We start from the raw sequence: 115,343 nt of genomic DNA on the forward strand, positions 1-115,343 counted from the left end.
TTACCTTGAGTATGCCTTTTCCGTTCAGCAGGTTATAGAGTTGGTACGCCACGCCCAGGCTGCGGCCTATAATTGTAGCCATGGCCGCGCCGGTAAGCCCGAATGCAGGCACGGGGCCCAGCCCGTTAATAAATAATGGGCACAGGAATATGTTGGCAATATTAGCTATCCAGAGGCTTTTCATGGCAATGGCGGCGTTACCCGCACCCCTGAATATTCCATTAAACAGAAATAACAACATAATAATAAAACTGCTGCCCATCATCAGCCGGGTAAACGGTGCACCAAAATGAGCCGACTCCACTGACGAACCCATGAGCACCAGTATGTCTTCGGCAAAAATGACCCCTGCAACGCCCAGTACCGCGTTTACCGCCATGGCTATCACTATGGCCTGCATACCGGCTTTTGCAGCCGCCACCGGGTCTTTTTCGCCCACACGGCGTGCCACCACAGCGGTTGCTGCCATGCTCATGCCTATGGCAAGGGAGTAGATTATGGTAAGTACCGATTCCGTCAACCCCACCGTTTGCACCGCAAAGCTGCTGTTTTCAAGGTGTCCCACAAAGTAGAGGTCAACCAGCGCGAACACTGATTCCATCATCATTTCGAGCATCATGGGTATGGCCAGCAGTAGTACCGCACGGCGGATGCTGCCTTTTGTAAAGTCGGTATTTTCGCCGTTAAGCGATTGTTTTAAAAGGGTTATAAAACGGTTAGAGGCACGGGCGGGTTGTGTCATGGTGTTTTATACTTTAATGGTAGAACTGGTAATGTGGGGGTTACCCCTCTAATAACTGTGCATTTACACGTCCGGCGGCAATGCGGCTTGCTCCTATTCCCAGTATAAATATGGTAGCCAGTACTATGGCAACATTGGTAAGCGTTACTGCCGTGGGGTATGGCATGGTAGGCGTTATCATGATCAGGCTAAACTGCTGCTGTGCCAGCACAAAGCCCAGGCCAAGCAGCAACCCTATAAAAGCGCCTATGGCGGTAATAAAAATGCCCTGCAAAAAAAAGATGTTGCGCAGGCTTTTTACTTCGGCGCCCAGGCAGTGCAGGGTCTTAATGTTTTCGCGCTTGTCGAGTATCAGCATAATGAGCGCCCCGGCGAGGCAAAACAGCGTAAGCACCACCACCAGCGAGCAGAACAGGTAGGTAACCAGGTTTTCGGCATTCAGCATCTTATAGAGCGAATCATTAAGCTGGGCGCGGTTTTTTGTACTAACCGTGCCTTTAAAAATAGCTTCTATGCTTTCGCGCAGCGCGGCCTCATCGGTACCGGGTTTCATTTTAAGTTCTATAGCGGTATACTGGTTGCGTTTAAACTCCAGCAGCTTTTGTGCCAGGTCGAGGCTGCAGTATACATAGCGGTTGTCAATATCCTCGTTAATAGAGTACACGCCCACCACCATGAGCTGCTCCTTATTAAAATCATTCTCGGTTATCATGCCTTTACCTGCTTTGGGTACAAATACCTCAAGGGGCTTGGTTACATTATACAACCCAAGTGAGAGCTTGTTATAAATTCCCGCGCCCACTACGGCCTGACCGCTGTAGGGCAGTATCCACTCACCACCCAGCAGGCGCTTGGGGTCGTTCATGGGGGTAACGCGGTTATACAGGCTGTCTACCCCTTTCATAAAGGCAACTTCCTCTTTTTCGTTATAGTAAAAAAGTACGCGTTCTTCGGCTACAAAGGTTTTTGCGGCAATGCCTTTAAGGGCATCCAGCTGTTTCATTTTTTCCGGCGAAACCGTAAACGACTTACCCGCCGAGGCAAACACCTTAAGGTCGGGGTCGGTATCATTGGCAAAAGAAAGGCTAAAGTCTTTAAGACCCGCAAAAACCGACATTATAATAAACAGGGCGGCGGTACTCACCACAATGGCCACGGCAGCAATACGGGTAATGATGTTTACCGCATTGTTTTTGCTCTTGCTTATGGTATACCTCCCGGCTATATATAATGGAAATGGCATTGGGGTTATATTTTTTTGCGGCGTTCCAGTAGTTCGGGATTGGTAATGGGGTTGTTCTCGCCGGTAAGTTCGCGGTCTATTTTTTCCATGCGGTCTATCGTGTCGTCAATGTAAAAAATAAGGTTGGGCACTTTGCGCAACTGTAGCTTTACCCGTTGCGAAAGGTCGTGCTTTATAAGCGGTGCGTTGCTTTTTATGGCGGCAAGCAGTTCTGCCCCTTTTTCTGAAGGGAAAATACTAAGGTATACTTTTGCCAGCGAAAGGTCGGTAGTTACCAATACTTTAGATATTGATATCACCAGGTTGCTCACACCGTTTTTGCGTATTTCGCCCTGTAGTATGTCTACCAGGTCTTTTTGCAGCAGCGCGCCTATTTTTTTTTGTCTGTTCGTTTCTTCCATCCTGCAAAAGTACTTAATTTATTAATAGGTGTGGCAAAGTTGCATAGCGGCAATGTTTTAGTTTTATAATCTTGAATTATTTACCCGGATTTATCGAATTAATTTATATTTGCCAGACATAACCAACTGATTATTATGAAAAAAATTTTATACCTATTTTTAATTATTTCATGTATAACCGCTTCGTCTGCGCAAAATATAGATGCTACACTCTTAGAAACTAACTTTGTTGGTGATAGCTACCCTATGGATATGACTGCACTGGGTGATAAAATAGGTTTTACATCGCTTAACATTAATTACCAAAGGAGTTTACGGTTTTATAACCCTGCGACAAACTCAATGTATACAGAAGGCTACCAGACCGACGCTGCAAACCTGAATGTAGTGGCAGATAATCTTTTTTTTACAAGTTCATCGAATAGTAAGGAACTATGGAAAACCGACGGGACACCCGAGAATACTGTGCTAGTTAAAGATTTAGGTGAAAGCGGCTATTTCGGAGAGTTTATAGTTTATGATAGCAAGCTGTACTTTACCTTTACTAACCATAATTACAACAATATCAGGCAAATATGGGTTTCAGACGGAACTGAAGCAGGGACGCATGTACTAAAAAACCTCAATACAGTACCATTTAATGATGATACATCAAACCTCTTTGTATTTAACGGCTCTTTATATTTTAGCGGTAAAACCCCTGAAGCAGGTTATGAATTATGGAAAAGCGACGGCACAGAGTCCGGCACCGTATTGTTTGCAGATATTGCGCCGGGTACAGCCAATGCGGGTCCGCAAAAACCCATTATTTTTGGCAATAACTTTTACTTTGTAGCCGCGACACCCACTGCGGGGGCCGAACTCTGGAAAAGTGACGGTACAGCCGAAGGCACAACCCTGTTTAAAGAGTTTGTTACCGGAGCAAATGGTATTTCCGTTTACACTGACCTTTCAGGAATTGTAGTTTCAGATGAATACTTTATTTTCATGGTTAATTATGGCGCTAGTAACAGATTATGGAAGAGTAACGGAACACCGGAGGGAACCACACAACTAAAAATAATTAACTACCCGGCAGAGAACTTTACCACTTTTAGCAACTTTACATTACTTAACAATACGCCCTATTTTATTGCTTCTGATTATTTTGGCTCAGGTACCCAAATATGGACTACCGATGGCACGGTAGATGGCACCGTAGTAGCGGTAGACACAGTGTTAGCTAATGCCGGCAGTATTACCTTGCTTACCGCGGCAGATGATTATCTTATTTTTAAAGCATCCGGAATGCAGAGCTATAACCCGAAGCCCTGGATAACCGATGGCACCCAGCAAGGAACACATTTGCTTAAAGACATTAACATTGAGGGTACATCTGCCGGAAATTTTGCCTTTGTTCACATTGGCGACAAAGTGTACTTCCCAGGAGGGTACGAATCCGCTAACGGTGTAGAATTATGGTATACTGACGGAACAGAGCAAGGCACTGCAATGACACCGGATATACGACATTCTTACTCAGGAACGTTGTCGGGCCCCGGACGGTTTTCATCTTCAATATTTAACGGCAGCCTTATTTTTGCAGGTAACAATGGGCTTTCAGGCACTGAACCTTTTATTTCCAACGGTACAGCAGCAGGAACCCATGTTATAAAAGACGTTAATCCGGGAGAAAACATATCCTTTGGCTTTACAAATCAACATGAAAACTACCTTTTTATAAAAGCGGGCAACAAGCTTTTTTTTAACGGCTATGGCGACGGAACAGGTGCAGAAATATTTGTTACCGATGGAACCGGCCAGGGGACAAAACTGGTGAAGGATATTATGCCTGGCATAGGATCCAGTGTAACAGGCAATACATATTTTATGGCATTTGATGATGTTTTTTATTTTAAAGCAAATGATAATATACATGGCAATGAGTTGTGGCGGACAGATGGCAGCGAAGAAGGGACCTGGCTTGTTAAAGATATTAACCCCGGTTCAGAATCGGGGGTCAATGCATCAAACAGTTTAAGAATGCAGAACAAAAATTATACTGTATACAACGGCTCTTTGTTTTTTGTTGCAAATGATGGCACAGGCGAAGCTGTATGGAAAACAAATGGTACAGCAGAAAGCACACTAAAAGTTATAACACTACCCGCAACAAATGCTTATCCCGTTATAATAGCTGCCAACAACAACAAAATCTTTATAACTACAACCGGTTTAAATGTTTTGTATGGTAGCGATGGTACCCAGGAAGGAACAGTACTGATACAGTCTGACATTAATTCAAATTACATACACTTTTTGCATAATACATTGGTTAACGATGAATTATATTACAATGTTAATACTAACACCACCGGACGCAGCATTTTTCGTTCGGATGGAACCCTCGCGGGAACCGTGCTTGTAAAAGGAGACTTAGCAACCGACCGTGGTATAAAATTTATGCAATCATGCGGAAATACAATCTTTTTCGGTTTAGGAGCAAATGACTGGCTTTCCTGGAGCAGTGATCAGATATGGAAAACAGACGGGACTGCTAACGGCACCATAATGCTGACCCAATCTGATACTAATTCGTTCCAGGACTACACCTGCATTCAAAGCAATTTAATGTTTGTAAACCCAACATCGACTCCCAATCTATGGATATCAGATGGTACGGTTTTAAATACATATTCTGTAGACGTAACAGTTTCTAACGGAACGCAATTTGAAGAGTATTATGGCATAAACAGTATCTTCGGAGTTATAGATAATAAAATCTACATGGGAGCAAATACTTTAAATAGTGGACATGAGCTTTATGTGGCCAATGCCGAAAGTATTTTAAGCGCACCTTCCACAGTTGATTTACACAATGATAAACGCAAAAACGATATAACTCTATATCCTAATCCTTCAAATGGGTGGGTTACTATTTATTCTAAATCAAATAGTGTGATATATGGTGTAGAAATATATGACCTGGCCGGGAAAAAGCTTTTTGGAACTGATGTAAACGACACAAAATATGAACTGCAAGCCAATGATATGGCTAATGGCATATACTTAGTAAAAGTTAAATCATCTAACGGAACCGAGACGCAAAAACTTATAAGGTCGTAGCCAAATGAACAAAATAGAACACCTGGGCATCGCCGTAAAAAGCCTCGACATATCAATACCTCTGTTTGAAAAGCTGCTCAACACCCCCTGCTATAAAACCGAGGAAGTACTTAGCGAAGGCGTAAAAACCGCCTTCCTGCAAAGCGGCCCCAACAAAATAGAGCTGCTGGAAGCCACGAATGCCGACAGCCCCATCGCCAAATTTTTAGAAAAGAAAGGCGAAGGCATTCACCATATTGCCTTTGATGTGACAGATATTGTGAACGAAATAGCCCGCCTGAAAGCCGAAGGCTTTACGGTACTAAATGAAACCCCGAAAAAAGGCGCCGACAATAAACTGGTTGCTTTCCTCCACCCGAAAGGCACGAATGGGGTGTTGGTGGAACTGTGCCAGGAGATTGGGATTTCAGGTTTATGATTTTAGATTTCAGATTGAAATACACTCGGATGAGCCACTGCTGTTTAGTAGATATGAGTGAAGTTCAATCTAAAATCTTAATTCTCAAATTATTCTTCAGAAAGCGCGTTCCATCCCCTTGATTTTAGCGGGATTTTTGTATTGGCGCGGGTAATCAGGTGTATGCCTTCGCTTTCCTGGGTCATATGCCCTATGATGGTAAAGTTAGGGTTGCCTTTTATTTTCTCAAAATCTTCCATTTTAATGGTAAAGAGCAACTCATAATCTTCGCCACCGTTAATGGCTACGGTGGTAATATCAATATTAAATTCCTCGCAGGTATTTATCAGCTGTGGGTCTACAGGGATTTTCTCTTCATACAGGTTGCACCCCACCCCACTGTTTTTACACAGGTGTATAATTTCCGACGATAACCCATCAGACACGTCTATCATACTAGTTGGCTTAACGTTAAGATTGCTAAGTATATCACGGATATCAGCACGGGCCTCCGGCTTAAGCTGGCGCTCTATCAGGTAGCTGTAGGCATCAAGGTCGGGCTGGTTTTGCGGGTTTACCTCAAATACCAGCTTTTCGCGCTCCAGCACTTTAAGGCCCATATAAGCCGCGCCCACATCACCGGTAACAACTAATAAATCGGTACTGCCGGCACCGTTGCGATAGGTTATCGCTTCGGCATTGGCTTCGCCCAGGGCCGTAATGCTCAGTATCATCCCTTTTTGAGATGACGTGGTATCACCGCCTACAATGTCTACACCGTATATTTTAGCAGCAAGCTTAATGCCGTCATACAACTCATCCAGTGCCTCTACCGGAAAACGATTGCTCACCGCGATAGAAACGGTTATTTGCGTAGGCTTAGCGTTCATGGCACAGATGTCGCTTACGTTAACCACCACGGCTTTGTAGCCCAGGTGCTTCAGCGGCATATAAGCCAGGTCAAAGTGTACGCCCTCAACCAGTAAATCGGTAGAAACCACTACTTTTTTATCTTTAAAATCGAGCACGGCGGCATCATCGCCTATACCGGTAAGGGTACCGGGCTGTGTGGTTTCAATATCTTTTGTAAGGTGGGCTATAAGGCCGAATTCGCCCAGATTGCCCAGGCTGGTACGCTGCTGGTTTTTATCTTCTATCATTGCTTTGAGTGTCTGAGGTGCTTAAGGACTTAGATCCTAAGTGTGTGCAAAGGTACGAACTTTTACCAGTAGAGACGCATTCAATGTGCCTCTACAAACAAAAACGCACCCTTCTCAGGGCGCGTTCTTAGTATATTTGCTTTGTTTTATTACTTGATACTCGCAAAGAGGTATTCCCTGTTCATGCGGGCAATGTTCTCTAAAGAAATACCTTTAGGGCATTCTACCTCACACGCACCGGTATTGGTACAGTTACCAAAGCCTTCTTCGTCCATCTGGCGCACCATGTTTAGTACACGCTGTGTAGCCTCAACCTTACCTTGAGGGAGCAATGCATACTGAGACACCTTAGCGCCTACAAACAGCATTGCAGAGCCGTTTTTACAACTGGCCACACACGCGCCACAGCCTATACAGGCAGCCGCTTCAAAAGCGCGGTCGGCATCATGCTTGGGTACCGGGGTAGCATTGGCATCAATAGTGTTGCCGGATGTATTAACCGAAACGAAACCACCTGCCTGCTGTATCCTGTCAAACGACGAACGGTCTACAACAAGGTCTTTTATCACCGGGAAGGCTTTACTCCTCCACGGCTCTACATATATGGTATCGCCGTCTTTAAACGAGCGCATGTGCAGCTGGCAGGTAGTTACCTTGCTGGCCGGGCCGTGCGCACGGCCGTTAATGTATAGCGAACACATACCGCAAATACCCTCGCGGCAATCGTGGTCAAAGGCTACAGGCTCTTTCTGGCTGTTAACCAGCTGCTCGTTCAACTGGTCGAGCATCTCAAGGAATGAGCTGTCGGTAGATACCTCGTTAAGTGTATAGGTTTCGATATTTCCTTTAGCCTTGGCGTTTTTCTGGCGCCATATCTTAAGGGTAATGTTTATATTTTTATTAGAAGCCATATCCGATTTATTTTATTTGTAGTTCCTGGCCGCGATTTTAATGTACTCGTATTTAAGCTCTTCTTTATGAAGCACCTCGTTGTTGATGTCGTCGCCCTGGTATTCCCACGCGCCCACAAAGTTGAAGTTCTCGTCATCGCGAAGCGTTTCGCCATCAGCATCCTGGTATTCTTCCCTGAAGTGTCCGCCGGCCGATTCATTGCGTTGCAGCGCATCGCGGGCCATAAGCTGGCCAAGGTCGATAAAGTCGGCTACGCGAATGGCTTTTTCAAGCTCGGGGTTAAGCTCGTCGGCACTGCCGGGAACGTATACATCCCTGTAAAACTCAGCCTTAAGCGCCGCGATTTCGGCAATAGCCTCGGTAAGGCCCTGTGCATTACGGCCCATACCTACTTTGTTCCACATAATGTGGCCCAGCCTTTTATGGAAATGGTCTACCGTTTTCGTTCCCTTGTTGTTAAGGAAACCGTCTATCTGCGACTTCACGCCTGCCTCTGCTTCTGCAAATTCGGGGCTGTCGGTAGAAATTTTTCCAGTACGTATCTCTCCTGCAAGATAGTCTGATACGGTATACGGCAGTACAAAGTAACCGTCTGAAAGGCCCTGCATCAGTGCCGAAGCGCCAAGGCGGTTAGCCCCGTGGTCAGAAAAGTTCGCCTCACCCGCCACAAAACAGCCCGGTATGGTACTTTGCAGGTTATAGTCTACCCACACGCCACCCATGGTATAGTGTACAGCAGGGTATATCTTCATTGGGTTTTCATACGGGTTTTCATCGGTAATTTGCTGGTACATCTGGAAAAGGTTACCATATTTTTCCTCTATCCAGGCTTTACCCAGTTTTATTACCTCTTCATCCGTAGGGTTGTGGTTACCTTTTGCATAAGCGGTTTGCCTGCCCTTATTAATTATCTCTGAAGAGAAGTCGAGGTAAACACCTTCCTGCGTATCGTTGTTCTCAATACCAAAACCGGCATCGCAACGCTCTTTAGCGGCGCGTGATGCTACGTCGCGCGGCACCAGGTTACCAAAGGCAGGGTACCTGCGCTCAAGGAAATAATCCCTGTCTTCTTCTTTTATATCTACAGCCTTAAGCCTTCCTTCACGGATGGCCGCGGCATCTTCTTTCTTTTTAGGTACCCATATACGGCCGGAGTTACGCAGTGATTCGCTCATCAGCGTAAGCTTACTCTGGTTAGAGCCGTGTACCGGTATACAGGTAGGGTGAATTTGCACAAAGCACGGGTTAGCAAAGTAAGCGCCTTTTTTGTGTATTTTCCATCCGGCGGTTACGTTACTGCCCATAGCGTTTGTAGAAAGGAAGTACACGTTACTGTAACCGCCCGAAGCGATAACAACCGCGTGTGCAGAGTGCCTTTCAAGTGCGCCGGTAACCAGGTTACGGGCTATAATGCCACGCGCCTTGCCGTCAATTTTTACAACATCAAGCATTTCGTGGCGGTTGTACATCTGCACACGGCCAAGTCCTATCTGCCTTGAAAGCGCCGAGTAAGCGCCTAACAGCAACTGCTGGCCGGTTTGCCCTGCGGCATAAAACGTACGCTGTACCTGTACGCCGCCAAAAGAGCGGTTATCAAGCATTCCGCCGTAATCGCGGGCAAAGGGAACGCCCTGGGCCACACACTGGTCGATAATGTTGCCCGAAACCTCTGCAAGGCGGTGCACGTTTGCCTCACGGGCACGGTAGTCACCACCTTTTATAGTATCATAAAACAGCCTGTAAATACTGTCGCCATCATTCTGGTAATTTTTGGCGGCATTTATACCACCCTGCGCGGCAATAGAGTGCGCGCGGCGTGGCGAATCCTGAAAGCAGAATGCCTTAACATTATAGCCCATTTCGCCAAATGACGCAGCAGCCGCCGCGCCCGCAAGGCCGGTACCTACAACAATTATGTCAATTTTTGGCCTGTTGTTTGGGGCAACAAGCCTCAGGTGGTCTTTATAGTCGGTCCATTTTTTAGAAATATGACCGGCCGGTATCTTAGAATCTAACGCCATATAAGTAGATGTTGATTATTTGTATAAAAAGTGAAGGTAAAGTGGTATAATGGCAAACGCAGCCGGAACAATGATTGAAAAGGCATAGCCAAATTTCCTGATAAATCCGTTGTATTTAGGGTTGTTAGCGCCCAGCGACTGGAACGCGCTGCCAAAACCGTGGTACAGGTGGAAGCCAAGCGCCACCATAGCCAGCACATATAATATAGTAGCAATAAGGCCCATGTGGTTTACCGGGTTCTTAAAAAACTCCACAGTTATTTTGTGCAGGTCTTTATACCCTTCGGCAAAATATACTTTTTGCATTTCCGGCGTTTCAGTAGGGTTCATCATGTCAGGCATTTTCTTAGGTATCATGGCATAAAATTTATTGCCTTCTTTTACAAGGTTTTTGCCATCAACCCTTTTAGTATTCAAAAAGCGTGCATCGCCCGTTGCTGTGGTAATATAAAGGCTTTGCTCTTCCTCTTGCGGGGTTGCGCCTTTAATGGTAACTGTTTGCAGCGGCATGTCTTCCTTAAAGTGCATTACTGCCCAGAAGTTAACCATGTGGGTAACAATAAACACCAATATAATGGTACCTAAAACCGCCATATTGCGCGATGCCCAGATGGTGTTTTTCTGCGGCTGGTTCATTACATAGCCTATAGGCCTTGCCTTCCTGTTCTGGATGGTAAGCAGTATACCGTCAAAGGCATGGAACAGTATAGAAATGTAGGTAAGGTATGACAGTATCTTAACCGCGGGGTTAGTAGTCATAAACAGCGCGTAGAGGTTAAAGGCCAGCGCATCCGAAAAAATAAGTTGTAAGTTGCCCAGTAAATGCCCCACAAGGAACAGGCAGAGAAATAAACCTGTTAAAGACATCCAGTATTTCTTGGCGATAGATGACTTCAATAGTGCAGATTTTGCCATAATGTTTGTTTAAAAGTAAATGTTTTAAAAAAATCAAACAAATTTACATCTAAATGAAATTCTTCACAACCTTTCAACGCTAATTTATAATCAGTTTAAAGTGGATTAATTTTAAACTATTATCAACTTAAAAATAAATTATGTGTTTTTTTATCCTAAAAAAAGTTTAAATAATGCAAAAAAACCAAATCAACACAAAACCCATACTGAAAACTACAGCGATTTAGTAAACCGTAAAACATCAAAAGCCGGTTTTATTTACGCTAAAATCCTACTTTCACGCCGATTGAAAAATCTTAGCGCGCAGTTAAGCCTAATACTCCCCTAAATTTATACAACTGTGCGGGTAAGTGTGTGCTTTTTCGCTAAATACAAGCCAGTAACAAAATGATGATTTTAATGCAATGCAAGCCTAAAACCGCTAAATTTGCAATTCTTTAAAAAACTGTAACCAATGAACACCGGTATAGACGCTATTGCCTACGATATTGCCAAGATACATTTACCCATACGCACCCTTGCCGAAGCCCGTAATATAGAGGCCGATAAGCTTGAAAAAGGCCTGGGCCTGCTGAAAATGACCCTGCCCGATACCCACCAGGATACCGTGGTTTTTGCCGCCAATGCGCTTACCCGCCTTATTGCCGACAATAACATTGACCCAAACGACATAGCACGCATATATGTGGGCACCGAAAGCGGCATAGACAACTCTAAGCCCATAGGCTCTTTTGTTATCAGCCTGATGGAGCAACTGCACGGCCACAACTCGTTCCTGCATTGCGATACCGTAGATTTTACCTTTGCCTGCATAGGCGCCGTAGATGCCCTGCACAACTGCATCGACTTTGTGCGCCTTAACCCCGGCAAAAAAGCCGTGGTTATTGCCAGCGACATAGCAAAGTACGATCTGGAGTCTACCGGCGAATATACCCAGGGTGCCGGTGCCGTAGCACTGCTTGTTACCGAGAACCCACGCATTATAGCCTTTGATAATAACTGGGCCGTAAGCGCTAAAGGCGTGTTCGACTTCTTTAAGCCCTACCGTACTCTTGCCAAAAAGGAGATTACTAATATTGAGGCTAACGAGCCGTGGTTTGGCAACCTTGAGGCGCACATAGAAATACACAAAGACCAGCCGGTTTTTGACGGCCAGTACAGTAATACCGTGTATACCGAGCGTACACGCGAAGCCTATTATTCGTTTAAGGCACTTACAAAAACCGCAGGTTCATTATACAGCACCTGGGAGAGCATCATCATGCACCTGCCCTACGCGTTCCAGGGGCGCCGTATGTTTTCTGAAATTTTTGCGCTCGACGCGGAAATACCGCTACTTACCGGAGATGAAGCCCCGGCCGACTTTGCCACACGTATTAAAGAAATTAGCAAAAGCGACGATTACAGGGCTTTTGTAAACCAAAAACTGCAACCGGCCGAACCCGCCTCATCGCTCATTGGCAACCTCTATACCGGTTCTATATTTATGGGATTGCTGAGCGCCCTTGTGGTAAAAGCGGAACAGGGCATAGACATAACCGGCACTGCCTTTGGCTTTTTGGCTTACGGAAGCGGCTCTAAGAGCAAGGCATTCCAGGGGGTGATACAGCCCGGGTGGAAGGCCGCCGCCGAAAAAGCACGCCTGTTCCAAACGCTGGAAACCAGCACTGCCATAGACTTTGAAACCTATAATAAGCTCCACAAAAAAGAACTGGATTACAGCGTAAAAGCCCCCGTGAACGAGTGGATTTTAGACAAGATAGAAACCGAACTGCCCAACCTTACCGGCGCGCGCTATTACCGTTTTGTAGAATAGTTTTTGGTAATGCGGTGAATACGGTAATCTGGCTGTTCGATGTAACGCGGATGACGCGGATTGAGCGGGTAAGCGCGGGATTTCACTGATGGTTACTACTGAGAGAAGCTGTTCCCATCTTCGGGAGGGGTTAGGGGTGTGTTTTTCTAAAACAGCTACCACCTTTATTTTATTGTAACCCAAAGATTCCCAAAGCGGCCCAAAGTTGCCGAAAGAAACAATCAATATCTTATCTCAAAGTCATCCCTGTCGTCCAGGAATGAAAACCGTTTACGTGTGGCGGCAAGGGCTTCCTTATCCAGCACCACGGTAAATACACCGTTGGCTTCGGTGGGCTCCAGCAGGTAATTGCCCAAGGCATCCAGCGCCTGTGAGTGGCCTGTATACCCGTGGCCGTTGCCGTCTTCCCCCGTCCTGTTAACCCCTATGGTGTAGCTAAGGTTTTCTATGGCACGGGCGCGCAGCAGCGTGTCCCACGCCGTGGTGCGCACCTGGGGCCAGTTGGCCACATACAGCAGCACATCATAACCCTCGGTATTGCGTGAAAATACCGGGAAGCGGAGGTCGTAGCACACAAGCGGGCATATCTTCCAGCCTTTATAGTCTACAATCAGCTTTTCTGTACCGGGGGTATAAAATTTATCTTCACCGGCGTATGTAAACAGGTGGCGTTTATTATACGTTTTTATGGTACCGTCCGGGTACACAAAAAACAGACGGTTATAGTACCTGCCCTCTTCCTCAATAACCAGGCTGCCGGTTATGGCTACGTTTTTCGCCATGGCGGTTTCCACCATCCACTGTACCGTGGGCCCATCCATGGTTTCGGCAACCGCCTCCGGGTTCATGCTAAACCCTGTGGCAAACATTTCGGGCAGTACAATAAGGTCGGTATCGGTAATGCTGCCCAGTAATGCGGTAAACTGTTTGCGGTTTTCGGCAGCGTTTTCCCACGCCAGGGCCGTTTGTATAAGGGAGATTTTCATCTTGATTTGTTTGCCCCTAATTTCACTAATTTTTATCGATAATCAAAGCGTATTATTAATGCTTTAGCAGCTTAAATGCATTGAGCACGGCCTGGTGCATAATGGTGGCATGGTCTTCCCCCGGCAGGTAGTCAAAAATAATTTTTACCGATGTGCTTTTACCTGATTTTATTTTGTCTGCCAGGACATTCGCGTCCACTTCCATCACACGCGGAATGGTGGTAGGTGTTAACCCTTCTTTACCCACACCAATATAAACTTCTACAGGCTGGTTAAACCCGGCAGACAGTATGGCCGGCTGCATGCCCAGGAGCGAACCGTTGTCCCACCACAGGCTGGGGCTTATAATAATGTACCGGTTAAAAAGTTCAGGCTTCCGGAATAATATTTCGGTTTCTAAAAGCCCGCCCAGCGACTGCCCGACAATGGTTTTCGAACCGGAGGTTTTATAGCTTGTAGCTATATATGGCTGCAATTCCTGTACTATAAAGGCAATAAACCTATCCGAATGCCCTGCCTCCGGGTACGCTTTTTTCTGCTCGGCAACCGTTGTGGTAAAGGTATAGTCGCGCCTACGGTTTACGGTAGCTATCCCCACCACGATTGACTTAGGCAAATAATTTACCCATTCAAACCCTGCATATTGCACAATGCCGCAGATGTGTATAAAATCTTCATCCATCGAGCCGTCCAGCAAATAAATTACAGGGTACCTCAGGCTGTCTTTAGCGTTGTATCCTTCCGGCAGATAAATATTGAGCAGCCGCGCTTCGCCCAGTATTTTTGACTGTAAAACGGCCTGGTGTCCAATGGTAATGGGTGTGGTTAAACTGCCCGGCTTTTGCGCCCTGCAGGGCAGCTGCAGTACAAACAAAAGGAAAAAGATGTGCGTAATGTTTTTCATATTCTAACTGTGAGGGGTAAAGTTAGTAAATGTAGCGAAAAGTATGTAGTGGCCTCCCGCCTTGCATTTCTGATGGGCGCAAATAAAAAAAACCGGTAACCCTCACTGTTACCGGCCTTTTCCGAGTACCAACCTAAACTCTACTTATGAATAACTACATTAGTCCAAAATACGTTAACCTTAATTACAAAGTGTACGGCTTTGGGCCTGTATATTTTAAAATCATTTCTACTTACAGCTGAAGGGTAGCTACCCCACCTGCTTTCAGGGTCAGCGTTGTCTTCTTGCTCCCGGCAACAACGTCTATGGTTTTTGCTTCACCTGTTGTATTCTGAATGATGGCGACTATCTTACCCGCCGGGGTTTTGTATGCCACATTGGGCAAGCCCTCTGTTACGTTGCTTTCTACACGCACAGAGCCCGACGGCACAAACTTACTGGCCTGCGCGATGATGTAGTAGGCCGGCTCCCGCGTTACGGTATCTCCGGTTATGGTTACCGCGCCCAGGCAGCGGTCGCATCCGCCACGGTCAGTATGCGGATCCTGGTGCTCATCGGCGGCAAGGTTCCATTCCAGCACGGTTTTGCACCAGTTGCGCGGTGCGCCTATTATCAGGTTCTCTATGTGCCAGTTAAATTCTTTGTCAAATTTGCCCGGGGCACCCACCCACTGCTCTGTAAAATACAGGTTTTTATCAGGGTGGGCATCGTGCACCTTACTTATGGCATTTACCGTACCCCCGTAGAGGTGAAACGCCGACCCGTCAATATACTGTGCTGCCCGGGCATCATCAAGTATCGAGATGGGGTAATCGGGCCTGTCGGCATTGTGGTCATAAATAATGATTTTGGTTTGGATATTGTTTTTGGAAAAGGCTGCCCCCAGGTGGTCGCGCACAAATACCTTCTGGGCATCGGCGGGCATTAACAAACTGGGATTATTACCGGGGTGTAACGGTTCGTTCTGTACGGTCAGGGCATCTATCGTAATGCCGTTTTTCTTCATTTCCTGTATGTACCTCACCAGATATTTGGCGTAGGCCGGGTAAAATTCAGGCTTCAGGCTGCCGCCGCGGGTATCGCCGTTGTCTTTCATCCATACGGGTGGCGACCAGGGCGAGCCCAGTATTTTTATCTGCGGGTTGAGTGCCAGTATCTCCTGTAGCACAGGTATCAGGTATTTTTTGTCATAACCCAGGTCAAATTTCGCAAGGTTTTCGTCGGTTTCCCCTTTAGGAAGGTCGTCATACGAAAACACCTGTTCGTCAAGGTCAGATGCGCCCACACTGATGCGCAGGTAGCTTACCCCAATATCATTTGTGCCGTTGCCAAAAAGTTCCTGCAACAAGGCAGCCCTTGCCGGTGCACTCATTTTAGATATGTGCAGCGCGCTGCCGCCCGTTAGCGTGTAGCCAAACCCATCCATGGTTTGATAGGTAACCGAAGGATTAATCATTACCTGAACGTGCGAAGGGTCGGGCGCGGCAGTGGTTTCCTGCTTTGCCAGCAGCATCGATTTATCGGGCATGGTTACCCAGGCGGTTGCGGTTTTACTTGCACATGATGAAAAAAGGGCGGCTATGGTGAGGGCAAAAATTTTATATATGCCCCTGCCGCTAATAAATGTATACATAGTTAATAGTACTGCTATATCAGTATCCTGCAAATCTAAAACAGGTAATGGCTACATTTATTTTTTCATCTTCACTTTGATTACGCCATACTCATTTATGGCACTCAAATAATTCACTTATTTTTATAATCATATTTATATCAATATATTAAATAGAAATAAAATATACACTTTTATAAATTAAAATAAAGTAATGTATCGTGGTTTATAGTACATTTACATCATTTGTTATATCCTCGTATTGTAGATTGACATGCATAAACTTATTTTAACATTTATATCCACCTGCCTTTCTGTTTTGGCATTCGCGCAAAATGCCGTAAAGCTGAAAATTTATGAAAAATCCGATTTTATGGCCGACAGCCAGTTCTGGTCGGTTTGCGAAGGGAATGACGGGGTAATGTACTTTGGCAATAATGACGGTGTATTGGTTTTTGATGGCGAACACTGGCAAAAGATTATACTGCCCAACAATTCGTCGGTACGCAGCCTTTCACAGGGCATGGATGGCACTATATATGCAGGAGGTTATAACGAGGCAGGGATTATATCACGGGCAAAAGACGGCAGATATGAATATCGGTCAATACTCAAAGAATTGCAACCGGAAGGCCGCAACCTCGAAAATATATGGGGCATTGAACACCTGGGCAACCGGGTGCTGTTTTGTGCCTACAGTGAGATTATTGTGCTTACCGGCAGGGCCGCCACCCGCCTGCCCTCCTCTACCGCTTTTACCTATTCGGCAGTGGTTAACAATAACTACTATGTAGCCGAAAGTGGCCACGGCATACTTACACTTCAGCCCAGCAGCAATACATTGCTCATGGCGTTCCCGGCGACGGGGTTTAACAATGAAGATGTAGCCGAAATTTTACCCGGGGGAAAACAGGGCGCGCTACTGGTGGTTACCGTGCAGGGCGGTATTTATTACGGCGAACTGGCAACCGGCAAAATAACCCTGCTAAACCGCTGTTTCCCGGCAGGTGACGGCAGTGTGGGCGCCGCCCTTAAAAACCCTGACGGCAGCATATATATAGGCACGGTTAACGAAGGGCTGATTTCGGTTAACCGCATGGGGCAAACGAATTATAACCCCGATGGCTTTGCGCCGCTTAAGGATGGCGTAGTGCAAAAGCTCTACCGCACCACAGATGGCAATATGTGGATACTGCAAAACAACGGCCTTGCCTATGCCGATTACCATTCGCCCTACCGGCAGCTGTTTAACCGGGCATCGGTATATGACGCGCTGCCCGTTAAAGACAGCCTCTACATAGCCACCACGCAGGGCATATACTATGCTGCCGATGCGGGAAATAACTTTACCAAAGTAAGCAACCTGCAGGGGCAGGCCTGGACGGTACAAAAAGCGTCGGGCGACATAATAGCCTGCCATGATACCGGGCTGTATAAAATTGTACACGGCAGCGCGGTACAGATAGGCGCGGTAAGCGGCTTCTGGAAGATAAACCCCGTAGCCGGTAAGCCCGGTTTTTACCTGGCTTCGCAATACAATGGCTTGTACCTGCTTGAAAAAAAAGGAAAGGAATGGCTGTTGCACCCCAAGATAGCGGGCTTTAATGAGTCGGCACGCGATATCCTCCCCGCCGATGAGCCACACACCTACTGGGTGTGCCACGGCTACCAGGGCGTTTTCCGGCTGCGTATTAATGCTGCGTACAACCGGGTAAGCTCGGTAGATCATTTTACCAATAAAAACGGGCTGAAAAATTCCTTCAATGTAAATGTGTTCCGCTGGCAGGGAAAGGTGGTATTTACTACTAATAATGGCATCTATACCTTTGATAATACCACTAACCGTTTTGTGCCCTACCAGAAGCTAAACAGCCTGCTGGACCCTACACTCAATACCCGGAAAATACTGCAATATGGAAGCCGTACCTGGTTTGTACAGGACGATGAAGCCGGCTACTTTGATATCAGCCAGCCTGTACCCGAGCCGCGCAAGGACATCTTCCTGAACCTTAAAGGCACCTTTAACCGCGGTATGGAGTGCCTGGTGCCGCTGCCCGGTGATAAAATGCTTTTTGGCACCACAGACGGCCTGTTTTTATACAGTATAAAGAATCCTGGCAACCCGGCTGGTATTAGCACAGCCATAACACAGGTAAGCTACACCCGCAGGCAAAAACAGGAGCTGCTGCACACGGCATCGGGTAAAGGTGCCATAGAGTTGCCCAACAAAACGGACATACTCCGGTTTGATTTTGCCGTGCCAAAAATGGCTAAGGGTACCCGTATACAATACAGTTATATACTGGAGGGCAGCGAGCAGGAATGGAGCCCCTGGCAAAACCAGCCGTTTAAGGAATATACCCACCTGGGGCCCGGCACCTATACCTTTAAGGTAAAGAGCCGCAATACCGCCGGCATAGTGGGCGGCGAGGCGGCGTATAGGTTTACCGTGCTACCCGAATGGTACCAAACCACACTGGCCTATATACTGTATGGTGTACTGTCGCTGCTGGTAATGTATGGCATCAGGCTGCTGATAAAACGCCGCATACGGTATGAAAAGGCCAAGAGCGCCCGCGAGGCCGAAAGCAGCCGCCGCCTGCTGGAGCTGGAAGTGGCGCAGCTAAAATTGCAACGCGACAAGGATGCCGCAATCAGGGATAAGGCAGCGCTGGAAGAAGATGTGATAAATAAGAGTAAGGAACTGGCCAACTATACCATGCTGCTGGTGCAGAAAAAAGATGTTTTTGCCGAAATTACCGACGACCTCAAGGAACTGAAAAACTATGTGCGCAACGAGGAAAGCCGGAAGAAGCTGCTGGATATTTTCCAGAAGCTGAACCGACACCGCGTGGGCGAGGAGTATATGGAGGTGTTTGATGTGCATTTTGAAAAAGTGCACCACAACTTTTTTGAAGGGCTTAAGGCCCTTAGCCCGTCCCTCACCCAGCGGGAGCTGCGCCTGTGCGCCTTTGTAAAAATGGGCCTTACCAATAAGGAGATTGCGCCCTTGCTGGGCATATCGCTGCGCGGGGTAGAAAATGCGCGTTACCGCATCCGTAAAAAGCTGGATGTGGCTAACGAAGATAACTTTGCGGCGTTCCTGGAAGGGGTGGGAAGCGAAACCTGACTGTAGCAACCATGCGTAATGCTGTATTGCCGGATGGCAGCAAAGCACTACCCCCCGGCGGGGAACGGCTGCTCTACATCCCAGTTGGCACGCACATCTATCTGCTTGGGAAAATAAATAACCTCTTCGGGCTGTAGTTTTTTAAAGTAGTTGCCGGTATCCCACACGCGGTTCTTGTTATCATCATAAATAATACGCAGCGTATAGGTATTGGGCTCTATGGCCTCAAAGTTTATTTTGGGGTCGCCGTCTGATGTGGCTGTGGCGTATAACTTGCCCTTAGCATCGGTAATTTCTACAATAACGGGCCATCGCTTTACCTTTTCGAGGGTAACCACCAGGTTGCCAAAATCGGCATACGGCCGTGTGGACAGCTTATAGCTGAGCGTATCGTTTTGCGTATCATAAAAATCGGTAAACGCACCGGGCAGCATTACAAAGCTGTACTTCTGGTTTTCGTCTTTCTTAAAATCAAAGTCCAGCCGCTGCTCAAAGGCATCATATTTATACGTAAACGGCACGGCGGCAGAATCTTTATCTATAAGCGAAATCTTTGCCGCATCAATCTGCGTCAGCGGCGTTTTCGCCTTCAGCATAAAGCGTTCGCGAAAGGTAAGCCCGCCTTTTTGCACGGCCTCTATTTGTAGTGAGTCGGCCTCTTTTAATTCCTTAATTTTGGTAATAAACGATTTCAGCGTGTCTTTCTGCTTTATTTGCACCTGTAGCGAATCTGCCGTAATTCCGCGGGGCAGCCACAGTTGCAGCGAGTCTTTATCCGGTAATTTGGTCAGCAGGCTTTTTATGGCTTCTCCGTTCGTGCCGTGCTTGACCGTAGCGGTTACGGTGCTGTCGGCAGCGCCCTCATACGGCACAAACAGTCTGTTAGCCGTTTCCTGAACCGGCTTTTTGCCATCAAAATCAAGCGTTTCCTTAAACAGTTCCAGCGAAAAAATGGTATCGTTAGGCACCTCAACCGGGTCTTTTAAAAACGCCAGCTTGTCTGATTTCGGGTTGTAGATATAGTTATTGGCTACATCCTTCATGGCAAAAATATAGTACTTGCCCGCCTTAAGGTTTTGCAGGCTGAAAAGCGTGAGGCTGTCCAGCGTATTGGTTACATACCGCGGTTTTTTCTTATATATGGTGCTGTCGGTAAAGGTTTCGTTTGCCTCATACAGCATTATGGTAACAAAGTTGTCGGTCTTGGTATCGTGTGCATCCTTAATGGTGCCGCCCAACGCCAGCGAATCGATATACGCGCCCGTAGAAAACACAAAGCGGAACTGCGAATAGGGGTTGCCCTCGTTGTTATCGGTAATGCTCTGCCCAAAGTTAAAGCTGTAGGTAGTGTTTTCCTTAAGGGTATCTTTTATCCTGATGTTGATGAATTTGCTCGCGCTCCCCGCCGGCATAATTACCGGGGGCGTATCCATAGGTGGCGAAATGATGAGTTGCTTGTTTACATCTTTTATCTTGATGTACTCGTCAAAATCGATGTGTATTTCGCTGCCGGTAAAGTTGGTCGTCATGTTACGGGGCGAACTGCTAACCAGCGTGGGCGGAATGGTATCTTTAGGCCCGCCGGTAATAGAGCCGCGTTTTGCGCAGGCGGTAAGGCACAGCGCCGCCAGCACAAAATATATATAGAGTTTGTTTTTAAGCATAATCTGGAATTGTAACGGCAAAATAACGATTATATTTAGTGACGTGGAACTATTTTGCCCAAAATTTAAACTGTTGGGGTGTTCTTAATATAACTGTTCAGAAGATTTTACTGGATATTTTTACCACAAAGGCACAAGGATTTTCACAAGGGACACAAAGCTGCCTGGACAATTACCGGGCTGAATGGACACACCCGGGGGCAATGCCCGAACTGAAGTAAAGCTTTGTGTTCTTCCGCCGAAGGCGGTTTTCGTTGTGCACTTAGTGAAATCCTTGTGCCTTTGTGGTAAAATTAAAACAGACTTTAACTCTGCGCGAAAGCTATCGTTACTATACTAAGCCGTGCGCCGGGAATTTGCAGCAGCAGTTTGCCGCAGGCTTCTAATGTAGCGCCTGTGGTAATTACATCGTCTATAAGCAAAAAGTGCTTACCGTAATCGGCGTCATCGTAATCTACTTCAAAAGCGCTGCCGATAATCTGGGCGCGCATTTCGCGGTTCTTTTTCGTCTGGGTTTTAGTATAAGAAGCACGGAGTAGTATGCTATCAGTATAGGGCACATCCATCCCGGCGGATAGCGCTTTACCAAACTCCGCCACCTGGTTGTAGCCGCGTTCCCGAAGCTTGCGCGGGTGCAGCGGCACGGGTATGATATCCGTCACGGTTTGCAGCTCCGGCACCTGTTTGAGCAGCGGGGCATACCACTCGCCCATAAGCCTGCCCACGGCCTGTTGCTTACGGTACTTAAGGTTATGTATCATTTGCTGTACCATACCCTCTTTATGAAAATACACTAAAGACGATGCGTGCTCCAGCTCCAGCCTGCCGTAGAACTTTTGGGCGGTTTCGTTAGCCGGGTGGCGGTAGTGCTGGGTATAGGGCATGTCGTGCCGGCATGCGGTGCAAATCGTGTCTTCGCTTTCCAGCAACAGGGCATCGCAACCGCAACAGGTTACGGGGTATAGGAGATTGATGAGGGATTTTAGCATTGGGACACGTTCATTACTATAAATCCTCAAAATCGCCAAAATCAAAATCACCAAAATCGTCCTTGAAAACTCTTTGTGCTAGAATTAATTCTTCTTTTAAAACATTCTTAAAATCTTGTTTAAATTCTATTGCTTTTGGATTTTCAATCTTTAAAGAACATTGTACGTAAGCTTTGATAAAAGGATTAGAAAAATAATATGTATTATGATTAGCATTGAATCTTAATATTTCTGACCTCTCCGGTTGAGTAAATTCTTCAATATACTTTCTTAAATTATTACCTTTGTAATTAACATTCCCATTTTGGATACTTTCTTTGAGTTCTAAAATTGAAAAGTTATCTTTTCCCAAGGTAACTATATAACCAAGAAGATCTAATGGATTCTCATTTTTACGAGGATGTACAACTTTCGTCGCTTGCTCAAAAATAGCTTTAAGCGAATCCGAATTTTCTTCTAAATATTCATCCATGGCCTCATTAAATTTTTGAGCCTGAATTCTTTTTTGACTACTTTGGGTTTTAAAAATTTCATCCAATTCACAAAGTAGTAAACATAGTTGATGTGTAACTGCGGGCAATCCGCTTGAATATGTAACTATACGATTTGTAACGTTTTCTGAGAATTTAATGTTTAATAGTCTTTCGCCTGTTTCAATTATTCTTTTGAGAGTATCATGTGACATTAAAGGAACTTCTATTTCTGAAATCCTGCTCCTCATTTCTGAGTCATATTGAACGACTTCTCTGGCAGAGTTAACGGCTCCTATTGCTATAATTTTTAAATTGGAAAACTCTGTTGAAGCATCCATAAAAACTTTCATTATCTGAGCCATTTGCTTTTTATGAGACTCTTCAATTTTATGGAAGTCCTCAATAACCCAAACTAATTCCTTCGATCCAATAAATTTAGCAAGTGTCTGCGGCGTAGTGGGCAACTCAACTACTCTTTTTTGAGAAACTTTGGCATCGCCTTTTGTTTCTGCTTTTAATCCCGCTTTCAAAATCCAAAAAGATGCCTCTAAGTTACCTCCAACAGTATTTGATTCAACATTTTCTTTTTGATGAGGGTAATATACATCAAGCTGATTGAAAGCGTCGATTATGATATCTTGAATCGTCATTCCGCTTATGCAACTTGTCTTAATATAATTAATTTCAAACTCTTTAAGCTTTTTAAAAAGTAATGTAGTCTTACCAACACCTGAAAAGCCATAAATTATTATTTGTTTACCACTTGTTCGAAGCGCTCTATCTATCCTTTTATTGATTTCATTCCGAGCTACAAATGTTACATCAGCTGGCTTACTTGGGGTGAAAATTTCTTCAAGTTTATAAATTTTTCTTTTTTGATCCATTATGTTCGGTTAGTTAATCTAGATTGATGGTTTTACAAGGCTAAAGATATAAAATCACATCTTTTATTTATGAAAAACTTTGGCCTGAGATTTGTAAATTTGCTGTGCAATTAAATAAAAATGAAACACCTCCGCATAGTAACGTTCTTTGGCCTGCTGGCCCTGCTTTTTTCGTGTAACGACGATGCCGGCGCACGCATAGCCGAAAGCAAGCGCACCCAAAAAGTAAATGACTCAATACTTAAAGTGATAGAAAGCAACTGGAAGTTTGATGTAGTGCCGCTGTCGCCCAAGGTGGCCGAACGCATAGGCGGGTGGAACGAGTGGGAACAGTTTAACAGTGAGTTGCAGCAAAAGCCCAAGGGTTCGCTGGATGCCTACAGGCGCAAGGTTACCGTGCTTTCTAAAAAAGTAGACGGGCTGGGGAACAACATCCCCCCGTTTTTTAACAAGCCGCAGGTGCGCAGCCGCATTGGCGTGCTCATTACCCAGGTAAAACAGCTGGAAACTTTTATAGGGCTGGAAACCATCCCCGATAAAAAGGTGGTAGGGCTTATAAACGCCGTTGCCGCCAATGTAAACTCTACCCAGCAACAGTTTGACGAACTCATTCGCTTTAGCGAAATACCTAAGGAAGAGGGCGAAGAGCAGATGATACGCGCGCTGGATACCGCCCGCCTTGCTAACCCCGATGCCATGATGCAGCCCACACAAACCCCGGGGCAGCCTAACCGGCCAATGCCCGGCGGACACGGTGCAGGATACCTTAAACAATAGCCCTTGAAAAACGATATTTTAGATTTATACAGCCAGCACGCCAAAGTAAAGCAGATAGCCGCTGCCGTGCAGCAGCGCGAAGCCAAGATCCAGGTTAAGGGTCTTATAGGCTCATCGCTTAGTTTTGTTACCGCGCCGCTGTTCCGCGAAAGCGAACTGCCGTTCCTCCTCATCTTAAAAGATAAGGAAGAGGCTGCCTATTACCTTAACGACCTTGAGGCGCTGGTGGGCAAAGACGATGTGCTTTTTTACCCCGGCTCCTACCGCCGCCCCTACCAGATAGAAGATACCGATAACGCCAGCGTGCTGCTGCGTGCCGAGGTGCTTAACCGCATTAACAGCCGTAAAAAGCCCGCCATAATAGTATCGTACCCCGAAGCGCTTTTTGAAAAAGTGGTTACCCGTCAGGAACTCGACAAGAATACCCTGAAGATAAGCGTGGGCGAACAGGTATCAATCGACTTTATTAACGAGGTGCTGTTTGAATATGAATTCAGGCGTGTAGACTTTGTTACCGAACCGGGCGAATTCAGCGTGCGCGGGGGTATTGTAGACGTGTTCTCCTTCAGTAACGACAACCCCTACCGTATCGAATTTTTTGGCAACGAGGTAGACAGCATCCGTACATTTGATGTGGCAAGCCAGCTTTCATTGGAAAAGAAGAACAAGATTTCGGTGATGCCGAACATGGAGAATAAATTCCTGAAGGAAAAGCGGGAAAGCTTTTTAGACTACATCAACGAAAAAACAGTATTGCTCATACAAAACACCGATGCGCTTTTGGCACAGCTCGACCTCTTCTTCAGCAAAGCAGTTGAAGCGTTTGATAAACTGAGCAAAGACGTTAAGCACGCTTCGCCGGAAGAACTGTTTGTAAACCAGCAGGTATTTGTAAAAAAAGCGCTGGACTTTACCATAGTAGAATTAGCAAACACCGCCATTTTCAAGACACAAAAGACATTTGAATTCCACATACAGCCGCAGCCGTCGTTCAACAAGCAGTTTGATTTATTGCTGGCCAACCTGAGCGAGAACCATGCTAACGGCTATAAAAACTACATTTTCTGCGCGAATGAGCCACAGGCCAAGCGCTTCCACGATATTTTTGAAAGCCTGGATGAGGCCAGCCACGAAGACATACGTAAACAATACAAAACGGTTGTTTTTCCTATTTATGAGGGCTTTATCGACGAGGAAAACCAGATTGTGTGCTATACCGACCACCAGATTTTTGAGCGCTACCACAAGTTCAGCATCAAGAACGGCTACAGCAAAAAAGGCACCATCACGCTTAAGGAACTTAACTCGCTGTCCGTAGGCGATTACGTAACGCACATCGACCACGGTATAGGTAAATTTGGCGGGCTGCAAAAAATACAGGTCGAGGGCAAAACCCAGGAGGCCATAAAGCTGGTCTATGCTGATAACGACATCGTGTATGTGAGCATCCACTCGCTGCACAAAATATCTAAATACAACGGTAAAGACGGCGCCCCACCCAAGATATACAAGCTGGGTAGCGGTGCCTGGAAAACCCTGAAGAACAAAACCAAGGCACGCGTTAAGAACATTGCCTTTAACCTGATACAGCTGTATGCCAAGCGCAGGCTGGAGAAAGGTTTCCAGTTTGCACCGGACAGCTACTTACAGGCCGAATTGGAGTCATCCTTCATTTATGAAGACACGCCGGACCAGATTACCGCTACCCGCGACGTTAAGGCCGACATGGAAAGCGAGCGCCCTATGGACCGCCTGGTGTGCGGCGACGTGGGCTTTGGCAAGACCGAAGTTGCCATACGGGCCGCTTTTAAAGCGGTAGATAACGGCAAGCAGGTGGCGATACTGGTGCCCACGACTATTTTGGCCTACCAGCATTTCCGCACGTTTAGCGAAAGGCTGAAAGACATGCCCGTTACGGTAAGCTACCTGAACCGTTTCCGCACCGCCAAGCAGAAAAAGGATACACTTGAGGGCCTTGCCGCCGGAAAAGTCGACATACTCATCGGCACGCACCAACTGGTAAACAAGAACGTACAGTTTAAAGACCTGGGCCTGCTGATTGTAGACGAGGAACAGAAATTTGGCGTAAATGTAAAAGACAAACTCAAGACCATCGCCGAAAATATCGACACCCTAACGCTAACGGCAACGCCTATACCAAGGACGCTGCAATTTTCGCTTATGGCGGCAAGGGACTTATCGGTAATCACTACGCCCCCGCCCAACCGCTACCCCATAGAGAGCCACGTGGTGGGCTTTAACGAGGAGGTGATACGCGATGCCATTTCGTATGAAATTCAGCGCGGTGGGCAGGTGTATTTTATCAACAACCGCATAGAGAATATTAAGGAAGTTGCGGGTATGATCCAGCGCCTGGTGCCACACGCCAAAGTGGGCGTGGGCCACGGCCAGATGGACGGCAAAAAGCTGGAGGAACTGATGCTTTCCTTTATGGAAGGGCATTTTGATGTGCTTGTTGCCACCACTATTATAGAAAGCGGGCTGGATGTGCCCAATGCCAATACGATTTTCATTAACAACGCTAATAACTTTGGCCTGTCTGACCTGCACCAGATGCGCGGGCGTGTGGGCCGTAGCAATAAAAAAGCGTTCTGTTACTTTATTACGCCGCCGTACAGCGCCATGACCGAGGAAGCGCGCAAACGCATACAGGCGCTGGAACAATTCAGCGAACTCGGCAGCGGCTTTAACATCGCCATGAAAGACCTTGAGATACGTGGCGCGGGCGACCTGCTGGGCGGTGAGCAAAGCGGTTTCATAAACGAAATAGGCTTTGAAACCTACCAGAAAATAATGAACGAAGCTATAGACGAACTGAAGGAAAACGAGTTTAAAGACCTGTACGATGAAGTAGACGGCGATACCGAAAAAGAGTACGTTAAAGACCTACAGATTGACTCTGATTTTGAACTACTGTTCCCTGATGAGTACATCAACAATATATCGGAAAGGCTGAATTTATATAACGAACTTGGCGCCCTTAAAAACGAGGAGGAGCTTGTCGCTTATGAGCAGAAGTTGGTCGACCGTTTCGGCCCATTGCCCAAGCCTGCACAGGCGCTTATTACCAGTATGCGCATCAAGTGGCTGGCCACGAAGATGGGTATCGAAAAACTGGTACTGAAACAGGGCAAGATGGTGGGCTACTTTGTGGGCGACCAGCAAAGCGCCTACTACCAGAGCGGCATGTTCCACAAGGTGATTAAGTTTGTACAGCAGTACCCTACCGTTGCAAAAATGAAGGAAAAGCAAACCAAAAACGGCCTGCGCCTGCTGCTTACATTTGAGAATGTAAAAACGGTACAAAAAGCGCTGAATATGCTGGGGATGGTGTTTGAATAAGCTGCTGAGTTTCTTAGGGGCTGAGCTGCTAAGATTTTGCAGTAACGCATCGTTAAGGAAAGGACGGGATAAAACGGTTAGACGTGATTTATTAAAGTTAGTTTTGATTAGGTTTTTTCTGTTTATTTGCAATATAAATCAGGCAATCACAAGTTTTTGAATATGACAAAACCAACCATACTCTTTATCCTTTTGACATTTATTATTGGATGTAACCCGCAAAAAAGATCCGCAACCTGGGATCGTGAAAACGTCATAAAGGTGAACAAGAATGACAGCACCCACCTTAGTGCCCAAAGACTGGCACAGGAAAACATGCCTGCGTTTATTGAAATGTTCAACAAAAAGAAAAACCGCTGCAAATTCAATATCAGCGCGCCGTATACCGAAAACGGCCATACTGAAACCATGTGGTTTACGGTAAAGTCGGTTGAAGGTGATGCATTTAATACCGAACTCAATAATGTGCCGTTGCATATAAAAGGCATAAAATTGGGCGACAAAATTAAAATTCAGAAAGACAGCGTTAAAGACTGGATTGTGTCTAAGCACCATAAGGTAATAGCCGGCAATTTTGCCAATGAGGACTTGTAAATAGCGGCAACGTAAACTATAATTGTATGGCATCTGCATTTTGGTATTTAGAAGACGGGCGCGGTTTTGCCAGACGCTGGAGCTCGATGGCTTATATGCTGCGTTTTATAACTGATGAGCTGAAAACTATTAAAGGTGCCGAGGCATTTTATGATTATTTAGAACCTTTTGTTTTTCGAGAAGAAAAAGGCGATGAGTATAACGGCTACGGCGGATTTATTAGGAATGATGAGAGCGTAATGTTCAATTTCGATCTAAGGAGTTTTGCTCCGCAAAATCGGGACTTTTTTTGGATGGCGGCTCAAAATGCCCTGGTTAAATTAATAGTTGCCAATGACAAAGAAAATGAAGGCTTTATCTTCTTACTGACGCAGTTACTCGATATGCACAAACAAATAATCAGAGGAGAAAATCCTATGCTGTTAAACCATCTTACCATTATTGAACCTGAACGGGGTGAAAAATTGGGTCCGGGGTGGTAGTTAATACGAAAACACCCTCCTTTATACCTTAACAATTACCCTAATAGCCAAACCAATGGAAGCTGCACAAAAATTCTCATCATTTGATGAACTTAAAAAAGGAGAAGAAACTGCTACGCAACCATTATGTTCTGATGACGTAAAAGAGTTTCTGGAGTTGATGCGTCAGGGCGAAATTCCTGTTGAATCAAGGCATGTTAAATCAACAAAGTAAATAACCCACAGTCAGCATCCCGTCTTGGCCAAAGGGAACGATAATGCAACTCAACGCATAGGGATTTCTCCCACCATCGAAATCGAAGACCCACGTGTTCCCTCCCCACCGCAGAGCAGTAGAAGAATCCCCGTTACCGGAAAATTATTATCTTTATAAAAATTCCTCATAACATGAACATCCACATAATAGGCGGGGGCAACCTGGGCGCCGCCATAGCCATAGGCCTGGCGCAGTTCACCACAAGCAACAGCATTACTGTAACCCGCCGTAACATACAGCTGATAGCGCACCTTGCCGGGTATGGCATAACAGTTTCGGCAGACAATACCTCAGGCATCGCTAATGCCGATATGGTAGTGCTGGCCATAAAACCATGGCAGGCCGACGCCGTGCTGGATGAAATATTACCACACCTCAACGGCAAAACCATAGCCTCGGCGGCAAGCGGGGTAACGCTGGAACACCTGCATGCTAAAGTAGCGGGCACTAACACCGTGCTGCGCATTATGCCAAATATTGCCGTGCAGTACGGGGCCTCGGCTACCTGCGTTTCTGCAAAGGCGGAAGATGTAAGCAAAACGGGCGCGGTGATGGAACTGTTTGACCGGGTGGGCACATCGGTGCTTATCGACGAAAAGCTTATGGATGCGGCCACGGTACTGGGCGCCTGCGGAACGGCATTTGCCCTGCGCTATATCCGCGCCAGCATGCAGGCCGGTATAGAAATAGGCTTTGACGCAAAAACGGCACTGGCCATAGCCGCGCAAACCGCGCTGGGCGCCACACAAATGCTGCTTAAGGAACAGGCACACCCCGAGCAGCTTATTGATAAGGTAACCACCCCGCAAGGGTGCACCATAGCAGGGCTTAACGAAATGGAGCATGAAGGCTTTAGCTCCTCGCTTATAAAAGGAATAAAAACATCCCTAAAGCAGATTAAAGGCTAAATTTTAGCTATTTATTTAATAAATTAATGCTTTTCATCGGATTTATAGGCTATGTGTCTGTTTAATTTTTTAATCATTAGTAAAATATATTATATTCGCACCATAAAATAGCATTAGTAAAATTTAATTTTACGGTATTTTTGGGGGCCAAAAAAAGGGAAAACTAACCGTTTTCCCTTTTTTATTTTTACGCATGACACAACCACATAATTATTCCGTTACGCCCATGCATCCCGGGGCATTAAAAATCTGAATCAGCTTATAATTTTTGAGATTTATCCGTAACAAAATATTACCGTTATACCATATATTTGTGTCACAAAATTCGCATTTTATGATAAAACCAACTATTTCATTCCTTTTTGTTACAGGCGTAACGTTTGCCCAGAGTGTCATCGGGCATAACAACTCCGGTTCGGTAAACGGCCCGGGCCTTGCGTCGAGCGTAGGCGAAATATATGTGGTGCCGCAAAACCAAAACAACACGTCTGCCGGAACGCTGGCTGCCGCCACACAGGTGGTACTGGGCAACCTTGGTGTAAACGACTATGCCGTTATGGAGGGCGTAACCTACTACCCTAACCCGGTGCAAAACCTGCTTACCATTGATGTAAAGCAGGGCGTAAACCTTGCTAATGCGCAGGTTTATGACGCTAAAGGCACCCAAATTACACTACCGCGTGCTAACGGCAACACGCTCGATTTTTCATCACTTACCGCCGGGGTGTACTTTATCTCATTCCCCGAAACCAAACTTAAACCTATCAAAATCGTTAAAAACTAACAATGAAAAAACTTTACTTTTTATTACTGCTTATTTCAACAGGCCTTAAGGCCCAGGTACCACAGGGTTTTAGCTACCAGGCTGTAGCGCTAAACAGCGCCGGCAACGCCGTAGCATCGGCTCCCGTAAGGCTTCGCGTAAGCATACTGGAAAGCAGCGCTACAGGCAGTGCCAGTTATGTGGAAACGCATAATCCTACTACAAACAACGTGGGGCTATTTACACTTACCATAGGTATGGGCACACCGGTTACCGGTACCTTCAGCACGGTTAACTGGGCACAGAACTCAAAATTCCTTAAGGTAGAAATAGACGTTACTAACGGCACCAACTATGTTACGGTAGGCTCGTCGCAACTGCTTAGTGTACCGTATGCCATGTATGCGGGTTCGGTAGCGGGCATGGGATCGGGTGGCAATACATCACTGTTTACCAGCATGTATATGTATGGCACCTTTAACTCCTACAACCCTGCAACAGCGGTACAAATGAGCGGCAGTGATAGTTTTTACGCCTACAAGTACCTTACCGCAGGCACACAGGTAAAATTCATCCCGTCTACAAGTTCAACAGTGGCTTATGGTAATGGAGGCGGCAATGGCCTTGCCGCAAATGGTGCTGCATTCCCTATAGTGTCTGACGGTATATACCTTGTTACTGTACAGTATAGTGGTACAGGCGAAAACGAAATGCCTATTTATACGGTTGATTTTGATTCGGTAGCCGCGTATGTAAACCCTGACTTTTCGGGTGCAATGTTACCCATGACCTACAATGCCGGCACTAACACCCTTAGCTGTGTTTTAAATGTACCTGCGGGTACGCCAGCAGACTACCGTAAGTTTTATTTTAACATAGGTGGGGCGGTATATGGCGATAACCTTTTAAATGGCTCTATAGACAGCCAGGGTACAGAAATCACCATTCCCGGCACAACCGCGGGCAACTTCCTGGTTACCTTAAACCTTAATTCAACCGGCGACGGAAGCCCTTATACCATTACACAACAGTAATAGCCTGTTTATATAAAATAACAAAGCCCCTTGATTGGGGCTTTTGTTGTTTTATACGGGTTGGCCTTCGCCAAATTTTTGCAGTATGGCATCAAAGGCATTATACACATCCTGCGGATCATCGCCGGTTACCAGCTTTTGCCTGTGTTCTTTAAAATTAGGTATTCCCTTAAAATAGTTTGTATAGTGGCGGCGTGTTTCATTAACCCCTGCACGCTCACCCTTCCATTCTATGCTCCACTTCAGGTGGTTGCGGGCAGCCCCCACCCTGTCGGCTATGGTAGGGCCGGGCAGGTGCCCGCCGGTTGCAAAGAAATGCTTTATCTCGTTAAATATCCACGGGTAGCCTATGGCGGCGCGGCCTATCATAATACCGTCTATACCGTAGCGGTTTTTGTATTCCAAAGCCTTTTCCGGGTTATCGATATCGCCGTTGCCAAAAATGGGTATGTGTATGCGCGGGTTGTTTTTTACGCGGGCTATAGGGGCCCAGTCGGCTTCACCTTTATACATCTGGGCACGCGTGCGCCCGTGTATGGTAAGGGCCTTAATACCCACATCCTGCAGCCGCTCGGCCACCTCATCTATATTGATGCTGTTTTCATCCCAGCCCAGGCGCGTTTTTACGGTAACGGGCAGGCTGGTGCCGTTCACCACGGCCTTAGTAAGGCGCACCATAAGGTCTATGTCTTTTAGCACCCCTGCTCCGGCGCCTTTGCACACCACCTTTTTTACGGGGCAGCCAAAGTTAATGTCTACCAGGTCAGGGCTCACAGCCTCAACAATTTTTGCCGATAGTGCCATGGCCTCCTCATCCCCGCCAAATATCTGTATGCCTACCGGCCGCTCATAATCAAATATATCCAGCTTCTGGCGGCTTTTCATGGCATCGCGTATCAGGCCTTCACTCGATATAAATTCGCTGTACATAAGGTCGGCACCATGCGCTTTGCACAGCCTGCGGAACGGCGGGTCGCTTACGTCTTCCATAGGGGCAAGCAGCAGCGGAAATTCCGGCAACTCAATATTTCCTATCTTAACCATCACTCAACATTTTTTGCAAAAGTAATCATTTGATTTTGAACCGTAATAATAAATGTAGTGGTGGAAATTGATCCGTATGGGTTACAAAATCATAAAAACATCGACGAAACGCAAAAATAATCGACCAAATACATATGCCGCTTTTCAGAATTTTTAAATGAAAGACTATCAAAAATAGTTATTTTTTAAATAATTGAAAAAATATACCGAAAAATAACGCTAATCTGATATAAATACAGGCAACGGGATTTTTAACAAAAAAACATAGTTTTAATTTTTAAATTTGGCCGTAATAATCTTCTGAAAATAAACATTCTAAAGACTTAAATAACCAAGCAATATTTATAAATCATTATAGCATCTAACACACAACAGACAATTTTACACTAAAATAGGAGGCAATGCCTGCAAGCGAAAAAAAAGTACGTTAAAACCAACTTTATACTTGTTAAATCAGCATAAATAAAGGGGTTCTTTAACAATGTTTAACGTCCATTGTTTGCTGTCCCCGCCCATTATTGATTTTCTTTGCATTAATTAAAATTTAGATATTACATGAGGGTTCGAAAAATTACTTCTTTACAGAGGCTGCTATACCTTTGCCTTTTTTTAGCGCAGGCAGTGGCCTATTCACAAACGGTTACGGGCATTGCCCCGGGCAATGTAACGCAGCGTTCGATAGTTACCATATCGGGCAGCGGGTTTACATCATCATCTACTGTACGGTTTTACACCACCGCAGATTCGTCAACAAGCGCCACGTATGTAAGCGCCGCTTCGGTATCATTTATTTCTGAAACACAGCTGCGCGTTATCGTACCTACAGTTATCGCGGCAGGCGCTGCCCAGGCTACAAGGTCAATACGTGTGTATAACGGCAGCACACCGGGCGCTGCGTTTACCTACACCTACACGCCCCCTGCATTAACACCGGCATCGGCAGGTATTACAAAGGTTATTACTAACCATAACGGGTACTGGAACAGTGCCGCAAGCGGCGGTGTACAGCCCGATAGCGGGCATAGCGTTATGGCGTTTCAGTATGGCGGTACGTTGTATAGCACCGGAAGCGAAGCCGCTATAACCAGCGTGCTGGCCAGCAGTGCAAATACAGGTACCTATACCACCGGTAACTGGAGGGCTTTACCCATAAATAATATTGCGGGCACAGTGCCTGACACAAACAGCGGTAACCCTACCCTTATTGTACTGGCCAGTACCATAGACGGTAACGCAAACAGTTCGGTGCCGGGTTCGCCGGCCGTGGCGGGCCTCTCGGTGCGCGATGTACTTATAGACGGCATACGCGGGTTAAACCTGGGTACGGGGGTTACTAACCTGCCCGCCACATCGGTACTTACCTTTCAGGCGCAAAACATACTGCAAAATGTGGCAGGCGATGCCAAACCGGATATCCTGGTAAGCCAGGTGGCTGACCCAAGCGACAATTCATTTTCGGTATACTGCTTTACCGATGCCAGCGGTAACATTGTAGGCAACCCTATGCAAATAGCCCTAAACTCTGTTACCTCGTTAGGCAATTATAAAACCGACTTTTTTACGCTTCCCGCGGGAGCTGCCCTTAATACGGCCACCGTAAACGGATGGACTACCATAGGCACTAACACAAGGCCGATAAGGATGGTGGGCTACAAGCTATCAGACTTTGGTATTGACGAACAAAATAAGGGCCTTGTTACACAATTTAAAGTAATGCCCAGCGGCACCGGCGACCCGGCGTTTATGGCCTACAACAGGGAATCGTTTAACATACCCGCACCGGAAATTACAGGGCAGCCCCAAAGTATAGCGCTTTGCCCCGGCAGCACGGCTAACTTTACCGTAACGCTTGCTGCAACAGGTACCGAAACGGTATTCCAGTGGGAAAAAAACGGCGTAGCCTTAACTAACGGCGCCACCCCAGGTGGGTCTGTTATAAGCGGAGCCACATCGGCCACGCTAACCATTACAGGCATTGTACCTGCCGATAACGGCATTTACCGCTGTGTGGTATCTAACAGCGCCGGCGCGGCATTTAGTAACGACGCTTACCTTAATACCGTTACCCTTGATGCTTCTCCGGCTACAGGAACCTGCATTACTGCCCCTGCCACTATATTTGTCAGCGCAGAAGGCAACAACCCGCAATACCAGTGGTACAGCAATACTACAAACAGCAATACCGGCGGTACCAGTATTAACGGGGCAACAGGCAGCACCTATGCACCCCCTGTTGCAACAGCCGGCACAACATATTATTATGCAGAGTCGTACCCGGCAGGCTATTCGTGCGCGGTTACAAAATCGGCCGTTATACCTTTTACGGTGTACAGCCCATCGGTAGCCGGAACGGTTAACGACAACCAGACGGTATGCCCCGGCACGGGCGCGGTGGTATTCCTTACAGGCCATAACGGCGCGGTACAGTGGCAAAGCACCCAGGTATCGGACGGCAGCGGTGGCTGGACGGATATAGCAGGCGCCAATGCGGCAAGCTACAGTATACCATCGGTTAACGGCATTACTTATTACCGCGCGGTTGTAACTAACGGCACATGCGGCGCTGTAACATCAGGTACTACATCGGTAACAGCCAATACTACGTTTATATGGACAGGCAACGAAAGCACAAACTGGAACACGGCGTCTAACTGGTCCTGCGATGCCCTGCCTACCCCTGAAACCGATGTTACCATACCAGCCGCGCCAATAAACAAGCCGGTGGTTAATAACGACGGCCTTGCCCATGCAAAATCGCTTATTGTAAATGACGGTGCCCATATTACTATAGCCACAGGCGGTTCATTGCAGGTGGTAAACAACATTTCGGTTGCCCAGGCAGGAATATTTGTAGTAGAAAACAACGGTGCCCTTATACAGGACAATGAAACCAGCAACTCAGGCATAATTACCGTAAAGCGCGACACGAACCCGCTTTACAGGCTCGACTATACACTGTGGTCATCGCCGGTAAGTGATGTACGCCTGAGGGATTTCTCTATGGCAACATCAAACAACCGTTTTTATGAGTATAAGTACGACTTTAACGGCCTTGCGAATGTTGAAGGCTACTGGCCGGTAGACCCGCTTACCACCTACTTTACGCCCGCCAAGGCAATATTAATCAGGATGCCTAACGTTAACCCTGCCGTAACCGGATATTCTGAAGGTTTAGCCGCAACGGTGTTTAACGGCGTGTTTACAGGCAACCCATACAACGGAACCATACAAATACCGCTTTCGGTAATGGGCAACCGGTATACCGCAATAGGTAACCCGTATGCTTCGCCTATAAATATTAAAAACTTCTTTACCCAAAACAGCGGTGTGCTAAAGGCAGGGACGCCCATATACCTGTGGAGGAAAAGAAACAACCAGCTGGTATCGTCTTATGCCACAGTAACGCTTTCGGCTTTTGTGGCAAACCAGGCCACGTGGGACATCACCGGTCTTGATACTCCGGGTTATACATCGGGCGGGCAAACACAGGCGGGTTACTTTAGCGGTAACAGCGACAACTGGTTATTATCCCAGGGGCAGGGCTTTATTGTAAAAACCAACGATACCGATACCACCAGCCCCATGGTTACCTTTACAAACGCCATGAGGAAACCGGTACCGCAAACGGGCGGCCAGGCTTTCTTCAGGACGGCAGCAGAAACGCAATCGCGCCTTTGGCTTAACTTTAAAGATACCGAAAATGCCTTTAGCCAGTTAGCCGTAGCGTACAGCGAGGGCCAAACCCTGGGCATAGATTACGGCTATGACGGCTTAAGCCTGAGCGGCGAAGGCAATATGTCCATTTATACGCTGGCAGGCGAAAACAACCTTACCATACAGTCGCGGCCGGAATTTGATGTTACCGATGTGGTGCCCGTGGGCTATACCACAACCCATGCGGGCTCATTTACCATAGGCCTGGACCATGTAGACGGCGTGTTTGAAGCGGGCCAGAAAATTTACCTTCGGGATAATGCTGAAGGCATAGTGCGCGACCTTACCCAGGGCAGTTATACATTTACATCTGAAACAGGCACTGTTAACAACAGGTTTGATATTATTTACGCTTCGCCGTCTGCCGGGCTTGGAACCGACAGTACGTTACCAGACCCTAACACGGTTGTTGTGTACAGGCAAAACAACGTAATAAGTATTAACTCCGGCAACACATTAATGAACAGTGTAAAAGTATATGACATCCGCGGCAGGGTGCTGTACAGCCAGGATAACATAAACGCTGCCGAAACGTCTATAAACAACCTTTCGGTACAGCAGCAGGTTATTGTTGTAGAAGTAAATACAGAAAAAGGAACTGTGTCTAAAAAAGTGATTTTCTAAAAGAAACGCTTTCCCCTATATGTTACCCCTATAAAGGCATGTGCAATCCCCGGCACGTGCCTTTTGTTTTTAAACACTACATAGTTTACACTTTTTATTACAGCTGTTCCATAAAATTTAAGGGAATACCGGCCATAATTGAACCCTATTTTAAACTGTTGAAAAGGCACCCAAAATTAGTGCCTGCTATTTTACGGTAACCTTCCTGATATTAGATGCACCGGTTACGTTTTTCCTGTCAACTACTTTAGCCGATATAAAATAATCGCCGGGCGCATGATTTTTCCATGTAAAACTGTAGGGGGCCTTGGTGTCTTCCCCTAACAATACATCTCCGTTAAAAAACTGTACCTTAGCGATACTTTTTTTACGGCCTTTTACCGCTGCGGTAATAATAATTTCGCCTGCTTCGCCAAAGCTTGCTTTATCTGCCGGGCCGGTTATAAATACAGTTGGGGCATCCGGGTTTACGGGCACATCCCAGCCCTCTGTCCATTTGCGGTAATCGGTATCAGGATACGGGTGTACACGGACAATGGTATTTGCCTTAGTATCATTAAACAAAAATTTATCTATAAAGGCCTGCACCTCGCCATACGATTCCTGCGGCACTACACAATGGTTGTGGCCGCCGCGTATCGAAAAACCAAACCTGTCGGCTATGCCAAAGGCCTGGTACACTTTTTCGGCAGCGCGGTCTGCTACATACCCTGATTCGTCCCCCAGCCATTCATAATCAGGGTTGCCCAGCACAAACAGGGCGCGCGGGGCTATCATGGCTATAAGCTCATGGTGGTCGTGCGGCAATACGCCGGGCCGTCCCGAAAAATCGGCACCCATGGTGGGCATAAACCAGGCATAGTTGGTATTGTCTATTTTCTCTACTTTGCCGATGGTTTCAGAAACGCGCCAGGAGTTTACACCGCCCCCGCCCGATTCCTGGGCAATGGTAAGGGCAATGCGTTCATCAAAAGCGCCGGCAAACAGGGCCATCTTACCCGCATAAGAGCATCCTGTTACCGCAATGTGGCTTACATCAGCCTTCATTTGCGCCTGCACCAGCATTATACCGTCTATCAAACGGCTTATGCCCCACGACCACGCGCTGTAGTTACCCGCAGTAGCAAGCTCCGGGTACAGGCTGTAATAAGGGTCAGTGGGTACCTTGTTGCTGTTATTGGCATAGGTAACCACCTGGTTGTGCATAAACGGAACCTGTATGGCGCCCTCAAACAGGCTGGCCGGTATACTCCCGGTACCCCTGTTCATGCCTATTACCACTGGGAAAGGGCCTTCTCCGGCGGGCATGGTAACACTGGACGTTATTACAAGCGTGTGCCCCTTTTCGGTTACGCTTACCGTTAGCACCCCGTCACTATACGACGCTGTAATTGCGGCCGGGGCAACAGGCTTGGGGCCTATTTCATATTTTTCTATTTCGGCTTTTATTTCGTTTCTCCGGCGCTCCCAGTCGGCAAAATCAGTAGACCTGCCGCTGCCGTCAGACCAGCTAAAGGGGTCGGGCAGCATAGGATAGTTTACAAGGTCGCCCGCCGGGGGCAATGGCGGCAGGGCGTATGCCGCCCCTGTATTTTCCAGGCTGTAAACAAGTGGAGGCGTTTGCCCATAGGAATTAATCAGTGCAAACACGCTTATGATAAGTGCGCTGAACGTAGCTTTTGGTTTCATAAATAAACGATTGGTTTTTTAAAACATCAAATCCGGCTGTTTGCTTATCCCACGGCAGCCGTTAATTAATTTAAAACAAATGTGTTACTAATTTATGCATTTTAGGTTATCCGGTATAATTAATCAGCGAAATCGTTTTCATTTTTTGTGCCCCTGGGATGAGTGCAGCCTGCCATCCGCTTAACGCTTTTACCCCTCTAAAATGTATAAATTTCCCGGAAATGCCTGTTATCAGCCGTTTCCGGGAATTGGCCCGACGGCACCTCTTTGCCACTGGTCGTAACAAACAGACCATTTATCGGTACACACAATTTTATAAAAGCCTCCAAAATACCTTTGGATCAGGGTTAACAATTTTTAACACATCATAAAAATATGAAATGTCCTAAAAAGCTAATACTATAAAGACGCTTTTAGGCAGATAATAACTGCCGACAGAGCCCTTTACTTTTGTTATTTTATCCAGAAGGTACGTACAGCCCCCTGTACGTGCCTTCGTTTTTATACCATTTACCTGTTAGCAACATAACGTAAAAATTACCTTACAGAAAGTTCAATACCTTTCGTCGTAATAAAACAGCATTTTATCGTCAATTTGCTAAAACAAATTAAAGAAGATATTACTTTTGTGTTCGAATCGAATACTAACCACCATGAATTACCCAACCACATTACGCAGCATTATTGCTGTATTTTGCTTTATGACGGGCTATACCGCAGTGGCCCAAAACCAGGAAATAACCCGTACGGCAGCTGTAGCAAACACCACAGCAACCCCTGCCCCCGAAAGCGCGGCAAAAGCTGAAACAGCAAAAGATTTAAACGTACTTAGCACCCTGAAAGCGCAGTTTGCCGAAACCAAAATGCAGCGGAGGAAGCGCAAAAAGAACGACCCCATATTACTACCCTACAGCCTTACTAAAAAATCCTACAGCCTCTCTTAAAACAATATGCACTACACGCCGGCAGCCCGCCGGCGTTTGTTTTTTATACGATGCGCGCAATAGTAAAAAAGGCGCTTTGAAACCCGCTAACTTTAACTATATTTGCCGATTAAAAACCTACCTTTACAGGTAATGCCCCTGTGGGAGGTTCAGGGCAGGCTGCCCAAAAAATTGATTATACGAAGACGATGAAGCACATTAGGAATTTTTGCATTATAGCGCATATCGACCACGGTAAGAGTACCCTGGCCGACCGCCTGCTTGATGCCACGCAAACCGTTACCAAACGCGAAAGCCAGGCACAGCTGCTGGACAATATGGACCTGGAACGCGAGCGCGGCATTACCATAAAAAGCCACGCCATACAAATGGAGTACCACTATAAGGGCGAAGACTATATACTTAACCTTATAGACACCCCCGGCCACGTAGACTTTAGCTACGAAGTGTCGCGGTCTATAGCCGCCTGCGAGGGCGCGCTGCTTATTGTAGATGCAGCCCAGAGCATACAGGCGCAAACCATAAGCAACCTGTACCTGGCGCTGGAAAACGACCTGGAAATTATTCCCGTACTTAATAAGATAGACCTGCCCAGCGCTAACCCCGAAGAGGTAAGCGATGATATTGTAGACCTTTTGGGCTGCAGGCTGGAAGATATTATTCCCGCCTCGGGTAAAACCGGCCTGGGCGTGGATGAAATACTGGCTGCTATTATAGAGCGCATCCCGGCCCCAAAGGGCGACCCTGATGAACCGCTACAGGCGCTGATATTCGACTCAGTATACAACCCGTTCCGTGGTATTGAGGTTATTTTCCGTGTGATAAATGGCTCGATAAAAAAGGGCCAGAAGATAAAATTTATGGCTACCGGCAATGAATATTTTGCCGACGAGATAGGTACGCTAAAGCTGAACCAGGTGCCCAAGCAAATTGTGAGCGCGGGCGATGTGGGTTACCTCATCTCAGGTATTAAAGAAGCTAAAGAGGTTAAGGTGGGCGATACGCTTACCGATGCCAAAAACCCTACCCAAAACATGGTAAGTGGTTTTGAGGATGTAAAACCGATGGTATTCGCGGGTATTTACCCGGTAGATACAGAGGATTATGAGGAGCTGCGCAACTCTATGGAGAAGCTGCAGCTTAACGATGCCTCGCTGGTGTTTACGGCAGAGAGTTCCGCGGCGCTGGGCTTCGGGTTCCGATGCGGGTTCCTGGGCATGCTGCATATGGAAATCATACAGGAACGCCTGGAGCGCGAGTTTGACATGACGGTTATTACTACCGTGCCTAACGTTAGCTACCTGGCCTATACTAAAAAAGACCCTGAACACCCGATTATTGTAAATAACCCGAGTGACCTTCCTGAGCCGTCTAAACTGAGCCATGTAGAGGAGCCGTATATTAAAGCAACCATTATTACCAAGGCCGACTTTGTGGGCAACGTAATGGGCCTGTGTATTGAAAAGCGCGGTGTGATTACTAACCAGACCTACCTTACCACAGAGCGTGTAGAGCTTAATTTTGATATGCCGCTCGCCGAGATTGTATTCGACTTTTATGACCGCCTTAAAACGGTATCTAAGGGCTACGCCTCGTTTGACTACTCCCCTATCGGGATGCGTACCTCTAAGCTTGTGCGCCTTGACGTACTGCTAAACGCGCAGCCGGTAGATGCACTAAGCGCGCTGATTCACGAAGACAACGCCTACAACATAGGTAAAAAGATGTGTGAGAAGCTTAAGGAGCTTATACCCCGCCAGCAGTTTGACATACCTATACAGGCCGCTATTGGTGTTAAGGTAATCAGCCGCGAAACGGTTAAGGCGCTCCGTAAAGACGTTACCGCCAAGTGTTACGGTGGTGATATCTCGCGTAAGCGTAAACTCCTTGAAAAACAGAAAAAAGGTAAGAAACGTATGCGCCAGGTGGGCAACGTAGAGATTCCGCAGGAAGCGTTTATGGCGGTACTGAAGCTGAACGATTAAGCCCCCTAACCCCCAAAGGGGGAATTAGGACTGAAAGACGTAAGATTATAGATTATAGACCCGGTGCTGGTGTGCCGGGTTTTTTTGTAGATTTATTGGAAATACTTTTTTATGAGTGAAAATCATATTTTTTCAAGGTTAATGAGCGGAACTTACATTTTCAAAAATGAAAATTTTGCCGGTGATATAAAAATAACTCCGTCACACATAAAACTTCATAAAAATATAAGATTTGACAACTGTTCCTTTTCAAACAACCTGCTTTTTAAAAATATTGAATTACCCATAAATATAACCTTCGTTGATTGTAGTTTTTATGATGGCCTCGAAATTATCGAATGTAAAATACAGAATCTAAAATTCAAGGATCAAAAAAAAATTAAGGATGTTATCATAATGAGTAGTGAATTTCAGTCGATTATTTTCAACACTGATCATAATCTTGAAGGTGATTTTGCAATTAGGCAAACAGTTGTTCACTTTGAAATCAACTTCTCAAAAATAAAATACTTAAAAAGCTTAAGGCTTGAAATCAATTTTAACCTTGAAGTAATCCCCAATAGATTAACGACGTTACTTAATCATTCTAATTTTAAAAATTTGCACATTCATGGACAGGTTGGAGGATGTCTACTTGATAGAACTATAATTGATGAAACCCTAAAATTTGATAATGTCTACTCAAGAGGTTTAAATTTAAATAAGGCATTATTAAAAGGAAAAGCAGTATTTAAAAATTGCAATTTCGGCTCTATATTTAGATTCACTAATGTGAATGCTATTGAATGCAATGTGTCCTTTGAATTATGTACGTTCGAAAAACACACTTTCTTCTCGGGAACCTACGCAAATAATTTCGAAATCAAAGATGTATCATTTGAAGCCAGGGCTTCTTTTGACTCTTTAAAAGTTGTTAATATAGACTTTTATCTTGTAACTTTCCAAAAGATAGCTTTTTTTGACAACCTCAATATCTCTAACGTTGTCGGATGTAATCGCAGGACTTTAAGAACAATTAAACAGGAATTGCAAAAAGCAGAAAACCGTATAGACTACAACCGCTTTCGTGCCTACGAATTACAAGCTTTTTATAGAGAACTCAAATGGAATAAAAATTTTAAAGATTGGTTTATCTTAGGGGCAACCCGTGTTGTAACAGGTTTTGACCATAGTTGGACTCGTGCATTTTGGTTTACTATTGGTTCTGGAATACTTTGCTATTCAACACTCTATTTTACCCAATTTCACGGAAGCTATGATTTTAGCGAACTAAACAATTTCTTTACCGGAGCTTTTCGTTTCTTTTTGATAACCGATTTTTCAAGTCCCTTTGAAGAAAAAGGAACCTACCTCACAAACGCTTGGCTTTGGATTCCCCTTATCCTCGGCAAAATAGTCATCGCTTTCGGCATCTACGAAATGATACAGGCCTTCCGTAAGTTTAAGGCGTGATGGATTACTTGGCCAGTTCGGCTAAAGCCTCGGGTGCCACGATCATTCCTCCCTTGCAATGACAGTACGCCGGCACGAGTGAAGCTCCCAACAACCAGCAACCATCAACCAAAAACCTCCCTAATACGCCAGCTTGCTCAGCGTCTCAAAAAACTCGTCGGCTTTAATGGAGTCGTTTGCAAAAATAGCCTCTTTGCTTAGGGGCAGCCTGCCGCGTGCACGGCCCAGGATAACCACGTTGCCGCTTTGGGCAATGGTGTCTTCGGCAGTGATGAGGCCCCGGCGCAGCATGATGTTTTTGATGTAATTATCGTGCCTGATGGCATAGCCCTTAAGGTCGCCGTTACTGTCAAATTTATACATAAACTTTTTCGGGCTGGGGATAATGCTCGCCAGGTACACGCTCTCGTCCAGGGTAAGCTCTGCCGGCGCCTTATCAAAATAATAGCGGGCCGCTTCGCCTATGCCATATACGTCAGGGCCCCACTCTATCACGTTAAAATATACCTCAAGCATGCGCTCTTTGCTGGCTATGCGGTTGTTTTCTAATATGTATACCAGCAAAATTTCCTCCAGCTTGCGCGAAAGGGTTTTCTCCCGGTTCAGGAACACGTTTTTAACCAGCTGCATGCTGATGGTACTGCCGCCTCGGCTGAACTTTTTGGTCTTTATGTTCTTGATGATACTCTGGCGGAACGCCTCGGTAATAAACCCCCTGTGGCGAAAGAACGAAGGGTCTTCGCTGGTAAGCACTGCCTGCCTCAGGTAAGGCGATACCTGGCTTATGGGCGTATAGTTAGGGTTAGAAGGGCCCACCACTATGGCGCGCTGTGCCCGGCCGTCTTCAATGGCGCGGTAGGTAAAGGCCGTGTTGAGCTTGGCAAGGTTAGCCTCGCCATATTTAAGAATCTCAAGGCCATCGCGCTTCAGGGTGCTGTCAAACACCAGTGCATTGGGCTTATTTTTGTTGAATAAAAAGTCGAGCCTGTAGCTAAAGTCGCCTTTGGCCTCCATGCCCTCAAAATTGGTAAACAGCCCGGTGGGCAATGAGGTTATAAAATCCTGCGCGGGCATCTTGGGTATGTTGGCCTTTACCTGGTAAATGGTATCGGCTGCCACGCTGTAGCGCGCAAAGGGGCGGAATTTGATTTTATTAAGCTGCACCGTACTGGTGCTGTCAAGCGCTATAAAATCGCCGCCAAAGAGCACGTGGTAGTCAAAACGCGCGTTGTTTATCACCACATCCTTACTGGCTATACGGCGGTTGTTTACCATAAAATTCTGTATGGACGCGTAGCCGTCTACGTGCAATTCGCCGCCCTGCATGTCCATGTTTTCCACTTTCAGGTTAATGGCGTCAAAACCACTTTTTATATGGAAGCGTTTTGCAATATACGGCACCACAATACGGCCCGTATCGGCATTAAAGAACTTAAGGTCACACTGGTGACCGCGCGGGTCGGCCATGCCGCTTACCTTCCAGTGCTGCACTATGGTGTCTTCGCTTACGCGTAGCAGGGTTTCCAGCTTGTTATCGGCCAGGCGGGTATCGTCCAGCTTCAGGTTCAGCTTGTGGCCTTTATCGTCTACACGCAGCTCCAGGTTTTGCAGCGCCATATCGGTAGGGATAAGGTTAAGCACCTTATTCATAATGTTATAAGCACGGTCGGCATAATTGGTTTCAGCCGTATCATCCTCATCGGCCGTATCCTTTTTCGACTTAAGCAGCGATCGGAAATTCCAACCCAAAGTATCGCGCACCAGGCTAACATAGCCGTCGCTCATGTGCAGCGTGCCCAGCTGTACATCGCCCACCAAAACGTGCGACAGGTTGATGCTCGTGCTTACCTCTTTAACGTTTACCAGTGTGTCCTGCCCGTTTGGCACCAGGCTTACGCCCTTCATTTCTATGCCGCTTAGCCCGCTAAAGCTGGCTGCCTGCACATTGAAAGACGCGTTACGCTCGGCCACTTTTAGCTGTACCTTGGCAATTACCTGCTCAAGTATGGTGTTGCGAAAGGCAAAAAAACCTATTATACCCAGTACCAAAAAGATGGCGAGGGTAATGCCCGTGCGTTTCGCTATTTTTTTATAATTAAGTTTTCGCATATGTGTTATCCAAAAAGGTGGCCTGCAACATCTTCTATCCGGGCCACCAGTTTTATGTCTATCGCCGTGTTCTTTAACGAGATCTTGTTGTACTTCGATACAAAAATAGCAGAAAAACCTAACTTCTCTGCTTCCAGTATGCGTTGTTCTACACGGTTTATGGGGCGTACCTCGCCGCTAAGGCCTATTTCGCCCGCAAAGCAGTAGCCTTTGTCTATGGGTATGTCTTCGTTTGATGACAATATAGCGGCAACCACGGCAAGGTCTATGGCCGGGTCGTCTACGTTTATACCGCCGGTAATGTTAAGGAACACGTCCTTTGCCCCCAGGCGAAAACCCGCCCTTTTTTCGAGCACAGCCAGCACCATGTTGAGCCTTTTTGCATTATAGCCCGTGGTGCTGCGCTGCGGCGTACCGTATACCGCGCTGCTTACCAGTGCCTGTATCTCAACCATAAGCGGGCGCATGCCCTCCATGGTGGTGGCTATGGCGGTACCGCTAAGGTTTTCCTCGCTGTGCGAAATCAAAATTTCAGACGGGTTAGCCACTTCGCGCAGGCCGCTGCCCAGCATTTCATAAATGCCCAGTTCGGCGGTGGAGCCAAAGCGGTTTTTTAGCGAACGCAGTATGCGGTATACGTGGTTGCGGTCGCCCTCAAACTGCAGTACGGTATCTACCATGTGTTCCAGTATCTTGGGCCCGGCAATGGAACCGTCCTTTGTAATATGTCCAATCAATAGCACCGGGACGTTGCTTTGCTTGGCAAATTTTATAAGTTCGGCAGTGGTTTCGCGTATCTGGCTGATGCTGCCCGCGGATGATTCTATATAGTCTGAATGCAGCGTTTGTATCGAGTCGACAATCACCACTTCGGGGTCTAAGGCCTCTATCTGCTTAAAGATGTTTTGGGTTTTGGTTTCGGTAAGTATGTAGCAGTTATCTGCCGCGGCGGTTATGCGTTCGGCGCGCATTTTTATCTGTTTCTGGCTTTCCTCGCCGCTTACATACAGCGTACGGTAGGGCAGCTTTAACGATATCTGCAACAGCAGCGTACTCTTGCCAATGCCCGGCTCGCCACCCAATAGCGTAAGCGAACCCGGTACCAGGCCACCTCCCAGCACACGGTTCAGTTCGCCATCGCCGGTATCAAGGCGATGCTCGCTGCTGCTGTCTATTTCTGTAATGCGCAGGGGCTTATCGGCTTTTTTTGTGGCAGGGGCACTCGCGTTCCACGAGGGCTTGTCTTCCTTAACGATGAGTTCCTCCACTATGGTATTCCACTGCTTGCAGGCATTGCACTGCCCCTGCCAGCGGGCATACTGGGTGCCGCAGTTCTGGCAATAAAATGATGTTTTTACTTTAGCCATTTAGGTGTTTTGGTACGTACAACCAAAGATAGGTTTTTTTGGGGAATGCGGGTATGTGACGATTTGTTAATTCGGGAGAATAGCTATGGGTGAGAGTTTCAAACAATAAGGCTTTAAAATTGCAAAGACAACCCGAGGATTGCCTTTGCTGCTATCTATAAAGATTAAACTTTCGTTGTATTTCAAACTATTACTATTAATGTATCATTTTGTAAAAACACCTAATCTGAAACATTACCTGATGCCTGAAGCGTCATAAAGAGAGGTGATTCATACCTAAAACCTTATTTGTATATTTAGTTAGTTGAAAAAGCTACTTCCTGTCCTGGCTTTTGGGTCAATATTCATCCACCTGCCCAGTGCTGGGTCATAATTAAGTGCTCCGTAGTCGTATAGGTTAAGCCCCAGCTCGTCTTGCAGTTCCTTACATTGTACTTATACTTATGAGTGAAGCTCCAAATTAACAAATCCACGCATCCACTAAAAAAACCTACATTTTCTCCGATTTCTCTACGATAAACTCTTTGGTATACTCCCCTACACTATCATAGGCATAAGCATTAAGGTATACTTTTTTGGCTTTTTTGTAGTCGCCGGTCATTTCATAGAACAGGCCTTCGTAGTATTCGCCTATTATCGTTTTAGGGTAATTGGCTTTAGCAAGTTTGCTAAGGTCTTTAAGCTCATCATACATGGCATTTTTAAGTATGGCGGCTTCTATGGCTTTAAAGTCATTAAGCCTTATGGTCATTTTTGTACCCAGGTCTTTTTCAATGATATCATATTTTTTAACCAGGTAATCTACATAGCCGCTCGGCAGGGTAACAATTTTTTCCTGGTACTCAACAGGCGAAATGGGCTTGTATGAGTTGTAAATACCATAAAGCGCCGCAGGTACCCCCATAGGGATAACCGAATAGTGCGAGCCACCGGTAAACTCATCATACATATAGGTAAGGTTTGTATTCTTAACGGTTTTTAAGTTCTCGTTAAGCGTTTTAATGTTATCCCTAAGCCTTTTAATATCGCCTTCGGCACTGCACAGGTAAAAAAACGTGGGGCTCTTTACCTTGCCGAGCATCTCAGGGATACGGTTTTCCATTTCCGTGGCCATATCCGGGCTAAAGCTTATATAACCCCTAAAGGGCGGGTTTTCTTTATACATAAAAAAGTGAGCCATACGCGCTGTCATGTCATGCCCGGCTATAATCCTGAACGGTGAAATAGGGTATTTTTTATCAAGGTACGGCAGGAGCTCATCGCCTATAAACTGAAAAAAATTATCGCCACTGCCCTCGGGCAGGCCTTCGTCGCTGGTGCGCACATCGTTCATCCGCTGCTCATCATCGCCGTTCATCTCTACCCCTACTATAATGGTTTCAGGCATTTCATCCCAGTAATAGGCATATTCAAGGTTCCCGGCAAAAGGGTCTACAAGGTATTCTCCGTCCAGTACAAGCAGTAAGGGGTATTTTTTATTTTTATCCACCCCAAATGATGGCGGGGTAAGTATACGCAGTTTTCGGGTAGCGTTGAGTTTTTTGCTGGATATCTCATCCATCTTGATTTGGGCCAAGAGGGGCACTGCCGTAAGTAAAAACAGCGTTACTATAATGTTTTTCATAACTTTACAATTTTAAGGGGATAAAATGCAAAGCAAGATAGCAATTTATTTTTTCCTATAGAACAATGTGAGCGCTAAAAATGAAAAACACCCTAAAAAAATAATAAGCAGTGTTTGCGAACCCCATACAATCCACCCAAAAGCGGTTCCATCTGTAAAAGGCACATTGTAAGCCACAAGCACATTAGCCACCGCCAGCGGAAACGACCCTACGCCGCCGTTTGTAAACGTTATGGCAAGGCTGCCCACCACAAACGCCACCAGCGTGGTGCCAAAACTAAGGCCTGCCGTTTGCGGTATGGCAAAAATAGAAATGTAGAACATGCTTATATAAGTAAGCCATATATATACCGACAGCAGTAAGAAAGGCCATTTATCAGGCATTTTAAAAACGCTCAGGGCGCCTTCGGTAATGCCGCTTACTTTGTCTTTTAGCTTTGTTAGCCAGGCTGCTTTTCCGTATATATAATATAACAAGGCAGATGCGCCCAGCACTGCGGCGGCTATGCCATATATTATAAGCTTGTGGAAAGGTACGTTTTTAAGGTAGCTGCTCAATTCTCCAAACTTAAGGGCTATAGTAAGTCCGGTGCATATTATAAGCAGTATAAGGTCTACCACGCGCTCGCTTATTATGGTGCCCAGCGCTTTGTCAAACGGCACGTCGCTGTTGCGGCTTATTACTGCCGCGCGGGCTACCTCGCCGCTGCGTGGTATGGCCATATTTACCACATATGTAACACATACCGCTGTAAAACGCACAAAAAACGGGGCAGTATAGCCCATGTGGGCCAGCGTATATTTCCATCGGTAGGTGCGGGCCCAAAAGCCTGTAACCCCGGCCAGAAGTGCAAGCCCCATATACCAGTAATTTGCGCTACGGAAACTGTTTCCCATCCGTAAGCGCTCTTCCGGCGTAAGCTTATTGTAGGTGTATATAATTAAAAATACTCCCAGTGCCAGTGGGAGTATAATACTTAGTGCTTTAAAAATTTTCTTTTTCAGGCTCATGTGAGCGAATTGTCTTTTTCGTTAGGGAACACAATGGCGGGCTTAAAATTTTTGGCTTCCTCAAAATCGAGTATGCCGTACGATATTATGATAATAATATCGCCTTTCTGTACCTTACGGGCTGCCGGGCCGTTAAGGGTAATATCGCCGCTGTTCCTGTTCCCTTTAATAATATAGGTTTCAAGGCGCTCACCGTTATTGATGTTCACTATACTAACCTTCTCTCCTTCTATCATATTGGCGGCTTCCATCAGCGCTTCGTCTATGGTAATGCTTCCAATATAGTTTAAATCGGCTCCGGTAACCGTAACACGGTGTATCTTGGATTTTACAACTTGAATTTGCATGGGGCAAAGGTAATCAATTTAGCGAAATATTGTCTATTAACCTTACGTTACCCAAAAATACTGCAATAAAAGCCCTGTATTTCCTGTTTTCCTTTACCGTTGCGGGTTCCAGTGTATCTTCCGGCGCTATCTCAAAATATTCTGTGGTAAATTCAGGGTGGGTGGCAAGGGCAGCTGTTACATACCCTTTAACCTGGGCAATGCTGCCGGTTTTAAACTGCTCCCGGGCGCCCTGCAGCGTTTTGTAAATCAGCGCGGCGGCCTCCCGCTCTGTGGGCTTAAGGCGCTCGTTACGCGAACTCATGGCCAGCCCGTTTGGCTCACGGCTTATGGGGCAGCCTATAATGTTTATGGGCATATTGTTTTTTTCAACCAGCTTTTTTACTATCTGCAGCTGCTGAAAATCTTTTTCGCCAAAGTAGGCATTGGTGGGTTGCACTATGTCAAACAGCTTTTTTACAATAGTACCCACGCCGTCAAAATGCCCGGGGCGGTGCGCGCCTTCCATCTGGTACTCCAGCCCGTCAAAATCATAATGGGCGCTTGTGGTATTGCCGTCATACATTTCGTCCACTTCGGGCGCAAAAACAACAATGCCTTCGTCCAGCGTGGCAATTTTAGCGGCATCGGCTTCCAGCGTGCGGGGGTATTTAAGCAGGTCGTCCGGGTTATTAAACTGGGTGGGGTTTACAAAAATGCTTACTACGGTAACGGCATTTTGCAACAGCGATTGCCGCATGAGCGACAGGTGCCCGCTGTGCAGCGCCCCCATGGTGGGCACAAAGCCAATGGTATTTTGAGCAGGGCGGTACTGTTGCAGGTGCTGCTGAAGGGCATCTTTTTTACTGAAAATAAGCATATACAGGGTCTTAAAAACGCGCTAAATTAATATATAGTTATAAACTGGGCAAAAATGTTTAATTTTGCAGTGTTTTTATACCCAAACAAAAATAGCATTGAAGATGGAGGATAAGAGGATATTATATGTATCATCTGAAGTAGTACCTTATTTGGCAGAGAATGAAGTTTCGCTTATGTCGTATGATGTGCCAAAAATGATTAACGACCAGGGCGGGCAGATACGCATATTTATGCCCCGATATGGCAACATAAACGAGCGCAGGCACCAGCTGCATGAAGTTATACGCCTAAGCGGTATGAACCTTGTGGTTAACGACATGGATATGCCCCTTATAATTAAGGTAGCCTCTATACCTAAAGAGCGTATACAGGTTTACTTTATAGATAACGATGAGTATTTTAAACGCAAGGCCACCTTTACCGATGAAGAAGGCACACTGTACCCGGATAACGACGAGCGCGCCATATTTTTTGCAAAAGGCGTGGTAGAAACCGTAAAGAAACTAAACTGGGTGCCCGATATTATACACGTGCACGGGTGGATGGCAAGCCTGCTGCCCGTATATATGAAACACTACTACAAAGACGAGGCCCTGTTTGCCGACACTAAAATTGTTACCTCGGTTTACGGGCAGAGTTTTGACGGCACACTGAACGATAAAATGATGGATAAGGTGCTTTTTGACCAGATACCTGCCGACGCGGTAAGCGTGCTTGAAAGTTCTGATTTCGAAAATATTATGAAGGTTGCCGTAGCACACAGTGATGCGGTTATCATCGCTTCGCCTAACGTGTCTGAAAGCCTTACTGCTTACATAGCAGCCTCGGGCAAACCCTTCCTCGAATTTGCCGGAAAAGATAATTTTGCATCGGCGTATACTAATTTTTATAAAAATCAGGTTCTATAGTAAACCTTTTAAAAAATATATGAATAATTTTTCCCTGATAAAAAAGTTTTTGTTTGCCTTTGCGGCCATTTTACTTATAGCATCGTGCGACGATGAGTTTGACGAACTTAACAGCAACATTATAGACGGCGACATACACACCGGCCAGGAACGTTTTGAAGGTTCGGTTGTAGCCTATGACAGGCCTACCGGCGGCGTGCAAACCAGCAGTGCCACTACAAATTTTTTGGGCATTTATGACAACCCCGTTTTAGGCAAAACCACTGCCAGCTACATTACACAGCTGGAACTGGCCACAACTAATTTAAACACTAAGTTTACAGACCACATGGTGGTAGACTCCGTTTGGGTTTACATACCCTACTACAACCAGGTTGTAAGCAGCGAAACCGAAAACGATACCACCCGCACCACATACTCCCTCAACCAGGTATATGGCGACAGTACGGCACAATTTAACCTGAAAATACGAAAAAACGATTTTTACCTTCGTGCTACCGACCCCGCAAGCGGCGGCAGTGCAGCGCAGTACTACTACTCTGACCAGAAAGCGCTTTTTGAGCCCTACCAGGTTACAAACCTTCGTGCTGATAGTCAGCCAATTAATGGGTTTAGCAACGATGAGATACGCCGCGCCGCAACGTATGTGAATGATGAAAACGTTGTTACGCCCGTAACAGCCGAAGTACTTCAACCCGGCTTGTTTGTGTATCTTGATAAGCAATTTTTTAAAGACTATATAATAAGCGATGCCGGCGAGCCTAACCTGGTAAACAACACCGTGTTTAAAAATTACTTCCGTGGCATATCATTTACGCCGGAGCAGGTGGGCAGCACCAGCGCCATGGCCGCGTTAAACTTTGCGGCGGGTTATGTTAAGATAAAATATACGCAGGACGATTATGACAGCAACGGCGACCCGGTGCTCGATGAAAATGGTATCGTTAAAAGGGAAAGCATACTAATGACCCTGAACATGACGGGCGCCCACGTAAACCTGTTTGAATTTGAGCCTAAGCTGGATTATAATAATGCCATAACAAACAGTAACACCGTTAATGGCGATGACCGCCTGTATATTAAAGGCGGCGGCGATGGTAGTATAGCCATGATTGACATACTTAAGGATGAAGAGCTTGCAACCCTTAGGAATATGCTTGTTGATGAAGCTAACCCTGAGGAAAGAGATACAATACTTATAAACGAGGCCAACCTTATTTTTTACCTTGATGAAGATAAAATGGACCCTCTTAGTGTAAAGCTGTTTGGCGACTCAAGGCTCGAAGACAACCCTACCCCATACAGGATATACCTGTATGATGTAAACAACAAACGCCCGGTTTACGATTACTTAACCGACGGCAGTACCTTTGCCGATAGCCGTTATAACCGTTCAGTATATGGCGGTATACCATTTAAGGACAGCCGTGGCAGGACGGCTTATAAAATACGACTCACAAACCATATCAGTAACCTGATTAAATATGCCGACTCTACAAATGTTAAGCTGGGGCTTGCGGTTACTAACGCTATTGATGTAAACAGCAATGCACAGCTGCATACACCATTTACTGAAACATGGGGCGGCAATACCGTTAACGTGAGTGCAGTACCGTTTGCCAATGCAATGAACCCTTTTGGGTTAGTGCTTTTTGGGCCTAACATACCCTTCAGCAACGATCCAGATTCAGATTATGCTAAGCGCTTAAGGCTTGAGATTTATTATACAAAAAAACGCGACTAAATTATGTGTGGAATTGTTGGTTATATTGGCCACAGGCAGGCATACCCTGTAATAATAAAAGGGCTGCAGCGCCTGGAGTACCGCGGTTACGACAGTGCCGGTGTGGTACTGTATAATAACGGCAGCCTTAACGTATGCAAAACCAAAGGCAAGGTAAGCGACCTGCAGGCAAAGGCCGATGCCGGGCTTGATAAAAGCGCCACCATAGGCATAGGCCACACACGCTGGGCTACCCACGGCGTGCCTAACGATGTTAACTCGCATCCGCACGTGTCTAATTCGGGCAACCTTGTTATCGTGCATAATGGTATTATCGAAAATTATGAGCCCATTAAAAAGGAACTCACAAAACGCGGCTACACGTTTAGCAGCGATACCGATACCGAAGTATTGGTTAACCTTATAGAAGAAGTAAAAAAACAGGAGCATATAAAACTGGGCAAGGCGGTACAGATAGCCCTTAACCAGGTGGTGGGCGCTTATGCAATCGCTGTTTTTGATAAACAAAACCCCGACGAAATGGTGGCGGCCCGCCTGGGCAGCCCATTAGCCATAGGCGTGGGCGAAGGCGAATTCTTTATTTCGAGCGATGCCTCGCCGTTTATAGAATATACCAGCAATGCCGTATACCTTGATGACGAGGAGATGGCCATAATAAGCCTTAAGAAAGACCTGCGCATCCGCAAAATAAAAGACGACTCACTGGTAGACCCCTATATACAGGAACTGCAAATGAACCTGGAGCAGATAGAAAAAGGCGGTTTTGACCACTTTATGCTTAAGGAAATCTATGAGCAGCCTAATGCTATTAAAGACACCTTCCGCGGCAGGATACGCGTGGCAGAGGGCATCGTAAAAATAAGCGGCGTAGAAGACAACCTGCTTAAGTTTACCAATGCTAACCGTATACTCATCATTGCCTGTGGTACCTCATGGCACGCGGGCCTTGTAGCCGAATATATTTTTGAAGAATTTGCCCGTATTCCGGTAGAGGTAGAATATGCCTCAGAGTTCCGTTACAGGCACCCGGTTATCCGCCCGGATGATGTGGTTATCGCCATATCACAGTCCGGCGAAACTGCCGATACGCTTGCGGCTATTAAATTGGCTAAAGAGCACGGCGCGTTTGTATTTGGGGTATGTAACGTGGTGGGTTCGAGCATTTCTCGCGAAACGCACAGCGGGGCGTATACCCACGCCGGCCCTGAAATAGGTGTAGCCTCTACCAAGGCATTCACCACCCAGATTACTGTGCTTACCCTTATGGCGCTGCGGATAGCAAGAGCCAAGGGCGCCATGGCACGTGCCGATTATTTCCGCTATTTACAGGAGCTGGAGCTAATACCGCAACTGGTGGAGCAGGCATTGCAGACCAATTTACAAGTGCAGGCCATTGCCGCCATTTATAAAGATGCGCCTAACTGCCTGTACCTGGGCCGTGGGTTTAACTTCCCCGTGGCGTTAGAGGGCGCGCTTAAGCTTAAGGAAATTTCGTACATACACGCTGAAGGCTACCCTGCCGCCGAAATGAAGCACGGCCCCATCGCCCTGATTGACGAGAAAATGCCGGTGGTTATCATTGCGCCGAAACAGGAGCATTACGACAAGATTGTTAGTAACATACAGGAGATTAAAGCCCGTAGCGGTAAAATCATAGCGGTGGTTACCAAGGGCGATACCCAGGTAAAAAACCTTGCCGACCACGTTATAGAAATCCCCGAAACCAGCGATGCGCTTAGCCCGCTTATTACTACAATCCCGCTACAGCTGCTTAGCTACCACATTGCGGTAATGCGCGGCTGTAATGTAGACCAGCCAAGAAACCTGGCAAAATCAGTTACGGTGGAGTAATTCTACTTGATATTTATTATTTGATATAGGCCTTCGGAAGTTTTTCCGGGGGCTTTTTTGTATATTAGCTGAAACCAATCCAAATAATATGCACATTAAATTCCTGATTTATATTTGCTTGATGTGTCTTTTCACAGGTTGCAACAGGGCTAAAAACGGAGATACGGCAGATGCCAATTTGCCACAGGCGAGAGGCGAAGCACAAAAGTCCATACCCGGCCCACAGTTATCTGCACAGCCCGGAGGCATAACCTACCTTGATACCGTACCCACCATACATATAGCCACAACACTTACAAACCCTACAGCCGACACGCTGCACTTTGTAAGCATGAGCTGCTCTTATGAAGATATGTTTGTAACTAACACACCTAACTATAAAGTAACTTCACGATACGATTGTTATAAAAATTACCCGGAGGTAATTGCGCTGCCTCCGCACGCAAAACTCGACCAATTTATAATTATACGGCCCACGGCAAAAACAGTAAATGTTATAAGCAGTAAAATAAAAGTGGGAATGTATTATATCATCCCAGAAAAAGGGAATGAGTTTGAAGGGATTATTAAACAATATGAAAATAGGCAAGCCGCAAAAATACTGTGGAGCGAAGAACTTGATTTAAAAAGGCTGTACCACAAAGTGTACAAGTAGTTTGCCAGCCCCCTTACAATCTTAAAAAGTTAAAGTTACTAACACCTCCGACCGTATGCTTCAAAGTCATTACCGCAACCTCACAATCACATTTTTTTAAGTACCGTTTGGTGCATATATGTATTCTTCGATTATTTTCCACATCGTAACGCCATACTCTCAGATTTAACCTTATTGTTTCATTATGGCACAAGTACAGCTACAGTTTTTATAGCCAGTTTTTGTGTAACGGTTTTACGCTTCACAACACTTAAATTGAGGATACTTAATAGCTTTTGGCATACTTTTTTGGCTTTCGCCAATTTTTTGCTCAGCCTTGTTTACATGTTGTTTATAGTGTTCACGCATCAGGTTAAAGAATTTTTTAGTTATTTTTATGTTATAAATGCATTGGCAGTTATACAGCTATGCACAGCGGTAGTACTGTTTATTGATTTGTATAAAAATCATATTTTTAAAGTAAAATCTTAAATTTTACAGTTAGTAGCATTAACGATGAAACCAATACACCCTTTTCCTTCTTTTGCTTACTGCCTGTGTAGAATCGCACAGATGGACCGAAACTGAGAGGGAGGAATTCAGGCTAAAATGCGAAAGCACCACTACTTTTGTACCGGAGAGCATTCTTTTTTCAGGATTTAGCTATAACGAAATTGATATAATAAAGGTAGTGGAACGGGAGGGTACTATGGCTATTGACACTTTTTATATTTACACTAACAAAGAAATTCATGGAGGCGACACGCTGCGTAACAAACTGTGGGCCGATGTTGACCGTCCTTTTGCACTGAAGAACACTTATGATTTTTACCTGGAAAAAAGCAAACCCTATACATTAACTGATATGGAAATGGTTATGTGGTCGCAATACACTATGTTTAGCGAAGGCTATGGTTGTGTGATGGGCAATTTTACCGTAGATGGCAAACGCTTTGAGCAAACCGGAAATATAGAATTCACAAAGAGGGGATTTACTTATAACTGGGAATAAGCCTTTCCTGATTATTTAACTATAATCCTCAAACGGCACATCAAGCGCTTTCGCTATCTCAGCAGCTATATGGCGGGCATCCGTATCAGCCCTATATTTAAAAATCTGTTTGCTTTTGGCTTCATAGTGGGCGTCAATATAAAACTCCGTGTATGCCCTATACGTATTCTGTACAGTTGGTTTGTACTTTATGAACCGCTGCTTTTTTAAAGATATCGATTCCGGTTCCCATATCACAACTTCTTCGCCGTCAAACACCATCCCAAAAAACACCCAGCGTTTGTGCACTACCTTTGGCTTTACCACCACCTGCACAGTCATTAGCAGGTAAAATACAATTATGGGCTCAAAAATAACACCTGCCACTGCAAGCAACGGGCTGAAAAACCATGACTGATACCCATACTCCTCCCATATCGCTTTATATAATACCCATAGGTGAACCGGCAGCATTACAAGTGCCGCAAGCCCCACTATAAGCCATATTCCCCGCGGTTTATATTCGGTTATGACGGTTTTCATAGTGTAAATATATAATAGGCATTGCATAAAAACGATACTTGCTGTAAATTTCCCGCATCGAATTCCGTAACTCCATAAACCGCAAAACCCCCGAAATTCCTTTCAGGGGTTTTGGCGTCAATAACGTAAACTTAAAACTATCTCTTTATAAACTTCTGCACCGTTGTGCCTCCGTTACCGGTAGTGCTGATGCTGTAAATACCACTTGTAAGGGCGCCAACATTAACAACGGCTTCGTTGCTGTTAACCTGCATATTGATTATTTGTTGCCCGAGTGCATTATATACCACAACGGTTTCTATGGCTGTAGCAGCGCTAATGTGTAAAACATCTCCTGCAGGGTTAGGGTATAACCTTACAATCTCATCATTTACACTTGCAGTTGCTGCTACCTCGCCGGTACTAAAATAAACGTTGTCTACATAAACGGTGTTACCACCGCTGGTTGAAAATACTACCTGCGCGATATTTTCACGCGTGGTAAGCCCGGTAAAGTCAGACAGCGGAATGCTGTAGGTTATCCAGCCACCCTGGGCAGGCGCATTAAAGGTAATTTCATGCTCTTTATCGTCGGCCTGACCGGGACCATCATAGGCCGCGTTTGCGCCAAAGTCTACCAGTTTTATACGAAACTGCTGAAAATCTGCTGACCATACGTTTACATTAAAATGATCCATGCCTGTAATGTCTATCTGCTGGGCAATGGTTTCAACGCCGGCATAGTTAAGCCCGGTATATCTTTTAGTGGCATTGCCTTCTATCTGTACTTCCTGCATCCCTGCAGACGACCATACGGCAAGCCAGGTATCTACCGGTACGTTAGTATACACCCCGCTAAATAAAGATATTACCTGAGCCTGAGGTAATGTTGGGTCGGGAGCGGCGGTTAAGGGTGCCACCGGGGCTACTGCCGGGCCAAATGTAATATTGTCGAAATAGCTTACGGTGCCATAAGTACGCGGATTGGCGGAAAAATCGGGGAATACCACAACCTGGTCAAAAGGCTCTGTAAAAAAGCCTACCTGTGCCGAGAAGTCAAACGTAAGTTCTTCCCACTGGTTTACAAGGGTGTTAGGCACTTTTACTTCCGGCAGTGCCGCGCCGGTAGGCGTAACGAGTTTTAAGCCCACATTGCTTATTATACTTTTATACACCATAATTTTTATGGTACTGTGCGCGGCATCTAACACAAAATCGGACATGCCGTTTTCGTGGCTGGTTTCGCAGCCGGCATAGGGCGCGCCGGTAATAAGGGTGGTATACTTAGCAACCGTTGCAGAGATGTTTGCACCCGAAGGGTCGGGGTTAGCAACAAACTCAAGTGCAGGGTTGGTGTCGTTCTCAAAAACATTCCATGTGTAGGATGCCCCTGCGCCGGCGGTTTCAAAATCGATGTTTTGCTGTGCAAAACAAACTGACGTTATTAAGAATACGAATGCTAAATTAAGGTAGTTTTTTTTCATGATATTTCATTTAGTGTGTAATCAAAGTTATGCTTATTATAATGAAAATGTTGAATTATTTCTATAAAAATAAGAATAAAAAACCATACCGATAATTTTATTGGCTATTTTTTAAAAATACGTCAATAGCAGCAACAGTTAGCATTACATCTGCATGCTGTACTAATATTAGCCTGTATGGGTATTGTTGTGGTGTTTGTATGGTTTTAATGATAGCACCCTGGTTTAAATCCGCAAACAGAAAAGATTTATTGTGTCAGCCGCTTACGGAATACTCCGTCGCATAAGGCAGCTCCCAAATTTACAATTGTGTATAGGGCTGCTGACTTTATGATAATTTCACTAATTTTGAGAAAACCGATTGTATATGCAAACCGCCCTCCCACTCCGCATCACCCTTACAAACCCTTCAGCGGGCGTAGATTTTGGCGTACAAAACGGTTCCGGCCATACGTATACCATAACAGGTAAGCAGCGCTCCACGGGTGCCGACCTTAGCTTTGCCTTTGAAATAACCGTAAAAGGCGACCCGGCTAAAGATGCGCTCCCAAAGCTTTCGGGGCCGTATGTGCAGGGGCCCTCGGGCGGTAAGTTTACCTATATAAACATAGGCCCCTACGCCGGGCAGCACGACGGTATATGGAGTGGCCGCATGAAAATTCCGCTAACAGGCATTACCTGGGATATGGTAGATAAACTGGCAGCCAACCCAAACCTTACCCTCGCCACCACCGTACCCGGGTCAAAACCTGATGGCAGCCCGGCTTACGCGACGGTTAAACCTTTTGAGGGGTGGAAAATTCTATAAATTTGTGTTATGGGTAAAAAAGATAAAATACGGAAGAAGCAACCGGTTCCGCCAGCCGGCAATATATTAAAGTTGCTGTTTATGGCTGCCGGCATACTGCTTATTGTTTTTGTAGTAATCCTTTACCGTAAAACCATTATCAATATCTGTATTCCTGTAGGTATCATCTTCACGGCAGCATTCATTGCTTTTATAGCACGCAAAAAGGGTGTAGACAGTACACCACCGTTTAACGGTTATGCTCCGGCTTTTATGTTTGCCATCTTATCATGGGGATTTGCAGCGTGCTATGCCTTTATGGCCATAAATTACTATGCCGCCGAAAGCGAGGTGCAGTACTATACTTTTAAAATTGAAGAACGCGGTTCGCTCGTGGGGTCCAGGCGCCAGCGCGAAAGGCGCACCCCCACAGTTACCATTAATTATTTTGGAAACACCAAAGAGCTGGTTTTTCCGCATGATGCCACCCAAAAAGTTAACGCTGCCCAAAACGTGAAGCTCTTTGTACGCAGGGGATATTTTGGCTATGATATAATAGAGCGTAAAGAAGTGTATTGATATCGCCAGGCATAAAAACATAAACTGCAAATAAGAAACCCCGAACAATAACCCAAAAACCAACCCTCCACACACCCATTTGCAAACCAAAATTATTAAAACCCCTCCTTTTATTGAAAAAAACGCAAAACAGGGGTTGCATAATTGGGTAATAAAAAACTATCTTTGCACTCGGAAAAAAGAGGTTTTTTCTAAATCGATAAATAGCTGTTTAATAAATACATAAGCAATGTCTAAAGGAATAGGAAAAGTTGCACAGATTATCGGGCCGGTGGTAGATGTGGTGTTTAGCGCCCAGGATGCCGAGCTTCCAAAGATTTATGATTCATTAGAAATCACTAAAAACGACGGTTCTAAATTAGTGCTTGAAGTACAATCACATATTGGTGAAAATACGGTGCGTACTATATCTATGGACTCAACGGACGGCCTTAGCCGCGGACAGGAAGTTACCGCTACCGGTGCACCTATCCAGATGCCTATAGGCAACGACATTTACGGTCGTTTGTTTAATGTAGTAGGCGACGCTATCGATGGCCTGGGCGACCTGCCTAAAGCCGGTGCAGACGGACTTCCGATCCACCGCCAGGCGCCTAAATTTGAAGATCTTTCTACATCTTCTGAAGTACTTTTTACAGGTATCAAAGTAATCGACCTTATCGAGCCTTATGCAAAAGGTGGTAAAATTGGATTATTTGGTGGTGCCGGTGTAGGTAAAACAGTACTTATCCAGGAGCTTATTAACAATATTGCTAAAGGCCACGGTGGTCTTTCGGTTTTTGCCGGTGTGGGCGAGCGTACCCGTGAAGGTAACGACCTTATGCGTGAGATGCTTGAATCAGGCATTATCAAATATGGCGAAGACTTTATGCACTCTATGGAAGCAGGCGGATGGGACCTTAGTAAGGTTGACAAAGCCGGTATGCGCCAGAGTAAAGCTACATTTGTTTTCGGACAGATGAACGAGCCACCAGGGGCACGTGCACGTGTGGCCCTTTCAGGCCTTACCATTGCAGAGTATTTCCGTGATGGTGCCGGAGACGGACAGGGTAAAGACGTACTTTTCTTCGTAGACAATATTTTCCGCTTTACACAGGCAGGATCTGAGGTATCGGCGCTTCTTGGCCGTATGCCGTCTGCGGTAGGTTACCAGCCTACGCTTGCAACCGAGATGGGTGCGATGCAGGAGCGTATTACCTCAACTAAAAAAGGCTCAATTACATCAGTACAGGCGGTTTACGTACCTGCGGATGACTTAACTGACCCGGCTCCTGCTACAACTTTTGCCCACCTTGATGCAACTACGGTACTTAGCCGTAAAATTGCCGAGCTTGGTATTTACCCTGCGGTAGACCCTCTTGATTCTACTTCAAGGATACTTACCCCGCTTATATTAGGTGATGAGCACTACAACACAGCGCAGCGCGTTAAAGAGATACTGCAAAAATACAAACAGCTACAGGACATCATTGCCATCCTTGGTATGGAAGAGCTTAGCGAAGAAGATAAACTGGCGGTAAGCCGCGCCCGTAGGGTACAGCGTTTCCTTTCTCAGCCGTTCCACGTGGCAGAGCAGTTTACCGGTATACCGGGCTGCCTTGTAGATATTAAAGATACCATCAAAGGCTTTAACATGATTATAGATGGCGAACTTGACCACCTTCCGGAGGCTGCCTTTAACCTTAAAGGTACCATTGAAGATGTGATTGAGGCAGGTGCCAAAATGTTAGCTGAAGCATAAACAGGAGCTGCTGTTTTAGTATTCAGTGTTCAGTGTTCAGCGTTGCTGTTAACTGAACACTGAATACTGAACACTGAACCACAACAACATAAGTGTATGTTATCATTAGAAATAGTATCGCCGGAAGGCCACCTTTATAAAGGCAACGTTACATCGGTTACCGTACCGGGTGTAAACGGCGAGTTCCAGATGCTTGACCACCACGCCAACATCGTTTCGGTACTGGCTAAGGGCAGCATTAAGATAGCGGTTGCTGATTTCAAAAGCGCGGCATTTAGCCCACGTTTCACAAAGTCAGACAAAGACCAAAAGTTCCTCCTGCCCATAGACAGCGGTACACTGGAGCTTAAAGACAACAAAATCATTATATTGGTTGATTAAATTCATCTTATACTTACTAAAAGAACCCTTTACAGCAATGTAGAGGGTTTTTTGATTTATATGAGGAATTTATTTCACAGAGATAAGCGGAGGAACACAGAGGCTCACGGAGAAAAACACACTCCTAGCCACGCTCAGGAGGGGACAGCTTCACTCATATGCAACTGCCACGCTCAAACCTGCGCTAATCCACGATTTTGCTGCATCCGTGTCCCCTACTTTTCAATTTCTTTCGACTTTCAACTTATGACCTTAAGACTCTACCCCTTCAACATATTTTTAAGCCGGCGTACCAGCTCTTCAATACCGGCTTTAGTGCCCTCATAATACTTATCGGCCTTATATTGCGGGATGAAATATTCCTGGATAACGCGGTAGGTCGCGTCATCGGTAATCAGGGTTTTTATCCCGTCGCCGTTTTGTATGCGTATCCGGTGGTAGCCTTTAGATATGCCTATTAAAATGCCATTATTCTTATCCTTCTTACCCACGCCCCATTTATTGGCTATATACAGCGTAAACTCCTCAAAGCGCTCCTTAGGGGTAAGTTCTGGGTTTATGGTTATTACCGCAATTTCTATCGTGGTTTCTTTCTCAAACTGGGTAATAAGTTCGGTAAGCGCCAGTATTTCGGTATCAGTAAACAGGTGCTCATAATCGCTCACCACGCCCGCAGGCGGGGGCAACTTATCCCACGCGGCAGTATCGGGCACGGTTTGGCCAAAGCTTAACAAACCGGTAAAAAGCAGTAACAGTGCCAGGTGTTTCATAAAGTAGTTTTGTAGTAAACGTAAAACAGCGGCTTATCGTGCAAACATGCCCGAATATAAATAAAACACTACCGACGCCGCCCGGTGCGAAATTTTATCTGACGGCGTTAGCTGCGTACCCAGTTTATGTCCGCCTTTTACAAGTTCACCCGCGTTATTCCAACTTAATTCCGCACTGTTTTCTATGTGTATAGTGCCATCATCGTCTATAGTTACCAGGGTGTTGCCGTCTAAGCCGGTAAGCAAGCCGTTACCGCTTAGTGTGGCGGTTTGCCTGCCGGTAGCATCGGTTACGGTACCGTCATGCCCCAGTGTGCCGGCCTTTTTGCCCCAGCTGGTTATAGTGCCGTCTTCGGCTACTGCTATATTAACCATACCCGCTTTATCTTTAATGGTAAAGGCCGAAAAGCTAAGCGAGTCATCATTGCACGACACCAGCGTAAGGGCCGCAATCAGGGCGTAAAAAATATTTTTCATAAATGCGTGTTCTTACCGCAAATATAAGCAAAGCAGGTCTTTTATAGCGGGTATTGTTATTTAGGTATGGTTATAATAAAGTTCAGGCAGCGCTATGCACGCCTAAAAGCTTTTATAAGGCACATAAGCAGCAGCAGGCCAAAAAAAGCAATACATGATGCGCCGGTTAACCGCAGCATGTGCGGGTTTTCTGCAAGGGGTTCGCTGGCCTTTACAAAATAGAGGTAAGTGCCCAGTGCTACAAAAAGCGCGTACAGGCCCACGCCTAAAAACGGGCTTGCGGTGTTTGATGTCGTTTTGGTTTGGTTCATAACAGTAATTATTTTGGGTTATTTTAGCTAAAACAAGGCTGTGTTTAAACACTAACTACAGCTTGTATTATGGGAAAACAGCATCATATACCATAAAAATATGCTAACGATACATTTGCAATTAAATACTGTTCAGAAAAAACAGGAATATAAAATTAGCAAAAAAACATAACCAATAACAATTTTATCGAAATTTTTTAGCGAATTGTCTACTATTAATGACGTTAATTTTGGCCATAACCAAAAAAGCATTATTAACAGTACCTGCCTTTACTGGGCATTAAGTGCCACATAGTCTTCAAATAATTATTTTATAAAATTAACGGTATTAAAACTTTTTTCATCTCCTTCCCAACCTTTCCCCTAAAAACATCCTCTATATATAAAACGAACTGATTTATATGTACATGAAAACCATAATGGTGCTGTTGCTGCTGGTAAGCAGTATGGCATTTGCCCAGAAACCCGTATTTACCGCTGCTAAAGTTACCGAAGCCACTGTATACTACAACGCTGCCGAGCTTACCCAGCACGCTACCGCTATATTGCCCGCAGGTACCAGTGAGGTAGTAGTAAAAAATGTGGCCGACTACCTTAACGAAAGCACCATACAGATAGGCGCGCCCGAAAATGTAACGGTACTTTCGGTACAGTATACCCGCGACTACATGAGCGAGTATGAAGTGGACGAAGGTTCGCCCGCGCTTAAAAAAGTGCGTGACAGCATAACGCTTGTTACCAAAGAAATACAACGGGTAAGCACACAAAAGCTAAACGAGCAAAAAACCATAGAACTGCTGGACAAAAACCAGCAGGTTTCGGGTACACAAACCGGGCTGAGTGTAGCCGAACTGATGAAGCTGGTAGACTACTACAAGCTGAAACGCAACGAACTCAATACATCTTACAATGCCCTTACCGAAAAAGAGCAAAAACTGAACGAACTGCTGCAAAAACTCAATACCCGCCTTACAACGAATACACAGAAAGAAGAAAAGGCATCACAGGGCAAGCTGGTACTTCAGGTAATGGCCGAAGCTGTGGGTACGGTGCCGTTTACTATTAGCTACCTTACGCAGGGCGCTAACTGGGTGCCGCTTTATGACCTTCGTGCCGATAACACCACCGGACCGATGGACATGATGTATAAGGCACAGGTAACCCAAAACACTGGGGTAGACTGGAAAAAGGTAAAGCTTACCCTAAGCAGCGGCACGCCCAACCAAAACAACCAGGCGCCACAGCTCAGTGCATGGTTTTTGCAGCTACAGCAGCCTGTAGCCCAGGTTTTGCAGGGCAAGGCTTCCGGTGTGAGTATAAGGGGAGTTAGTAGTGGATATATTAATACCGAGTCCGCAGCGATGGGAGATGTCGCATACAAAGATAAGAGCATAAGCAACTACACCACCGTAAACGAGAACCAGCTCAATGTATCGTTTGATATTGACATCCCTTATGATGTGGCCAGCAATGGCAAGGCACACAGCGTAAGCCTTAAAGAGATAAAACTGCCCGCCACCTACCGCCACTACAGTGTGCCGCGTGTAGAGCAGGAGGCATTCCTTATGGCAGAAATTACCGATTACAGCAAATATAACCTGCTGCCCGGCGATGCCAATATAATCTTTGACGGCATGTACATAGGCAAGACCCGTATAAACCCGAACCAGACCGCCGATACCCTAAGCCTGAGCATGGGCCGCGACAAAAAGATTAGCATAAAGCGCGAAAAGATTGCCGATAAAAGCGGTACTAAATTTTTGAGCAGCTTTAAGGAGCAAACATTTACCTACGAAACTACCATCCGCAACAATAAGAAAGAAAGCGCCACCATTACCCTGAAAGACCAGTTTCCGCTGAGTACCGATAAGGATATTGAAATCACGATGCTAAAAGACGACGGTGCCAAAATAAATGCCGATACCCACATTATGGCGTGGGAAGTAAAACTATCGCCCGGCGAGACTAAAAAAATCCGGATAAGCTATACCGTGCGCTACCCGAAAGACCGGGTAATACCTAACCTTTAAACCAACCAACGAATTGTTTATATTGTTTTAACTAACTCCTTTTGTTAGCTCCTGGGCCGCTTAGCCACTAAGCCGCTCAGGAGTTTTTTTTTGAGCGGGCAGGCTATTTAAAGCGATTTGGGTCCGCTTTACGCTGCCAAACACTGCGGGTTTTGATAAAACCATTTTTAGTTACGGTAACTTCAACAACTTCATCGGTATATAACTTATTTACAAAATTAACGTCGGTAAGTCGTAAAACGTAGGTAGTGTCCCTATGGTAAAAGGTATCAGCGTGAAGCTTATTATCGGGTTTAAAGCCATGGCATGCCGCTAAAATAAGTGCCTCATCCACATTGTCTATTGTGCCTAAAAATTCAGCAAATTGTTCTGCGTTATAAAAATAGTGTGGCTTGTTAGCTGCCATGGCAAAGATATAATTGCCGTTAAATGAAATGATGTCTATGCCTGCCCCGTTTGATTTCGCTAAAAATCCCCGTTTGGCTGTAGCATGGCCCCATCTATAAAGTACTTCCTGTTTACCATAGGTACCATTCTGCATAAGCGCCCAGTAATCATAATGCTTATTCGGAATTACTTTTTTAAAGCTGTTTTTAATACCGGCTATTGGCAGCGGCCTCTCGGCCTCCGGCCCTTTTACATCAATAAAAACATCGGGTGAACAACCTGAAAGCAGGAGCAGTGTGCCAAGCAATACCATTACAATCGTTTTCATATTCACTCGGTGTTTGTACTGGTGTTATTCTTCTCCCGCGAAACTGCTTTAATAAAACCGTCTTTTGTAACGGTAACCTTTTTCTCTGTATCATATTCTATCCCTCCTACACACGAAGGAAAAGGGTCAAACGCTATCAGGTTCAGTTCATACGCCCCGTTTACAATGCGATAGTCGTTGCCGCCACTTTCATAATCCGGGCCGTAATGAAACGTCTCCGCGAGCAATACCGCTTCATTTACGTTATCAATAGTACCTAAAAATTCCCTTAACCCGGAATCTGTGCTTATGTAGCTCAGGCTGTCATTTTCTATCACCACTATAAAATCGCCGCGCGTGGTAAATTGCCCGCGCTTAAAAAATCCCCCCGATGCCGGGAGGCTGTCTGTACCGCGGCGTAGTAATGTGTCGCCTGCCTCCTTAAAAATTTCAAAAGAGGCTTTTTCGTAGCCATTTATGTGCTCCACATAAGCCCAGTACTGGTAAGGCTTCCCTGGCATTATGCTTTTTGGCAGTAACTCTAAGTAATTGTTACTATAATCATAACCAAACGATCGGAATGCGGTAGTATCAGAGTTATTTTTGGCGGCAGCCAATGGTTCATCCCGCTTACACGATACCGCAACTATTAAAATAAAGATAAGTAGAAATCTCATAAGACGATAATCGGTTTGGTACTGCAATATAGTTATTTTTTAGGTGCTAAGTGGCTCAGAAGCTAAGGAGCTTTACAGCTCCCCTCCTAAATTTTTCATAAACCGTGCCTGCTTTAAAATATTGTTAATATCTTTAAGCAACAACTTAAATTACAACACGCTATGAAAACAGCACTACTAAGCTCATTATTGCTATGCACGGCTATTGGCTTTAGCCAGAGCATTGCCTTAGAAGAATTTGCCACCGGTATAAGCCAGCCTACCGAAATAGCCCATGCCGGCGACGCACGCCTGTTTGTAACCCAGCAGGACGGCCTTATAAAAATAATAAATGCCGATGGCACGGTAAACCCTATTCCTTTTCTTGACGTAACGGCGCTTACCGATGGCGAAGGCGAACGCGGTTTATTAGGGCTGGCGTTTCACCCTGATTATGCCGATAACGGCTATTTTTACATTAACTATACTAACCTGAGCGGCAACACGATAGTAGCACGATACGCCCGCAGCAGTACCGATGCTAATGTGGCAAACGCAGCCAGCGCGCAGATACTGCTTACGGTAACGCAGCCGTTTAGCAACCACAACGGCGGAGGGATTCGCTTTGGGCCTGATGGCTACCTGTACATTGGCATGGGCGACGGCGGCAGCGGTGGCGACCCAAATGGCAACGGGCAAAATAATAACACCCTGCTGGGGAAAATGCTGCGTATAGATGTAAACGATACCGACACTTACAGTATTCCTGAAGATAACCCTTACGTGGGCGTTGATGGTGCCGACGAGATATGGGCTACCGGCCTGCGCAACCCCTGGAAATTCAGCTTTAACCGCGAGAACGGCGACCTCTGGATAGCCGATGTAGGCCAGAATGTGCTGGAGGAAATAAACCATGCGGCCGCGAATGAAGCGGGGCTTAACTACGGCTGGCGCTGTTTTGAAGGGACACAGGTGTATAACAGCGATGGCTGCTCTATAATAGCAACCTATACACAGCCCGTAGCTGAATATGATCATGCTAACAACGCCTGCTCTGTAACCGGCGGCTTTGTATATACAGGTGCACTATACCCGCAGCTGGCAGGTAAATATATTTTTGCCGACTACTGTAGTAACCGGATAGGAATTACCGATACATCGGCAGAAATTACCTGGACAGCCCCGTTTAGCGGCAGCAACTTCAGCACCTTTGGCGAAGATATGGACGGCGAACTGTATGTAGCCGCACGCAGCCAGGGCAAAATATACAAGATAATCGAAACTACAGCCGCTACAGTATCATTTTCAGGCAACAACGTGCGCCTGTACCCTAACCCGGCAAAAAATGTACTGAATATTGAGGCCACCGCGCCGCTGCCTTTTACAGTGAAAATTTATGACATTAGTGGTAAGCAATTAGTACAACAGGACATTACAACAGCGCAAAGTGCCATAAATATAAGTAGACTATCGGCGGGTGTGTACATTGCCGAACTGCGAAGCGGAACCGAAACCATGATTAGGAAGCTGGTAGTACAGTAAGAGATGAAATTTAAATACCATGTTTTCCGGAATCACTCCAGGAAGCATGGTACATTAATCGTGCAGTATAATAATGTTTTTAGGTGGGTTTACAGAATATACAAAATTTTGAAAAGCGATTTTCAAAATGCTCTCCAGCCCCTCAAAAGACGCGGGCTTTACAGCATACCCGTCGGCGCCCAGCTTACGGGCAATTTCCATATCTTCCTTTAGCGAACTGGTGCTAAACATTACCACAGGTATGACTTTAAGGCGTTCGTCTTTTTTTATGGACTTCAACACCTGGAAACCGTTTTTAACCGGCATGTTTATATCTAAAAATAGGAGCTCCGGCAGCATAAAATTTTCAAAATGAAGAAACGAAATAAATTCATCCGCGTTAGAGAAATCATTGAAGATGATGTCGGGAAAAATTTCATTAACCACGTTCTTAAAAACAAACCGGTCATCCTCATCATCGTCTACCAGCATTATATTCTTAAAATTACACATAATTGCATCTTATTTTTCCTACCAAATATGATTAAAAACTAATTATTAGAAGTTAAAAAAATACACATTATTGTTAAATATAAAGTGTTTTTTAATAATTTATTAACAAATAGCTGTTTTTTACATCACTCTTCTTTCCGAAGAATTTTCCCATATCCAATGCACATACGTAATATTATCGTTTTTGGTTTAACCATTTACGTACTGGTTCATCATAAAGCTTGAGGCAGGCATAAGCAATGGCAATACTGCCAAAGAACGTAAGCAGTGCATACGGATATGCACGGGTAACAGGGGCACCATCATGGTTAGCAACCCATGCCGTATAGGTATAAATCAAGGCATAGTGGGTGATGTATATGGGGTAGGATATATTGCCCAGAAATTTACATACACGCAACGCCGCCTTGTTTTTTATATCGCCGCTCGCGCCGAGGTACACAATAGCAGGGAATAGTATAATAATAACAAACGACTCATACAGCCCGTTTGCCCACAGAGCATCTGCCCCGCCTATACGGGGCATGGCCAATGCGGCGGCCAGTAAAAGGCTGCACCATAAAAAGGCATTTTTAACAAATGTTACTTTTGTAGTGCGAAACAGCAGCAGCCCGGCAAAAAACGGAAACATAACCCGCGTAAAGCCTATGCGCAATTGCTCCGGTGTTATGCTCCACCCACCTACAACATCGCCGGTTGTGCTGGTAACAACGTAGTGTATGAGCGCTGCGCCAAACACCGCTACACATACGGCAAGTAGCCACCTGGGGAACCGGCGTACAAAAAGCGCGTAAAGAATATTAGCAATATATTCAAAAAACAGCGACCAGCCCGGGCCGTTTAGCGGGTGCATTTCGCCCCATCCCCTTATATCCATAGATGGCGGCACGGGTATAAGCGTGCAGCCTATAAGCATGATAAGCAGCATTTTCCAAACCGGGGTCTGGCCTACCAGCGGCATCCAGGCACAATCCTGTGTATAAAAGAAGAGCGCGCCTATTACTGTACCCATAATTACCATGGGCTGCAGGCGTATTAACCTTCGCTTAAAAAAATTGCCTAAGGTCATGCTGCCCCAGCGGTCGTCATACGCATAACCTATAACATAACCTGAGAGCAGGAAGAAAAAATCTACCGCCAGGTAGCCGTGGTTGATGATTTGCTTAAGGTGGTCGCCGCCGGAATGGGTTTCAAAAATATGAAACGCCACTACCATGAGTGCGGCTACACCCCTAAGGCCGTCGAGTATTACAAAGTGAGGTTTTGCGGGCAGCGCCTGCTGCGGGATGGGTGTGGATGGATGGTCCATATCGTGTTTTTGGAATTTCCACAAAGGAATAAAACGTTTTAGTAACGACAAAGCCTGAATGTAAGAATTTACGACCGCAACTTCGTCAAAAAGCGAATGACCTACCCCTTCCGTTCCATGATATAGTTAGGTATGCGGTGTCCGGTCTCAAAACTTCGAATAATTTCGCCGGTAACAGTAAAACCGTGCCGCTCATAAAACCTTATGCTGCCGTGATTATTTTGTATTACACTAAGCTGCAGCGTTGCGAGGCCCAATGCTTCAGAACGTGCAATTATAAAGTCCATCGCCCCGGCACCATAGCCTTTGCCACGGTGGGCTTTAAGCAGGTACAGTTTGCTAAGCAGCATGTGGCCTTCAGTAGTATTAGGCTCCAGTGCCAGGTAGCCCTTAACATAGTTTTGCGCGGTACAAATAAAATAGTATTCAGCGCCGGCTGCCAGTTGCTGTTGCAGGGTGGATACGGTTTGGTATTTTTCTAAAAAATAAAGGTTGTGTTCGGTCGGCATAAGCCCATCATAATACTCCGGCATTATTTCATACGCCAGGGCCTGTATTTCAGCCAGCTGCTCCGGGGTGGTGGCAGGTATAAAGTTCATGGTTTGCTATAAATTGCTTGTGCTTGCTGATGCACCTATAAATTCTATGCAAGTGCCTCTTTAAGGCAGGTAGAAAAATCGGTAAGGCCGGTGTAGTTTACAAAGCTTATGAGGCTCTCTATTTCCGTAAGTTCGGCAATAAGCCGGTTAACCAAAACCAGGGGTTCGGCTTCGTAGCCTGTAAGCGCGGCATCAAAATCAATACCCGCAATTACGTCTTCCTGGTACATGCCCACACACCAGCTTTCCATAAACTCTCCCAGCGGAATGGCTACGGGCTTATATCCTTTCCAGGCGTTTACCGCACACGCGTCAGCAAGTGCCTTATCGCTCCAAAAGCAAATCAGTTCCAGCGATTCGCCTTCCTCATCTTCATACTCATTAGTACGCGATGTGGCATACCCTTGTGACGATTGCAGGGCATACACCTGCTGCGACGCGCTTATAGTTTTTATAAAGTGGTCGTATTGCTCGTGAAATTCTGAGTGCTGCTCCATGGGGCAAAGATAGAAAATAGTATCCAGTGTTCAGTCGCAGTTAGCAGGAGCTTCACTCATACGCAAAGACCTGGCTATTGTACAATCAATATATCCCCCTTCGGCAGATGGCACGAAATTACACTGGATATCTTTTCTTTTTTTATAAGGGTGGTATCGCCAATGAGCGTTTGCTGAAAAAATGTTTTTTCATTGGTAGCATAAACCAAACCCTGAAACACCACAAAAGCCACATCAGCACTGTCTCGCCTGTAGCGCTGTTTTAATTCGCCAATGCTTATGAGCCTGTTTTGGGTATTGGTAGCAACAGCTATTGTTTTTATACTTTTATTAATACTTACATTTTGAAGCTCCTTATCGTCTAGTAGGATTTTATCGAAAACCAGTGTATCGCTATTTACCAGTACCGTATAGTGTTTATCCAGTGCTTTTTCAAGTCGGCGTGGTGTAGCCGCAGTAAATTGCCCGGCAGAGCATCCGGCAAGCAGCATAAACAAACACATCAATAAATAGCGGACTGGTTTCATTACGTTAAATTACAAAAAAATCGCAACCTGTACATTTTTGCACAAGTCCAAAAACGGCTAATTGAAGCCACTGCCTACTGCTATGAACACTGCAAACTAATACACCACCTTCTTACTCACACTCCTGTTTACATCAATAACATAAAAGAGCGCCTGTATATCATCCATGTACAGGCGGAAATCCGTAAACTCCGGGCTGTCGTTAAGCGAGTGGCAGGTAATGTAGCCCTCTTCGGTATTGTGCTCTATAATCTCCTTAAGCAGGGGCAGCTTGCTCTGCGTGGTATAAATAACCCAGTACGGAAAATCGCGGTAACGCAGCTTGCTTAGCCAGTGCTGCCGCTGTAGTTCGCGCGTGGTAACAATGCTGTTACGGGCTATGGCCTGGCTGCTGCCGTTATCCATACTGTCGCCGTTAACACGAAACGCCACATACCGGCCCATAACCGGCTTATCTACCATAATGCCATGCTGGCTCAGGTCCATAAGGAAGTCCGAATCCTGGTAGTTGTCTAAAAAACCTGCCTGCACCTCAAACTCCGCCAATGGCATAAGCATGTAGAACTTACCGTTAGGCAGTTCGAGAAAGCGGTTGCCGTTCTTATTTTCTATTGGTTCGGCAAACCGCACCACCTCTTCACCCACCACTTTCTTATTATATACGGTACCCTCCTGCAACACTTTGTTTAATATTTCACTTTTGCTGCGTGGTATAGGTTTTCCCTTTTCATAATTAATGATGGTTTCGCGGCTGGCGCCAATAAGGTCACCCAATTCCTTTTGGGTCAGGCCCAATTCATCACGGCGTTTTTTTATATCCAATCCTTCCATAATCAACACTTTACATAAAACAAAGAAAATTTCCTTATTAAAAGAGGAAAATTTTACTTCAATTTATTTTGAAATGTGGAATATTCCACTTAATTTTGCGTTATACTTGACAAATATAGTACAATATGCGGAATAAACAACTTTTAATTAAAGAAATTGTAGAGGCTAATGCTATTAAAGGTGCCTATAACTGCTATTTAGCCTCTGGAAGGGCAATAAATGAAGTTGAAAACACCACACAGGTTATGCAGAACCTAAATACTGTTAGTTCAACATTACGCCAACTGTACAGTGAATTTGAAGATTTGAAAAAAAACACATCTAGAGATGAAAAACGTGAAATAACAGGCGAGGAATTGAGCAGCTGCCAGAGTACAGTCGGCAGAGTACAGTTAGTAACATCAGGCAAGGGTGAAGCTGCTCCCCCCTACTTCGGAGAGGGGCCGGCGTTGAGGCTCAACGCCTTGCAAACCGCAAACGCCATTATGCTTTTTAACAGCGATGTGCGGTTTAGTATTACAGAGTAAGCCCCCTGACCCCCCAAGGGGGAATAAAAACCCAAAAAAATGAAAAACAACCTATTCGCTATGTGTCCCGCGGCAATTCCCCCTTTGGGGGTTAGGGGGCTAAAAAAACTAAAGCGCCGCATCCGGCAATGCGAAGCCGAGATAGAAAACATCCGCACCCTGCCCTACTATACCCTCTTTAACCGGGAAAGCGAGCGCGCCGCCGATTTGCAGAAGGCAATAAATAAGCTGGCAGTAATCAGTGGTCAGTTGGCATGAGCTTCACTCAGCCATGATTATCGGACATCGGACAACCAACAACTAATTTTTCAATCTTTAAATCTTTAAATCCAAAAAAAATGACAATCACAGGAACCATCGAAAGCATTGAATACCGCAACACCGCGGGCCATGAAAAAAAAGTAGTAACCCTGGTGCCCGACCACAGGCAAAGGGCATTTGTAGAATTCCGCGGGCGCCGCATGGAGGAGCTTGACACCTACAAAGAAAACGACGAAATACAGGTAGACGTAACCCTGGAAGGCAAAATAAGCAAAAACAGCGGCATACAGTATAATAACCTGGTGGCATTTGCGGTACGCGAAGCGTAGAACAGTTGGCAGTGCTCAGTCGCAGTAGGCAGCGGCCTCACTCAAGCCAATATCATCTACCAATCGAGTGAAGCTGCTCCCCTCTCCTTCGGAGAGGGGCAGGGGGTGAGGCCGCAATCACTAAATCTTTAAATCTCAAAAATCATGAATTACAAAATAAAAGGCATCGTTACCGCCATAGGCGAAATAAAAACCACAAAGCTGGGCACCGCGGTGCAGCAGCTGCACTTTGAGCAGGAAACCGGGCGGGTATTTTACCCCTCTGCCCTGGGCACTAAAATAGAAATGCTGCAGGACGTGCTGCCCGGCGACGTAGCGGAAATAGAGTTCCACATCTCGGGCAGCAAGGGCACATATAACAACGTGATTATTGACAATATAGTTCGAGTTTAGTTAATGGTTGTCAGTTGTCGGTTGATGGGAGCTTCACTCAGCCGCCCGGCATCCCACATCGGACATCGGACTTTCTAACTTTCGACTTTAAAATCTTTAGACTAAAAATTCGTTCTTTGACATATTGGAAAAAAATAAAGTAAACCCCTATCGGGTTAAAATTAAAATACATCTAAAACGGTGGCAAAGCATATGTTAACAATGTTGAACATATAATAAAAATATTTAACTTTGTAAATCAAACAGCAGAACATAATTATGTACAGCCCCGTTACCATAGCAAACTATTTCATCAAAAAACACTCTGAAGATGATAAGCTTACGCCAATGAAGTTAATAAAACTGACTTACATTGCTTATGGCTGGTATCTGGTCTTAAGTGATGGAGAAAAGTTAGTAAATGAAAAGCCCCAGGCGTGGGACCTTGGCCCCGTAATGCCTTCGCTTTATCACAACCTGAAACAATATGGAGGAGATAAAGTGACTAATCCTGTGATTAACGAGCGCACAAAAACTGAGGTTATTTCTGATGACGATGCTTATTTCCTGGATTTTATATGGAGCAGGTATGGCGGCTATAACGGTGTGGAACTGAGCGCCATTACCCACACTAAAGGCACACCCTGGACAGAGGTATACCCTAAAGGCACTAACCTTATTATACCCGATGAGCTTATAGAAAAGCACTATAAAGACATAATGTCCCAGGCTTTAGAAACCGCTTAATAATGGTTAAACCGGGCAGCAAAACATCTGAAAATGTCAGGGAAAGCATAAAGCTCCTTGAATCTGCAATTCCTAAGAAAAGGCCTTCTTTTACAGATGAAGACTTAGAAAAGGGCCAGTCACAGGAACAAACCCTTGAACAGCGTAAAGGCGAGGCTGAATTAGAGCGTTACAATCAGGACACAACCCATCGTAAAGGCCTCGTAACATGGGCGGCAACCGTTGTCAGCCTATGGCTGTTGTGTGTACTGATTACACTATCCCTCAACACCTACATACTAAAACTTTCAGATACGATAATGGTTGCGCTATTAAGCACCACAACGGTTAATGTACTGGGGCTTATGATTATTGTATTGAACGACCTTTTTAGAGGGAAGAAAGAGGAGAAGTAAAGCTTCAGCTTGTTTTTCCGTTACCCAATACTTTACACCTATTAAAGAAGCAATATTAAGCTTAACCAATCTTTAAAATTTAGCGATAATCAAGCCCGGCAAATTAAGGGGGCACCTTTTATTTTGGTGTTGGGCATAGGGGTTGTTTTTGTAAAAAGGTAAAAATCCTATTTATGAACTGTAAAATATTAATTTAAAACATATAACTTATGAATACTATCAATTCCGCAGAGAATACAAATTACAAGTAAAACTCTCGAAGCAACTTTTGGGTTAACGGTAGGTCAAATATATACCTGCTGTGAATGTCCTGAAGAGCATAAAGAAACTTATCCAAATAGCATATGGATTTACTCAGAACAACAAGACAAGCCTGTACGCTGTTTAGTTGAATATTGCCCAGGGGTGGCTCAGTAATCTTTCTGCAATATTAGGGAAAGAAAGCGCCGCAGGAAAAGCGGTAGCTGTAGCCCAGGCAACAATAGACACCTATAAGAGCGCAGTGGCTGCATATGCTGCCGGTGTGTCGCTGGGCGGGCCGGTAGGGCTTGTAATGGGCCCTGTTTCTGCCGGCCTGGCTGTAGCAGCAGGTGTCAAAAACATACAAAAAATAACAAGCACTAAAACCCCAAAAGCAGAAAAAGGAGCTTTATTTAGCATTGGTGGGCGGCGTCACAGCGCAGGCGGCACACTTTTTACCGGTGCAGACGGCACAAAGTTTGAAGCCGAGCAAGGAGAACTTATAGGCGTTATGAACCGCAACGCCGCACGCCACTTTATGGCATTTAATAATGCTTTCCCGGCAGGGGGTGGCAGTGCGCCTAACTATTTTGCCTCCGGGGGAATCGTATCGCGTGAAGTGGCCGGGCAGGGAATAAACGTAGATGAGTTAGCTGCAAAAATTGCTACTGCAAATGCCAGCCTTCCTGCTCCCATAGTTGCTGTGCAGGATATTGTTAACCAGGGCAACAGCTACGTGCAGGTACGCCAAGGCGCTAACTTTTAGGTAAAAAAAAAGCCCCGCAGGCGGGGCATATAACAGGTAATCCTTATTCTTTAGTGAGAAGGCATTTTAGCTGTCCGCGTAAGTCTCCGCTTATACCGGAGTCCATATTTACAACTTGGCCGGCCATTGTTATGGTTTTAATTTCACTTTCGGTTAAAAGCGCTATTTCTTTATCAGTAAGTTCCAGAAAAGTCCGTAGTATCTGCTTGCCGGTATCTTTGCCCACAAGTTGTTTTGGGCGCTCAATCTTTTTCCCGTTTAAAAGTTCAAGCGTCACCCCTGCCCCTTTTTCTTTTGAAGAACCCGTAGATACTGCTAACTCATATTCTGCTTTTTTTGTCTTCTTGTTGATGGTTTTAGACAGGCCAAAACCAATAATTTTATTTTGATATATTTTAAACTCATTATCATCTAATCCAAGTTCAATCTGTTCGCAAAAATAATCGAGCGGAAGCTCAAGACCGCCCACAACTTCAAATTTATAGTTGTAATCATCATTCGAATTATAATTGTAATAGATTGTTTCTTTGCCATCTGTAAGGGTAAGTATTGCGGTTTCTTCTAAATTGTGTTTCACCTCTGTAACTTTAAAAATACGGCCCTGAAGCGCTTTTTTATCAGATCCGTATCTTAATTTCTTATAGGGGGCCATACCATCTGGTCTATAAGAAAAGTTTTGGTATTCGTCTCCAAAAACCGAACCTACCTTAAGCTCCCTGTTGAGCAGGAGGTCTACGTATTTACCAGGAAAATTAACCTGCGCAGACGCAGATAATGTTAGCATAAGTGCCGAGATAAAAATAATTTTTTTCATAAATGTGAATAATTAGTTGAGCAACAAATATAGTAGTTTTTTTTACGCAGAAAATATTTGGTTAGTATTTTTTTCTAATAATGGTAAAAAATATTCTTAGTGGCTGGAAAAACTTTTTATTAAAAACTGAAGTGGGCGAAAATATTGCCACAGCAAGGGCTGCAATCTGCGCCATTTGCCCGGAAGCTAAAAATGGTAAAATACTGGCTTTTATAAAAGACAGCCTAACCGAAATTGAGGGCACCTACTGCAACATTTGCAAATGCCCGCTTAGCGCAAAGGTGCGCAGCAACGATACTTGCCCTGAAAACAAATGGTAAATGACCCGCTATGAAAGCATTATAAGCCTGGGCGACAACTTTATAAAACTGATAAGTAAGGGGCTCATACCCACCCACGTACTCGACTGGAAGGTGTATTATGAAGCCTACCTTAAAGAGATGGATATACTGCAAAAGCAACATGGCAAGCCAAAAAAAACCCGTGCGTGCGGCCATGTAGCCGACGATTATAAGATAAGCGAGCGCTGCATGTTTAGCATCATTGCCTTTATGGAGGGTTGTTAGCTGCAAGTGTTCCAGTGCTCAGTTGACAGTAGGCAGGAGCACCCGGACAGTTGATGGTTGTCGGTTGTTAGTTGTTAGGAGCTTCACTCAAGCGGCTTAGCCAACTGAGTGAAGCTGCTCCCCTCTCCTAAAGGAGTGAGGCCCTTTATACCGCAAGCACTTCATCTTCGCCATTACCCTTAAAATAAATCGCAGGCCTTCCATTAAAATAGCCACTGCTCCAGCGTATGTTGGTAATGCCCTGCTTTATTATACTGGCTTGTTGCGTTTCAAAATCAATAAACATCAGGCAGGCAGACGTTGGCACGGTATTCTCCCACAATTGCAGGTACAGCCCATTAGAGGCGGGATAAAGCCAGTCGCCAAAGTGGCGGCGCTCCAGTTCAAACACTTCGGGATAGCTTTTTAAAAATAAATATGGCGTGCCATCGGCCAGCGTACCCGCCTGGCGGCTGCTTAGTACCATGCCATTACCCTGAAAAAACACGCCCCACTCATTAAGCGCGGGCAGATTGCTCAGGTCTATTTTTGGTGCGGGCTGTTGTTTCTTTTTAAACCAGGAAAACATTTGAATTATTTTGAATTTGATGTGATTTAGGGGCAGAAGTAGTAATTTCTTTATGTTAAAATGTTAGAAGAATTAATCTGTCTGATTAGCTCTTCTTTTCCAATTAGTTCTTCGGGATATTTTACAAGCTGATGATTTGAAAATTCCTCTATCAATTCCAATGTTTCTTCTCCTATCCTAATTTTGAATTTCGCTTCATCCAAAGATAGACCTAAAATAATACATAACTCTTGATACGAATCAGCAACTTGATTTTCCAATTTATGAAGCCATCTTAAAAAACCTATACTGTTTCTTACGATTAAAATATTATGACCGCTTGTAGCTTGTCCTATACCTGGATGATAATATACAGTATTTCTAATTTTTGAAAAACCCATGCATAATCTTTCTCGCCAAAGTGCTGAGTTTTTATAGTCACTCGCTACTTTAATATCATCCGTTTCCTCTCTCTTAAAAGGTTCTAATATTTTTGGAAAATGATCATGTAAAATTTCCACCCATTTAATATTTGAAAATATATCCTGTTTATGTGTACTCTCGCCTAAAAAAAATACATTTTCGTTATCAATATAAGCAAAGAGGAGAGAATCAACTTGCTTGACAAACCCTGACTTTTTATTAATCTCCAGTGACAAATGAAAGTGATAAATATTCCATTCATTTTTAAGATGATCATGAAAATTAGTTTGAAGAAGTTTTTTACTCTGAAATGGATTTAAATTCCCGCCAATTTTTGCCAAATTAAAAATGTGTTCTATTTCTTTTCTTTTAGTGTGGAAAAAAATGTCTTTTATAAACTCAGGATTAATTTTTACATTTCTAAGTTTAGGTTGTATCAATTTAGAATGAACATTTAAATAATTGACTAACATTTTATCAAGACTATTATTCATCGATAGTTTAAAGCCTATTTGAGTAGCAAGTCTTATAAGTTCAAATTTTAAATCAGACTCAAAATTTAATTTATCTGTAAACATGTGACTATTTTATTTATTTGACTTAAATGAACTTATTTGAGAATCATTGTCATGTATCGGACAAATATAATATTTTACTGAACAAACCCCTTCAGTACTTCCACTCTAAAACCGCCGTAACTTTGCATCAGCATTTCAGGCTACTTCATCCGAGTGAAGCTACTCCCCTCGCCTTCGGAGAGGGGCCGGGGGTGAGGCTAACATTACTGAACAATCCCCTTCAGTACTTTGCCCGCAATGTCGCCGTAACTTTGCAAAAGAAATTAAAATTCGAGTGAAGCTCCCAACAACCATCAACTAACAACCAATCTTTCAATTTTAAAATATTTCAATCATTCAATCACGAGTGACAGGAAACATTTACATCTCCGGCCAGATAGGCACCTTTGACGGTACTACCGGCGTTACCCTGGCCGATGTGGTAGCACAGGTAAAAAAGCAGCCCAAAGCCACCGCCTACAACGTGCACATAAACAGCGAGGGCGGCCTGGTAGACGTAGGGTTCGATATTTACCACTACCTCAAATCGCTGCGAAAGCCATTAACTACCATCGGCAGCGGCATCGTGGCCAGCATCGCAACCGTGCTGTTTATGGCAGGCAGCAAAAGGCAGCTGCGTGAGAACACCCCGTTTATGATTCACTTACCCTGGGGCGGCAGTATGGGTACGGCAGATGAGCTGGAACAGTTTGCCGCCCAGCTACGGCAGGTAGAACAAAAAATGGTAGGCTTTTATACTAAAGCGCTCAACGTGCAAAAGGAAGCCATACTGCCCCTGCTGAAGAACGAAACCTGGCTTACCACGGCACAGCTGAGCGGACTTGGGTTTACTACATCGGCGCAACCTTTTAAAGCGGTTGCAAAAGCATATTTGAATACTAACAACCCTATGAGAGGAACATTTAACGAAAGGGACAGGCACTGGATGGAAAGCCTGTTTACCCGCACCCTGGGCAGGTTTAAAAATGCCCACGTGTTTAACAAGGTCGTGCAGGATGCCACCGGCGCCGAGATTGACTTTACCGAACTGCCCGATGATGGCGTTATCGAAGTTGGCGCTACAGCCACGGTAGACGGCACCCCGGCCGAAGGCGAGTACCTGCTGCCCGATGGCACTACTTACATTTTTGAAGCCGGTGCGCTTACCGAAATTATTGAGCCGGACGATGCCGCCGCCCCCGCTGAAGAATCCGCAGCCCTGCGTGCCGAGAACAAGGCGCTGAAACGCCAGATTACGCATATTAAAAACGAGGTGCTGGCACTTAAAAAACAGGTAGGGAGCCGCTACAGCGTAGAGGGCAAAAAGGTGGCCGCACGCAGGCCCGCACAAGCCGAAAGGACCACCGGCCTTAAACAATATTTGCAGTCTAAACCAAGGAAGTAATGCCATTAATTAACGCAGACGCGCTAACGCTGAATGCCCGCGAGGCCGAAACGGTAAGCGAGGTAATTTTTGAAAGGGTGTTTAACGAAAGTAACCTCGCCGAGTACCACGAAATAGAAACGGGCATCGACGTAAAAACGCAGATTGCCTTTGCCGAAAGATTGGGCCTGCTGGGCAAGGAAACCCAGGGCTGTACGCCAAACGAGGCCGGTGGCTTTGCACTGACCGAAAAGTTCTGGACACCGGTAATGGAAGACTTCCGACTGAAACACTGCCAGGCCGATATGCCGGCGCTGCTTAAGCTGTTCCGTAAATCGCAGCGTGTTAATCCTGACTTTTTTGATATGGTGGGCACGCAGGAACTGGGCGTTATCATCTCGGCGGTAGAAACTTCGCTGCTGGAGAACATCCACCGAAAAATATGGTTTAATGATAAAGCCGCGGCTACCGTAGCAAACAATGGTGTGTTTAAAAACGGCACGGATCTGGGTTATTTTAACTCGTTTGACGGCCTGTTTAAGCAAATTTTTGCCGAGGTACCTACAACGGAGCCCAACTATGTTGCTATTGCAAAAAACGCGGGCAGCAGCTATGCAGCACAGGCACTTGACCCTGATACGGCACTAAGCATCTTTGAGAAGATGGTTACTAAGGCCGATGAAAGGCTGGTATCGGCAGATGATGCCTTTATACTGGCTACCCGTTCGCTGGCCGACAACTACCGTGCAACACTGCGCAACAGCAACCTGGGGTCGGGCTTCCTTGAAGTGGTGGAAGAAGGCCGCCCTAAGCTGTACTTTGACGGCATAGAGGTAAAAGTGCGCTACGACTGGGACAGGTACATTAAAGAATACCAGAATAACGGCACTAAATACCACCTGCCACACCGTGCGGTGCTTACTACCAAGAGCAACATCCCGGTGGGCACTTTAAGCGAAGAAGACTTAACCAAGCTGGATGTGTTTTACGACAAAACACTTAGAACGAATATTATGGATGCCGCCTATACACTCGATGCCAAGCACCTGGAACGCTATATGACAGTAGCCGCTTACTAGTCATAAAGTCGAAAGTTAGTTTCACTCCTGCTAAAATACTGTATGCCTCCCCCAGTAACATCTGAGTGAAGCTTCTCCCCTCTCCTTTTGGAGAGGAGCCGGGGGTGAGGCCGTTCAATCATTTCAATCATTTCAATCTTTCAATCTAAAATCTAAAAAACAATGCCAACAGATTATTACATGGGGGTGCTTCAGGCCGGGTAACCTGGGTTATTATTTTTATGGCTGCGCTAACCTCAACCTTACAAATGTTTCGGATGTACTAAACCTGAAAGGAACACAAACCATGCGCTATATGTTTGCCCTTTGCAGTGCGCTGACATCTGTAAACCGGATTAGTGAATGGAACACGTCTGAAATTACAGATTTTAACTCTTTATTCTGGACGGCTTCGGTTTTTAACCAGTCCGTTAATAATTGGGATACTACAAAAGTTACAGATATGAGTTTTGCGTTCCAGAAAGCAACCTTATTCAACCAGCCACTGGATCAGTGGGAATTGAGTTCGTGTACATCGATTTATAATATCTTTTACAGTTGCAGTAATTTCAACCAGAACATCAATAACTGGAACGTAAGCAACGTCAGTAATATGCAAGGTGTATTTGGTGAAGCCTTTGCCTTTAACCAGCCACTTAACAACTGGAATACAGGTAGTGCACAAACCATGAGGATGATGTTTTTTAACGCCAAAAGTTTTAACCAGCCTATCGGGAATTGGGATACCGGAAATGTGGTAGATATGTATAACACACTCTCAAACGCTGAAAATTTCAATCAAAACATTAATAATTGGGACGTATCTAAAGTCGTGAACATGCAGTCCCTGTTTTACAGAGCGTATCAATTTAACCAACCGTTGAATAACTGGGACACGAGTAATGTTACTGATATGGCACAACTATTTGGACGGGCATATAAATTCAACCAGCCTTTAAACAACTGGGACACGGGTAAGGTAACAACTATGCAAAATACCTTTCGCGGGGCAACTGACGGAAGTATGGTATTTAACCAAGATATAAGCACCTGGAATGTAGAGAATGTAACAAATTTTTCCTATATGTTCTATGTAAATAGTGCTTTTAACCAGCCCATTGGCTCTTGGGATATGGGAAGTGCCACAGATATTACAAGTATGTTTCAGAATGCCACATCTTTTAACCAACCACTCAATAACTGGGATGTAAGCAAAGTTACATCCATGAGATTGCTATTTAACCAAATGCCATTTAGCCATCCACTTAACAACTGGAACACTTCAAATGTTACCAGAATGGATTATATGTTCCAGGGAGCCACTTCCTTTAATCACGATATTAGCATGTGGAATTTCAGCAAGGTTACATTGATTGATGGTTTTATGGCGGGCAAATCATACATCAATTACTCTAAACAAAACTATAATGCATTGCTAAATAGTCTGGCACAACAAAATGTACAACCTGGACTTAAACCTCATTTTTCATCCATAAGATATACCGCTGCTGCGCAGGGTGCCCGAAATTATCTTACTCAAACGAAAGGCTGGACAATTACCGATGGCGGTATTACTACTTAATGTTTCACTAAAATGTTTGTTTATAAAATAACATTGTGAAAACCCTGCAATACCTCACCTCTTCACTACTCTCGTTTTTCCTGCCAGTGCATGGCTTACTTATAGCAGTAGGATTTGCTATAGTACTTGACACTTTTACAGGTGTTTTTAAATCAGTCAAAATTAATGGATGGCATTCCGTACGCAGCCGGAAATTATCTGACGTCGTGGGAAAAGTTGTTTTGTATAATACCGCAATCCTGTCTATCTATATAATGGACTTTTACCTGCTTTCCGGTTTTTTTAAATACTGGTTCTCCGCTGATTTTTTCTTTACCAAAATAATCGCGCTTGTGCTTATTGTTATCGAACTAACTTCCATAAAGGAAAATTTTGAAGCCGCCTATAAAAAGGACATATGGAAACTCTTAAAAAGCATTCTCAGACGCGCAAAAGAAATTGAAGATATTTCTGACCTAAAACCTTAACCGTGCAGCAACATGAATTTGTAAACCAGTACCTGCCCCATGCAAAACAAACCGAAGCAAAAACGGGCATATCAGCCATAGCGATATTAGCACAAGCGGCTCTCGAAAGCGGTTGGGGCAAAGCCGCCCCCGGTAATATGTTCTTTGGCGTAAAGGATACCGATGGGATAAATGGTAACGAGCAACTGCTTACCACCACCGAGTACAGCCGCAGGGCCGACCTTAAGTTTCCACAGGTTATAAGCGTAACCCCTATAGTGCGAAATGGCATAAAAATGTTCCGGTATAAGGTAAAAGACTATTTCAGAAAGTACAGTTCGCCCGAAGAATGCTTTACAGACCACGCCCGGTTTTTCCTTAAGAACAAACGGTATGCTGAGGCGCTCGAAGTTAAGCATAATCCTTACTTGTTTATTGATGCCATTGCAAAAGCGGGTTATGCCACAGCTCCTAACTACGCCGGAACCTTAAAGGCCGTTGCGAAAGCCATTGAAAATTTATTATGAAAACAAAACTCTTATATACTATTATCGCAGGGCTTTCCACAGCCCTGCTTTTTTCGGTTAGCCAATGCAGGAGCATTGCGTCCCGCGAAACTACAAACACGAATGCGCTTACCGATACCGTACAATATTACACCAATGTGCTTGGCACGCAAACCGCTGCTATTAAAACACTAAAAATAGATAAAAGGCAATTGGATGAGATTATTCTAAAAAAGGATAAAGAGCTTGCTGCCCTCGCCCAGGGTTTCGCTACTGTTCATAATGTAACCCAGTACGAAACCCTTACACAATACGATACAATTACCGTTGTGTACCACGACACGGTTTCAGGCATTTTTAGCCACGAGGGCTTGGTTGAAAAACCGTGGTGCCGATTTCGTTACACTGCCAACCAAAAAGGTATAACACTCGATAGCCATAAATTCCCTAACACAGCAACCGTTATTACCGGCACTAAACGAAAGTGGTTTTTGGGAAAAGAAACTTTGTATACTGAAATTACAACCTCCAATCCGTATATAAAAGAAACCGAAATTAAAGCCGCAGAAGTCTCGTTACCCACACCTGTTCATAAAAAATGGTATGTATGCTTGGGTATAGGTTTAGCCGGCGGGTTTTTGCTGGGGAGAGAGTTTTTGGTTGGTGGTTGTCGGTTGTTAGAATAACCCGCACTGAACGAAGTAATGATTAACCGCTGGTTAAAGCTCCAAATTAACAAATCCACAAATTAACCAAATCCACTAACTAAACACTTCCCGCAACACCTCAAGCGACTTCGGCCTGCGGAAACCATCGAGGTGAAAGGCGTAATAGTCCAATAATATCTTTAGCAGTGCCTGCCTTTCAGTAACATGAAAGGCTTTGGTGCTGTTGTCCAGTTTTAGCGCCATAAGGCGGCGCAACAGGGCGGTATCTTCGGCTGTAAGGCAGGTAATGCCGTGGTAGGGCATAAAAACCCCTTCAGTCATTTCAAAGAAAGGGTTGTCGGCATCGCCATTAGGATAAAAACCCAAAAATTTAGTCAGCTCCATGAGCAGTATGAGGTGGAAGTTGGCCGTAGCATCATGCCCGTCGAGCCACAGCAGGGCGGTTTCCAGAAACTCGTAAAGGCTTTCGTTTTGCTCTTCCTCCTTAATGCAGTGGTGCAGCATTTCGCTTACAAACATAGCTATTGTAGTCTTGGTAATATCGGTATTCAGGGTGTGGTAGGGGAAAGCCATACGCACTTCCTTAAAATACTCCAGCGTACCTTTATCTTTATGCGAAGCCTCAATTTCCAATATGTTCAGCGGACGGAAGTAAATGGTTTTCTGCGCGCTCTTTTTAGTCGAAAACGCATCGCGCACATAATAACTTTTAAGGCCGCTGCTTTGCGTAAAGCATTTTACCACCAGGCTTTTTTCCTGGTAGCGCAGGGCACTTATTACTATGGCTCGGGTTTTTATGAGCATTTTTATGGAGTAGATTAAGACAAAGATACTCTTATCTAATTCATCGGATAATGCTCATTTTCATAATTCTCTATCGATATTCCGAGCATTTCTAATTCTTCACCTTCAGGAGTACCGCGTTTCGCATCAAAAATAACCTCAAGCCTTTGTAATGTTGCATTATAATCTTCTTCTGTTTTAATCGGTTTGATTTTCATTTTTGTGAATGATAGTTACTGTAAATATATAAAATCCCTCGCCCATTCCCCTAAATCTCCTTAACTTTGGTATCCTGTAAATAAAAATTCATTTACCATGAAATACCACCAGATACCCAGCAGCCTTTTTGTAAAGAACCGTAAAAAGTTTATGGCTGAAATGAAGCCCAAAAGCGTTGCCGTATTCAACTCTAACGATATTTACCCTGTGAGTGCCGACAGCACCCTGCCATTTGCCCAGCACCGCGACATATTTTATCTCTCCGGGGCTGACCAGGAAGAATCAATCCTTTTATTGTGCCCGGACGCGCCGTACGAACACCTGCGTGAGATACTTTTCCTTCGTGAGACTAACGAGCACATCGCCATTTGGGAAGGTGAAAAACTAACCAAAGAACGCGCTACCGACGTAAGCGGCATTAAGAACATTGTGTGGCTTAAGGATTTTGAAAAGACGCTATTTGAGGTAATGACCTACTGCGATACCATATACATCAATACTAACGAGCACTACCGCTCATCGGTGGAAACCGAAACCCGCGAGGCCCGCTTTATTAAATGGTGGAAAGAAAAATACCCGGCCCACCAGGTTGCCAAAAGCAACCCGATACTGCAACGACTGCGCTCGATAAAAGAGCAGGAAGAACTTGACCTGATTCAGCACGCGTGTAATATTACGGAGAAGGGCTTCCGCCGACTTTTAGGCTTTACTAAACCCGGCGTTTGGGAGTACGAACTTGAGGCCGAGCTGATACACGAGTTTGTGCGCAACCGCAGCAAGGGCTTTGCCTACACGCCCATTATTGCCAGTGGCACCAATGCTAACGTGCTGCATTACATAGAGAACAACCAGCAGTGTAACGACGGCGACCTGATACTGCTCGACGTAGCTGCAGAGTATGCCAATTATAGTTCCGACCTCAGCCGTACCATTCCGGTAAACGGGCGTTTTAACCCGCGCCAGCGCCAGGTGTATGATGCCGTGCTGCGTGTAAAAAACGAAGCTACAAAACTGCTTACCCCGGGTACCTTGTGGAAAGAATACCATAAGGAAGTAGGCAACATAATGACCTCGGAGCTCCTTGGCCTGGGCCTTATCGACAAAGCCGACGTGCAGAACGAAGACCCCGCATGGCCGGCCTATAAAAAATATTTTATGCACGGCACCAGCCACCACATAGGCCTTGATACCCACGATTACGGCCTGTTGCACCTGCCTATTGAAGCCAATATGGTATTTACCGTAGAACCCGGCATTTACATCCCTGCCGAGGGCTTTGGCATCCGCCTGGAAGATAACGTAGTGGTACAGGAAAGCGGCGCGCCGTTTAACCTGATGGCAAACATACCCATAGAAGCAGAGGAGATTGAGCAACTAATGAACGCGTAGCGAGTCATAAAGTTATAAAGTCGAAAGTTTAGAAAGCGCTTACTCGGCCGTACAGCGTGCATGAGTGAAGCTAAGGCATTAAACTGCGTTGCGTTAAGCAAATTATCCGCTGAGGCGTTAATAACGATTTGCTGTTTGAGCGCAGCGAGTTCAAATCGTTTAGCCGAAATGGATAATTTGTAGCAAAAGAAGTTGGAGCCTTGATTTTTTGGTTCTTTTGCATCAAGGCAAAAGAATATAGACAAAACGCATCTTACAAAAGCCAGCCTACGGGTTGGCTTTTTTGTTATATCCTGAAACTTTTAACTTGAATTTCGCTTCCCTTTATTAAAACTTCCTCATTCTTAACTATATTTGAAAAAAAATAGTTACCTGATGAAGAAATTCACCTTTCTGCTGATTAATATACTGTCCTTAAACGCGTTTGCCCAGAAAAGCGGTGCCGACACACGCGAATTTGAAGCGCTTGTGAAGAGCGAACTAAACCATGCCAGCCAACTTAAAAGTTTTGAGGCAAATGCCAATACCGGCAATTATGATGTAGGCCACCAAACGCTGGAGTTTACCGTAAACCCTAACAACCAGTTTATTAACGGAAAGGTTACCACTGTGTTTACGGCTAAGCAGCCGATGAGCACCCTTACGTTCGACCTAGATAACGCGCTGACCGTTACCAGCGTTACCCGCAACGGTAATGGGCTTACCTTTTCCCAAAACAATAACGAAGAACTGGTTATAAACCTGGGTACCACCCTTGCCACCGGCCAGGAAGCTACTGTTGTAGTGCAGTATAACGGCGAACCGGGCTGGGAAACCGGCTCTTTTATTACCGATGAACACAACGGTCAGCCCATACTTACCACCCTTAGCGAGCCGTATGGCGCTAAAGACTGGTGGCCCTGCAAGCAGGACCTTAACGATAAGATAGACGGTGTAGATGTATATATTACTGCGCCAAGCCAATATACCGCTGTAAGCAACGGCATGCAGCTGGGCACCACCACAAGCGGTAGCAGCAAGACTACGCACTTTCAGCACAACTACCCCATACCCGCCTACCTTGTGGCTATTGCTGTAACCAATTATACTATTTACACGCAAACCTATAACGGCACGGCGGGCAGTTTCCCTATTGTAAATTACCTGTACCCCGAAACACAGGCAAACAGCGAGGCACAGCTTGGTCAAACGCTTGATATTATGCAGTTTTATGAAGATACCTTTGGGCAATACCCATTCCATGAAGAAAAATATGGCCACGCCCAGTGGAATATAGGCGGCGGTATGGAGCATACTACGGTATCGTTTATGGGCGGGTTTAACCGCGAACTGATAGCGCATGAGTTGGGCCACCAGTGGTTTGGCGATAAAGTTACCTGCGGTTCATGGCAGGACATCTGGCTAAATGAGGGCTTTGCCACCTACCTGAGCGGGCTTATTGTAGAAGACCAGGACGGCGAGGGTGCGTTTAACGGCTGGAAAGCGCAAAAAGTGCAGAATATTACGGCATATCCTAACGGATCTGTTTATATACCGGCCAGCGACACGCTTAACGAAAGCCGCATATTTAGCAGCCGTCTCAGCTATAACAAAGGCAGTATGGTATTGCACATGCTGCGAAAAAAACTAGGCGATGCCACGTTTTACCAGGGCATACAAAACTACCTCAACGATACTGATTTAGCCTATGCATATGCAAAAACACCTGACTTTAAAGCGCACATGGAGGCCGCAAGCGGGCTTAACCTTACGCAGTTTTTTAACGACTGGGTATACAACCAGGGCTACCCTATGTATAATGTTACCGTAACCGGATCCGGCCCGGGCAACGTTCAGGTTACCCTGAACCAGACGCAAAGTGATGTATCAGTATCGTTTTTTGAAGCGCCGGTACCCATTAGGTTGCACGGCACAGGCGGCCAGGTGCTTGATGTAGTGCTGGATAATACCACAAACGGCCAAAGCTTTATGGTGCCTGTTGGGTTTACATTATTGGCCGCTGAAGTAAACCCTGATTTTGACCTTATAAGCATAAATAACAATGTAACATTAGGCACAACAACACTGTTTAATAGTACAAATATTAGCCTGTACCCTAACCCCGCTACCGATGTGCTTAAGGCACAGTTGCCCGATGGTGTTACCATAAGCCACGCCACGTTTTATAACACGCTGGGCCAAAAAGTACTTGAAAGTGGTAGCGCTTCCGAATGGAATGTTTCGGCACTGAGCGCCGGGGTACATTTTATAAAGCTGGACACCAGTGAAGGTGCTGTGCAGCTTAAGTTTGTAAAAGAATAGTGAAGGTTATTTTCTATATGCTATTTTCTATTGTTTGTTGTGCCGGATTTGCGCAGCAAGCTAAAGTTGTTGAATGTAGCGGTTTTGAAAGTACCTATTCCGCGCTGCTAACCGATAAAAGTAAGTCCGCGCTTGATTTTATCAGCACGGTAAAAAATGGTGTGGCATTTTACTATATTGGGCACAGTATGGCCTACATGGACGTTAAGGTACTTTCTTTTGATGGAAACGATGTAACCTGTTTTAAAAACGGTACCGAAAAGAAAACATTAGCCATAAAAGCAAAGGAACGCTTAAATATAATTAAACTGCTGGATAGCTTTACAGAACAGAAATGCTATCACTCCCATTTTAATAAAAACGAAGATTTAAAAGTTATTGCTGTGATTAAAGATGGAGTTTTATTAATACGATATTTAGCCCGAGGAGGCCTTTTCCCGGACAAAACTTCAGATAGCGAACTCAACACACTAAAAGAATTATACGAAGCTACCGCGAAGTTTCAATACCGCGATAACTAAAACAAAACCCGCATCTTATAAAGGACGCGGGTTTTGTTTTTATAAAAATTGATGATTATATACTTGATTTAAACTGCTCCAGAAAACGAACGTCGTTTTCATAAAACATACGGATGTCGCTTATCTGGTACAGCAGCATGGCCATTCGCTCTATGCCCATACCAAAAGCAAAGCCGTTGTACTTGGCCGGGTCTATGTTGCAGTTTTTAAGAACATTAGGGTCTACCATACCGCAGCCCATAATTTCCAGCCAGCCGGTACCTTTGGTTATACGGTAGTCGGTTTCGGTTTTAAGCCCCCAGTAAATATCCACTTCGGCGCTCGGCTCGGTGAATGGGAAATAGCTCGGGCGCAGGCGTATCTTGCTTTTGCCGAACATCTCCTTGGTAAAATATAAAAGTGTTTGCTTAAGGTCGGCAAACGAAACGTCTTTATCGATATACAACCCCTCTACCTGGTGAAAGATGCAGTGCGAGCGCGACGATATCGCCTCGTTGCGAAACACCCTTCCCGGAGATATGGTACGGATGGGCGGCTTGTTTGCCTCCATATAACGCACCTGTACCGATGAGGTGTGGGTGCGCAACAGTACGTCGGGATTGGTCTGGATGAAGAAGGTATCCTGCATATCGCGTGCCGGGTGATATTCCGGCAGGTTAAGCGCGGTAAAGTTGTGCCAGTCATCTTCAATTTCAGGGCCTTCGCTTACGTTAAAGCCTATGTTGCTAAAAATGTCTATAACCTGGTTCTTTACTATAGATATGGGGTGGCGGCTGCCCAGTACAAAGGGTTCGCCGGGACGCGTAAGGTCGCCATAAGCGCCTGTAGCCTCTTCTTTGCTTTCAAAATGCTGCTGAATTTGGGCAACCTTTTCTTCAGCTGTATTCTTAAGTCTGTTTATTACCTGGCCAAATTCCTTTTTCTGGTCTGAAGCCACGTTTTTAAATTCGGCAAAAAAGTCTTTAAGCAACCCTTTATTACCTAAAAACTTAATCCTGAATGCCTCAAGCTCTTCTTTGGTCTGTGCCTTAAAGGCTTCGGCCTCGGCAATATAATCTTTAATCTTATCTATCATCTCGCTAACAAAAGTGAGCAAATTTAGTCATTTTAAAATTGCCGCACCACCCTAATACCGGGTATTTATTTCTTAAAGTTATTATAAAACACAATTCAGTCAATATCATCGGTAGTCCTTCCGACTTTCGACTTTCCTTCCTTCGACTCACTTACTTTATAAGCCCTCTTTCCAGAAAATAATCTACTATAGCGCCCTTCATCAGTATGCTTTGCTCACCGGCTTTAAGGGCGGGCAACTGCTCTTTTACGGTGTAGTGCGGCCAGCCTTCTTCGTCAAAATAGTCAAATTCATAATACCCAAAAGGCTCCAGCAGGCGGCATATGGCTATGTGCATGAGGTTTACCTTTTCGTCTTTTTTAAATTTTTTATGGAACTTGCCCAGTTCCTGTACGCCTATAAGGTAAATAATGGCATCAAGGTCGAGCATATCGCCATCGGCAAATTTGTTGCTCAGTATCGTTACAAGCTGGTCCCAGCGTTCTTTTAGTTGTTCGTCGCGCGACATAATATCCTTCGTGTTTAAGCCACAAAGATAGTAACTTGAACGTTAACCCCCCGAAAAAGGTTTTTTATGGGAAATTATTACCCACAGGGTACTACCTTTGCAGTAATGGAACTTATCGACATTATACTGGGCGGCCTTTTAGCATTCGGACTCATAAAAGGCCTGATGAAAGGCCTGTTTGTAGAGCTGGCATCGGTGGTGTCGCTGCTCGTGGGCATTTTTATCGCGGTAAAATTTTCGGGCTACGTGGGCACATTACTGGAAGGACACATAGGTAATCCAAAGTATGCAAGCATTACCGCGTTTGTACTTACGTTTATAGCGGCGGTTGTAGGTGTGGTATTACTGGCGAAAGCCTTTACAAAGGTAGCCGATTTTAGCGGCCTTGGCTGGCTGAACCGCGCCCTGGGCGGATTGTTTGGCACTATTAAAATGGCGCTCATACTAAGCGTGGCGCTCAATTTTTTTGTTACACTAAACAGTACCAATGCCCTGGCCTCGAAACAGGCTATAGACGACAGCATCTTCTTTAACCCAATACTGAGCATCAGTAATTATATCTTCCCTGTATTGAAAGTGTGGTTTAGTTAGGCCTCACCCCAGCCCTCTCCGAAGGAGAGGGGGCAGCTACACTCGGATGTTTTGATTGCGAATTAGCCATAAGTATATAGTGTTGATATCGAACTGTACCCGTTCTCGGCTCCCCTCTCTTTCGTAGAGGGGTTGGGGGTGAGGCCCGCCTACTGCGACTGAACACTGATCACTTTTTACGAAGCCTTTCAATAACCGCATCCTCATATTTCGCCTTAAGCGGAATAACCTGGTCGGTTACGTCGTTAGGCACGGTCATGCTCAGTACATAGTGTTTTATCTTCCATTCTTTGCCTTCCTTTTCAAGCACGCCACTGCCGCGGCACACCTTCATCCAGGTATCCAGCAGTTCGTCAAACCAGGCGGTTTTTCCATCCTTGCTAAAATACACATGGCGTTCAAGCGCTTTAAAATCCCACGCCTTTCCCTTATCAAAATACGGCTTGCTAAAGGTGGCAAAAGCCGTTTTATTCCAGTTCTCTCCCGCATCGGTACCTATGTAGTGGCCGTCAGTCGCAATCTTACCAAAATAGCCGTTATAGTCGGCGGTAGCTGCGGCGGCATGCCAATCGTTCAGCAGGGTGTTTATGGCTGCGGTTTCGTCTTTGGTAATGGTAGTTTCTATCCGGGCTAAGAATAAGAACAGGCTTATGCCTAAGGAGACGCCGATGAGGTAGGGAGATAGTTTTTTCATGGTATTACAAATAAAAATTGCCGCTTAAGCAAAGGTACATAAATACACTTTACCCAAGCGGCAATATAACCTATACAAACAATAAAACAATTTACAAACTCTCGTCGTGCTGGCTGAGGTCGAGCCCCAGCTGTTCTGACTCCTCAGATACCCTAAGCGGGATAAATACATTGGTAAGCTTAAACAGCAGCATCGCCCCAAAAAACGAGAACGCCGCTACCAGTACCAGCGCCATCATGTGGTGGCCAAAAACATCCCAGCCGCCGTAGATAAGGCTGCCCCCCTCTACCTCGGCAAAAACAGCCGTAAGTATCATACCCATAATACCGCCCACGCCGTGGCAGGCAAATACATCCAGGGTATCATCATACTGTTTCAGTTTTTTCCAGTGTGCCAGTGAATTTGATACTATAGCGGTAATAAAGCCAAAGAATATACTTTTAGGTATCGACACAAAACCTGCTGCAGGCGTTATGGCCACGAGGCCCACCACCGCGCCTATGCAGGCACCCATGGCACTAACCTTGCGCCCCTGTAGCCTGTCAAAAAACACCCAGGTAAGCATGGCCGAAGCCGAGGCTATAGTGGTAGTAGCAAAAGCCATGGCGCTGGTATGGTTAGCCGCCAGCGACGAGCCCGCGTTAAAACCAAACCACCCAAACCATAACAGGCCGGTGCCCAGCAGTACAAAAGGGATATTGGTAGGTATGTATTCTACATTTTTTCGCTTGCCCAGGCACAATACACCGGCAAGGGCGGCAAAGCCCGCACTCATGTGTACCACGGTACCACCGGCAAAATCCTTAACGCCAAAGTAAGCACCCAGCAGCCCGTTAGGGTGCCATACCATGTGGCACAGCGGCGCATATATAAAAATACAGAACAGGCATATAAACAGCAGGAACGATACAAAGCGTATCCTTTCGGCCAGGGCACCGGTAATAATGGCCGGGGTAATTACCGCAAATTTCATCTGGAACAGCGCAAACAGTATAAACGGAATGGTGCTGGCCATTTTAGCATTGGGGTGCTCATCTACAAAATCAAAAAAAGCAAATTTAGTGGGGTCGCCGATGATGCCATAATGCACACCACCTATTTCTATACCCAGGGGCGTTCCGAACGAAAGGCTAAACCCTACGGCTACCCATAGCAGCGAAATAACGCCAAGGCAGATAAAACTCTTTAGCATGGTGCTTATTACGTTTTTGCGGCCTACCATACCTCCGTAAAAAAACGCGAGGCCGGGCGTCATGAGCAGTACAAGGCATGATGCCGTAAGCAGCCAGGCCACATCGGCGGCTACTATGGTATCAGTCGAATTAAATTCAGCATCAGGCCCTGCTACGGTAGCATGTTTCCAAAAAAGCCCCGTGATGGCAAAAATGGCCGTTATTGCAAAGGCAACAATCCAGCGCTTTTCAAGTTTTTTCTCTATCATACCCATGTTTTTAAGGGGTCAAAAATATAAAATAATGTTAATATTATCAACCTGCCCCCGCAAATAGGAGCGTTAAATTTAAATATAGCTTAATATAGACCTCCGAGGGTTTTCTTTGCTTTTTAACTTTACCGTAAGAATACAACCCAACCATTGCGTAATAGGCAACAGGAACCGGAAATTTGCTTGTAAGAAAACACATCCGTTAATATGCACGCATAAAAAAGTTGAAAACTTAATGCTACAATCACTTCAATTTAACAAAATTTTTGCAAACTTGCACCAACGTCAATCAATAAATTTGCACACACTATGATTTACGATTTTTCTTACACGGTAGAAGGCACAAAGCTGCTGGAAGCCGTAGCCGACATAGCCTTTATAGCAGGGCAACGCGGTTTTTTTAGCGGCGACTCGCGAGAGGATATTGCCGAATTTATTAGGTGGGCGCGTGAGTTTGAAGCCATTCACGAAGAAACCGACTGGGACGAAACCGATTATGAAGATGCAATCGAAGCATTTACAAACAACAAACTGCGTTTCGACCTTGATTAACTCCTAAACCCTTTCCAGATTTTTGGAAAGGGTTTTTTATAAATTTGAATATGAAATTAAAATTTGTCCTTTTTATAGTAGCCCTGCTGTTTACAGCTTGTACCGAACCAACCGCAACGTTGCTTTGCAGCAAAGACACTGCTACACTTGAACGTGAAATATACCTGGTAGAAAACGATGGGAATGCGGTAAAAGAAATGATTAAAAAAACTAACAATGCGCCTGCGCCGCTAACGAAAGAAATACAGCGCACCTATATTCAGAACCCTGAGTGGGGCAAGGATGCCAAAAATTATACGGCCTGCGATAATATCGACCCACTGGATATTGTATGCATTGTAAAGCTGTATAAAACCCAAACCGGAAAAGACACGGTAACCTATAATTTTATGCCGCCAAGGTGATTAAGTTATTGATATAATACCCTAAAAGAATAAAAAAGGGAGCCATTTAGTAATGACTCCCTTTTTCATATGCCTCAATAAAATTTACTCTACCACAATTTTCTTAACCGTTTTACGGCCGTCCTGCTGGGCGCTTACCATATAGATACCCTGCTGGGCGGTAAGCTGTACCGGAATGCGGTACAGGCCGGCGGCAGTAGCTTCGGTATGGGTGTAGATAACACGGCCGCGCATATCATATACATTTACTGTAGCCGGGCTGCCGGTAGCGCTAAACTGTACCGTAAAGCTGCCCTTGTTCGGGTTGGGCCAAACGGCAAAATCGGCAAAATCGGCAAGTGCAGGCTGTTGCGTGGCAAGCATTGGGCCTATGCCGCACAGGCTCAGGCTCCAGTTGTTTACCGCGCCGCCATCGCCGGATACGGTATCGCCTACCTGTAGCGTCCAGGTACCGTTTACATTCTCTCCCACCAGGGTAGAAAGCGCTTCCTCCGGGGCAAACGTGCCGTTTAACGCCGGTGTGCCGCCACACTGCATGGCCGCAGCGCCATCAGTAAAGGTTACCGTAGCATCGTCCTGGTCGCCACACTCGTCGCCAAAAAGCAATATTTCGGTTCCCGCGGGGCTTATAAGTGTCGCCACCACGTCGCTTAACCAGGTGTGGTTAATGTCAATGCTCACACTTATACCCTGTAATTCAAAATTACCGTCAACTTCCAGGCCGGAGGACGCGGTAGAAGGGTCGCCCCCAAAAATCTCCAGTGGCACATCAGCAGAGGCATATTCATTACAAAAAGTAACACCTGTGGTAAACATGGCCGCAGTATTGTATGAGCCTTCGCACCCTGCATTGGCAGCTCTAACACGCCAGTAATGTTGTGTGCTCTCTTCAAGCCCGGTAAGCGTATACATGCTTTGGGTAGTAGTAGCCTCCGCTATAATATTGGCAAAGGCTTCATCAGTTGCCACCTGCACGTAGTAAGATGATGCGATAAGGTCGTCGCTCCAGTCGAGCGCTACGGTTGTAGGCAGTGTTGTGGTACCATCCAGTGGTGCAAGAGCCTGTAGCTGCGCAAAGTCGGTACTCAATATGGTAAGGTGTAGCGTTATCGTCTTGGTTTCGGTACTTGAAGCCGTGGTAACTACAATATTATAATCGCCCACCGCCGAAGCAGTGGTATTGGTAACATTCACGTTTACAATTCCCGGGGCTGTCATGCTTGTTGGAGAAAAGGTTACCGTGCTTCCGGCGGGCTGGCCTGTTACTGTAAATGTGGTAGCCCCCGTAAAGCCGTTTATGTACTCCAGGTTAAGCGCAAAGGCCGCGTTGCTGCCTTTACACACCTGCTGTACCGCATCACCCTCTACCGTAGTAAGGAAGGTGCTTCCGGCGGAGGTAATGGTAAAGTTAGCGTTAGATATATCATAAAAAATATTGTCGTGCCCGCGCGCCATAAGGCGCGATTCCGTACTGGCCACATCCGGCACTATAATGGTTTCAGAGCCATCATTCGGCACGCCTTCAGCAATAACAGTAGGATAGGTAAAGCCGCCATCGGTACTTAGTAATATATCTACAAACGGGGTATTTACACCGTTAGCGGTAGTGCCCGCTACATTCCAGGTTACGGTTTTGTTAGAAGCCGCTGCCCAGGTAACTGCCGCATTGGGCGACGTTACCACAAACGGCCCTGCGGTACCCACCACGTCAATATGCATATAATCGGTATGCGACTCGCCACCGTTAGGGTTGTTGTCGCGCACGGTTAAGGCAAAATCGAGCACACGGCCCACGCTGGGTATGACCTCCCACTGCGGGGTGAGGTTGCCTGCCAGTACATCCTGTATGCGCGGCATCCACCTGTCGGGCGATTCGCTAATTGGAAGCGAACGGAAATTAGGCCCGCCTGTAGCATTGGGCACGGGTGGCTGGGCGCTTATTTCTATGTTCATCTGTTCCCAGTCGTAGGTAAGGGCATCACCATCAGGGTCAATTGCCGCGCCTTCCAGTATAAAGGCCGTGCCCCTGGGTATCACATAGTCGGCACCGGCATTGGCTACGGGTGGTGTATTTCCGGTAGGCTCCAGTGGAACGCAATTGCTCTCGCCATTTATCCGCTGGCGCATCAGGGCAATACTTGTAGCATGAAACTGCGCATCGCTGCTCCATTGTATTACCGGGTCGCACACACCGGCATATGCCATAATGGTAGTACCGCCTCCGGGTTCGTAGGCGTTAGCGTTGTCGCGGTTGCCACCGCACGATGCGTTAAAGGTATGTGGTGCGCCAAACTGGTGCCCCATTTCGTGCGCTACATAGTCAATGTCAAAAGGGTCGCCCACGGGTGAGCCGAGTCCCGTCATGGCACCAGCCTTAAAATCTGAACACGGCGCACCAGCGGCAAGGCCTCCCCCATTGGTACCAAAGCTGTGGCCGAAGTCAAAATTATCTTCGCCTATAGTTGCGTAGATTACGGCGTTACCTCCATCAAGCAGTTCGCCGGCATCATCGTTATTTACCTCATCACTTTCAATGAATACCACCTCATCCTCATTATCTACCAGTTGCAGCGAAACCGTAAGGTCGCGCTCAAACATACTGTTTACACGGGTTATGGTAGCGGCTATCGCTGCCACAACGGCTTCTTTTTTCTGCTCAAGGGTACCGTCTTCAAGGCCCGCCTCTGCAATATGGAACGCCGAATACTCTACTGTTGCCAGTATCGCAGTGCGGTAAGTGCGCCAGTTACCCGCATCCTGTGGGGCCATTGCCGCTTGGGCATCGGGCAGCAGGCGCAGGTGCGAAGGGCTATCCTGCGTAAGGCAGCTGAATATTTTATCGGTTTGCAGGCTGCTCTTTTTGTAAACCATATAATAGCCGCCGCCTTTAGTATACGGGTCTATGTACCAGGTGCCGTTATCAGCGGTAAGCGCCATGGCATGAAGTCCGTAAAGCGTAGTACTAAAGCGCACGGTAGTGGCGGGGTGCTCTATTCCCTGTGCCACATAGCTTTGTATGCCGGGGTACTTTGCCGCAAGGCCGGGCTGCATAACCGGTGCGTTATACACCCGGAAGTGCTGCAATTGGCCGTTGGCATCGGGTAACGTAATTACTACTGCCGAGGCTTGCCCGCTGTGGCGGAGTGGCGCCTTGGCAAGCTGCGCGGTAAGCGAGGGCATGTCCATCTGGTACAGTAAAAAATCTTTTGGGTGCGAATCGCGTGGGGCGATGGCGGTGGCAGCAATGCCGGATTTATCGGCGGGCTGCCAGTTTTGTGCCAGCACGGGTAAAAATGCTGCCAGTGCGGCAAGGGTGAGTACTGCTTTTTTCATTTAGAGAGTAGTTTCTTTGTTGTGGGGCCGAATAACGGATATTTTTTGCTGATTTGCAACAGCTATCGAGTATACAGCCGTTAAAAATGCAGGGCATTAACAAAAAAACTAAAATATGCAAAATGAAATGCATAATATTAAGTATGTACCTTTGCCTTCTATGCAAAACAAAATAGGGATAATTGTTATTATTGTCTTTTTCCTAATGCTGCTGTTCTACATAAAACACAGCAGGAAACACTTGTGGGCAAAAGACCCTTCGCGTAACAGCCGAATGTATACCATTAGGGCGGCACTGCTTATTGTGGTAGTGCTGGTGTTTTTGTTTTTTTCGTTGTTGAGGTAGGAAATTTCACAGAGGTGCACAGAGGAGGCGCAGAGATACACGGAGGTTACTTTTTTAAATTAAACCCCGCAGCATTTCTACCACGGGGCTATATAAAAAATATAAAATAATCAATATAAAATTACTTTACCAGCTCCAGCCCCGCAAGCTGGGTATTGATAAATGCAATCTCATCTTTGCTTAGCTTTACATTTACAGCTTTTGCATTGGCTACGCTTTGTTCGGCATTGCGGGCACCGGCAAGGGCAATGGTAATACCCGGCTGCTCTATCGTCCAGCGCAGTACCAGTTGCGAAAGCGTGGCGTTTTTTTCGGCAGCCATGGGGCGTAATTTGTCCAGCACTTCGTTAACACGCTTCAGGTTTTCGTCTTTATAAAAATAAACGTTAGCACGGTGGTCGCCTTCTTCAAATTTGTGTCCCGGCTTCATCTTGCCGGTAAGCAGCCCACGCTCCAGCGGGCTGTAGGCCAGTATGCTTTTTACTTTTTCTAATGTGTAAGGCACTAGTTCCTTTTCTATATCGCGCTTTACCATACTATAAGGCACCTGGTCGCTTATTATATCTACATACTTACCGGCTTCGGCTACCTGTGCGGCGGTATAGTTACATACCCCTGCATAGCGCACCTTGCCCTGCTTAATCAATTCGGCTACGGTTTCAAAGGTTTCCTGCATGGGGGTGGTACTATCCGGCCAGTGTATCTGGTACAGGTCGATATAGTCGGTCTTCAGCCTGCGCAGGCTGTCTTCACATTCCTTAATGATGCTTTCGCGCCCGGCATATTTATAAATGTCGATGTCCTCGCCCTGGTTGTTTTTGCTCTTCATGGCCAGGTCGCCTTTGGCCAGATCCCACCGCATTCCAAACTTGGTAACCAGCTGTACCTTATCCCGGCTGTATGGCGCTATCGCCTCAGCAACAATCTCTTCGCTATCGCCCATACCGTAAATGGGTGCAGTATCAATGCTCGTCACACCTTCATCATACGATTTGCGGATAGCCTCTACCGCCTCGCTGCGTTCGGTGCCGCCCCACATCCATCCCCCGGCAGCCCATGCGCCAAAGGTTATTACTGATAACTCTAAGTCGGTATTTCCTATTTTTCTGTATTCCATTTATTTGTTATTTATAGTCTGTTAATTCGTTAATTTGATTGGAACACAGATGACATAGATTTGACAGATTTAAACAGATTCTGAAAAAATCTGTGACTATCCTTTAATCAGTTTCATCTGTGTTCCCTTTTCTGCCTACTACCCCTGAACACTGTTTACTCGATATTCTTCACTTTATTCACTAAAAAGGCAATCCCTACTCCAAACACCCCGATAATGGCGAAGGAGTATTGCAGGCCTATGGCATCAGCAATGTAGCCTATAACGGGAGGGCCTAGTAAAAACCCTAAAAAGCTGATGCTCGATACCGCCGTAAGCGCCTGGCTGGGCTCTATGCCCGGGGTGCGGCCCGCAAGGGTATACACGCCCGGTACTACCGTACTTACCCCCAGGCCTACCAGCATAAAACCGACAGCCGACGGAATCATGTACGGAAAGAGCACCGCTATATACATCCCTACCGATATGAGTACCCCGCTAACCTGCAGCACCAGTTTGCGGCCATAGCGCACTGTGACTTTATCGCCTAAAAAACGCCCTGATGCCATCATAAGCATAAACGAGGTGTAACCCAGGCCTTCGAGCGCTTTGCCGCCCTGTACCACATCTTTAAAATAAATGCCGCTCCAGTCAAACATTATGCCTTCGCTTACCATGCTGCAAAAGCCTATAACACCCAGCCATGCCAGTGCCGGGTTTAGTTTGGGCAGCAGGCTGCGCTTGCTTTCTGCCTCCTGTTTTTTTGGGGATGCAGGTTTGGTCTTAACCAGATACTTATAGTTGAGCACTATTATGCCATACAACAAAACGGCCACGGTGGCAAAGTGTATAACAGGCGTAATATTTATGCCTTTCATTAAAAGCCCTATAAGTGCGCCCGTAAAACCCGCAAAACTCCACGCGCCGTGAAACGACGACATTATGGGCCTGCGGAAGATGCCCTCTGTTAATATTCCCTGTGTATTTACCGATATGTTAGTAAAATTACCGGAGACTCCAAAAAAGAACAGTGACAGCATAAGATGCCACGTTTGTGTAGCCAGCCCCAGCGTGGCCATGGCAAGTATATATATTATAACCCCCAGGATAACTGTTTTCCGGCTGCCGTATTTTACAACTATTTTGCCCGAAAAAGGCATCATGAGCAGCTGCCCGCACGGAATTGAAAACAGTACCGTACCCAGTTCGCCTTTGCTAAGGTGCAGCGCTGTTTGTATATCGGGTATACGGCTTACCCAGGTGGCAAACGTAAGCCCCATGGAAAAGTAGAACAGCGACACGGCAAGGCGTGTGCGATTCAGGTAGCTTTGCTTGGCCTCTTTGTAAGCTTTAAGCGGCTTGCGTACCTTTCGGGAGAAATTTATTTCGGTATCCATACGTACAAAGTTACAATTCCTTCCCTAATTTAGGGATTTGTTTTCAAGCCTGTAGAAATTGCATATAATAAATGTTCTGACTATAATTAATTTTACCACAAGGTTCACAAGGGAGGAACAAAGGCCACAATGTTGAACCGCCTACGGTAAAGAGGCACAAAGCTTTGTGGACTATGAGTCTCCTAATTTCAGGCACAGCTTTGTGGCCTTTGTGGAAAATTCCTTGTGGGCCTTGTGGTAAAAAAACCTTACCCTTTCAAAAATTCCTTCAACGGTGCAATAAATTCTTTATACGCCTCGATATGCGGCAGGTGGCCCACGCCTTCAATCTTAACCAGTTTGGCATTGGGTATTTTCTTAGCGGTTTCTTTACCGAGCATCGGGTAGTTGCCCAGTTTATTCTGTATTTCTACCGGGGCTTTGGCTTTGCCAAGGGCGGTGCGGTCAAGCTGCCCTATGATGAGCAGCACCGGCATCTTCAGGTTCTTGAACTCATAACACACCGGCTGTGTAAAAATCATATCATAGGTAAGCGCCGCATTCTTAGCTATGGCAGGGTAAATTTCCTTGTTCATCGTCCATCCCGCCGGAATGTACAGCCATTTATTATATTCATTACGCCAGGTGTTGTGGTAATATGAGGTAACCTGATACATTTTCAGCTTCTCAAAATCCTGCTTCAGTTCGCCCGCATACCAGTCGTCTACGCTTTGGTAGGGCACCCAGAGCTTCCAGTCCTCCAGCCCTATCGGGTTTTCGAGCACCAGTTTTTCAACCATTGCCGGGTACATCAGCGCAAAGCGTGTAGCCAACATACCACCCATGCTGTGGCCCATCACCGTGAGTTTTGTAATTTTCAGTTCGTCTAAAATTGCCTTGGTATTTTGCGCCAGCAGCTGGAAACTATACTGAATATCTATAGGCTTGCTGCTTTTGCCAAAGCCTATCTGATCGGGAATTATCACCCGGTAACCGTCGTTGCTGAGGTCGGTTGCGGTTTGTTCCCAGTAGGCGCCGCTAAAATTTTTGCCGTGCAGCAGCATAATGGTTTTACCGTTTGGGTTGGCCGGCTTCACGTCCATATAGGCCATGGTGAGCTTTTGCCCCTGAATGTCGAACTCTTTAGTGCTTACAGGAAACGGATACGGATAATCCTCCAGCATCAGGCCCAGAGCGCGTGGCTCCTCAGTCTGCGCCTTCGCGGAAAACAGCGATGCAAGGGCAAAAGGATAAACATTAGTTTTTTCATAGTTGTATTTTAATTTTGTATTCTATGAGATGATCTCCATTTTCTTCATCAGGAAGGTAGCGCTCTTGTTTTGGCAAATGCCGTCGCGGAGGGTATAATCAAACACCAGTTCGTCATGGGTTATCTGCACCTCAAAGCACTGGTTCTTCAGGTAATCCGGATAGTCGTTACTCGTGTAGCATACCTCTATATCATGCGTGGCAATAACCCCAATGCCGTTTTGGGCAATGATCTTTTTGATAACGCCAATAGTGCCTGATTGCTTGTCGTCTGAATTTGTGCCCTTTAAAATTTCGTCGAGCAATACAAACGACGGCTGCCCCTGCAACGCAATGATAATCTGCTTAAGGCGCTTTACCTCCGCAAAGAAATAGGACTCGCTGTCGGCAAGGGAATCGCTTTGGCGCATCGATACCAAAACAGGCAGCGGATGTATACTGGCTTCCGTAGCGCAAACCGGGGCGCCTGTACCCGCCAGCACCATATTAATGCCCAGCGTGCGCAAAAAGGTACTCTTGCCGGACATATTACTACCGGTAAGGATGCGGAAGGGTTGTTGTGCAAACGAAATATCATTACACACCCGTACTGTTTCCGGGATTAGGGGATGGCCCAGTGCTGTAAAGCGTAGCTGCTTTTCAGTATTTATTTTGGGGAAGGTAAAGCCTGTGTTGTTCGCGGCATAATTAGCCAGGCTGTTAAGCGCTTCAAATTCTCCGAGTACATCCAGCCACTGCTTTATGGCAGTAGCGTGCTGTGCTTTCCAGGTGTACAGGCGGTGCAGTATGTGTATGTGGAACATGCTCACCCCATTTACCAGCATGGCCCCAAGGGGGTTTGCCGTATTGTTAAGGTTGGCAAACAGGCCCGATAGCGTACTGATCTCCTTACCTGCCCCTGCAACACGCCGTTGAAATGCCAGGTTCTTCTCCGACGTAAATTTTTCCTGCTCTATGCTTTGCAGTATGTCGCTGTAGTTTTTAAGGATCTCGTCAATTTCATCTGAAAAGACAACAATGGCCTTTATTTTTTTGAAGTGCGAAAAAGCCTGCCCGATATTAAACAAAAACAGCCAGATAACTGCATTGTGGTAACTGCCTGTAATTAGCGAATATAAGCACGCGCCAATAAATAAAACGGGGCCCGCATAAGACAATATTCTTGCCAAGATTGGTAGCTCCTGCACCGGCGATGTGGCCCAGTCCATTAGCTTCATGTAATTCTTCAGGCTATCCTGCTTGCCCCGGGCCACAGCAGCAATTTGTTGCCGCCAGGCTACCTTGTATTTTAATTCGGCTACGGCCTGCTGGTTACGCAAAATTTCTTCATTGGGCAGCAGCCCGCCCAGCAGTTTCGCAAAACTGTTTTTACCAATAAACGTATACGTGCGGTTAAGCTGGTGAAAAAGCGACCGCGGCCCAAAGATATCAAGGTCGTAGGTATAAGGGTGCTGTGGGTTTACAAACTCCTTGCCGTCATCAAATGGAATTCTAGTGCGGTTGAGGTAATCGATCTCATCTTTGTTAACCCGTATGAGCTGCCGCAGCAGGTTACGGCGGCGCAGTACCTGCTGGTGCTTTTTATAGACAAATCCAAACGCAGCGCACAGCACTGCAACGCTTACCCAGTAAAAGCTGTCGCCCTGCTTAATCGCAAGGTATACCAGCAGGGCAATAACAGACACCAGCGCCAGCCGCACGGTACCGATGAGGTTGTACTGCTTTTGCAGTTTCTGGTATTCCTGTTCGTGGCCTTGCAGCAGTTGTTGGTAGTCGGTGGTTTTCAAAATAAATGTTTTATCCGGCTAAGTTAAATATTAAGTCGAAAGGGTAAAAGTCTTAACATCGAAAGAATGGAACTCGGATGAAGCGGATTTCCACGGATTTTTTAGTTATTAAGCCGCGCTTCGACAACCCAGCGTGACGTTATAACGCGCAGTCCGTTACAATCATCGGACTTCGGACATCGCACCTCCGACTTTATGACTTTCTCCCTTTCGACTTAAAAAGCGCTTTCCTGTGTAAGCAGCTCTATTTCGTGGGCCGTCATTTCCAGGTCGGGGGCTTTAATTATGGCGTCCAGTTGCTTAAGGCTGGTGGCGCTAACAATGGGCGCGGTAATGCTTGGGCGATGTATCAGCCAGGCCAATGCTACGGTAGCAGGGGTTGTATTTAGCTGTTTTGAAACTTCATCCAGCACTGCCAGTATTTTAAGGCCGTGTTCATTAAAATGCTTGTCCATATCGCCGCCGCGCACGCTTTTCCCAAGGTCGGCTTTGGTGCGGTACTTCCCGGTAAGGAAGCCGCTGGCAAGCGAGAAGTACGGAATTACACCCAGGCCGTTACCCAGGCAGAGCGGCTCCAGCCCGTTCTCAAATTTTTCGCGTTCCAAAAGGTTATAATGCGGCTGAAAGGTTTCGTAGCGCGGTAGGCCTTTTTCGGCAGCGGCATCCAGCGATTCCCGTAACCGTTCGGGCGACATATTGCTGGCACCAATATAACGCACCTTGCCATCAGCAATCAATTGCTGGTAAGCCTCTAGGGTTTCTTCCACCGGTGTACCTTCGTCGTCAAAATGTGTTTGGTACAGGTCGATATAGTCGGTCTTTAGCCTTTTAAGCGAATCTTCAACCGCCTGTAGTATGTATTTCTTTTTCAGGGTTTTCCCGGAACCCATATCGCTGCCTACTTTTGTGGCAATAATCACATTGTCGCGGTTACCATTTTGTTTCAGCCATTTGCCAATGATGGTTTCGCTTTCACCGCCCTTGTTTTCCGGCGCCCAGCGTGAATAAACATCGGCGGTATCTATAAAGTTGAAGCCCGCACCGGTAAAGGCGTCAAGTATTTCAAACGAAGTTTTCTGGTCGATGGTCCAGCCAAAAACATTGCCCCCAAAAGTGATGGGGTACACATGCAGGTCGGAACTTCCTAATTGTCTTTTTTCCATGAATTAATGTAATTGTAGCCCCACAAGTACCAGGGCTATAGTTATGAGCGCAGGCAGTGCCTGAACATAAAATATTTTTTTAGAAGCGGTAATGGCGCCAAAAATACCGGCAACGGCCACGCACCCTAAAAAGAACAGCAGTACATTAGTGTGCCACACAGCATCCTGTATAAAGAACGACCAGATAAGCCCGGCAGCAAGAAAGCCATTGTACAAGCCCTGGTTTGCCGCGAGCGCCTTTGTCTTGGGAAACATTTCCGGTGGGATATTGCGGAACACCTTTGGCCCGCGCGTTTCCCAGGCAAACATTTCCAGCCACACCACATACAGGTGAAACAGGATAATAACGGTAACTAATATGCTTATTGCTATTTCCATTTTTCGTTAATTTTACAGTTTAACGACCTTTCTCTGCGCGTTGCTTTCAATAGCCGCGTCGATAATTTTCATTACACGTGCGCCATCCTCTGCCGTAACCGGTTCGGTGGCGCCTTCGGTAATGGCTTTGTATACGCCGTCAAACAAGTCGTAGTAATTGCCCTGCAATGTGGGGATGGTCTTGCGCACCACTTCGCCGTTAATTTCAGTATGCAGCAACCCCGACTTATCTTCCGGTTCGGTGCCCCAGTCGGTAAGGTTGGGCTTTGCCCCGGTTTTCATTACATCTTCCTGTACATCGGCACGGGCTTTAAAAAAACTGCCGTTACGGCCTTGTATCACAAAGCCGGGCAACTGCTCCCGGTTAAAAAACCCGCTGTGCAGGTTTACGCGCTTATCCGGGTAATAGAGCAGTATCTCAATATTATCATCCACCAGCGAACCTTCACGCAGCGTGCGGATGTCGGCAAACACAGCTTGCGGGTAACCGAAAAGATGAATGGCCTGGTCAATAATGTGCGGGCCCAGGTCTTTAAGCACGCCAGCGCCTGTGTTGTTGCCCTCCTTCCATGCCTTTGGGCTAAGGTTAGGGTTATACCGGTCAAACCTTATGGAGGCCTCTATAATATCGCCCAGCTCGCCCGATTCAATAACGCTTTTTACGGTTTTAAAGTCGCTGTCCCACCTGCGGTTTTGGTATACGGTAAGGGTCAGGCCTTTGGCTTTAGCCAATGCATCAAGTGCCTCGGCCTCGGCGGCGTTTGAAGTGAAGGCTTTCTCTACAATAATATGCTTGCCTGCTTCAAGGGCTTTTTTGGCGTACTCAAAATGGGTATCTATGGGTGTATTTACCACTACAAGCTCCACATCATCGGCTAATACCTCTTCTAACGAAGCGTAACTTTTAACCTCGGGATAATCGTCGTGTATGAGGCGTTTGCTGCGCTCCCATGAACCTGTAAGCGCAAAGCCGGGGTGAAGCGTTAAAAAGGGTGCGTGGAATATCTTTCCGGACATGCCGTAGGATAATAATGCTGTTTTTATTTTTTTCATGGTATGCTTGTTTTGTTTCGCAAAGTGCCGCAAAGGAGGCGCTAAGTTTCACAAAGTTTGTTATTGGTTTTGTTTTGGGGAGTTTAACCACCCCGGCTTTCAGCCACCCCTCAAGAGGGGAATAGCTTCACTCGGATAAAGTCCTCAACCCCCCAGCCCCTCTCCGAAGGAGAGGGGAGCAGCTTCACTCGGACTAATTAGTGTAAGTTAAGCTACTGCAAACTGCGACTGAACACTGAACAAAACTACTTTTTCCTCCACTGGGCGCGGTCGTACTGTTTTGGCCAAATCGTTTCGGCACCCAGTTCGTGTGCAAAGCGCAGTGCGAGGTTAGGATCACGAAGTGATTCACGCGCAAATAGCACCAGGTCGGCTTTGCCCGAGGCAATAATCTCTTCGGCCTGATGCGATTCGGTTATCAGGCCTACGGCCCCGGTTAGTAAGTGTGCTTCAGCCTTTATTCTTTCGGCAATAGGCACCTGGTAACCCGGTTTTACAGGGATGTCCTGCCAGTGCACTGCCCCGCCCGAAGAGCAGTCGATAAGGTCTACACCTTTTTGCTTCAATATTTTTGCCAGTTCTACCGCTTCATCCACATCCCAGCCTCCCTGTGCCCAGTCAGTACCTGATATGCGTACAAATATGGGCAGGTCAGACGGCCATTCGCTTTGCACGGCTTCCAGCACTTCAAGCAGCAGGCGCGTGCGATTTTCAAAGTTACCGCCATATTCATCGGTACGCTCATTGCACAACGGAGAAAGGAACTGGTGAAGCAGGTAACCGTGCGCGGCGTGTAGTTCTATTACTTTATAACAGGCATCGTGTGCGCGTTTGGCTGCGGCTTTAAAATCGGCCACTACCTTAGCGATGCCCTCTTTGTCAAGCTCAACGGGGGGAAATTCCTCATGGTCGTTAAACCGTATGGGGCTTGGCGCTACTGTATGCCAGCCACCTTCATCCAGCGTTAGTTTTGCCCCTCCCTGCCAGGGCGCCGCGCAGCTTGCCTTGCGGCCCGCGTGTGCCAGCTGTATACCGGGCATGGCGTTATGCTGCATTATAAAAGTGGTTATCTCTTTGAGTTTTTCGGTATGGGCATCATCCCAAATGCCCAGGTCGCCCGGGGAAATCCTGCCTTCCGCCGATACAGCCGTGGCTTCCTGAATAATTAGCGCGGCACCGCCAATGGCACGTGCGCCAAGGTGCACCAGGTGCCAGTTAGTAGCAAAGCCATCGGTAGCGGAATACTGGCACATGGGCGAAACCACTATGCGGTTTTTAAGGATAAGGCTGCGTAGTTGCAGTATTGAAAATAATTGTGACATATAGTTGTATGGGTTATCGACGTTTTATAAATGTGTTCTTTAACGAAATATCTTACATGAAATAAAGTTAGGCATTGTAAAGTTACCCTACAATGGCTAATTATAAAATGCACTGGTCATTATTAACAAACTTTTAAATAGGGGTTTCGGTTAATAAATTCCTACTTTGTAAATCAGAAAACACTATTTTTGTGCGTTTGATAATAGAATTTAAAACAAAAAATGGATACACTGATTCAGATTGCCCAGCTGGTTTTAATGCTTTCGATACTTGTAATTCTGCATGAATTTGGGCACTATATAACCGCAAAGATGTTTAAGGTACGTGTAGAGAAATTCTACCTCTTTATGGATGCTGGCTTCTCTCTTATAAAAAAGAAAATAGGCGAAACCGAATGGGGCATTGGCTGGCTGCCGCTGGGCGGCTATGTAAAACTGAGTGGCATGATAGACGAAAGCATGGATACTGAAGCCATGAAAACCGAACCACAGCCGTGGGAATTCCGCTCTAAGCCGGCTTGGCAAAGGCTTATCATTATGCTGGGCGGTATTATTGTAAACATACTGCTTGCGTGGTTTATTTTTACCATGGTGTATGCCACCTATGGCAACGAATACCTTTCTACCGCCGCCGTGCAGGAAAACGGCCTTGCCTTTGGGTCTGTAGGTAAAAAAGCGGGGTTTAAAGACGGCGACAAGATACTGAATGTGGACGGTAAATATCAGCCAAGTTTTAACCGTATGCAGATGGACGTATTGCTGGGCGATGAAATAACTGTGCTGCGTGATGGCAAAGAAGTAAAACTGCACCTGGATGATAAAAGCCTGCACGATATACTTGAAAAAGAGGGCCGTGATTTTATCCATCCCATGGTTAATACTATTGTAGTAGACAGCATTTCGCCGGAAGGCCTGGCCGCAAAATCCGGCCTTAAAGTAGGCGACAGCATTACAGGTGTTCAAGGCATGCCACTGCACTACAGGGGTCAGGTTAGTGAAGAAGCTTTTAAAAACAAAAAGGGGACAATAACACTTAATGTAAAGCGCGGCAGCCAGCCCTTAAACATCGTTACGGGCGTTGATTCTACCGGCGTTATAGGCATCCAGAATAAGCTGCCCGTTGCAAAAGAATATTTTGTTACTGACCATTACAGCTTTTTTGGCGCTATACCCGCCGCCATGGATGAGTCGTATACACAACTGGTATATTCTATAAAACAATTTAAGCTCATACTGCGCCCCAGCACAGGTGCCTACAAGCAGGTATCGAGCGTGGTGGGCATAGCCAGCAAACTGCCTACTACATGGGACTGGGAGTTTTTCTGGAAGTTTACAGCGTTCTTTTCGGTAGCGCTGGCCTTTATGAACCTGCTGCCCATACCCGGGCTTGACGGCGGCCACGCCATATTTACCATAGCAGAGATGATAACAGGCAAAAAACTTAGCGATAAAGCCGCAGGCGTTGTACAAACGGTAGGTATGGTTATTTTACTAAGCCTCATGGTATTGGTTATAGGCAAGGATGTGTGGATACTTGTAGAGAAAAAATTCTTTTCATAAATTTAAAAAAATTGTTTGCGGAATTTAAAAATCGTTATATATTTGCACCGCAATAAAGGCGACTGATTTGCTGCCTGAAGTTCTTAAAAACACACGATAAACCAGATTATAGAAACAATATACAGTTTCCTCCTTAGCTCAGCTGGTTAGAGCATCTGACTGTTAATCAGAGGGTCCTTGGTTCGAGCCCAAGAGGGGGAGCATTGAAAGAAAAGCCTTTACAGAAATGTAAGGGCTTTTTCTATTTTATGGGTCAAACATAGGTCAGACATTTAAATTACCTTATGGGTAAAGCTTATACTTTACTCCTTGATAATAAAAACCAGGAAGGCTTTGAATCTGAACCTGTACAGTTTAATATAGTTGAGATAAATCTATCCATATACCTTTAAGTTTACTATATAAAGTGCGTTTATTGCCCTCTTCTGGGTGATTAATTGGCCCTGCTGTGCCCAATATTTAAAACACGTGCGGATTGTTCCACTTTCTTACGTAGATAGTGTATAGTTTATCATATTTTGCCTTTCTGCTTATTGAAGAGTATACAAAAAAGAGGCTGTATCAAAACTCAAATTTTGATGATTTTGCAGCCAAGTTGGAATAGTAGCCATTTTTGAATAGATACTTGCTTTATTTCTGATGATTTCTGTTAAATAAAAAAACAAAAGAGGGAATCTCATAGTTTTGAGACTCCCTCTTTTTGTATTGGTAAAAGGATGTTTTTAATTACTTCCCTTTAAGGATAACAAAGCTTTTTGAAGCTCCGTTGGCATTTACATATATTACATAACTGCCTTCCTGCAGTGCCTGCATATTTACAGAGCCACTGGTTGCATGCCATTGATCATCTGCTACTTTTTGGCCCAGTATAGTATATACACTTACCGAATCGATTATCACAGAAGAAACAATAGTAAGGTTATCTTTTACCGGGTTAGGGAAGTAGCTGAATGTAATATCGCGTACTTCTCCTGCTTTAAGTATTTCTGATATGGTTACCGCAAGATAGCCCGACTCACAACCGTCAACAGTTTGCGTGCCATAATAAGTAGTGCCTGCAACAACTGGGGTGCCTGCGGCAAGCGCATTGCCGTTTGCCAGGTCGTCTAAAGAGGCATACCACTGTATATCTGTTCCGGTGGCAATAATGTCGTCAATAGTTGCAGGGGCTGCAATTTGTTGTATTGCGGCACCCTGAGGCGCGCTAACTACATTAACAACAATATCCACTGCTGTACGGGTACTTTCGCAGCCGTTTATGGTTTGCGAAACATAATACGTACCGGTAGTAAGTTCTGTTGAAGCCGTTAAGGCAGTGCCACTCGTAAGGTCAGCATACCATTGCAGGCCTGTCCCTGTTGCAATAAGCTCGGCTACCGTAGCACTATTACAGAATGATTGTGCGGAAGCCGCTGGAGCTGCCGTAACATTTATAGTAACTGCAACTGCCGTACGGGTACTTTCGCAGCCTGCTATGGTTTGTGACACATAATACGTGCCGGTAGCAAGCGCGGTTGAAGCAGATAATGCAGTACCACCTGTCAGGTCAGCATACCACTGTAAACCAGTTCCGGTAGCAGTAAGATCAGCTACCGTAGCACTGTTGCAGAATGTTTGTGCGGAAGCCGCTGGAGCTGCCGTAACATTTATAGTAACCGCTACTGCCGTACGGGTACTTTCGCAGCCGTTTAGCGTTTGAGATACGTAATACGTACCGGTAGCAAGTTCTGTTGAAGTAGATAATGCACTACCACCTGTCAGGTTATCATACCACTGTAGGCCTGCCCCCGTTGCAACAAGCTCGGCAACCGTAGCACTGTTACAGAAGGTTTGTGCTGAAGCGGTTGGAGGTGTAGTAATATTTATAGTAACTGCAACTGCCGTACGGGTACTCTCGCAGCCGTTTATGGTTTGCGAAACATAATACGTACCGGTAGTAAGTTCTGTTGAAGCCGTTAAGGCAGTGCCACTCGTAAGGTCAGCATACCATTGCAGGCCTGTCCCTGTTGCAATAAGCTCGGCTACCGTAGCACTATTACAGAATGATTGTGCGGAAGCCGCTGGAGCTGCCGTAACATTTATAGTAATTGCAACTGCCGTACGGGTACTTTCGCAGCCTGCTATGGTTTGTGACACATAATACGTGCCGGTAGCAAGCGCGGTTGAAGCAGATAATGCAGTACCACCTGTCAGGTCAGCATACCACTGTAAACCAGTTCCGGTAGCAGTAAGATCAGCTACCGTAGCACTGTTGCAGAATGTTTGTGCGGAAGCCGCTGGAGCTGCCGTAACATTTATAGTAACCGCTACTGCCGTACGGGTACTTTCGCAGCCGTTTAGCGTTTGAGATACGTAATACGTACCGGTAGCAAGTTCTGTTGAAGTAGATAATGCACTACCACCTGTCAGGTTATCATACCACTGTAGGCCTGCCCCCGTTGCAACAAGCTCGGCAACCGTAGCACTGTTACAGAAGGTTTGTGCTGAAGCGGTTGGAGGTGTAGTAATATTTATAGTAACTGCAACTGCCGTACGGGTACTCTCGCAGCCGTTTATGGTTTGTGACACATAATACGTACCGGTAGCAAGTTCTGTTGAAGCAGATAATGCAGTACCACCTGTCAGGTCAGCATACCACTGTAAACCAGTTCCGGTAGCAGTAAGATCAGCTACCGTAGCACTGTTACAGAATGTTTGTGCTGAAGCCGCTGGCGCTGTTGTTACGTTTACAGTTACTGACACAGATGTCCTGGTACTTTCGCAGCCGTTTAGCGTTTGAGATACGTAATACGTACCGGTAGCAAGTTCTGTTGAAGCCGTTAGTGCAGTACCATCCGTAAGGTCAGCATACCACTGTAGGCCTGCCCCAGTTGAAACAAGCTCGGCAACCGTAGCACTGTTACAGAAGGTTTGAGCAGAAGCCGTTGGCGCTGTAGTTACATTTACAGTTACCGAAACCGCCGTACGTGTACTTTCACAGCCGTTTAGCGTTTGAGATACGTAATACGTACCGGTGGCAAGTTCTGTTGAAGCCGTTAGTGCAGTACCACCCGTAAGGTCAGCATACCACTGTAGGCCTGCCCCCGTTGCGACAAGCTCAGCAATCGTAGCACTATTACAGAACGATTGTGCTGAAGCTGTTGGTGCTGTTGTTACGTTTACAGTTACTGACACAGATGTCCTGGTACTTTCGCAGCCGTTTAGCGTTTGAGATACGTAATACGTACCGGTTGCAAGCGCGGTTGAAGCAGATAATGCAGTACCACCTGTCAGGTCAGCATACCACTGTAAACCAGTTCCGGTAGCAGTAAGATCAGCTACCGTAGCACTGTTACAGAACGATTGGGCGGAAGCCGCTGGAGCTGCCGTAGCATTTATAGTAACCGCTACTGCCGTACGGGTACTTTCGCAGCCGCTTATGGTTTGTGACACATAATACGTGCCGGTTGCAAGCGCGGTTGAAGCCGTTAGTGCAGTACCATCCGTAAGGTCAGCATACCACTGTAGGCCTGCCCCCGTTGCAACAAGCTCGGCAACCGTAGCACTGTTGCAGAAGGTTTGGGCTGAAGCGGTTGGTGCGGCTGTTACGTTTATAGTAACCGAAACCGCCGTACGGGTACTTTCGCAGTTGTTGAGCGTTTGTGACACATAATACGTTCCGGTTGCTAAAGCCGTGGTTCCTGCAAGTTGTGTACCACCGGTCAGGTTGGCATACCATTTTAGTGAGGTGCCTGTTGCAACAAGGTTAGCAACCGTAGCACTGTTGCAGAAGGTTTGGGCTGAAGCCGTTGGTGTAGCAGTTACGTTTATAGTAACCGAAACCGCCGTACGGGTACTTTCACAACCTGCTATGGTTTGCGATACATAATATGTACCGGTTGCTAGTGTTGTTGAAGCCGTTAAGGCAGTACCACCAGTAAGGTCAGCATACCACTGTAGGCCTGCCCCAGTTGCAACAAGCTCGGCAACCGTAGTACTGTTGCAGAAGGTTTGGGCTGAAGCGGTTGGTGCAGCAGTTACGTTTACAGTTACTGCCACAGCCGTACGTGTACTCTCGCAGCCATTTAGCGTTTGTGAAACATAATATGTGCCAGTAGCTAAAGCCGTGGTTCCTGCAAGTTGTGCACCTCCGGTTAAAGCAGCGTACCATTTAAGGCCGGTGCCCGTGGCTGTTAAATTTGCTACGGTTGCACTATTACAAAACGATTGTGCTGAAGCGGTTGGTGCGGCTGTTACGTTTATTGTTACAGCTACTGCGGTACGTGTACTTTCGCAGTTGTTGAGCGTTTGAGATACGTAGTAGTTTCCGGTTGTAAGCGCGGTAGTAGTTGCTAATGCAGTACCACCCGTTGCAGCAGTGTACCAATTAAGCGCAGTACCTGTTGCGGTTAAATTCGCTACGGTGGCGCTGTTACAGAACGATTGGGCTGATGCTGTCGGCGCAGCCGTTACGTTTATCGTTACTGCTACTGCCGTACGTGTACTTTCGCAGCCGTTTATTGTTTGTGAAACATAATAGGTTCCGGTGGCTAAAGCCGTGGTTCCTGCAAGTTGAGTGCCACCGGTCAGGTTGGCATACCATTTAAGTGAGGTGCCTGTTGCGGTTAAATTCGCTACCGTCGCACTGTTACAGAACGATTGTGCTGAAGCGGTTGGTGCAGCTGTTGCAGTTATCGTAACTGCTACTGCTGTACGTGTACTCTCGCAGCCATTTAGCGTTTGTGATACATAATATGTGCCAGTGGCTAAAGCAGTTGTTCCTGCAAGTTGTATACCGCCGGTCAGGTTGGCATACCATTTAGGTGATGTACCTATTGCGGTTAAGTTTGCTACGGTTGCACTGTTACAGAACGTTTGCGCTGAAGCTGTTGGCGCTGAAGTAACATTTATAGTTACTGCCACAGATGTCCTGGTACTTTCGCAGCCGCTTATGGTTTGCGACACATAATACGTGCCGGTAGCAAGTTCTGTTGAAGCCGTTAATGCAGTACCACCCGTTGCAGCGGCATACCACTGAATTGATGTTCCTGTCGCAACAAGGTCAGCTACCGTTGCACTGTTGCAGAACGATTGGGCTGTAGCGGTTGGTGCAGCTGTTGTAGTTATGGTTACCTCCACAGCAGTACGGGTACTTTCGCAGCCATTTAACGTTTGTGATACATAGTATGTGCCAGTGGCTAAAGCAGTTGTTCCTGCAAGTTGTGTACCTCCGGCTAAAGCAGCGTACCATTTTAGGGCAGTGCCTGTAGCAATAAGGTTGGCAACCGTAGCGCTATTACAGAACGATTGGGCTGAAGCTGTTGGCGCTGCTGTTGTAGTTATCGTAACTGCA

The 115,343-nt window shown here is 45.8% G+C and carries 103 protein-coding genes and 1 tRNA gene (2 of these 104 running past the window's edge); 51 read left to right on the forward strand and 53 right to left on the reverse strand.

Annotated elements, in window-relative coordinates; all coding sequences use genetic code 11:
* The 3 genes in view from ACLI09_RS07285 to rbfA are tightly spaced (at most 40 nt apart) and all read right to left on the reverse strand, a layout consistent with a single transcriptional unit that may run on beyond the window.
* Positions 1 to 742 carry the 5' portion of an MATE family efflux transporter gene (locus tag ACLI09_RS07285; protein ID WP_411418940.1) on the reverse strand. 674 nt of this gene lie to the left of the window's left edge, so 742 of the gene's 1,416 nt are visible here — the first part of the coding sequence; the start codon lies at positions 740 to 742; the stop codon falls past the left edge of the window.
* 40 nt (positions 743 to 782) lie between these two features.
* Complete coding sequence (locus ACLI09_RS07290; RefSeq protein ID WP_411418941.1) at positions 783 to 1,985, reverse strand: ABC transporter permease; 1,203 nt, start codon at positions 1,983 to 1,985, stop codon at positions 783 to 785.
* Between the two features lie 5 nt (positions 1,986 to 1,990).
* Positions 1,991 to 2,386: a 30S ribosome-binding factor RbfA gene (rbfA, locus tag ACLI09_RS07295; RefSeq protein ID WP_411418942.1), complete on the reverse strand. Its 396-nt coding sequence runs from the start codon at positions 2,384 to 2,386 to the stop codon at positions 1,991 to 1,993.
* 135 nt (positions 2,387 to 2,521) lie between these two features.
* Here rbfA and ACLI09_RS07300 point away from each other — a divergent pair, with 135 nt between their 5' ends.
* Both ACLI09_RS07300 and mce read left to right on the forward strand, forming a co-directional pair.
* On the forward strand, positions 2,522 to 5,491 hold the full coding sequence (locus ACLI09_RS07300; RefSeq protein WP_411418943.1) for an ELWxxDGT repeat protein: 2,970 nt from the start codon (positions 2,522 to 2,524) through the stop codon (positions 5,489 to 5,491).
* A gap of 4 nt (positions 5,492 to 5,495) precedes the next feature.
* Positions 5,496 to 5,909, forward strand: a complete 414-nt coding sequence (mce, locus tag ACLI09_RS07305) for a methylmalonyl-CoA epimerase (protein ID WP_411418944.1) — start codon at positions 5,496 to 5,498, stop codon at positions 5,907 to 5,909.
* Between the two features lie 89 nt (positions 5,910 to 5,998).
* Here mce and thiL read toward each other — a convergent pair whose 3' ends face one another.
* The 4 genes from thiL to ACLI09_RS07325 all read right to left on the reverse strand — a co-directional run bounded on the left by thiL (position 5,999) and on the right by ACLI09_RS07325 (position 10,896).
* Complete coding sequence (gene thiL, locus ACLI09_RS07310; protein ID WP_411418945.1) at positions 5,999 to 7,048, reverse strand: thiamine-phosphate kinase; 1,050 nt, start codon at positions 7,046 to 7,048, stop codon at positions 5,999 to 6,001.
* A gap of 149 nt (positions 7,049 to 7,197) precedes the next feature.
* On the reverse strand, positions 7,198 to 7,959 hold the full coding sequence (locus tag ACLI09_RS07315) for a succinate dehydrogenase/fumarate reductase iron-sulfur subunit (protein ID WP_411418946.1): 762 nt from the start codon (positions 7,957 to 7,959) through the stop codon (positions 7,198 to 7,200).
* A 12-nt stretch (positions 7,960 to 7,971) separates the two neighbouring features.
* The gene (locus ACLI09_RS07320) at positions 7,972 to 9,981 is read right to left on the reverse strand and encodes a fumarate reductase/succinate dehydrogenase flavoprotein subunit (protein ID WP_411418947.1); all 2,010 of its coding nucleotides are present in this window, start codon (positions 9,979 to 9,981) and stop codon (positions 7,972 to 7,974) included.
* A 15-nt stretch (positions 9,982 to 9,996) separates the two neighbouring features.
* The gene (locus ACLI09_RS07325; RefSeq protein ID WP_411418948.1) at positions 9,997 to 10,896 is read right to left on the reverse strand and encodes a succinate dehydrogenase cytochrome b subunit; all 900 of its coding nucleotides are present in this window, start codon (positions 10,894 to 10,896) and stop codon (positions 9,997 to 9,999) included.
* A 454-nt stretch (positions 10,897 to 11,350) separates the two neighbouring features.
* Between ACLI09_RS07325 and ACLI09_RS07330 the strand changes: the two genes are divergently transcribed.
* The gene (locus ACLI09_RS07330) at positions 11,351 to 12,712 is read left to right on the forward strand and encodes a hydroxymethylglutaryl-CoA synthase family protein (RefSeq protein WP_411418949.1); all 1,362 of its coding nucleotides are present in this window, start codon (positions 11,351 to 11,353) and stop codon (positions 12,710 to 12,712) included.
* Positions 12,713 to 12,933: 221 nt separating this feature from the next.
* Here ACLI09_RS07330 and ACLI09_RS07335 read toward each other — a convergent pair whose 3' ends face one another.
* The 3 genes from ACLI09_RS07335 to ACLI09_RS07345 form a co-directional block, all read right to left on the reverse strand.
* On the reverse strand, positions 12,934 to 13,698 hold the full coding sequence (locus tag ACLI09_RS07335; RefSeq protein WP_411418950.1) for an amidohydrolase: 765 nt from the start codon (positions 13,696 to 13,698) through the stop codon (positions 12,934 to 12,936).
* Positions 13,699 to 13,753: 55 nt separating this feature from the next.
* On the reverse strand, positions 13,754 to 14,602 hold the full coding sequence (locus ACLI09_RS07340; protein WP_411418951.1) for an alpha/beta hydrolase: 849 nt from the start codon (positions 14,600 to 14,602) through the stop codon (positions 13,754 to 13,756).
* Between the two features lie 232 nt (positions 14,603 to 14,834).
* The gene (locus ACLI09_RS07345; protein ID WP_411418952.1) at positions 14,835 to 16,235 is read right to left on the reverse strand and encodes a glycoside hydrolase family 30 protein; all 1,401 of its coding nucleotides are present in this window, start codon (positions 16,233 to 16,235) and stop codon (positions 14,835 to 14,837) included.
* A gap of 253 nt (positions 16,236 to 16,488) precedes the next feature.
* Between ACLI09_RS07345 and ACLI09_RS07350 the strand changes: the two genes are divergently transcribed.
* Positions 16,489 to 19,344: a triple tyrosine motif-containing protein gene (locus ACLI09_RS07350; RefSeq protein WP_411418953.1), complete on the forward strand. Its 2,856-nt coding sequence runs from the start codon at positions 16,489 to 16,491 to the stop codon at positions 19,342 to 19,344.
* A 47-nt stretch (positions 19,345 to 19,391) separates the two neighbouring features.
* Here ACLI09_RS07350 and ACLI09_RS07355 read toward each other — a convergent pair whose 3' ends face one another.
* The 3 genes from ACLI09_RS07355 to ACLI09_RS07365 form a co-directional block, all read right to left on the reverse strand.
* Complete coding sequence (locus ACLI09_RS07355) at positions 19,392 to 21,008, reverse strand: Ig-like domain-containing protein (RefSeq protein WP_411418954.1); 1,617 nt, start codon at positions 21,006 to 21,008, stop codon at positions 19,392 to 19,394.
* 305 nt (positions 21,009 to 21,313) lie between these two features.
* Positions 21,314 to 21,997 carry a ComF family protein gene (locus ACLI09_RS07360; protein ID WP_411418955.1) on the reverse strand — a complete coding sequence of 228 codons (684 nt, stop codon included), beginning with the start codon at positions 21,995 to 21,997 and terminating at the stop codon, positions 21,314 to 21,316.
* A 16-nt stretch (positions 21,998 to 22,013) separates the two neighbouring features.
* Positions 22,014 to 23,354, reverse strand: coding sequence for an ATP-binding protein (locus ACLI09_RS07365; RefSeq protein ID WP_411418956.1), 1,341 nt, complete (start codon positions 23,352 to 23,354; stop codon positions 22,014 to 22,016).
* A gap of 120 nt (positions 23,355 to 23,474) precedes the next feature.
* Here ACLI09_RS07365 and ACLI09_RS07370 point away from each other — a divergent pair, with 120 nt between their 5' ends.
* From ACLI09_RS07370 to ACLI09_RS07405, 8 genes are all read left to right on the forward strand, one after another.
* Positions 23,475 to 24,131 (forward strand): hypothetical protein, encoded by a 657-nt coding sequence (locus ACLI09_RS07370; RefSeq protein ID WP_411418957.1) that lies wholly within the window; start codon positions 23,475 to 23,477, stop codon positions 24,129 to 24,131.
* Between the two features lie 54 nt (positions 24,132 to 24,185).
* Complete coding sequence (mfd, locus tag ACLI09_RS07375; RefSeq protein WP_411419040.1) at positions 24,186 to 27,494, forward strand: transcription-repair coupling factor; 3,309 nt, start codon at positions 24,186 to 24,188, stop codon at positions 27,492 to 27,494.
* Between the two features lie 261 nt (positions 27,495 to 27,755).
* On the forward strand, positions 27,756 to 28,088 hold the full coding sequence (locus tag ACLI09_RS07380) for a DUF2314 domain-containing protein (RefSeq protein ID WP_411418958.1): 333 nt from the start codon (positions 27,756 to 27,758) through the stop codon (positions 28,086 to 28,088).
* Positions 28,089 to 28,114: 26 nt separating this feature from the next.
* Positions 28,115 to 28,570 (forward strand): hypothetical protein, encoded by a 456-nt coding sequence (locus ACLI09_RS07385; RefSeq protein WP_411418959.1) that lies wholly within the window; start codon positions 28,115 to 28,117, stop codon positions 28,568 to 28,570.
* 55 nt (positions 28,571 to 28,625) lie between these two features.
* Positions 28,626 to 28,784, forward strand: a complete 159-nt coding sequence (locus ACLI09_RS07390) for a hypothetical protein (RefSeq protein ID WP_411418960.1) — start codon at positions 28,626 to 28,628, stop codon at positions 28,782 to 28,784.
* Positions 28,785 to 28,957: 173 nt separating this feature from the next.
* On the forward strand, positions 28,958 to 29,734 hold the full coding sequence (gene proC, locus ACLI09_RS07395) for a pyrroline-5-carboxylate reductase (protein ID WP_411418961.1): 777 nt from the start codon (positions 28,958 to 28,960) through the stop codon (positions 29,732 to 29,734).
* A 334-nt stretch (positions 29,735 to 30,068) separates the two neighbouring features.
* The gene (locus ACLI09_RS07400) at positions 30,069 to 30,518 is read left to right on the forward strand and encodes a T9SS type A sorting domain-containing protein (RefSeq protein WP_411418962.1); all 450 of its coding nucleotides are present in this window, start codon (positions 30,069 to 30,071) and stop codon (positions 30,516 to 30,518) included.
* Positions 30,519 to 30,520: 2 nt separating this feature from the next.
* The gene (locus ACLI09_RS07405) at positions 30,521 to 31,531 is read left to right on the forward strand and encodes a hypothetical protein (RefSeq protein ID WP_411418963.1); all 1,011 of its coding nucleotides are present in this window, start codon (positions 30,521 to 30,523) and stop codon (positions 31,529 to 31,531) included.
* Positions 31,532 to 31,582: 51 nt separating this feature from the next.
* Here the strand turns inward: ACLI09_RS07405 and dusB are convergent, their stop codons facing one another.
* On the reverse strand, positions 31,583 to 32,575 hold the full coding sequence (dusB, locus tag ACLI09_RS07410; protein ID WP_411418964.1) for a tRNA dihydrouridine synthase DusB: 993 nt from the start codon (positions 32,573 to 32,575) through the stop codon (positions 31,583 to 31,585).
* A gap of 555 nt (positions 32,576 to 33,130) precedes the next feature.
* Here dusB and ACLI09_RS07415 point away from each other — a divergent pair.
* Positions 33,131 to 36,913 (forward strand): T9SS sorting signal type C domain-containing protein, encoded by a 3,783-nt coding sequence (locus ACLI09_RS07415; protein ID WP_411418965.1) that lies wholly within the window; start codon positions 33,131 to 33,133, stop codon positions 36,911 to 36,913.
* Positions 36,914 to 37,099: 186 nt separating this feature from the next.
* Here ACLI09_RS07415 and ACLI09_RS07420 read toward each other — a convergent pair whose 3' ends face one another.
* Positions 37,100 to 38,602, reverse strand: coding sequence for an Ig-like domain-containing protein (locus tag ACLI09_RS07420; protein ID WP_411418966.1), 1,503 nt, complete (start codon positions 38,600 to 38,602; stop codon positions 37,100 to 37,102).
* A 653-nt stretch (positions 38,603 to 39,255) separates the two neighbouring features.
* Here ACLI09_RS07420 and ACLI09_RS07425 point away from each other — a divergent pair.
* The 3 genes from ACLI09_RS07425 to ACLI09_RS07435 all read left to right on the forward strand — a co-directional run bounded on the left by ACLI09_RS07425 (position 39,256) and on the right by ACLI09_RS07435 (position 42,983).
* The gene (locus tag ACLI09_RS07425; protein ID WP_411418967.1) at positions 39,256 to 39,546 is read left to right on the forward strand and encodes a hypothetical protein; all 291 of its coding nucleotides are present in this window, start codon (positions 39,256 to 39,258) and stop codon (positions 39,544 to 39,546) included.
* Between the two features lie 188 nt (positions 39,547 to 39,734).
* Positions 39,735 to 41,531, forward strand: coding sequence for a translation elongation factor 4 (lepA, locus tag ACLI09_RS07430; protein ID WP_411418968.1), 1,797 nt, complete (start codon positions 39,735 to 39,737; stop codon positions 41,529 to 41,531).
* 111 nt (positions 41,532 to 41,642) lie between these two features.
* Positions 41,643 to 42,983, forward strand: a complete 1,341-nt coding sequence (locus tag ACLI09_RS07435; protein WP_411418969.1) for a hypothetical protein — start codon at positions 41,643 to 41,645, stop codon at positions 42,981 to 42,983.
* 120 nt (positions 42,984 to 43,103) lie between these two features.
* On the opposite strand, the gene ACLI09_RS07440 is transcribed toward ACLI09_RS07435, so the two are convergent.
* The 6 genes from ACLI09_RS07440 to panC form a co-directional block, all read right to left on the reverse strand.
* Positions 43,104 to 45,092, reverse strand: a complete 1,989-nt coding sequence (locus ACLI09_RS07440; protein WP_411418970.1) for a transglycosylase domain-containing protein — start codon at positions 45,090 to 45,092, stop codon at positions 43,104 to 43,106.
* A gap of 5 nt (positions 45,093 to 45,097) precedes the next feature.
* Entirely contained in the window at positions 45,098 to 46,459 is a 1,362-nt protein-coding gene (gene radA / locus ACLI09_RS07445; protein WP_411418971.1) for a DNA repair protein RadA, read from the reverse strand.
* Positions 46,460 to 46,949: 490 nt separating this feature from the next.
* Positions 46,950 to 48,083, reverse strand: a complete 1,134-nt coding sequence (locus ACLI09_RS07450) for an alpha/beta hydrolase (RefSeq protein ID WP_411418972.1) — start codon at positions 48,081 to 48,083, stop codon at positions 46,950 to 46,952.
* Between the two features lie 45 nt (positions 48,084 to 48,128).
* Positions 48,129 to 49,094, reverse strand: coding sequence for a lysylphosphatidylglycerol synthase transmembrane domain-containing protein (locus ACLI09_RS07455; protein ID WP_411418973.1), 966 nt, complete (start codon positions 49,092 to 49,094; stop codon positions 48,129 to 48,131).
* Positions 49,091 to 49,441, reverse strand: coding sequence for an aspartate 1-decarboxylase (gene panD / locus ACLI09_RS07460; protein ID WP_411418974.1), 351 nt, complete (start codon positions 49,439 to 49,441; stop codon positions 49,091 to 49,093). The genes ACLI09_RS07455 and panD overlap by 4 nt, the downstream gene beginning before the upstream one ends.
* Positions 49,442 to 49,454: 13 nt before the next feature.
* On the reverse strand, positions 49,455 to 50,300 hold the full coding sequence (gene panC / locus ACLI09_RS07465) for a pantoate--beta-alanine ligase (protein WP_411418975.1): 846 nt from the start codon (positions 50,298 to 50,300) through the stop codon (positions 49,455 to 49,457).
* A gap of 103 nt (positions 50,301 to 50,403) precedes the next feature.
* Between panC and ACLI09_RS07470 the strand changes: the two genes are divergently transcribed.
* The 5 genes from ACLI09_RS07470 (at position 50,404) to ACLI09_RS07490 (ending at position 56,451) form a co-directional block, all read left to right on the forward strand.
* Positions 50,404 to 51,210 (forward strand): glycogen/starch synthase, encoded by an 807-nt coding sequence (locus tag ACLI09_RS07470; RefSeq protein WP_411418976.1) that lies wholly within the window; start codon positions 50,404 to 50,406, stop codon positions 51,208 to 51,210.
* Positions 51,211 to 51,229: 19 nt separating this feature from the next.
* Positions 51,230 to 52,954, forward strand: coding sequence for a DUF4270 domain-containing protein (locus ACLI09_RS07475; RefSeq protein ID WP_411418977.1), 1,725 nt, complete (start codon positions 51,230 to 51,232; stop codon positions 52,952 to 52,954).
* A 3-nt stretch (positions 52,955 to 52,957) separates the two neighbouring features.
* Positions 52,958 to 54,805: a glutamine--fructose-6-phosphate transaminase (isomerizing) gene (gene glmS, locus ACLI09_RS07480; RefSeq protein ID WP_411418978.1), complete on the forward strand. Its 1,848-nt coding sequence runs from the start codon at positions 52,958 to 52,960 to the stop codon at positions 54,803 to 54,805.
* Positions 54,806 to 54,926: 121 nt separating this feature from the next.
* Positions 54,927 to 55,460, forward strand: a complete 534-nt coding sequence (locus tag ACLI09_RS07485; RefSeq protein ID WP_411418979.1) for a hypothetical protein — start codon at positions 54,927 to 54,929, stop codon at positions 55,458 to 55,460.
* 523 nt (positions 55,461 to 55,983) lie between these two features.
* A complete protein-coding gene (locus tag ACLI09_RS07490) occupies positions 55,984 to 56,451 on the forward strand; it encodes a hypothetical protein (protein WP_411418980.1) in 468 nt (155 codons plus the stop codon).
* A 15-nt stretch (positions 56,452 to 56,466) separates the two neighbouring features.
* Here the strand turns inward: ACLI09_RS07490 and ACLI09_RS07495 are convergent, their stop codons facing one another.
* Together ACLI09_RS07495 and ACLI09_RS07500 are read right to left on the reverse strand one after the other, a co-directional pair.
* Positions 56,467 to 56,973, reverse strand: coding sequence for a hypothetical protein (locus ACLI09_RS07495; RefSeq protein WP_411418981.1), 507 nt, complete (start codon positions 56,971 to 56,973; stop codon positions 56,467 to 56,469).
* 137 nt (positions 56,974 to 57,110) lie between these two features.
* Complete coding sequence (locus tag ACLI09_RS07500; RefSeq protein ID WP_411418982.1) at positions 57,111 to 58,436, reverse strand: T9SS type A sorting domain-containing protein; 1,326 nt, start codon at positions 58,434 to 58,436, stop codon at positions 57,111 to 57,113.
* Positions 58,437 to 58,803: 367 nt separating this feature from the next.
* Between ACLI09_RS07500 and ACLI09_RS07505 the strand changes: the two genes are divergently transcribed.
* From ACLI09_RS07505 to ACLI09_RS07520, 4 genes are all read left to right on the forward strand, one after another.
* Positions 58,804 to 59,244, forward strand: coding sequence for a DUF5990 family protein (locus ACLI09_RS07505; RefSeq protein ID WP_411418983.1), 441 nt, complete (start codon positions 58,804 to 58,806; stop codon positions 59,242 to 59,244).
* A gap of 9 nt (positions 59,245 to 59,253) precedes the next feature.
* Positions 59,254 to 59,802, forward strand: a complete 549-nt coding sequence (locus ACLI09_RS07510; protein ID WP_411418984.1) for a hypothetical protein — start codon at positions 59,254 to 59,256, stop codon at positions 59,800 to 59,802.
* Between the two features lie 229 nt (positions 59,803 to 60,031).
* Positions 60,032 to 61,543, forward strand: a complete 1,512-nt coding sequence (gene atpD / locus ACLI09_RS07515; RefSeq protein WP_411418985.1) for a F0F1 ATP synthase subunit beta — start codon at positions 60,032 to 60,034, stop codon at positions 61,541 to 61,543.
* Positions 61,544 to 61,639: 96 nt separating this feature from the next.
* Positions 61,640 to 61,924 carry a F0F1 ATP synthase subunit epsilon gene (locus tag ACLI09_RS07520; protein WP_411418986.1) on the forward strand — a complete coding sequence of 95 codons (285 nt, stop codon included), beginning with the start codon at positions 61,640 to 61,642 and terminating at the stop codon, positions 61,922 to 61,924.
* Positions 61,925 to 62,184: 260 nt separating this feature from the next.
* Here ACLI09_RS07520 and ACLI09_RS07525 read toward each other — a convergent pair whose 3' ends face one another.
* From ACLI09_RS07525 to ACLI09_RS07535, 3 genes are all read right to left on the reverse strand, one after another.
* On the reverse strand, positions 62,185 to 62,694 hold the full coding sequence (locus tag ACLI09_RS07525) for a TPM domain-containing protein (protein WP_411418987.1): 510 nt from the start codon (positions 62,692 to 62,694) through the stop codon (positions 62,185 to 62,187).
* 33 nt (positions 62,695 to 62,727) lie between these two features.
* Entirely contained in the window at positions 62,728 to 63,171 is a 444-nt protein-coding gene (locus ACLI09_RS07530; RefSeq protein WP_411418988.1) for a hypothetical protein, read from the reverse strand.
* A 92-nt stretch (positions 63,172 to 63,263) separates the two neighbouring features.
* Positions 63,264 to 63,482 carry a hypothetical protein gene (locus tag ACLI09_RS07535; RefSeq protein WP_411418989.1) on the reverse strand — a complete coding sequence of 73 codons (219 nt, stop codon included), beginning with the start codon at positions 63,480 to 63,482 and terminating at the stop codon, positions 63,264 to 63,266.
* A 407-nt stretch (positions 63,483 to 63,889) separates the two neighbouring features.
* On the opposite strand from ACLI09_RS07535, the gene ACLI09_RS07540 reads away from it, so the two are divergent.
* On the forward strand, positions 63,890 to 65,512 hold the full coding sequence (locus tag ACLI09_RS07540; protein ID WP_411419041.1) for a DUF4139 domain-containing protein: 1,623 nt from the start codon (positions 63,890 to 63,892) through the stop codon (positions 65,510 to 65,512).
* Between the two features lie 103 nt (positions 65,513 to 65,615).
* On the opposite strand, the gene ACLI09_RS07545 is transcribed toward ACLI09_RS07540, so the two are convergent.
* Both ACLI09_RS07545 and ACLI09_RS07550 read right to left on the reverse strand, forming a co-directional pair.
* Positions 65,616 to 66,227: a hypothetical protein gene (locus ACLI09_RS07545; protein ID WP_411418990.1), complete on the reverse strand. Its 612-nt coding sequence runs from the start codon at positions 66,225 to 66,227 to the stop codon at positions 65,616 to 65,618.
* 2 nt (positions 66,228 to 66,229) lie between these two features.
* Positions 66,230 to 66,883 carry a hypothetical protein gene (locus tag ACLI09_RS07550; RefSeq protein WP_411418991.1) on the reverse strand — a complete coding sequence of 218 codons (654 nt, stop codon included), beginning with the start codon at positions 66,881 to 66,883 and terminating at the stop codon, positions 66,230 to 66,232.
* 162 nt (positions 66,884 to 67,045) lie between these two features.
* Here ACLI09_RS07550 and ACLI09_RS07555 point away from each other — a divergent pair, with 162 nt between their 5' ends.
* On the forward strand, positions 67,046 to 68,404 hold the full coding sequence (locus tag ACLI09_RS07555) for a PQQ-dependent sugar dehydrogenase (protein WP_411418992.1): 1,359 nt from the start codon (positions 67,046 to 67,048) through the stop codon (positions 68,402 to 68,404).
* A gap of 54 nt (positions 68,405 to 68,458) precedes the next feature.
* Here the strand turns inward: ACLI09_RS07555 and ACLI09_RS07560 are convergent, their stop codons facing one another.
* The 6 genes from ACLI09_RS07560 to ACLI09_RS07585 all read right to left on the reverse strand — a co-directional run bounded on the left by ACLI09_RS07560 (position 68,459) and on the right by ACLI09_RS07585 (position 72,659).
* On the reverse strand, positions 68,459 to 68,896 hold the full coding sequence (locus ACLI09_RS07560; protein WP_411418993.1) for a response regulator: 438 nt from the start codon (positions 68,894 to 68,896) through the stop codon (positions 68,459 to 68,461).
* A 175-nt stretch (positions 68,897 to 69,071) separates the two neighbouring features.
* Complete coding sequence (locus ACLI09_RS07565; protein ID WP_411418994.1) at positions 69,072 to 70,205, reverse strand: acyltransferase family protein; 1,134 nt, start codon at positions 70,203 to 70,205, stop codon at positions 69,072 to 69,074.
* Positions 70,206 to 70,306: 101 nt separating this feature from the next.
* Entirely contained in the window at positions 70,307 to 70,804 is a 498-nt protein-coding gene (locus tag ACLI09_RS07570; protein ID WP_411418995.1) for an N-acetyltransferase family protein, read from the reverse strand.
* A 44-nt stretch (positions 70,805 to 70,848) separates the two neighbouring features.
* Positions 70,849 to 71,301, reverse strand: a complete 453-nt coding sequence (locus ACLI09_RS07575; RefSeq protein ID WP_411418996.1) for a DUF2750 domain-containing protein — start codon at positions 71,299 to 71,301, stop codon at positions 70,849 to 70,851.
* Between the two features lie 74 nt (positions 71,302 to 71,375).
* A complete protein-coding gene (locus ACLI09_RS07580; RefSeq protein WP_411418997.1) occupies positions 71,376 to 71,828 on the reverse strand; it encodes a hypothetical protein in 453 nt (150 codons plus the stop codon).
* A gap of 96 nt (positions 71,829 to 71,924) precedes the next feature.
* Positions 71,925 to 72,659: a helix-turn-helix transcriptional regulator gene (locus tag ACLI09_RS07585; RefSeq protein ID WP_411418998.1), complete on the reverse strand. Its 735-nt coding sequence runs from the start codon at positions 72,657 to 72,659 to the stop codon at positions 71,925 to 71,927.
* 125 nt (positions 72,660 to 72,784) lie between these two features.
* Here ACLI09_RS07585 and ACLI09_RS07590 point away from each other — a divergent pair, with 125 nt between their 5' ends.
* The 7 genes from ACLI09_RS07590 (at position 72,785) to ACLI09_RS07620 (ending at position 76,296) form a co-directional block, all read left to right on the forward strand.
* Positions 72,785 to 73,186 (forward strand): hypothetical protein, encoded by a 402-nt coding sequence (locus tag ACLI09_RS07590; RefSeq protein ID WP_411418999.1) that lies wholly within the window; start codon positions 72,785 to 72,787, stop codon positions 73,184 to 73,186.
* A gap of 39 nt (positions 73,187 to 73,225) precedes the next feature.
* Positions 73,226 to 73,444 carry a hypothetical protein gene (locus ACLI09_RS07595; protein ID WP_411419000.1) on the forward strand — a complete coding sequence of 73 codons (219 nt, stop codon included), beginning with the start codon at positions 73,226 to 73,228 and terminating at the stop codon, positions 73,442 to 73,444.
* Between the two features lie 80 nt (positions 73,445 to 73,524).
* A complete protein-coding gene (locus ACLI09_RS07600; protein WP_411419001.1) occupies positions 73,525 to 73,776 on the forward strand; it encodes a hypothetical protein in 252 nt (83 codons plus the stop codon).
* Between the two features lie 144 nt (positions 73,777 to 73,920).
* Positions 73,921 to 74,169, forward strand: coding sequence for a hypothetical protein (locus tag ACLI09_RS07605; RefSeq protein ID WP_411419002.1), 249 nt, complete (start codon positions 73,921 to 73,923; stop codon positions 74,167 to 74,169).
* A gap of 258 nt (positions 74,170 to 74,427) precedes the next feature.
* A complete protein-coding gene (locus tag ACLI09_RS07610) occupies positions 74,428 to 74,895 on the forward strand; it encodes a Panacea domain-containing protein (protein ID WP_411419003.1) in 468 nt (155 codons plus the stop codon).
* Between the two features lie 2 nt (positions 74,896 to 74,897).
* Positions 74,898 to 75,290: a hypothetical protein gene (locus tag ACLI09_RS07615; RefSeq protein ID WP_411419004.1), complete on the forward strand. Its 393-nt coding sequence runs from the start codon at positions 74,898 to 74,900 to the stop codon at positions 75,288 to 75,290.
* A gap of 388 nt (positions 75,291 to 75,678) precedes the next feature.
* Positions 75,679 to 76,296: a hypothetical protein gene (locus ACLI09_RS07620; RefSeq protein WP_411419005.1), complete on the forward strand. Its 618-nt coding sequence runs from the start codon at positions 75,679 to 75,681 to the stop codon at positions 76,294 to 76,296.
* 43 nt (positions 76,297 to 76,339) lie between these two features.
* On the opposite strand, the gene ACLI09_RS07625 is transcribed toward ACLI09_RS07620, so the two are convergent.
* Entirely contained in the window at positions 76,340 to 77,110 is a 771-nt protein-coding gene (locus ACLI09_RS07625; RefSeq protein ID WP_411419006.1) for a hypothetical protein, read from the reverse strand.
* 80 nt (positions 77,111 to 77,190) lie between these two features.
* Here ACLI09_RS07625 and ACLI09_RS07630 point away from each other — a divergent pair, with 80 nt between their 5' ends.
* Both ACLI09_RS07630 and ACLI09_RS07635 read left to right on the forward strand, forming a co-directional pair.
* Positions 77,191 to 77,430, forward strand: coding sequence for a hypothetical protein (locus ACLI09_RS07630; protein WP_411419007.1), 240 nt, complete (start codon positions 77,191 to 77,193; stop codon positions 77,428 to 77,430).
* The gene (locus ACLI09_RS07635) at positions 77,431 to 77,676 is read left to right on the forward strand and encodes a hypothetical protein (RefSeq protein ID WP_411419008.1); all 246 of its coding nucleotides are present in this window, start codon (positions 77,431 to 77,433) and stop codon (positions 77,674 to 77,676) included.
* A 145-nt stretch (positions 77,677 to 77,821) separates the two neighbouring features.
* Here ACLI09_RS07635 and ACLI09_RS07640 read toward each other — a convergent pair whose 3' ends face one another.
* A complete protein-coding gene (locus ACLI09_RS07640) occupies positions 77,822 to 78,244 on the reverse strand; it encodes a hypothetical protein (RefSeq protein WP_411419009.1) in 423 nt (140 codons plus the stop codon).
* Positions 78,245 to 78,294: 50 nt separating this feature from the next.
* Complete coding sequence (locus ACLI09_RS07645; RefSeq protein ID WP_411419010.1) at positions 78,295 to 79,224, reverse strand: hypothetical protein; 930 nt, start codon at positions 79,222 to 79,224, stop codon at positions 78,295 to 78,297.
* A 346-nt stretch (positions 79,225 to 79,570) separates the two neighbouring features.
* Between ACLI09_RS07645 and ACLI09_RS07650 the strand changes: the two genes are divergently transcribed.
* The 6 genes from ACLI09_RS07650 to ACLI09_RS07675 all read left to right on the forward strand — a co-directional run bounded on the left by ACLI09_RS07650 (position 79,571) and on the right by ACLI09_RS07675 (position 84,865).
* A complete protein-coding gene (locus ACLI09_RS07650) occupies positions 79,571 to 80,608 on the forward strand; it encodes a Clp protease ClpP (protein ID WP_411419011.1) in 1,038 nt (345 codons plus the stop codon).
* Positions 80,608 to 81,666, forward strand: coding sequence for a hypothetical protein (locus ACLI09_RS07655; RefSeq protein WP_411419012.1), 1,059 nt, complete (start codon positions 80,608 to 80,610; stop codon positions 81,664 to 81,666). The genes ACLI09_RS07650 and ACLI09_RS07655 overlap by 1 nt, the downstream gene beginning before the upstream one ends.
* A gap of 205 nt (positions 81,667 to 81,871) precedes the next feature.
* On the forward strand, positions 81,872 to 83,227 hold the full coding sequence (locus ACLI09_RS07660) for a BspA family leucine-rich repeat surface protein (protein ID WP_411419042.1): 1,356 nt from the start codon (positions 81,872 to 81,874) through the stop codon (positions 83,225 to 83,227).
* 35 nt (positions 83,228 to 83,262) lie between these two features.
* Entirely contained in the window at positions 83,263 to 83,694 is a 432-nt protein-coding gene (locus ACLI09_RS07665) for a phage holin family protein (protein WP_411419013.1), read from the forward strand.
* A gap of 2 nt (positions 83,695 to 83,696) precedes the next feature.
* Positions 83,697 to 84,200: a glycoside hydrolase family 73 protein gene (locus ACLI09_RS07670; RefSeq protein WP_411419014.1), complete on the forward strand. Its 504-nt coding sequence runs from the start codon at positions 83,697 to 83,699 to the stop codon at positions 84,198 to 84,200.
* Positions 84,197 to 84,865: a DUF6549 family protein gene (locus ACLI09_RS07675; protein ID WP_411419015.1), complete on the forward strand. Its 669-nt coding sequence runs from the start codon at positions 84,197 to 84,199 to the stop codon at positions 84,863 to 84,865. The genes ACLI09_RS07670 and ACLI09_RS07675 overlap by 4 nt, the downstream gene beginning before the upstream one ends.
* Before the next feature lie 75 nt (positions 84,866 to 84,940).
* On the opposite strand, the gene recO is transcribed toward ACLI09_RS07675, so the two are convergent.
* Together recO and ACLI09_RS07685 are read right to left on the reverse strand one after the other, a co-directional pair.
* Complete coding sequence (recO, locus tag ACLI09_RS07680) at positions 84,941 to 85,651, reverse strand: DNA repair protein RecO (RefSeq protein ID WP_411419016.1); 711 nt, start codon at positions 85,649 to 85,651, stop codon at positions 84,941 to 84,943.
* Positions 85,652 to 85,686: 35 nt separating this feature from the next.
* Positions 85,687 to 85,848, reverse strand: a complete 162-nt coding sequence (locus tag ACLI09_RS07685) for a hypothetical protein (protein ID WP_411419017.1) — start codon at positions 85,846 to 85,848, stop codon at positions 85,687 to 85,689.
* 97 nt (positions 85,849 to 85,945) lie between these two features.
* Between ACLI09_RS07685 and ACLI09_RS07690 the strand changes: the two genes are divergently transcribed.
* The 3 genes from ACLI09_RS07690 (at position 85,946) to ACLI09_RS07700 (ending at position 90,060) form a co-directional block, all read left to right on the forward strand.
* Complete coding sequence (locus ACLI09_RS07690; RefSeq protein WP_411419018.1) at positions 85,946 to 87,238, forward strand: aminopeptidase P family protein; 1,293 nt, start codon at positions 85,946 to 85,948, stop codon at positions 87,236 to 87,238.
* 375 nt (positions 87,239 to 87,613) lie between these two features.
* A complete protein-coding gene (locus ACLI09_RS07695) occupies positions 87,614 to 89,539 on the forward strand; it encodes a M1 family aminopeptidase (RefSeq protein ID WP_411419019.1) in 1,926 nt (641 codons plus the stop codon).
* Positions 89,540 to 89,556: 17 nt separating this feature from the next.
* Positions 89,557 to 90,060: a hypothetical protein gene (locus ACLI09_RS07700; RefSeq protein WP_411419020.1), complete on the forward strand. Its 504-nt coding sequence runs from the start codon at positions 89,557 to 89,559 to the stop codon at positions 90,058 to 90,060.
* Positions 90,061 to 90,115: 55 nt separating this feature from the next.
* Here the strand turns inward: ACLI09_RS07700 and pheS are convergent, their stop codons facing one another.
* Complete coding sequence (pheS, locus tag ACLI09_RS07705) at positions 90,116 to 91,135, reverse strand: phenylalanine--tRNA ligase subunit alpha (protein WP_411419043.1); 1,020 nt, start codon at positions 91,133 to 91,135, stop codon at positions 90,116 to 90,118.
* 151 nt (positions 91,136 to 91,286) lie between these two features.
* Entirely contained in the window at positions 91,287 to 91,643 is a 357-nt protein-coding gene (locus ACLI09_RS07710) for a hypothetical protein (protein ID WP_411419021.1), read from the reverse strand.
* 66 nt (positions 91,644 to 91,709) lie between these two features.
* Between ACLI09_RS07710 and ACLI09_RS07715 the strand changes: the two genes are divergently transcribed.
* Complete coding sequence (locus ACLI09_RS07715; RefSeq protein ID WP_411419022.1) at positions 91,710 to 92,234, forward strand: CvpA family protein; 525 nt, start codon at positions 91,710 to 91,712, stop codon at positions 92,232 to 92,234.
* A gap of 169 nt (positions 92,235 to 92,403) precedes the next feature.
* Here the strand turns inward: ACLI09_RS07715 and ACLI09_RS07720 are convergent, their stop codons facing one another.
* Complete coding sequence (locus tag ACLI09_RS07720) at positions 92,404 to 92,928, reverse strand: nuclear transport factor 2 family protein (RefSeq protein WP_411419023.1); 525 nt, start codon at positions 92,926 to 92,928, stop codon at positions 92,404 to 92,406.
* Positions 92,929 to 93,019: 91 nt separating this feature from the next.
* The gene (locus ACLI09_RS07725) at positions 93,020 to 94,369 is read right to left on the reverse strand and encodes an ammonium transporter (protein ID WP_411419024.1); all 1,350 of its coding nucleotides are present in this window, start codon (positions 94,367 to 94,369) and stop codon (positions 93,020 to 93,022) included.
* Positions 94,370 to 94,681: 312 nt separating this feature from the next.
* On the opposite strand from ACLI09_RS07725, the gene ACLI09_RS07730 reads away from it, so the two are divergent.
* Together ACLI09_RS07730 and ACLI09_RS07735 are read left to right on the forward strand one after the other, a co-directional pair.
* Positions 94,682 to 94,924, forward strand: coding sequence for a hypothetical protein (locus tag ACLI09_RS07730; protein ID WP_411419025.1), 243 nt, complete (start codon positions 94,682 to 94,684; stop codon positions 94,922 to 94,924).
* A 50-nt stretch (positions 94,925 to 94,974) separates the two neighbouring features.
* Positions 94,975 to 95,328 carry a hypothetical protein gene (locus ACLI09_RS07735; protein WP_411419026.1) on the forward strand — a complete coding sequence of 118 codons (354 nt, stop codon included), beginning with the start codon at positions 94,975 to 94,977 and terminating at the stop codon, positions 95,326 to 95,328.
* An 84-nt stretch (positions 95,329 to 95,412) separates the two neighbouring features.
* Here ACLI09_RS07735 and ACLI09_RS07740 read toward each other — a convergent pair whose 3' ends face one another.
* Positions 95,413 to 98,661 (reverse strand): reprolysin-like metallopeptidase, encoded by a 3,249-nt coding sequence (locus ACLI09_RS07740; protein ID WP_411419027.1) that lies wholly within the window; start codon positions 98,659 to 98,661, stop codon positions 95,413 to 95,415.
* Between the two features lie 115 nt (positions 98,662 to 98,776).
* Between ACLI09_RS07740 and ACLI09_RS07745 the strand changes: the two genes are divergently transcribed.
* Positions 98,777 to 99,007, forward strand: coding sequence for a hypothetical protein (locus ACLI09_RS07745; RefSeq protein ID WP_411419028.1), 231 nt, complete (start codon positions 98,777 to 98,779; stop codon positions 99,005 to 99,007).
* Positions 99,008 to 99,128: 121 nt separating this feature from the next.
* On the opposite strand, the gene ACLI09_RS07750 is transcribed toward ACLI09_RS07745, so the two are convergent.
* The 8 genes from ACLI09_RS07750 to ACLI09_RS07785 form a co-directional block, all read right to left on the reverse strand.
* Positions 99,129 to 100,124 (reverse strand): aldo/keto reductase, encoded by a 996-nt coding sequence (locus tag ACLI09_RS07750; RefSeq protein WP_411419029.1) that lies wholly within the window; start codon positions 100,122 to 100,124, stop codon positions 99,129 to 99,131.
* A gap of 155 nt (positions 100,125 to 100,279) precedes the next feature.
* Positions 100,280 to 101,500, reverse strand: a complete 1,221-nt coding sequence (locus ACLI09_RS07755) for an MFS transporter (protein ID WP_411419030.1) — start codon at positions 101,498 to 101,500, stop codon at positions 100,280 to 100,282.
* 248 nt (positions 101,501 to 101,748) lie between these two features.
* Entirely contained in the window at positions 101,749 to 102,663 is a 915-nt protein-coding gene (locus ACLI09_RS07760; RefSeq protein ID WP_411419031.1) for an alpha/beta fold hydrolase, read from the reverse strand.
* A gap of 108 nt (positions 102,664 to 102,771) precedes the next feature.
* Positions 102,772 to 104,535, reverse strand: a complete 1,764-nt coding sequence (locus ACLI09_RS07765) for a MutS-related protein (protein WP_411419032.1) — start codon at positions 104,533 to 104,535, stop codon at positions 102,772 to 102,774.
* Positions 104,536 to 104,750: 215 nt separating this feature from the next.
* Positions 104,751 to 105,698: an aldo/keto reductase gene (locus ACLI09_RS07770; protein WP_411419033.1), complete on the reverse strand. Its 948-nt coding sequence runs from the start codon at positions 105,696 to 105,698 to the stop codon at positions 104,751 to 104,753.
* Between the two features lie 3 nt (positions 105,699 to 105,701).
* Complete coding sequence (locus tag ACLI09_RS07775; protein ID WP_411419034.1) at positions 105,702 to 106,076, reverse strand: DUF1304 domain-containing protein; 375 nt, start codon at positions 106,074 to 106,076, stop codon at positions 105,702 to 105,704.
* 12 nt (positions 106,077 to 106,088) lie between these two features.
* Positions 106,089 to 107,129, reverse strand: coding sequence for a Gfo/Idh/MocA family oxidoreductase (locus ACLI09_RS07780; protein WP_411419035.1), 1,041 nt, complete (start codon positions 107,127 to 107,129; stop codon positions 106,089 to 106,091).
* A gap of 245 nt (positions 107,130 to 107,374) precedes the next feature.
* Positions 107,375 to 108,451 carry an NADH:flavin oxidoreductase/NADH oxidase gene (locus ACLI09_RS07785; protein ID WP_411419036.1) on the reverse strand — a complete coding sequence of 359 codons (1,077 nt, stop codon included), beginning with the start codon at positions 108,449 to 108,451 and terminating at the stop codon, positions 107,375 to 107,377.
* Between the two features lie 222 nt (positions 108,452 to 108,673).
* Between ACLI09_RS07785 and rseP the strand changes: the two genes are divergently transcribed.
* Positions 108,674 to 110,011: an RIP metalloprotease RseP gene (gene rseP, locus ACLI09_RS07790; RefSeq protein ID WP_411419037.1), complete on the forward strand. Its 1,338-nt coding sequence runs from the start codon at positions 108,674 to 108,676 to the stop codon at positions 110,009 to 110,011.
* A gap of 127 nt (positions 110,012 to 110,138) precedes the next feature.
* Positions 110,139 to 110,212 (forward strand) — tRNA-Asn (locus ACLI09_RS07795).
* Positions 110,213 to 110,737: 525 nt separating this feature from the next.
* Here ACLI09_RS07795 and ACLI09_RS07800 read toward each other — a convergent pair.
* Positions 110,738 to 115,343, reverse strand: the final stretch of a protein-coding gene (locus tag ACLI09_RS07800; RefSeq protein WP_411419038.1) for a T9SS type A sorting domain-containing protein. Its footprint extends 6,950 nt past the window's final position; 4,606 of the gene's 11,556 nt are visible here — the last part of the coding sequence; its start codon lies off the right edge, out of view — the gene reads right to left on this strand; it ends in the stop codon at positions 110,738 to 110,740.

The organism is Flavobacterium sp. RHBU_24 (genome assembly GCF_046613695.1).
Lineage (GTDB): Bacteria > Bacteroidota > Bacteroidia > Flavobacteriales > Flavobacteriaceae > Flavobacterium.

Coding starts and splice junctions, on each gene's coding strand:
- ACLI09_RS07290 (WP_411418941.1), bottom strand. CDS start 1,985: ATGCCATTTCCATTATATATAGCCGGGAGGTATACCATAAGCAAGAGC.
- rbfA (WP_411418942.1), bottom strand. CDS start 2,386: ATGGAAGAAACGAACAGACAAAAAAAAATAGGCGCGCTGCTGCAAAAA.
- ACLI09_RS07300 (WP_411418943.1), top strand. CDS start 2,522: ATGAAAAAAATTTTATACCTATTTTTAATTATTTCATGTATAACCGCT.
- mce (WP_411418944.1), top strand. CDS start 5,496: ATGAACAAAATAGAACACCTGGGCATCGCCGTAAAAAGCCTCGACATA.
- thiL (WP_411418945.1), bottom strand. CDS start 7,048: ATGATAGAAGATAAAAACCAGCAGCGTACCAGCCTGGGCAATCTGGGC.
- ACLI09_RS07315 (WP_411418946.1), bottom strand. CDS start 7,959: ATGGCTTCTAATAAAAATATAAACATTACCCTTAAGATATGGCGCCAG.
- ACLI09_RS07320 (WP_411418947.1), bottom strand. CDS start 9,981: ATGGCGTTAGATTCTAAGATACCGGCCGGTCATATTTCTAAAAAATGG.
- ACLI09_RS07325 (WP_411418948.1), bottom strand. CDS start 10,896: ATGGCAAAATCTGCACTATTGAAGTCATCTATCGCCAAGAAATACTGG.
- ACLI09_RS07330 (WP_411418949.1), top strand. CDS start 11,351: ATGAACACCGGTATAGACGCTATTGCCTACGATATTGCCAAGATACAT.
- ACLI09_RS07335 (WP_411418950.1), bottom strand. CDS start 13,698: ATGAAAATCTCCCTTATACAAACGGCCCTGGCGTGGGAAAACGCTGCC.
- ACLI09_RS07340 (WP_411418951.1), bottom strand. CDS start 14,602: ATGAAAAACATTACGCACATCTTTTTCCTTTTGTTTGTACTGCAGCTG.
- ACLI09_RS07345 (WP_411418952.1), bottom strand. CDS start 16,235: ATGTATACATTTATTAGCGGCAGGGGCATATATAAAATTTTTGCCCTC.
- ACLI09_RS07350 (WP_411418953.1), top strand. CDS start 16,489: ATGCATAAACTTATTTTAACATTTATATCCACCTGCCTTTCTGTTTTG.
- ACLI09_RS07355 (WP_411418954.1), bottom strand. CDS start 21,008: ATGCTTAAAAACAAACTCTATATATATTTTGTGCTGGCGGCGCTGTGC.
- ACLI09_RS07360 (WP_411418955.1), bottom strand. CDS start 21,997: ATGCTAAAATCCCTCATCAATCTCCTATACCCCGTAACCTGTTGCGGT.
- ACLI09_RS07365 (WP_411418956.1), bottom strand. CDS start 23,354: ATGGATCAAAAAAGAAAAATTTATAAACTTGAAGAAATTTTCACCCCA.
- ACLI09_RS07370 (WP_411418957.1), top strand. CDS start 23,475: ATGAAACACCTCCGCATAGTAACGTTCTTTGGCCTGCTGGCCCTGCTT.
- ACLI09_RS07385 (WP_411418959.1), top strand. CDS start 28,115: ATGGCATCTGCATTTTGGTATTTAGAAGACGGGCGCGGTTTTGCCAGA.
- ACLI09_RS07390 (WP_411418960.1), top strand. CDS start 28,626: ATGGAAGCTGCACAAAAATTCTCATCATTTGATGAACTTAAAAAAGGA.
- proC (WP_411418961.1), top strand. CDS start 28,958: ATGAACATCCACATAATAGGCGGGGGCAACCTGGGCGCCGCCATAGCC.
- ACLI09_RS07400 (WP_411418962.1), top strand. CDS start 30,069: ATGATAAAACCAACTATTTCATTCCTTTTTGTTACAGGCGTAACGTTT.
- ACLI09_RS07405 (WP_411418963.1), top strand. CDS start 30,521: ATGAAAAAACTTTACTTTTTATTACTGCTTATTTCAACAGGCCTTAAG.
- dusB (WP_411418964.1), bottom strand. CDS start 32,575: ATGGTTAAGATAGGAAATATTGAGTTGCCGGAATTTCCGCTGCTGCTT.
- ACLI09_RS07415 (WP_411418965.1), top strand. CDS start 33,131: ATGAGGGTTCGAAAAATTACTTCTTTACAGAGGCTGCTATACCTTTGC.
- ACLI09_RS07420 (WP_411418966.1), bottom strand. CDS start 38,602: ATGAAACCAAAAGCTACGTTCAGCGCACTTATCATAAGCGTGTTTGCA.
- ACLI09_RS07425 (WP_411418967.1), top strand. CDS start 39,256: ATGAATTACCCAACCACATTACGCAGCATTATTGCTGTATTTTGCTTT.
- lepA (WP_411418968.1), top strand. CDS start 39,735: ATGAAGCACATTAGGAATTTTTGCATTATAGCGCATATCGACCACGGT.
- ACLI09_RS07435 (WP_411418969.1), top strand. CDS start 41,643: ATGAGTGAAAATCATATTTTTTCAAGGTTAATGAGCGGAACTTACATT.
- ACLI09_RS07440 (WP_411418970.1), bottom strand. CDS start 45,092: ATGCGAAAACTTAATTATAAAAAAATAGCGAAACGCACGGGCATTACC.
- radA (WP_411418971.1), bottom strand. CDS start 46,459: ATGGCTAAAGTAAAAACATCATTTTATTGCCAGAACTGCGGCACCCAG.
- ACLI09_RS07450 (WP_411418972.1), bottom strand. CDS start 48,083: ATGAAAAACATTATAGTAACGCTGTTTTTACTTACGGCAGTGCCCCTC.
- ACLI09_RS07455 (WP_411418973.1), bottom strand. CDS start 49,094: ATGAGCCTGAAAAAGAAAATTTTTAAAGCACTAAGTATTATACTCCCA.
- panD (WP_411418974.1), bottom strand. CDS start 49,441: ATGCAAATTCAAGTTGTAAAATCCAAGATACACCGTGTTACGGTTACC.
- panC (WP_411418975.1), bottom strand. CDS start 50,300: ATGCTTATTTTCAGTAAAAAAGATGCCCTTCAGCAGCACCTGCAACAG.
- ACLI09_RS07470 (WP_411418976.1), top strand. CDS start 50,404: ATGGAGGATAAGAGGATATTATATGTATCATCTGAAGTAGTACCTTAT.
- ACLI09_RS07475 (WP_411418977.1), top strand. CDS start 51,230: ATGAATAATTTTTCCCTGATAAAAAAGTTTTTGTTTGCCTTTGCGGCC.
- glmS (WP_411418978.1), top strand. CDS start 52,958: ATGTGTGGAATTGTTGGTTATATTGGCCACAGGCAGGCATACCCTGTA.
- ACLI09_RS07485 (WP_411418979.1), top strand. CDS start 54,927: ATGTGTCTTTTCACAGGTTGCAACAGGGCTAAAAACGGAGATACGGCA.
- ACLI09_RS07495 (WP_411418981.1), bottom strand. CDS start 56,973: ATGAAAACCGTCATAACCGAATATAAACCGCGGGGAATATGGCTTATA.
- ACLI09_RS07500 (WP_411418982.1), bottom strand. CDS start 58,436: ATGAAAAAAAACTACCTTAATTTAGCATTCGTATTCTTAATAACGTCA.
- ACLI09_RS07505 (WP_411418983.1), top strand. CDS start 58,804: ATGCAAACCGCCCTCCCACTCCGCATCACCCTTACAAACCCTTCAGCG.
- ACLI09_RS07510 (WP_411418984.1), top strand. CDS start 59,254: ATGGGTAAAAAAGATAAAATACGGAAGAAGCAACCGGTTCCGCCAGCC.
- atpD (WP_411418985.1), top strand. CDS start 60,032: ATGTCTAAAGGAATAGGAAAAGTTGCACAGATTATCGGGCCGGTGGTA.
- ACLI09_RS07520 (WP_411418986.1), top strand. CDS start 61,640: ATGTTATCATTAGAAATAGTATCGCCGGAAGGCCACCTTTATAAAGGC.
- ACLI09_RS07525 (WP_411418987.1), bottom strand. CDS start 62,694: ATGAAACACCTGGCACTGTTACTGCTTTTTACCGGTTTGTTAAGCTTT.
- ACLI09_RS07530 (WP_411418988.1), bottom strand. CDS start 63,171: ATGAAAAATATTTTTTACGCCCTGATTGCGGCCCTTACGCTGGTGTCG.
- ACLI09_RS07535 (WP_411418989.1), bottom strand. CDS start 63,482: ATGAACCAAACCAAAACGACATCAAACACCGCAAGCCCGTTTTTAGGC.
- ACLI09_RS07540 (WP_411419041.1), top strand. CDS start 63,890: ATGAAAACCATAATGGTGCTGTTGCTGCTGGTAAGCAGTATGGCATTT.
- ACLI09_RS07545 (WP_411418990.1), bottom strand. CDS start 66,227: ATGAAAACGATTGTAATGGTATTGCTTGGCACACTGCTCCTGCTTTCA.
- ACLI09_RS07550 (WP_411418991.1), bottom strand. CDS start 66,883: ATGAGATTTCTACTTATCTTTATTTTAATAGTTGCGGTATCGTGTAAG.
- ACLI09_RS07555 (WP_411418992.1), top strand. CDS start 67,046: ATGAAAACAGCACTACTAAGCTCATTATTGCTATGCACGGCTATTGGC.
- ACLI09_RS07560 (WP_411418993.1), bottom strand. CDS start 68,896: ATGTGTAATTTTAAGAATATAATGCTGGTAGACGATGATGAGGATGAC.
- ACLI09_RS07565 (WP_411418994.1), bottom strand. CDS start 70,205: ATGGACCATCCATCCACACCCATCCCGCAGCAGGCGCTGCCCGCAAAA.
- ACLI09_RS07570 (WP_411418995.1), bottom strand. CDS start 70,804: ATGAACTTTATACCTGCCACCACCCCGGAGCAGCTGGCTGAAATACAG.
- ACLI09_RS07575 (WP_411418996.1), bottom strand. CDS start 71,301: ATGGAGCAGCACTCAGAATTTCACGAGCAATACGACCACTTTATAAAA.
- ACLI09_RS07580 (WP_411418997.1), bottom strand. CDS start 71,828: ATGAAACCAGTCCGCTATTTATTGATGTGTTTGTTTATGCTGCTTGCC.
- ACLI09_RS07585 (WP_411418998.1), bottom strand. CDS start 72,659: ATGGAAGGATTGGATATAAAAAAACGCCGTGATGAATTGGGCCTGACC.
- ACLI09_RS07590 (WP_411418999.1), top strand. CDS start 72,785: ATGCGGAATAAACAACTTTTAATTAAAGAAATTGTAGAGGCTAATGCT.
- ACLI09_RS07595 (WP_411419000.1), top strand. CDS start 73,226: ATGAAAAACAACCTATTCGCTATGTGTCCCGCGGCAATTCCCCCTTTG.
- ACLI09_RS07600 (WP_411419001.1), top strand. CDS start 73,525: ATGACAATCACAGGAACCATCGAAAGCATTGAATACCGCAACACCGCG.
- ACLI09_RS07605 (WP_411419002.1), top strand. CDS start 73,921: ATGAATTACAAAATAAAAGGCATCGTTACCGCCATAGGCGAAATAAAA.
- ACLI09_RS07610 (WP_411419003.1), top strand. CDS start 74,428: ATGTACAGCCCCGTTACCATAGCAAACTATTTCATCAAAAAACACTCT.
- ACLI09_RS07615 (WP_411419004.1), top strand. CDS start 74,898: ATGGTTAAACCGGGCAGCAAAACATCTGAAAATGTCAGGGAAAGCATA.
- ACLI09_RS07625 (WP_411419006.1), bottom strand. CDS start 77,110: ATGAAAAAAATTATTTTTATCTCGGCACTTATGCTAACATTATCTGCG.
- ACLI09_RS07630 (WP_411419007.1), top strand. CDS start 77,191: ATGGTAAAAAATATTCTTAGTGGCTGGAAAAACTTTTTATTAAAAACT.
- ACLI09_RS07635 (WP_411419008.1), top strand. CDS start 77,431: ATGACCCGCTATGAAAGCATTATAAGCCTGGGCGACAACTTTATAAAA.
- ACLI09_RS07640 (WP_411419009.1), bottom strand. CDS start 78,244: ATGTTTTCCTGGTTTAAAAAGAAACAACAGCCCGCACCAAAAATAGAC.
- ACLI09_RS07645 (WP_411419010.1), bottom strand. CDS start 79,224: ATGTTTACAGATAAATTAAATTTTGAGTCTGATTTAAAATTTGAACTT.
- ACLI09_RS07655 (WP_411419012.1), top strand. CDS start 80,608: ATGCCATTAATTAACGCAGACGCGCTAACGCTGAATGCCCGCGAGGCC.
- ACLI09_RS07675 (WP_411419015.1), top strand. CDS start 84,197: ATGAAAACAAAACTCTTATATACTATTATCGCAGGGCTTTCCACAGCC.
- recO (WP_411419016.1), bottom strand. CDS start 85,651: ATGCTCATAAAAACCCGAGCCATAGTAATAAGTGCCCTGCGCTACCAG.
- ACLI09_RS07685 (WP_411419017.1), bottom strand. CDS start 85,848: ATGAAAATCAAACCGATTAAAACAGAAGAAGATTATAATGCAACATTA.
- ACLI09_RS07690 (WP_411419018.1), top strand. CDS start 85,946: ATGAAATACCACCAGATACCCAGCAGCCTTTTTGTAAAGAACCGTAAA.
- ACLI09_RS07695 (WP_411419019.1), top strand. CDS start 87,614: ATGAAGAAATTCACCTTTCTGCTGATTAATATACTGTCCTTAAACGCG.
- ACLI09_RS07700 (WP_411419020.1), top strand. CDS start 89,557: ATGCTATTTTCTATTGTTTGTTGTGCCGGATTTGCGCAGCAAGCTAAA.
- pheS (WP_411419043.1), bottom strand. CDS start 91,135: ATGATAGATAAGATTAAAGATTATATTGCCGAGGCCGAAGCCTTTAAG.
- ACLI09_RS07710 (WP_411419021.1), bottom strand. CDS start 91,643: ATGTCGCGCGACGAACAACTAAAAGAACGCTGGGACCAGCTTGTAACG.
- ACLI09_RS07715 (WP_411419022.1), top strand. CDS start 91,710: ATGGGAAATTATTACCCACAGGGTACTACCTTTGCAGTAATGGAACTT.
- ACLI09_RS07720 (WP_411419023.1), bottom strand. CDS start 92,928: ATGAAAAAACTATCTCCCTACCTCATCGGCGTCTCCTTAGGCATAAGC.
- ACLI09_RS07725 (WP_411419024.1), bottom strand. CDS start 94,369: ATGATAGAGAAAAAACTTGAAAAGCGCTGGATTGTTGCCTTTGCAATA.
- ACLI09_RS07730 (WP_411419025.1), top strand. CDS start 94,682: ATGATTTACGATTTTTCTTACACGGTAGAAGGCACAAAGCTGCTGGAA.
- ACLI09_RS07735 (WP_411419026.1), top strand. CDS start 94,975: ATGAAATTAAAATTTGTCCTTTTTATAGTAGCCCTGCTGTTTACAGCT.
- ACLI09_RS07740 (WP_411419027.1), bottom strand. CDS start 98,661: ATGAAAAAAGCAGTACTCACCCTTGCCGCACTGGCAGCATTTTTACCC.
- ACLI09_RS07745 (WP_411419028.1), top strand. CDS start 98,777: ATGCAAAATGAAATGCATAATATTAAGTATGTACCTTTGCCTTCTATG.
- ACLI09_RS07750 (WP_411419029.1), bottom strand. CDS start 100,124: ATGGAATACAGAAAAATAGGAAATACCGACTTAGAGTTATCAGTAATA.
- ACLI09_RS07755 (WP_411419030.1), bottom strand. CDS start 101,500: ATGGATACCGAAATAAATTTCTCCCGAAAGGTACGCAAGCCGCTTAAA.
- ACLI09_RS07760 (WP_411419031.1), bottom strand. CDS start 102,663: ATGCTGGAGGATTATCCGTATCCGTTTCCTGTAAGCACTAAAGAGTTC.
- ACLI09_RS07770 (WP_411419033.1), bottom strand. CDS start 105,698: ATGGAAAAAAGACAATTAGGAAGTTCCGACCTGCATGTGTACCCCATC.
- ACLI09_RS07775 (WP_411419034.1), bottom strand. CDS start 106,076: ATGGAAATAGCAATAAGCATATTAGTTACCGTTATTATCCTGTTTCAC.
- ACLI09_RS07780 (WP_411419035.1), bottom strand. CDS start 107,129: ATGAAAAAAATAAAAACAGCATTATTATCCTACGGCATGTCCGGAAAG.
- ACLI09_RS07785 (WP_411419036.1), bottom strand. CDS start 108,451: ATGTCACAATTATTTTCAATACTGCAACTACGCAGCCTTATCCTTAAA.
- rseP (WP_411419037.1), top strand. CDS start 108,674: ATGGATACACTGATTCAGATTGCCCAGCTGGTTTTAATGCTTTCGATA.